Raw genomic sequence first — 103,182 nt, forward strand, 5'->3', positions numbered from 1 at the left:
ATCGCTTGGTCGACCGCTGCCTGAAACACGGACACAAATCCTCGCCGCGAATTGCGACAGGTTAAGGCGACGCCATCGTAGACAACCTTCGTAAAGGGGGACGCTTCGTGACAGCGTCTTGCGATTTTGAGGACCTTATCGTTGCCGAAACAGGTTGGAACTGGACCGAAGATCAGCCAGAGCCACCGGGAAGAGTGCATGCAATATGACGGGCACTGTAAACTTAACGACACCGAATAGTCTCTATGAAAAGTGCTGTGGTGATGCGGTCGTTTCTTCGGCCTGCATTTCACTCCTCAATCGACACAGCGATTTCCCGCCAGATTATCGAATACATTCAGATCGTTGATATTTCAAAATCGAGGGTCGTTGGTTCAGATCCCTTTCAAGAGCTTGCAACCGAAATCCAGCAATCGATACCTCAACTCAGCCGCTTCTGTGCACCACGTCCTGAACCCGATGATTTTAGATTGCCTTACTCGTTGACCAAGAGGTGCGCTCCGCGATGAACTCCGCGAACGGTTTGACGTTCATGTGGACGCTCGCCTGTTCAAGGCCGGCCAAATAAGTTGACCGATCCTCAACCCTAACCACGGTCCGCTCATCACGTCCTATTATCCAGCAACAGTTAAGCCACGGACAACGTGACAGCTCCCAATGGCAACCTCCTGTCGGACGGAACCCGAGCGTTGACCTGGGATCGCTCGAACCTTCTGGGAAGTGTGGCGCAATCGGGCTCGACGGTATCCTTCTCCTATGGCCCTGACGGCGCCCGGGCGATCAAGAGCTGGGCCTTCGGCAAGGTGCTCTATGCCAATGCGAATGTGGAGATCGACCGGACGACGCCGGGCAGCGAAGTCTATACCTGCTATCCTCACCCGGATATCAAGCTGACGACGACCGCGGCGGGCGCGACGAGCAAGGCGTATCTGCATCGCGATCACCTTGCCTCGGTCCGCCAGGTGACGGACGCAACGGGCAGTCTCGTCGAGGCAACCGGAGACCTCGAATTACCGCTGACTTGGTGATTGGCGGCGCGGCCTAATGGCTGTTTGCGGCTTTCGCCTTCGATTTCATGCTGGGGCGATGTCACCGTAACTCGAATTCGGATGCATGGTAGACTTCTGCCCTGGGGGTTGATCTCAGGCCACGGCTCCGGCTTCAGCTTTCCAGTGTGCGATCGCCTGCATGCGGTGAATGCGGGTTTGGAATGCGGAGCGTTGTGAGCGGGGTGGGACGAAAAGGTTGCGGACAGCCGAGAAGACAGAGACGAAGCGCTGAAGGCCTTCCGGTGATCGGAAGCCTTGCATCATCCGCTCTCGTTTTCGCAGCGGCACATGAGAATTCTCGGCTCGGTTGTTCAGACCCTTGTGAGATCGGTGTTCGACGTGCGGCATGACCTGTCGCCGGGCTGCTCCATAGGAGCGCAACTTATCAGTGATCATCCGCTTCGGTGCGATGCCCTGCTTCCTCAGAAGGCGGGTCAGCAATCGCCTGGCAGCCTTGGTGTTGCGGCGGGGCTGGACGATTTCGTCAAGCACATACCCGTCCTGATCGACGGCCCGCCATAGCCAGCGTTTTCTGCCGGCAATGGTGATGACGACCTCGTCCAGATGCCACACATCGTTCCCGCTGGGCTTCTTTCTTGCGGCGAAGGCGACGCGCATAATCCGGGCCGAACTTCCTTCCCCAGCGGCGGATCGTTTCGTAGGAGACGGCAATGCCGCGCTCCAGGAGCAATTCCTCTACAAGGCGCAGGCTCAGCGGAAACCGAAAGTAGAGCCAGACCGCGTGGGCGATGATCTGGGGTGGGAAGCGGTGGCGCTTGTAGCTGACGGGCGAAGTGTTCATGAACGGGCGTCTATCGCAGCCGCTCCTCACAAGAGGTTACCGTGATATCGCCTCAGCATCTTCCAAAAATTACATTGCCAAGCGGGTGCCATCCAGACACGACGCCACCTGAAGGTTCCTTCAGTTTGAGAGTAAAATATATTTATTAACATTCTCCTCTTTCCGCAATGCGTTCGTTGCCCATTGTTCGTTCACCGTTGATGATTGTCGATTGATGATTGACCGCCGACAAAGGGCAATGAACAACGGGCAATTGCCAATTGCCCGTTGTTAATGGGCAACCACAGTGCGGTTAACTGTCAGTGGTTAATGGGTAATTGGCAATTGCCAGTGATGCCGCTGGCAATAATCGCACGAACAACGGGCAACTGTTAACGGGATTGAGTGGCGTCGGAGGTGAGTTGTTGCGGTGGAAGCTTGGGCGAGGGTGCCTGTTTTGCAATGGTGAGTTTGTAATAAAATATAGTTTAGTTTTAAGTGGCAGGATAGTCAAGTTTGTGGTACAAACTCGACGTCGCCCCGCCTCCGGCAGGGCTCAGGTTCGCGCCGGTGGCGCTCTGGGGTCGCCTCCGGCAACCTGGCAAGCGGAAGGGAAGCGATGCGCAGCGAGGTGGTCAGGGTCCGTCTGAGGCCAGAGGAGCGGCAAGCTCTTACGGACCTTTGCGGCGACGATCGCACCGCCAGCGACGTCATCCGGCTGCTGTTTCGCGACCAGGCGGGCCTACCGCTCCCGGTCGGACCGGCCGAAGCTCTGGCCTTGCGCGGCACCAATGAGGAGCTGCGTCGCATCGGCATCAATCTCAACCAGGCCGTCCGCGCGATGAATGAAGGCCGCGTTGGCTACGAACCGCATCTCGACGCCGCGCTGCGCCTCCTCCTCGAGGGTGTGTTTCGCCTGCGAGCGGACGTCGATCTGATGCTGCGGATCAGCCGTCAGAAGCGCAGGAGGGGCAGCAATGGCCTATGACTGGTCCGGCCTGCTCGGGGACATCGAGAGCTTCTCGGTCCGGCGGGCAAAATCGCTTTACGACGAGGAAGACGAGCGTCGCGGGCGGACCGGGTCTTTGCGGATCGCCCTGACGGCCGAGCCACCAAGACAGCGGCCCATGCCTTCCGGTATCGCCAGCAAGCGCCTGAGGACGGCCGTCTCTACCCATGAGGCGACCATTGCCGCCATCCTGCAGCCGGCGCAGACCGCGCCGCGGGAGATCATCACCTTGGTCGGGACTCTCGGTGCTGGCGCGAACCCGGAGACCGATGACGAGCTCCGAAGGTCAGGCGGCGGGGGAGGGGGAGCAGTTAAGGCCGAAGGTATCGACCGATCTCTTGCTGTTCGCCCGTCCACCGCGAAACAGGCCGTGGCGGAGAGCACAAGCCGGGCGGCTATCGCGGCGGGTGCGCAGCCGGTGGTGATCAAGGTGACGTCGACGGTTTCGAGCAGGGCGTCGGCCGCCGGGTTGATGACGTATCTCGGAACACGCGAGGTCGAAAAGGAAAACGGTGAGAAGGGCAAAGCGGACATCCCGATCTTCGACCAGGACGGGGTCGCAATTGCCAGCCGCGAGGATCGCGCTGCAGCCCTTCAGGACTGGGTGTCGGAGTTTCGCGAACCCTACGCCCTGGACGCCGTCGCCACACTGTCGATCAAACTGACGGACGCGGTCAGTGACGAAGAGCTGCACGACTCATTGAATGCGGCCTTCGGCGCTAAGCCCTTTCTCTATTCTCGCCACCCGGATGGGAGCGTCTCCGTCTATGCCGTCACAGGCTTGCCGGCGAAGAAGATCGCCGGCGCGCTCAGGGCACGCGAAAAGGATGAAGGGCCGGCCCGCACGCTCGATAAGGCCGAGGCGGATATAGCAGGCAGGATGTCGGACGCCGGTGTTTTGGCCGAGGTGCGGATTGTCGGCGCCGCGGTCTCCGACAAATCGGGCCGGTACTTTCTGGAAAAGTTTCTCCGGACCGAGAGGCACGTCATCACCAGCGCCGGCGAGGTGGTCAAGCGCGGTCCAGCGGTGAAGGACGTTGCCGATGGAATCTGGCGCGGCTGGTCGGCCGACATCCGAACCGTCGAACCGCGCAACGCTTTCCATGTGATTTTCTCCGCCCGTGCCGGCACGGACGCGGAGGCGATGAAGCGCGCTGTTCGTGACTTCCTGAGCGAGCAGGTTGCGGGCCATCGCTGGATCACGGCTCATCACCCCGATACCGGTCATGTGCATGTCCATGCGATGATCTCGGCGCGAGACGACGTCGGCAAGGCATTGCGGCTCACGAAGCCTGAACTTTACGCATGGCGCGAGCGGTTTGCGGCGAAGGCGCGCGAGCAGGGCATCGCCATGGTCGCCACACGCCGCGCCGACGTTGCAGCGACGCGGCCCTATAGCCAGGCACAGGCTGGCGCCTATGAACGCGGTCTGTCCGATCCACGCTATCTGAAATCGACCGCGGTCAATCAGCGTGTCGAGCGCAAGAGGACAGGCGTCGCCGATCGTGCGACGCTCTCCAACGGTAATCTCGCCCTTGCCCCGAATTGGCAGGCGACGGCCGCCGCGCTGAAGCAAGCCGGTGCGAAGCCATCGGTTGTCGAAGCAGCAGATCGGTTTGCTATCGCCGCTGCCGAAGCCGAGAAAGGCACGTTGCTGGTGCCGGCTGCCTCTGCTTCGAACTCGGCCCTGGCGGGACTCAAACATCTGGTTGAGACTATCCACGAGCAGAAGGAGAAGACTATGGCGCTATCCCTGGATGCGTTTGACGCGCGTGTCTTGCGGGCAAACAAATCCATGGACGGCTTGGAGAGGCTGGTCGATGGCAGTGCCGAACGTCAGGCCGTCGCGGAGATGCGGCGGGAGATTACGGCGCTCTTTGTTGCGCAGCGCCGTGATCTCGAAATGCAGCAGATACGATCGGCCACTGATGTTGCGGGAGGAGAGAACAGGCCGTCGGTCGCGCGTGCTGATGGACTGCGCATGCGGGATCAAGGGGCGGCGCGGACGATCGATCCTGCGATCGCCGCCCAGCAGCACGCGATAGCCGCCGGACGGGCCGCTCGCGCGCAGTGCGAGCAGGCGGAGGCTGCGAAAGTAGCCCGGCAAGAACGGCAACAGGAGATTCGAAGGCAAGCCGCCCAGGGGCGGCAGAACGACAAGGACCGGGATGGGCCTGCGCGGTGAGGCTCCGGTGGTGTGCGGTGGCCTATCTAACGCTGCGCTCAAGAGCTTCGAGGTGTCTGAGGCAGGTCGCCTTGACCAGCTCGAGCAGTAATTCTGTCCGTTCCCTGAGCCAGTTGAGCGCTTCGGCGGAGATCTCGAAATGCTTCGAATAACGGGCCTTCACATAGGCTTGGTTGAGCGTGTTGAACCAGGCGCGCTCGCGATGCTGGTCACGCGGAAAGGCGTCAGCTAGGCGGCGGTCCTGTTCTTCGGCCAGCGAGCGGAGGAACTTGATGTTGTGTGACGGCGGCGCGTAGTTGGCTAGCGTGAGCAGGACGCAGGAATAGGCCTGTTCGAGCGACTGGTGCAATTCGAAGGCCGAAACCTGAAGATCTCCCTCTTTGGCGTAGAACCGGCTTCCTTTTAGAAACGTTTCGGCGAGTCGGAATTTATCATCAAAATACTCCTGTGCGACACGCAAACGCTCTGTCGGCGTCAGCGGCTTCGGTTCCGCTAGAGGCTCGTCATCGAGTTCGTAAAGGACAATGCCTTCCTTGCGGATGTCGGAGAAGAAATACTGCCCCTCCTTAAGGTACTTGTTCACCTCGCGCCTTGAATGAACGATGAAGCTGACAGGCGTTTCGATCGAAGGGTCGCGGATCAACCGATCGGCGGCCTTGTGCCAATATTCGGCAAATTCGCAGAGCTTGCTGTTGTTGACGATGATCAGCAGATCGAAATCCGAGCGATAGCCCTTCATCGTGAACGGTTCGTCCACCCAGCCACCCTTGGCGTAGGAGCCAAACAGGATGACTTTGAGAATGCGGCCGCGCTTCTTGAAGTCTGCCGTCCCCTCCTTAAGCGCGTCTTCGAACTCTTCATGCAGAATTTCGAGGACACGCGCCAACTCCCTCTGTTTTTTAGGTGGTATATGATCAAAGGAGGTTTTCATTGGGGAGTTTAGTCTTGGGGCGTTTCTGATAGGGCTATTCAAGGCAGCGATCTCTCGGGATTCTACATGAGGTTGCCGAAACCACAATCGTAGCTGGCTTCAATTTTGCAAGAGAAATGCTCGAGGAAGCCTGAACCAAAACTTGATCACCATATGCCGGTGATGCCAGGTTCAGTTCTTGAACAGCGCCTTCAATATCATGGCCGTTCAGAGGCTGCCTCAAAAGGAGGTGAGTGATTTCAGTCGGTTGTGATTCCTTCGGATTTGCGAAGATTCGATGGAGAGCACGATGGCCTGGACTGAAACCACCCGGCGGAATTATGTCCGTCGGACGCTGCGATATGCAAGCGACGTTACGGATCGCGAATGGGATTTCGTTGCGGCGTTCATGCCCGCGCCACGGCGTTTGGGCCGGCCGCGCAAGACCGATTTGCGCGAGGTTGTGAACGCGCTTCTCTATATCGCTTCGACAGGTTGCCAGTGGCGGATGCTGCCCAAGGACTTTCCGCCCTGTTCGACGGTGCAGCGGTATTTCTATGAATGGCGCGCCATCGGCCTTTGGTCACGGATCAACCATCACCTCATCATGGAGGCACGGGAGCTGGAGGGGAAGGAAGCCTCGCCGACGGCCGGTGCCATCGACAGCCAAAGCGTCAAAACCACCGAAAGCGGTGGCATCCGAGGCTTTGATGCTGGCAAGAAGGTCAAAGGTCGCAAGCGTCATATCATTGTCGATACGCTCGGGCTGATGGTCGGGCTCATGGTGCACAGCGCCGATATCCAGGACCGCGACGGTGCTCCCGATCTTCTAAAGTCCATCCGCAACCGATGGCCATGGCTGCTTCACATCTTCGCCGATGGCGGCTATGCGGGCGACAAGCTGAAGAAGCGGCTACAGAAGATCGGGAAATGGACACTCGAAATCATCAAGCGTTCCGACAAGGCCAAGGGTTTTGAAATCCTGCCGCGCCGCTGGGTCGTCGAGCGGACGTTTGCGTGGTTGGGTCGATGCCGCAGACTGGTCAAGGATTTCGAGAAATCCGTCGCTTCAGCAGAGGCCTGGATAACTATCGCTCACATTCGCATGCTTACCAGACGCCTTGCAAGATACGGATATCGTTGAAACCTTTTCGAGGCCGACTCTTAGCTCGATTTTGTACATTATGCGGCGAGACAGAGGGCCTGGGTCATGCGTAAAAGCCGGCTTGGTTGAGTTTCAGGAATGTCGGGGTCTGGCGGGTACTGTCGATAAATATCCTGGTCCCACAGGATCATGCGAACCGCGCCGATGGCATCGGAGAAGGTGAACTCTGTTTTCTTGTACCACGCGGCGGCATAGGGAAGGACGCCATGACCGAGCAGATCGCATGCCCAGAGTGTGACGAGACTGTAGAGCGCCAGCAGCGACGGCGTCGTGCGGGTGATGGTTTTGTCGTTCCACTGCCGTTGGGTTTCCACGCCACGATGCGCGCGCGTTTCGGCGAAGGTGACCTCGATCTGCCAGCGCCGAACGAAGTAGGCGATGATCTGAGCGGGCTCAAGGTTGACGTTAGTGCTCATGAATGCCTGGGGTTCACGACGGCCTGACGGATCACGAACGAGAACCCAGCGAATTGGTCTTGGGGGCGTTCCACGCCGATACCAGAGGCTGGTTCCTGATGTGACATCAAGGGTTTTGTCGGTTTGCTTGCCGTACCAGGACGATGCGACGATGCGGTGCCACTCGGTCTTTGCGTCTTTGAGGAGCGTTTTCAGTTTCGGCAATGGCCTGCCTTTTTGCGCCGGTCGCCCGAGCGTATGTTCGTGCCGCTGATCTGGTGGAGCAAAGAGACTGGCATCCAGACGCAACCGCGTGATGAGGGTGGCCGTGTCGGGAAGAGCCGCCGCCAGTGTATGAACGGCAAAGCTGCTATCGCCGACAAAGATGATTTCGCGCCCTGGCAGCCAGCGGCAAAGCTGCAAGACGCCTTGCCTTGCCCAATCGGTCAGCAGCTTGTGCTTTCGGCCCTTCTTCTGATCATGGCGCTCAGAGGGGCACAGGATCGTCAGCGCCGGCAGGGCTTTAATGCATTTTGCCCAAGGGACAGGGGAAAGAACCATGAAGCTCAACCATCTCAAGCCGCTGGCCTTGACAAAGTGGCCATGGCTGGAGCGCACCGGGTCACGATAAATACCACGAGCGGCGATGCGTTGGCCCCAACGCCGTTCGATTGTATCGTCCATGCCAATCACGACGGGGCCCTCGGGCACGAGCCGGGCAACAATGATGGACAGCAGACAGGCCGCCAACGTGTGGGGGTTCCAGCGGGCTCGGTTGAGGAGTTGATGATAGGCGGCAAAATTGCTTACCCCCGCCCGTCCGGTGATGCGCAGGCAGGCCGTCACCGTTCGCTTGCCAGGCGAAAGGAGCGCGCCCATCACCAGGACCAGCAGATGCTCCCAGCTTGGCGCGGTAAACCAGAAACGAAACGGCGACAGCCATTGGCGAAGGATGTGGGGGACCGCGTCTCCCGGCTCACGGCTACAATCATATTGTTCGCTCATCCATCCGTTCGAATCCGATCAAACGAATGGCGCAAGGCCGGAACCTGCGGCGAATTGATTCACCCCAGGCTGCCCAGCAGCACCCGAAATCACCACCGATTTTGTACAAAGTCGAGCTCAGGCAATTGTCCCGGTGACAGCCTTCGTTCTGAGGCGATGCAAACGGGCGATCAAGGCTGAGTGTTTTGAATGTGGTAGAATAGAGAGATTCCGCACTGCCGAGAAGACGCTCGTGACGCGTTGCAATGTGCCAAGCGGGCTAAACCGTTGCATCAACCGCTCCCGTTTTTCGCGGCGGCAGATGTGAATTTTCGGCACGGTTGTCTACACAGCGCCAACCTTGTAAAGGACTGTGAGCCAGACCTGCGGCCCCTCTCTGGGTATCCCACCCCACCCGTGTAAACCATTTGGCTAGGGCCGGGACCTTTCAGCCACGTTGCCTCGATGCAACAGAGTTCTACGATGGGGCCTGGTCAGTGATCTGGCCCCCAGCCAGACGCATCTGCTGGGCGGAACCGTGCCGGCAGCCCCTGATCCCCATCCTTGCCGACACGGTGGGGGAGACCCCGAGGCGCCCCCTGTCCTCGTCCTCCGGGTCTCCCTCACGCCCTGCGCGACTGTCAGGTCCAACTGTCCTCTCCGGAAGGGTTCTCTCATGGAAAAGGTGAAGGAACGAAAGATCGTACCCGCCCCCACGCAAGGCACGGCGGACACGACAGTCGAAAAGACAGGCAAAAGCGTTGCAACGCTTGCAGATCTCTTCCATCGCTATCGGCGCGAAGGCTGGAGCGACAGCGAGATCGAAATGGGTATCGCCGGCCAGTAGTGCGGGTTGGTCCTGTCAGCGTGAAGCATCATTCCTTATTAGAAGAAGCCAGTCGCTGGAGCCGGAGGCGTTCTGTGAGGACGGCGCCTGCAGCCGGTGGATACCCGTGTCCTTGTCCAGCGGGACGGATCGGCTTATCGCGCCGGTAGACGGGTCGTACCATTCGGCGACCGGATCCGGGACCGTAAGCCCTGGCGCATCGACCTCCACGGAGACCGCGTCATAGAGATAGGCCACGGCGAACGATCCGTCGTCTGCAAGGGCCGAGATCGCGGTCGCTGTGGGCAATCCCTTGGCTTTGAGGGCGAAGCCCCGGTCGGCAGGCTGCAGTTTCCACCAGTCGAGGCGTTCGAAAAATGCGGCAAGATGGCCGATGCTTTGCGCGCCGTCGCTCGCGAGCGCCTGCCGCCAGCCCGCCGCGGCGTCATAGAGGCCGGGTCCGCCAAAATGCCAGACGGGATTGTTGCCATAGATCTGACCGCTTGCCCCCGACAGCAGCGCGCCATAGGCGATCTTGCGGATTTCCGACGCGCCGACGCCATGTTCATTTTCGTAGCGAGATTCGATGAGGAAAAACGGTCGGCGCGGCCCGGAGCGATGGCGTGCCAGAACCGCTGCGGCCACATCGCCATAGGTGTAGACGGTGTCGAGCTTCAGCCAGTCTGCACCCTGCCAGTAAAGGCTCGTCGTCGAGTCGCGATCCCCGTGCACGGTCTGGAGGGCACGGGGATTGCCCGTCTCGATGCCTGAGGCCAGGGCTTCCACGAGGCGTTTGTCGGGTGGATCATAGTCACCGCCCTGAACCCAGATGATGTTCGGATAACGGGCAAAACGCGCACCGACATAGCGGCCATAGGCTTGCAGCGCCGCTGGACCGGCCGCTGCCACTTCACCGTACCAGCCCTGCGGGCCGCCATTGGCACCAAGATAGGCGGGTGCCAGAAGAACGAGCATGTCGGCGCTCAGCGCGATATCGAGCATACGTTCGGCCGCCGCGAAATAGCGGTCATTCGGCCTGGTGAAGTTGCCCGGTTCGAGAAAGGGTGCGACGCCCTCGATGTTGTTGGGCGCGTTCCGGGCGAATTCGTGCTCTATGAGCGAGACCAGCAGGGTGTTGAAGCCGCGCGCCTTCCGGTCGGCGATGTAGGATTGCGCCTCTTCCGGCGAGAGGTCCGCGATCATCGACCAGGCCGAATCTCCCGTGATGAGAAACGGTTTTCCCGTCTGGTCTTCGAGATGGAGGCCGTTCGGCGCGAGGCGCAGTGGAAACCTTACATTCTCCGCATCGACTGTACTGGCCGGAAGCAGGAGGCCGGCAAGCAGGCAGGCGCCGAGGGCAAGACGGAGGAGATGCATGGCGGATCCTTTCGAGGAGGATATCGGTCACAGTCGCTCACGGACGAGGCGCAGCCAGTTTTTCACCGGAGCGGGAAGGTAGGTCCGCAAGCCCGGGCGCAGGCCGGGCGGCAACGACCAGTTCTCGATGGGGAGGGATGGGGCGATCGGCGGAGGATTCGATGCAGTCCTGCGCAGTGCCTCGGCATACCGCATCGCCATGCGCTCCACGGTGAAGCTTCGCGCCACCTTGCGCCGGGCGCCAGCGGACAATTGTGCAAGGCGCAGGCGATCGCCATCGAGGGCGTAGACGAGGTCGGCGGCCTTCCTCCGGTCACCGATGGGAAACAGAAGACCGTCGTGACCGTCGTCGATGACCATGTCCGTGACGCCGCGAAGGGCGGAGGCGATCGGCACGCAGCCTGCTGCCATGGCCTCAAGCAGGGTCATGGGTAGCCCCTCATAGCGTGACGGTATGAGAAGGATGTCATGGCGTGCCATCAGCGCCGGCACGGACTGGAGGCCGACCGATCCCAGAAACTCGACTCGCGGCGAGGCGGGCAGGGCCGATCGGAGGCGGGGGAGGTCCGGACCATCGCCTGCGATCGTCAGCCGCGCGGTGCAGGGGGATCGCGCGAAAATCTCCGGCAGCCACAGCACCCCCTTCGAGGCATCCTCGATCCGACCGAGGAACAGGAGGCGAAGGCCTTCTCCCTCGAACCGTGATGCGCGGTCCTGCGACGGAAAATCACTCAGCGAAACGGCGTTCGGGATGACAAAGGTGCGGCCGGCGGGAAAACCATGGCGCTCGACGAGATCATCCCGGGCACGGCGGCACACGCAGATGGTTGCGTGCACATGCGGTGCGATGGCGCCGGCCGCGGCATAGGTGCCGGGCGTGATGTTATGCACGACCATGAAGCGCAGGATTTCGGGCGGCAGGTAACGCACGATGTTCGTCTGGAGGCGATCGCTGAGGACATTGACAACGACCCCATCGAACCCCTCTGCCAGAATGGCGTCGGTAAGACGGCGGGCTGTTTCCCGGTCATCCGAGAAAGCCTCGGTGTCGATCCCGGCGCCCAGATCCGCGGCATCTGCAAGTGCTGGATCGATGTTGCCTGTCTTGTGGCAAAGCCCGAGCCAGCGGAGCTCGATGTCGTACGGCGCGAGCCCCCTGCGAAGCTGCGTGAAAACGGTGTAGGTACCGCCGAGATGCGGGAGAACGAAATAGGCGAGCTTCATGGCCAACCCCCTGCATTCTTTGTCGTCGCACGGCGGAGACATTGGAATCCGCCCGTTCGAACCGCCACAGCCCTCCTTCGCGACAACGCCCCGCCGATCTACCTCTTCCGGATGAGGCTGCGGTACGAAGGAGGGCGTTTTCTGCCCTCTGCCCGGGCGCGATAATCCTGCCGCTATCGCGCTCCGGATGGGACCTACGGATGAAAATCGGCCTGCTGGGACAGTTCGGCTCCGGAAACTCCGGCAATGACGGCTCGCTGGAAGCCATGGTGCGTTTCCTGCGCCAGGCATGCCCTGAGGCGAAGCTGCTGTGTATCTGCTCCAATCCGGCAAAGGTTCACGACGATTTTGCGCTCGACGTCGTCAGCATCCGGGGGCAGAAGCCGTCGGCGGACCGGGTTACGCGATCGATCGGCGCCAGACTCTGGCGCGTGCCTTCCCGGCTCGGAAGCATGGTTGCCATTTTCCAGGCGCTTGCCGGGGCCGAGGTCCTCGTCATCCCCGGCACGGGCATTCTTGACGATTTCCAGGAGACGCCGTTCGGCTGGCCTTTCATCCTTTTCTGGTGGTGTTTCGCCGCCCGCCTGCGCGGCATCCGCATCGCCTTCGTGAGCATCGGCGCGGGGCCGATCCACAACGCGCTCAGCCGCCGGTTCCTGAAGGCGGCCGTGCAGATGGCGGAATACCGCTCCTACCGCGATGATTTCTCGCTCCATTATGTGAGGGATCTCGGCGTGGACGTGTCTCGCGATCTTCGCTTTCCCGACCTTGCCTTCGGATTGCGTGCCCCGACCCATGATCCCGTCGTGGATCGCCGGCCGGCCCATGCCGCCGTCGGCGTCGGGGTCATGCACTATCGTGGCTGGAAACGCGGGCAGGCCGACGGGGAAGCAATCTACCGCAGCTATATCGCGAAGCTCTCGGCGGTCATCGGCCGGCTTCTCGACGATGGCCGGCGGGTACATCTTTTCATGGGGGACAAGGCGGACGAAACCGCGCTGGACGATATCTTCCAGGGGCTTGCACCGCGTCCTTCTGGAGCGAGCCACGCCTTTGTCTCGGTGGCACGCACGGCCTCGCTGGATCAAGTGATGGAGGAACTCAAGAAGGTCGATATCGCCATCGTTTCCCGCTACCACAACTTGCTCTGCGCCCTGAAGACGGGCCGGCCGGCCTTCTCGCTCGGATATGCGCAGAAGAACGATGAGCTGATGGCGGCGTTCGGCCGTTCGGCCTTCTGCCAGCATATCGAGGATTTCGACGTCGAGGTCCTGATCGGGCAGGTACGCACCGCACTCACCGACCTCGACGGCGCCCGCAAGGAAATCGAACAGCACAACGCCGCCATCCGCGGCGAGCTTTCCCGGCAGGGAGAGCTTCTCCTGTCGGGCGTATTGAAGGAGCGATTGGCCTGACGGTCGACCGCGCCAGGCTCAACGGACGGCTGCGCGTGCCGGGCGTGCGCTCATGCCGCCCGTGATTGTGGAATGAACCGGCACGCGGTGCCGTTGTGAAAACGTAGCGCCGCCCGCCCGCCGGCGCCGGAAAGCGTGATCCGTATGGTTCGCCGCGCATACATTATGGCATCGCTGGAGCAATACCTCGCCCTGCTCGTCAATTTCGCGGTCCTTGCGACTGTGGCGCGGCTGCTCACGCCCGGCGAGATCGGCGAGGCGGTCACGGGGCTGGCCATCGCCGTGGTCGCCTTCTCGACGCGTGAATTCGTGACGGCGGAATTCCTCATCCAGCGCCATGCCATCGACCGCGAGGCTGTGGGCACATCTCTGACGCTCCAGGTGCTCTGCAGCGCCACCGTCGCCCTCGGTCTCGGTCTTGCCTCCGGACTTGTCGCCGGCTTCTATGGCACGCCTGACCTCTCCTTCTTTCTGCTGCTCGCTGCCGTCGCGGGCTTTGCAGAGGCCGTTGCCCAGCCGGTCATCGCCATCCTGCGTCGGAATATGAGCTTTGGCGCACTTGCGGTGATCCGCACTGCTGTCTCTCTCGTCAACGGACTGACGACCATTCTCCTGGCTGCCCTCGGCTTCGGTGCGATCAGCTTTGCCTGGGGCCTCCTGGCGGGGGCGATGATGCTCGCTGGTCTCTCCGTCGCGCTCTCGCCCGTGCCGGCGCGGACGTTCCTTCGCCCAGGCCTTTCGCGCTGGCGGGAGGTCCTGATCTTCGGCTCCTTCAAGGGTGCGGCGCTGGTGGTGGAGCGTATCCAGGAAACCGTTCCGCAACTGATCCTTGGCCGGCTCACCTCCATGACCGCCGTCGCGCTCTACAACCGCTCGAACGCTCTTTGCGGCGTGCCGGACCGTATCATCATGTCCGCCTTCTACAGCATGGCCTTTCCGGCACTCGCAAACAGCATCCGGGAGGGGTATGACATCGAGAAAACCTATCTTCGTGTGCTGGCCTATCTTTCGGTGCTCTATTGGCCGGCCGCCATCATGGTTTGCCTTCTCGCGCCGCAGATTGTCCGGATCGTGCTCGGCCATCAATGGGAGGATGCCATTCCGGTCGTGCGGCTCCTCGGCCTTTCCGCCGTCTTCTGGGCGCCGGCAATTGTCACGGGGCCGCTTCTCCTGGCGCTTGGCCAGAACCGCGACGCCTTCCTTGCCAGCCTGATTTCGCGCGTCTTCGCCGCGTCCGTCCTCTGTGCAGCCAGTCTCCACGGTGTGATCGCCATGGCGCTCAGCCAGTTCATCGCCCTGCCGGTTCAGACGGCGGTGGGCTTTTTCTTCGTACACCGTCATGTCCGCTTTTCCCTGCGCGCCCTCGTTGCGACGTTTGTGCCGAGCGCCATCGTCACGGCTTTCGCCCTTGCAGGCCCGCTGACGCTTCTCGTCCTGAACGAGCAGCCGCGATCGGACCTCCTGTCCTTCGCCACGGCCGCTGTTCTTGCTGCCATTGGCTGGCTGGCCGGGCTGCATCTTGCCCACCATCCCTTTCTGACGGAAATACAGATCGCGGCGCGCCTTGGCCGCAGTCGTATCGAACGGCTGCGGCGGCTCCTCGCCGCAGGGGCCTAGGCCATGGCGAGCGTCGATATCGTCATTCCCAACTACAACTACGGCCGGTATCTCGAAGCCTGTGTGAAAAGCGCATTGGCGCAGGACGGAGCCGTGGTGCGCGTCCTTGTCGTGGACAACGCCTCGACCGACGACAGCGTGGCGATCGCCCGACGCCTCGCCGCTGCGGACCCACGGGTTGAGCTGCTGCTTCGCCCGGAAAACCTCGGTCCCCATGCTTCCTTCAACGCCGGCATAGACTGGGCGCGTGCCGACTATTTCCTTCTGCTCTTTGCCGACGACGTTCTCGTGCCTGGCGCACTCCGGAGGGCAATTGCGACCATGGAGAAGGACCGTTCGCTTGCCTTCTGCTATGGGCAGGCCGTTGCGATCCGTGACGATGCGCCGTTGCCCGAGATCAGGGTGCAGCCGCTTTTCCCTCCGGTGGAGCTGATGTCCGGCCGCGCCTTCATCGAACGGTTCTGCGATCTCGGCGTCTTTCAGATACCAGGTCCTTCCATTCTCGTGCGTACCAGCGTGCAGCAGCGCACCGGCCACTATCGCACCTCTCTTCCGCACAGCGACGACTATGAGGTCTGGTTGCGGCTCGCCATGCACGGCTCCGTCGCCGCGCTCGATTGCGTGCAGGCCGGAATCCGTACCCACGCCGCGAACCGTTCGACAGACCTTTGGACACACCAAAGCCTGCACGTCCTCCACACGGCCGCGGCGGCGGAGAGTTTTTTCCACCACGAGGGCCGCTGGCTGGACGGGGCCGAAGCGCTGCGCAAGCGCGCCAGGCGCGGCATCGCCCAGCGTGCCTACTGGTCGGCAGTGTCCCATGCCCTGCAGGGGAATGCGGAGGCCCTGCGATTGCTGAGGATCGCCTTTCAACTCTCCCCCTTCACGGCTCTTGTACCTCCTCTCGGTTATCTCCTCCGGCGCCGCGATATGATGCCGCGTGTGCGTTCGCTCCTCGCCCGGGCGTTGCGCTAGCGCCGATTGGGACAAGTTGCCTGCGATGCCTGTGCGCAGGGGTAGGCCGCCTATACGTTCGGTGGAGGTTCTACCCCATACAGGCGCGTTAACACCGCCGGAACGGCCCAATATAGTGTTTGTTGCGGGCGTTCGGCCTGTCCGGCCTTGCCTCATGGGGGAGAAGATGACTGTTTCCGATGCAGCAGCCGTTTCCGAAAAGAACACCCACTACGACAAGTCCTATTTCGACAAAACGTTCGAGCACCAGCGCTACGCGGCCTATTTCGATCGCCTGAAGTTCGAGAGGTTTGTCGGCCCTTCGGATCGCGTGATCGATTTCGGCTGTGGTGGCGGCTACATTCTTTCCGGTCTCAACGTCAGGGACAGGGCTGGCGTCGAGATCAACGAGGCAGCCGCAGCGGTGGCACGCAAGAACGGCATCCAGGTTTTCGACAGTCTCGAGAAGATCGAGGAAGGCTGGGCCGACGTCATCATTTCCCATCATGCGCTCGAGCATGTCGACGACCCGCTGAGTACGGTGCGGTTGATGCTCACCAGGCTCCGTGCGGGAGGCAGGATCGTGCTCGTGACGCCGAGCGAGTCCTTCAAGATGCGCTACCGTGAGGACGATCCGAACTTCCACCTGTTCACATGGTCGCCCGGCAACCTCGGCAATCTGCTGAAGCGCGCAGGTTTTACGGAAATCAGCGCGGTGCCCGTCCATCACCGCTGGCCGCGCTACTGGTGGCTTGTCGGCCCGGTTGTCGGCAGGAGCGTCATGAACCGCATCTGCACCGTCTACGGACGACTTATGACAGGGATCAGCCAGGTTAGGGCGATCGGCTACAGGCCTTGAGCAGATCGCCGTCACGGTTTTCCCTGGAAATCGAGTGGGTTGGCCCACCGGCACTTTGTCTAAGTCCGACGCGGGACTATCCAGTCTGAAACGGCGCCGCACAGCCCGTCGAGGCAGCCTGTGGCGTCCTTTCCAGGTATTGGAAGCGGTTTGTGTCCAGGCTCATCGCCGGGCGATGTTTGCCTCGTCGAGGATGATGCTCACGCGAAGGATATCGCCTGCCAGGATCGGGTCGGTCTGGCCGACTTCGACTTCCTGATAGTTGCCGTCAAGCATCCGGATGGCGGAGAAGCGGAAGGCGACCTGCCGGCTGCCGTCCTTCTTCTGCAGAGCGATGCCGGCCTCCGCCATGGCCTGGATGTTGTAGGCCATCTTTCGGCGCAGACGCAGGATGTCGATGTTCACCTCGCGCAGATCCGCTGCGGCCTCACTGCGACGCTGGCCGCGAAGCGATACGAGGCGGCTGTCGATCAGCGTCAGGTTCTGGCGTGCCCGCGCGAGGAACGAACCGAACTCCAGGACATCGCGGTTGGTGGCGGATATTTCCCGTTGCTTCTCGCGTAGCTGGGTTTTCGAGGTGAGGCCGCGCTCCACCATCGCACTTGCCACCTTGACGTCCTCATTGAGCAGGGCAAGCTCACCGTCGCGCAGCTTGCCGCTCTTTTCCAGCGTGTCGATCTCCTCGACATAACCAACCTTCTGCCGCGCCAGGCTGTTCAGCTCGGCATCGAGCGATGTGCGCCGCATCTCGAACAGCGTGCGCTCCGCTTCCACGACCTGCTGGACGACGCGGGCATCGGGTGTTCCGATATCGTCATTCGCCAGATAGGCGAAAGGCCCTCCGTTGAGTTCCGCTTCCAGGCGTGCCCGTTTCACGTCCTGGGCGAGAAGCTGCACACCGAGATCGGCATATTCCTGCCTGAGGCCGGCAAGGCGTGTAGAGCCACTTTCACCTTCCGCCAGCGCCTCCTTCTGCCCGCCGCCGAGTGCGAACAGTTCGAGCGCGATCATGCCCGGGTGAAATTCGTATTTGCCTGGTTTCTGCACCTCGCCGACGATGTAGACGGGCGCATAGTTCTCCACCACCACGGCGACGGAGAGATTGGCGATGTGCACCTTCAGCCCGTCGTCAATGGTGGCGCGGATCTGCTCGATGCTCTTTCCCGTCACGGGGAGATTGCCCAGCAGCGGATAACCGATCGTGCCATCCGCACCGACCGGAAAGGAGCCGCTCAGCCCCGTATCGCCATAGACGGTGATACGCAGCACGTCGCCATTTCCCACCGGATATTCGGCGCCGATCGCCGTGTCTGGCCCGTTCGAAACGACGAGCAGCAGTGCGCCGAGAACCGCAGCCAGACGGGTTGCACCTCGCCGACGGCCGGCGGCAGTGGGAATGGCCTCTTGCGCCTTCAGCATCTGTTTCAAGCCTCACATTCCGGCGATGGACGGCATGTCTACGGCCGCATCGCTGCGTTTTCTGCCTTCGTTTGCAGCCTGGAGATCCGCGGTGGTGCTCGCCCGACGGTTCAAGGTGCCGCGCGAGGCCTCGTTGATGACGAGCCCGTCTACAACGACGCCTGCCGCCGCGGCCTTGCGCAGGCCGTTCATCGCCTGCAGGGAATCACCGCCGGCCGGTATGACGAAGATGGTTGCGTCGACGAGGGCCGAGACGAGCAGCGCTCCCGATCCGCTCCCCACCGAGACGGAATCGATGACGACCGCGTCATAGGTCTGCTTGAGCGTAGAAAGCAGCCGGGCGAAGGCCTCGTGGCCGAGGATATGCTCGACGGGACCTTCCGCCACGCCGGCGCAGACGAGATCGATGCCGGATACCGCGTCATGGCGCAGGACATCGTCAAGTAGGACGCTATCGCGCGCGGCAACGAGGTCAACGACGGTGCGGCCGGGCTGGACGGAAAACTCCCGCGCTACGGCGGGGGCCAGAAGGTTTGCGTCGAGCAAGACGGTCCGTAGCCCCGTTGCCGCCAGCGATCGGGCAAGACAGGAGGCGATGAAGGTCTTGCCTTCACGAGGACCCGCGGATGTCACCGACACCGTCAGGGCGTTGCCGGCGCGGGCAGAAAGCCGCAGGCGCCCCTGCAGATCGGCCACCGCGTGGGCGAAGGGCGTATGGCCCTGGCAAATCAGCTTGGCCATGCCGGCGCGCTGATGCTGCGACAGTTCCGGAATGCGCCCGACGATCGGCACGCCGCTATGCCCTTCATAGGCGGTCGACCGGCGCAGGAAGGCGGAGCGCACTTCCAGAAGCACGGCAACGAGCAGCCCGCCGGCGAGGCCGAAGACGATCCCGGCGAGCAGCCACGTCGATGCATCGGGGCTTGCCCGCACGGACGACGGCATCGCCTTGGAGATGATGCGTGCTTCCGCCATCGCGATGCCGTCCTGCTCGATCGTCTGCTTGTAGCGGGCAAGATAGCTCTCGTAGATTGCGCGGTTCGCACTCGCTTCGCGATCCAGCTGGTCGGCCTGGACGATTGCCTCGTTCGCGGTGGACATCTCGGTCTGCATCTGCCGGAGGCTGGCTTCCAGGCCGGCCTGCTGACGCTTGGAGACCTCGATCTCGTTGCGCAGGCTCTCGACGATCTGGGCCACCTCCACCTCGATCTGCGCCTGGATCGTCTCAAGCTGGGATTTGAGCTCTGGGATCTGCGGGTTCTTGACGGCGCCGCTCTCGCTGATCGTCGCAAGCGAGCGTTTGAGCCGGGCCTCCTCGGTGCGCAATTGCTGGATTGCCGGTGAGTTCAGGACCTCTGACAGGGCAAGGCCGCTTTCGGCCTTGGAAACGTCGAGTGCGGTTTCCAGTCGGGCGCTTGCCCCCGCGACCTGCGCCCTGAGCTTTGCCAGTTCCGTATTCAGCCCGGCGATCTGCTGCGAAAGCAGGGTCGTTCCGCCCGATTTGACGATGCCGGATTTTTCGCGGAACTCGGTCGCCGCATGTTCGGATCGTTCGAGTTCGCTGCGCAGGCTCACGAGACGGGTACCGAGCCAGTCGCTAACATGCCGTGTCGCGGTCGTCTGCACGTCGACCTGATAGTCGATGTAGGCCTCCGCATAGGCATTGGCGACGATGGCGGGAAATTCCGGGTTGGCGCCGCTGAACGAGATGTAGATCGTATAGGAGCGGCCATCGTTCGCGACCCGCACGCCGGAGAGCAGCTGATCGACCAGGATGCGATCGTCAATGGTCGCGTGGGACCTCGGCTCAGCCGTCGTTGCCGCCGCGGAACCAGCACCGGTTTCTCCCGTCAGGCCAAGACCCTTGGCGACGTCGACGCCAGCCTTCTGGAGCTGTGCCAGGACCTTTTCGCCCATCGATCGTGAGCTGATGATGTCGATCTCGGTCCGCAGCGCGGGGCTTTCCTGCGGCAGGGGCGAGACAACGGATTCGGTCGGCAGTGCCTGGAACTTGCGCACATCCAGCGCCAGCACCGCCTCGGCGAAGTAGCGCGACGGCTGGTCCAGATAGCCGACCGTCGAGCTGAATATGCCCGCTGCCAGAAAGGAGAGGATCAGCCATTTGCGCTGCAAGACAAGCGACACCGCCCGAGAAACAGCAAGTTCCTCGGAGACGCCAGGGCTCCCCGACACGATCATGACACTATTCCTGTTGCGGGGCGCTCTAGGCCCGGCCGAGATGATGCTCGGCGTCAGGCAAGAGTTCGCCGACCTTGCACGCGACCTCGGTGCGGTTCGTGGCGCCGAGCTTCTTCATGATGTTCCGGATATGCACCTTGACGGTGCTTTCGCAGAGATTGAGTTCCCGTGCGATCATCTTGTTCGCCTTGCCACGGCGCAACGCCTCGGCGACGGCCGTCTGGCGCACGGTGAAGGCGGAGCGGATCGCCTTGCGGGCGACGAAGCCACCCACGAGACCGCGCATCGCGAGTACGCTGCTTGCCGGCACGAACTGCCCGCCGGCAATCGCCAGCCCGATCGCCTCGATACACACATCGACATCGACGGAGCTTGGAATGAAGCCATGCACACCGAGATCGATGGCCTGCAGCACATGGTCCAGCGCCTGGCTGTTGGAGAGCACCACGACCGGTACCGGCTCCAGCGTCGTCACGAGCTGGGTGATTTCCTGCCGAATTGAGATGTCGCTGATATCGTTGCTGCCGATGTTGATCACCGCAACCCTGAGGGTGCCGAGCGTCGTCTTGCATTGCTGCCAGCTGGCGATGCCCGAGAAGGTGAAGATGCTGATGCCGATTTGATGGGAAATGAGGCTGTTTGCGAGGCATTCCCGGTCGAGGTTCCGCTTGTCGAAAATCGCCAGGTAGTCGTTTGCCGCGTAGGTCTGCGGCGGATAGTCAACTCGCTCGCTCACGGCCTCTCGCCGCTCGACGCCGAGCGAGTTCCGCGATCGAAAGATGTCGATTGACTGCCTCTCCAAAAATGTTTCGTCTTTCGCCATGGCACCCCTCACTAACTCCTGGTTCGAAATACGAGCCTTGGTCTGGTTCCGCTTATTCCTCGTTCCGCTTTATTAGCGTTAACGTTTCATGTCGGTGAATCCACCTAAACAAGCGCTAATTTTCTCACTGTGAATGCCTCTGCGAAGAGCGAAGGCGAGCGGCATTCCATTCCGCGCACCCGGGCAACGCCTCGAAACACGTCCTCGTGAAACCAATCCTTCGATCTCTGCGTCGAAAAATGCTCCATGAGCAGCTCGATCTTGCGTTCGATCATTCCTGGCAGCAGCGGCACATAGGTATTGCGCTCGACGAAGTCCCCGTCCCATTTCGGGATTTCGTATTCCAGCACGAAGTGGTCGCGGAAGACGTTTGTGGTCAGTTTGTTCAGCTCCTGATGATCCTGGTGCGCGTCGAAACGGCTGTGCGTGAAGATGACATCGGGCTCCACGCGCTCGCGCAATGCCAGCAGGAACTGTTTTATCTCCCGGCTCTGGCTCGGAAAGTAGCTGTCTTCGAAGCCGCAGACCTCCACCGCCGCGCAGGCAGCGCCCTCAAGAAAGGCAGCTGCCGAACGGCGGGTTTCCAGTGCTCGTTCGGGTGTTGCGCTCATCACGCACCAATGGACGTCGAGCCTCACGCCGGCTGCGATGAGGCCGAGGATCGTGCCGCCTGCGCCGATCTCGATGTCATCGGCATGTGCGCCGAGGCAGAGGACCTTCAACGGGAGCCCGGCAGCGGCCATCGACAGCGTTTTCATGAGCGGCCTGCCATTCGAAGGCTGGAGACCCGGCCGGCCGCCATCTGGCGCACCCACGGCATCTCGCCGCGCTCGACCATTTCCTCCAGCATCTGCCAGTCGCGCAGCGTATCCATCGACCGCCAGAAGCCCTCGTGCTTGTAGGCCATTAGCATGTCGTCCTTGATCAGCCGCGCGAAGGGCTCGAGCACCAGCTCCTCGCCCTCGCGCATGTAGTCGAAGATCTCGCGGCGCATCAGGAAGTAGCCGCCGTTGATCCAGATTTCCGACGTGTCCGACGAACGGAACTCGACAACCCGGCCCGCCGGATCGATGTCGGCAAGATGATAGGTCAGCGGCGGCCTGACCGCGAGGAAGCAGGCGATCTTGCCGCTGGCCTCGAAGCGGGCGACCATGTCGTCAAGATCAACATCGGTCAGGCCGTCGCTGTAGTTGGCGAGGAACATTCGCTCACTCATGACATGGTTGCGCACGGCCCACAGGCGCTCACCGATATTACGCCAGATGCCTGTGTCTATCAGCGCCACGCGCCATTGCTCCTGGGCCTCGCCAAGAAGTTCGACCCGCCCCTCGCCGGACACCACGCAGTCCGAAAAGGTTTGCGGGCGGCAATTCAGGAAAAATCCCTTGATGACATCCGCCTTGTAGCCAAGGCAGAGGGTGAAATCGTCATGTCCATAGGAAGCGTAGTACTGCATGACGTGACGCAGGATCGGCTGGGTGCCGAGCGGGATCATGGGCTTCGGAATGCTCTCGGAATATTCCCGGATGCGCGTACCCCGGCCACCGCAGAAAAGCACGACTTTCATGACCAGGCCTCCGCGGGATCGATGATGCTGACATCGGGGATGGGGATGATGAACTTCGCGCCCCAGTCGCCGACATGGCGCATCTGTGCGACGATCTCGTCCTTCAGGTTCCACGGCAGGATGAGAATGTAGTCCGGCCTGTGCTGGTCGATCGCTTCCACGGGCAGGATGGGAATGTGCATGCCTGGCGTGAACCGGCCGTGCTTGTAAGGATTGCGGTCCACGGTGAAGTCGAGGAAATCCGTGCCGATGCCGCAATAATTGAGCAGTGTGTTGCCCTTGCCGGGCGCGCCATAGCCGCAGATGCGCCCGCCGCGCTCCTTCACGCCGATGAGGAAATAGAGAAGGTTGCGCTTGGCCTTGCGGGCTCTGGCCGCAAACGATGTGTACGCCTCTACCGTATGGAGCCCTGCGCGCCGTTCCTGCCCCAGGAGGTCGGCGACACGGGGACTGATCACGCTATGTGCGCCGGCATGGCCGAGATAGATCCGCAGCGAACCGCCATGGGTCGGCAATTCCTCCACGTCGAAAACCTCAAGCCCGTGCAACCGCGCGGCTATCTGTACCGTGAGCAGGGAGAAGTAGGAAAAATGCTCGTGATAGATCGTGTCGAACTGGTTGTGTGCCAGAAGCGTCGCGACATGGGGAAATTCCAGTGTGATAGCTCCATGCGGCTTGAGGATGCGCCTCATGCCGGCAAGGAAGTCATTGAGGTCCGGCACCTGTGCCAGAACGTTGTTGGCGGCGATCAGATCCGCCTGCTGGCCGGCTGCGACCATGTCGTCGGCGAGCCGCTGTCCGAAGAAGGCGATTCTCGTCGGCACGTTTCTCGCAATGGCGGCCTTTGCCACATTGGCGGCGGGTTCGATGCCGAGCACGGGAATGCCGCGCGTGACGAAATGCTGGAGCAGGTAGCCGTCATTGCTGGCGATCTCCACCACGAAGCTGTCGCCACCAAGGCCGAACCGTTCGATCATCGCTCCGCAATAGCGTTTTGCGTGTTCCACCCAGCTCGTGGAGTAGGACGAGAAATAGGCATACTCCTCAAAGATGCTTTCGCGGCTGACATACTCCTCCAGTTGGACGAGCATGCATTCTTCGCAAACCCGGACATGGAGCGGGTAGTATTCCTCCATACGAACAAGTTCATTTTCCTGGCGAAAACTCTCGCAAGGTGGAGACATACCGAGATCAACGACAGTATGGTTCAGTGCCGTTCCGCATAGACGGCAGTTCGGCTTCAAGGAAATCTCAGAAACATACGAAAATGAAGGACTACTCTGAGAGCTCATCTACCGTCTCCACAGAAAGATTCGACAGAATGGGAACGAAAAGCTGAACGAGGGCAGCCTTCCAAATTGAAATCGTCTCTTGGCCCACTGTCAGATTAGGCGAGTGGTACGGCAGTTTCGATACTGCTATGCGAACACGCCCCCTGTCTGAAAGGCGTAGCATTTCGAACGTGTGGTAAGCTTTCCTTAACTATACCCTCACCGGCCGGCCAGAATACGTCGGAAGAAGCACTTGGCAGCACGGCGGCGCGCGGCAGGATAGCGGACTCCAGGGAGGAAGGGTGCCATGTTGTTCGCCCAAACTGATCTCGAAGGTATATGGTTGATCGAGTCGTGCCCCATTGCGGACGAGCGCGGTTCCTTTGCGCGAACCTTCTCCATCGATGAGATGGAGCATCACGGACTCGAACGCCATTTCGTGCAGCACAGCCTTTCCCGCTCGCGAGAAAGACACACGCTCCGTGGCCTTCATTTCCAGGATGAGCCGCATGGCGAGGTGAAGCTGGTGTCCTGTCTCAAGGGGGCGATCTGGGATGTTGCGGTCGACCTGCGGCCGCAATCTCGCACCTATCTCCGCTGGACGGCAGCAGAGCTTACCGAACAAAACATGCGGCAACTCTATATTCCCAAGGGGTTTGCGCACGGTTTCCTGTCACTCACCGAGGATGTCGCAGTCGGCTACCTGATATCGGCCCGCTATGAGCCGACGGCAGGCCGTGGCATCCGGTATGATGATCCGGCGCTCGGTATCGACTGGCCTGCGGCACCGTCCGTCGTCTCGGACAAGGACAGAAACTGGCCGCTGCTTTCAGGGTGATCCGCCCGCAACGCCAAGCAGCCCGCAGGCCTTCAGCCGGGCGGCGGCCTCGGCGATGTCGCGGAAGGAGAGGCCGGACCGGCGGGCGATATCCAGAAGCGTATGGGTGCCATCCGCCAGATTGAGGACCCAGAGGTAGCCGATCGTAACATCCGAGGTTACCTTGTGCCCGCCCGTCGTCGAATAGAGCCCGCGCCGCCCGAGCTGCGGCTCGCCTTTCGGAGAGAGGTTCAGTGGCAACCAGTCCCCCTCCAGAGCCTCCACGATATCGAGGATCATCCGGAAGGAGGATGCCAGGTATTGCGGTTGCACCAAGTCCAGGTTGTCGGCCGAGGTATGATATTCCGGGAAGGTACCGAAGGCGCTTCGTTGCAGCAGACCCACCGGAAGATTGAAGCCCGGCGAGCAGAACTGGCGTTCGTCATAGCCGAAGGGACTGAAATCCACCGTTGCCACCCGCTGCCCGTCGCAGCGCACGGCATCGATCACCCGGTCGATAACGGCATTGCCACGGCGGCTGCGCTTGTAGACCGGACCGCCGCCGTCGCCGATGCAGGAGACCACCAGGCCATGGTCGATGCGATGTGCAGCCCCTTCATTTGCCGCCAGCCAGCAGAGTGAGCCTATGGTGCCCGGCGCGAAGAGAAAGCGGTAGCCGAAACGATTGCGCCGCTGCGCCAATGTTTGCGCCAGAAGGGTGAGTACGGCGAGACCCGAGCAATTGTCGTTCGCCAGAGAGGGATGGCAGATATGGGCGGAGAACAGGACCTCGCGATCCGTTTCGCCTGGCAGGAAGACTTCACCATAGGTCAGCGTCCCGTCGGCAAGTTCCGTGTCGATGATGACCTCGTACTCCTCGTCGGGTAGGGCCAGGTAGTCGCGATGGGCCATGCAGAACCCCCAGTCACGGGCGTAGTAGCTGGTGCGGTAGGGAATGAGGTCCGGCTGATCCGGCAGCGTGTGGAGATGCGGCCTCAGCTCCTCCAGCGACAGGCGGCGCGACACCGGCTCGCTGTAGTTCACGAGATGGAGGTTCGAGCTGGCGAAATCCACGATGGTTCGGCCACTGGCGGTGCGCAGAACCGCGCCGCGCACGGTCCATTCCTGCGGCACGATCCAATCAAAGACCTGCGTGCCCGTCCGCACTTCGCGCACCGCGATATCGATATGTTCGGACAGGATGGAGAGGGTTTTGCGCACCCCTTCGCCGGTGATGCTGCGGCAGATCGGAAAGAGCCGGGCGACGAGCGCAAAAAGCGCGCGGCCCGGATCGGCCGTGTCGCCCGGCAAGGCTCCGGGGAGAAATGGTGTGGCCTCACCCATGCCGATGCCTCAAATGTGGATTTCCCGCATGGCGGCCGGGTTGGGTACCGCCGGGCGCCAGCGCAGGTCCGGATCGATTGCGCCGGTTTCGAGGAGCTGGCGGATCTGGCTGATACGCTGGTAGCGCGGACCTTCGAATTCTGTGAGGCTCAGCCCGGCGCTGCTATAGGCCGCATAAAGCTGGCGCGCGCCGGCCACCACGTCCCATTGCGGCTGGAACGCCGGCAGAACACGCGCGATCTTGCCGAAATCGACGCGATAGGAGCGTGCGTCCGGTCCGGCTTCCTGGGCATAGTCCAGCCGGCACCCCGGCACGATCCGCGCGACGACGTCGGCGATTTCGCGGATCTGGTAGTTGTGTGCCGTCTGGCCGACGTTGAAAGCCTCGTTGAAAACGCTCTTTGCCGGCGCCTCCAGGGCCGCAAGGAAGGCCCGGGAAATATCCTCGATGTGCACGATCGGCCGCCAGGGCGTGCCGTCCGACTTCAAGAGGATGAGGCGCTGCGTCACGGCCCAGGCGACGAGATTGTTGAGCACGATATCGAAGCGCAGCATCGGCGACAGACCGTAGGCCGTCGCAGGCCGCAGGAAGACCGGACAGAACCGGGCGTCCGCAAGTTCGGCGATATCGGCCTCGGCCCGCACCTTGGAGATGCCGTAGGCGGAGACGGGATTGAGCGGCGCGTCCTCATTGACGAGATCAGCGCCGGCAAGGCCGTAGTTGCTGCAGGAAGAAGCAAGGAGGAAGCGGGAAACGCCTGCCTGTTTCGCTGCACGCGCAACCCGCACGCTGCCCCTGTGGTTGATGTCGTAGGTGACCTCGGGATCGAGATTGCTGAGCGGGTCGTTCGAGAGGGCGGCAAGATGGATCACTGCGTCGAAGCCGTCGAGGTCACGGGGCGAGATGTCGCGCACGTCCTTGAGCACGGAGGGAACATCGACCATCGCGCCACCCGGCGCGTAGGTGCAATGCCGGTAGAGCCTGGCATCGTAGCCATGCACGTCGTGTCCGGCGCGCAAGAGGAAAGGCACCATCACGGCGCCGATATAGCCCTGGTGTCCAGTCACAAGCACTTTCATGTCGAAAACCCCCATCTGACGTTCGGGGATGGTAGGCGTGGGGGGCGGTGACCACGATTGAGGACAAAGACGGCCTCCCCTGCCGGAACGGTGCAGTCGTCGCGTCACCGTACCCCTTTCGGCGGATCAGGCCTTGTGCGCAGCGCTGTTGTAGCGGCGAAAGACGACCTCGGAGGGCCGACCCACAAGGTGGCGCTCCACGCCGTCTTCGAGTGCCATCCGGTAGATGTGGAGCGCGCCGTCGAAGGCATCGATGGTCTGGTCTATATCGTCGTCGCCGTGCGAGTAGCTCACGACGAGCGAGGGGGCGAGCACGCCGCGGCGGATCGTTTCCTGAAGGAGCAGGGTGCGGAACAGCTGTGAGGGTTTTCCCGTCGCATCCCGTGTTCCGTAGGACAGACAGGCCGGGTGCCCGGCGACATTGACGTGGCGTTCCAGGCCGTGCCGGGTGATGATCTGGTCGATCCCTGCCTTCAGCCGCAGCCCCTGGCTGCGTAGATGCTCTATGACGGGCTCCTGCGCATAGACATGCATCGTCGCGATTGCCGCCGCCATGGCATGGGTCTCGGCACCATGGGTCGTCGACAGCAGGAAGACCCGCGGCTTCTCCACCTGCTCGATGCCGCCGAGGACCATGTATTCCCGCTCGCCGGCGAGAGCGGAGATGGCGAAACCGTTGCCCAGCGCCTTGCCGAAACACGAAAGGTCCGGCCGCACGGCATACTGCGCCTGTGCGCCGCCACGGGCCCAGCGAAGCCCGGTGATCATCTCGTCGAGGATGAACAGTGCGCCGTTGTCATGGCAAAGGTCTTTCAGGTTCTGGAGATAGCCCGGTGCAGGATCCTCGCCGCGCGAGGCCTCCAGGATGAGCGCGGCGATGGCGCCGGGATGGCGGGCGAAAAGTGCACGTGCATCGTCGAGGTCATCGTAGCGAAAGCCCAGTGTCAGGCTGCTGACCGCTTTGGGGATGCCGGCATTCATCTCGGTCGTGCCGATGAACCAGTCGTCCGTCGAGAAGAACGGATGGTCGCTGCACCGCGCGACGAGATCCCGCCCCGTCACCGCGCGGGCAAGCCGCACCGCACCGGAGGTCGCATCCGATCCGTCCTTGCAGAACTTCACCATGTCGGCTGTCGGGATCATGTCGAGGAAGGTCGAGGCACATTCGACCTCGATGTGCGAGGGCCGCGTGAAATTGCAGCCGAATTCGAGCTGTCGCATGACCGCATCGAGCACGTGGCGATAGGCATGGCCGAGGCCGACGGCCCGGTTGCCCATGCCGTATTCGATGTAGCCGTTGCCATCCACGTCCCAGACATGGCAGCCGTAGCCGTTGACGATGAAGCCGGGGGAGAGCACCGGATATTGGTCGTCGCCCTTGGCATAGGTGTGGGCGCCGCCGGGGATCATCGAATGCGCGAGATCGCGTAACCTGTTCGAATTGTCGAAATTCTGGATGAACCCGGCCATTGGTCAGTCCCCCCTCGGTTCCCTAGACCTACCACCGCAGGGGTAGCGCGCCATCCAAACCCTTGGGCGTGATGGACTGGCCGATAGAGGTAGGCCTCAGCTGAACAGCTCGTTGAGCTTGAAGATGACCTCCGTCCGGTTGTGGACCTTCAGCTTCTTCATGATGTTGCGGATATGCACCTTGACCGTGCTCTCCCTGAGGGCGAGTTCGTAGGCGATGATCTTGTTGGCCTTGCCCAGCTTGAGCATGGAGATGACCTCCTCCTCGCGGCTGGTGAACACCTCCGCCCGCTTACGCTCCTGCTGGTCGGCAACGGACATCAGGCGGCGCAGCTCCGGCAGGCTCTCGGTGGAGATGAAGATGCCGCCCGAAAGGGCAAGCGAGATCGCCTTGACGCAGACGGCGATGCCGACTGCCGACGGAATGAACCCCTTGATGCCGAGATCGAGCGCCGTGAGGACCTGGCGAAGGTCGTGATTGTCGGACAGGATGATGACCGGCAGCTCGGGAAATTTCGTAACGAGCATGCGAATGCTCTCTTCGATGCCAGACTCGGTGAAGTCATGGCTTCCAAGGCTGATCAGGAGGCCGCTCGAGTCTCCGGAATATTTCGCCATCCATGCTTCGATGGAGCTGAACAGCACGATCGTCATGTTGAGACCGTGCGATACGAGGCTCTGCGACAGACACTCGCGGTCAAGTGCCCGCTCGTCGATGATGTCGAGAACCGGTGCGCGGTAGAGCGACGGTTTCACGTTTACGGACGATGGAAAAGGGGAGGACGGGATTGTCCCGTTCAAACCTTTTCCGGTGCCGGACCCGATTATTCCCCTAACTTCAGTCACAGCGAAACTCCTGGTACATCACGCTTACAGTTGCGAATGTTTGGTCGCCGGGTCACACTCCTAAAACGGTTGCAACGTCAAAACTGAGTGTGGCAAATGCGGTTTCCCCGCCTATCGGCGGCAGTCGTCTTCTCGTATTTTTCCACTTTCTACTATACCTCATTAAAAAGCGACCCGAACAGATTCGGAAAATACGTAATTATCACAATTACTTATTGTAAATAGTGTTACTTTTAATCATGGGTTGTATCTCCGGCTGGCGTAACAATCAGTTGCACGCTAGGGATAGTCATGCCGTCCATGCACGCTGCGGCTCATCTTCTTCCATCGATCGTACAGTTCTTCGATACCGGCTCTCAGGCCAATGCTTGGTGCCCATCCGAGCGCGCGAAGGCGCGAGCAGTCGAGCAGCTTTCTGGGCGCTCCGTCCGGTTTCAGACTGTCGAAAACGATATGGCCGCGAAAATTGACGATGTCGGCGATGAGGAAGGCAAGTTCACCGATCGTGATTTCCTCGCCGGAGCCGATGTTGATCGGTTTCGGGCTCTCGTACTGCTTCATCAGGAAGACGCAGGCATCGGCAAGGTCGTCGACATGCAGGAATTCGCGCCGGGGCGTGCCGGTGCCCCAGACGACGACGCTGTCGCGATGGGCGATCTTTGCCTCATGCATCTTTCGGATCAGAGCTGGGATGACATGGGAGTGATCTAGGTCGAAATTGTCGTTTCGTCCGTAGAGATTGGTCGGCATGACGGAGATGAAGCGGTGGCCATATTCTTCCGCATAGGCGGCGGCAAGCTTCATGCCGGCGATCTTGGCGATCGCATAGGCCTCGTTGGTGGGCTCAAGGCTTCCCGTCAGAAGGGCCTCCTCGCGGATCGGCTGCTCGGCATGTTTTGGATAGATGCAGCTTGAACCGAGGCACATCAGCTTCTCGACGCCCAGCTCGGAGGCCGCCTTGATGACATTGACGAGGATGAGCAGGTTCTCGACAAGGAATTCAGCAGGATAGCGGGCGTTGGCGCTGATGCCGCCAACCTTCGCGGCGGCGATGAACACTGCCTCCGGCCTCGCCTTGCGCATCCAGTTCGCCGTGTCGGCCTGGGACGTCAGATCGACTTCGCTGCGCGGCACGGTCTGTAGATCGCAGGCTTCGCCCTGAAGGCGGCGCACGAGCGCAGAGCCCACCATCCCGCGATGACCGACCACCCAGACGCGTTTTCCGCGCAGATCATAGGGACTTTCATCCATGGAGGTCATTGCGGCCCTTCTCCCTCATCATGATGTTCACATCCGACATCACCATCTCCGAAACGAGATTGCCGAAGGAAACCGTCGGGCTCCAGCCGAGCCGGGCCCAGGCCTTGCCTGGGTCGCCGAGCAGGAAATCCACCTCGGCGGGCCGGAAGTATCTGGGGTCGATCTCGATGAGGCGCTCGCCGGTCTTGCGGTCGTAACCGACCTCATCGACCCCGCGCCCCTCCCACACGATGGTCCGCCCGACGACGTCGAAGGCGCATTCCACGAATTCGCGGACGGTGTGGACCTCCCCGGTGGCCAGCACATAGTCGTCGGGCGTATCCTGCTGCAGGATGCGCCACATGCCCTCCACATAGTCCTTGGCGTGACCCCAGTCGCGCTTGGCTTCGAGATTGCCGAGATAGAGCTTGTCCTGCATGCCCCATTCGATCGCTGCCACGGCGCGCGTGATCTTGCGCGTCACGAAGGTTTCGCCCCGCCGGGGGCTCTCATGGTTGAACAGGATGCCGTTCGAGGCGTGAAACCCGTAGGCCTCGCGATAGTTGACTGTCATCCAGTAGGCGTAGAGCTTCGCCGCGGCATAGGGGCTGCGCGGATGGAAGGGCGTGTCCTCCCTTTGCGCCGTTTCCCCCAGTCCGCCGAAGAGTTCCGAGGTCGAGGCCTGGTAGTAGCGGCAATCTGCGCCGAGCTTGAGGATACGCATTGCCTCGAGGATCCGAAGGGTGCCGAGCGCGTCCGTGTTCGCCGTGTATTCCGGTGTCTCGAAGCTCACCTGGACGTGGCTCTGTGCACCCAGATTGTAGATCTCGTCCGGCTGGACCTCCTGGACGACCCGGCAGAGGTTTGTCGCGTCGGTGAGATCGCCGAAATGCATCTGGAAGCGCACGCCGGGCGTGCGCGGATCGACATAGAGATGATCGACCCGGGCGGTGTTGAACGACGAGGACCGGCGCTTCAGGCCGTGCACATGGTAACCCTTCTCGAGGAGCAGCTCCGTCAGATAGGAGCCGTCCTGGCCGGTTACGCCGATGATCAGGGCTTTCTTGTCGGTCATGGCTCGCGCCCCCTCTCATTCTGCGAGAGTCAGCGAGCGGGCGGGGGATCACAAGGTGACCGTTCGAGCAGTGCGATGCGTTTCTCCTCCTCCGATAAGGTGAAACCCGCTGCCGGCAAGCCGAAGGTCTATACTCCTCCTGCGGAAGGCGTAGGACGGATAGGGCGGCGCGATGCGCCATAGCGCCTTTGGAGAGCTTGCCGGATGCGGTGCGGCTGGCAGGATCGTAGCCTCTGGAATTGAGGCGGAGTGCGGTCGTGCGGGTCATTTTCGTCAATCGATACTTCCATCCCGACCAGTCGGCGACGAGCAGGATGGTCTCCGCCCTCGCCTTCGGGCTGGCGCGATACGGGACGGAGGTTACGGTTATCGCCAGCCGCAGCCGTCATGACGATCCGCAGAGCGTCCTTGCCGCTGATGAAACGGTATCCGGCGTCAATGTCTTTAGGCTCGCCACGAGCCGTTTTGGCCGCCACACGCTGCCGGGGCGGGCTGTGGACTACCTTTCCTTCCATCTCACGGCTTTCCTCTGGCTGCTCCACCATGCCAGACGCGGCGACATGGTCGTCGTCTGTACGGATCCGCCGCTGATCTCGCTCGCCTGCGGGCTGCCGGTGCGACTGCGCGGTGGCCAGATGATCAACTGGATCATGGACCTCTTCCCCGAAACTGCCGTCGAGCTCGGCCTGTTTCGCAAGGCGCCAATCCTCGGCCGGCTTGCCGCGTATTTGCGTGACCGGTCGATCGTCCGGTCGCGGCTGAGCATATGCCCGACCGAGAGGATGGCGGATTTCCTGCGCCAGCGCGGCGTGCCGGCAGACCGCATCAAGGTATTGCACCACTGGTCGGATGCCACCGAGATCCGCCCGGTCGCAAGGGAGAGAAATGCTCTGCGGGCTGCCTGGAACTATGGCGAAAAATTCGTCGTCGGCTATTCCGGGAATTTCGGCAGGGCGCACGAATTTGCCACCCTGATCGACGCTGCGACCCTTCTGCAGGACAGGGCGGATATTGCTTTCCTGATGGTCGGCGGCGGTTACAAGCTTGGCTCGGTGATGGCTGCCGCGCAGGAGCGCGGCCTTGCGAATGTGGCCTTCAAACCCCTGCAGCCGGCGGAGCGTATCGCCGAAAGCCTTGGCGTGCCGGACATACATGTCGTCTCTCTGCTCCCCCATCTCGAACATTGCATCATTCCGAGCAAGTTCTACGGCATTCTCGCTGCCGGCCGCCCGACGCTCTTCATCGGCGATCCCAAGGGTAGCGTCGCGGCTGTCATCGACGCGCAAGGCTGCGGCGTCACGGCTGCCATCGGCGATCCTGAACGACTGGCCGGCGTAATAGAGGCGCTTGCCGCCACGCCGGAGCGTGTGGCGGCAATGGGTGTAAAGGCGCGGGCCGTGCTTGAGGCGGACTATGCCTATGACCGTGCCCTCATCACCTGGCGCAAGCTCTTTCACGCGCTGGCCGAGGAGGGCACGCTTCCTGCCCGATCCCGCATCCTGGAGGAGGAGCCGTCGTGAACGAGACGATCGTCGTCAGTCAACTCGGCGCCCGTATGCATTATGCCGTGCCCCGGATCCTGGCGCGGGAAGGTCAGCTCGGCCACTTCTTTACCGATATCTGTGGTACGAAGAGTTGGCCCGCTCTGCTGCGAAAGCTGCCGCCCGGCCTTCTGCCAAGGGCGGTACGGCGCCTGACCGGGCGCGTTCCGAGTGGCGTTCCTGCCGAACTCATCACGGATTTCCCGCTGTTCGGCCTCAGATCCGGCCTCCGCCGTCTGCGCGTGGAAAACGATATCGAGGAAATCTCGCACGCCGTCTGGGCAGGCAGCCATTTTTCAACACTCGTCGCCAGCCGTGGTTTTCACGATGCGGCCGGCCTCTACGCCTACAGCGGCGATGCGCTGGAGCAGATGCAGGCGGCCAAACGTCTGGGCATGTGGACTGCCGTCGAGCAGATGGTCGCGCCGCGCACCGTGCTGGAAGCCATCCTTGCGGAGGAGATGCGACACTTTCCGGACTGGGCCGGACCGCCGAAGCAGAATCCGTTCGCCGATACGCTCGCCGAGCGCGAACGAGCCGAATGGCGGATTGCGGACTGCATCGTCTGCCCCTCGGAATTCGTCCGCGACCATGTCGTGGCGGAGGGCGGCCCGGCCGAGCGCTGCGTCGTGGTTCCCTATGGCGTCGATGCCGAGGAGCGGTATGGCCCGGCGGGGCGTACGCCCGGGCCGCTCCGCGTTCTCACCGTCGGTGAAGTCGGGTTGCGCAAGGGCTCGCCCTATGTGCTCCAGGCCGCCGAACGCCTCGGCGCCGCTGCCCGTATCCGCATGGTCGGTCCCGACCGCTTGTCGCCCTCCATTCGCCGCAGGATGGGCCGCTCTGTCGAGTTGAGAGGCATCGTGCCACGTCAGCAGATTGCCGCCGAGTACCATTGGGCGGACGTCTTTCTGCTACCCTCGCTCTGCGAAGGCTCGGCGACGGTCGTCTACGAGGCACTGGCCTCGGGTCTCCCTGTCGTCACCACCTACAGCACGGGCAGTGTCGTGCGTGACGGCGTGGAGGGGCTCATCGTGCCGGAGCGCGATCCCCAGGCGATCGCAGACGCCATCCGGCATCTCGCCGACAACGAGGACATCAGGGCAAGCATGTCGCAAAATGCCCGGCGAACCGCCCGGGACAACACGGTCGAAAAATATGGCCGTCGCCTTCTCGACGTGCTTACCCGTCTGCATGTGCGGCATGGCGTCGTGCCATGAAGATCGTGCACGTCATCACCTCGATGGATCCGGACAAGGGCGGTCCGCAGGCGGTGGTGATGCGGCTTGCGGCCGCGCAGGCCGACCTCGGCCACGACGTCCAGGTCGTCAGCCAGGCGGATCGGGAGGTCGTCACCCGTATGGTGGCGCTCGGCCGGCTCATCCCCGGCTTCGACCGGATCAGCTGGCATCTGCTTCCTCTGCCGGGGCGTGTCGAGGAGATCCTCTGCCGCAGGGCACGGGGTGTGCTTGCCCGCGTGCTCACGGATGCAGACCAGCTGCATCTGCATGGTGTCTGGGAGCCCATTCTCGTCGCCGCCGCAGCCATGGCGCGCCGGCTTGGCATTCCCTACTGTGTCTGTCCCGCCGGCATGCTCGATACGTGGAGCCTTTCCCAGAAACGCTGGAAGAAACGGCTGGCGCTGGCGCTTGGCTGCCGCCGAATGCTCGACAACGCCGCGTTCATCCATGCGCTAAACCGGGACGAGGTCGACCTGATGCAGCCGGTGGGCCTGCGTGCACCGGCCGAGATCATTCCCAATGGCGTCTTTGTCGAGGAATTCGAACAGCTCCCGTCGCCGGAGCCGTTCCTCGACTTGATCTCCCGTCCGAACGGCCGACGCTACGTGCTCTTCCTCTCGCGGCTGCATTACAAGAAGGGATTGGACCTGCTGGCCCACGCTTTCCGCCAGGTTGCGCAGGAACGTCCCGACGTCGATCTGGTCGTCGCAGGGCCGGATGGCGGGGCGGAAGATGATTTTCGCACGCTTGTGCGACGTTTCGGGCTGGAGAGGCGTGTCCTGATGGTTGGGCCGCTCTACGGCGAGACGAAGCTCCAGGCGCTTGTCGCCGCTGCGTGCTTCTGCCTGCCGAGCCGGCAGGAGGGGTTCAGCATTGCGATTACCGAGGCGCTTGCCTGCGGCACGCCCGTCGTCATCACTCACGCCTGCCATTTTCCGGAGGTGGCGATTGCCGGTGCCGGCGTGGTCACGACGCTGGAGCCGGCGGAAATTGCCCATGGCATGATCGAGATCCTTGAGAATTCCGGTGCAGCGGAAAGGATGGGAAGACGAGGGCGCCATCTGGTCTTCGAGAACTATACCTGGCCGCGCATCGCGCGCCTGACGACCGGCCTCTACGAAGCCTATGCGCCACCCCATCCGCACGCCGCGGCGTGACTATTGCGCATCGTCTTCATGCCGGCGGCCGGCAACGGCGCGGGCCGGGTTTCCAATATAGACGGTCCAGGGCACAAGCGGCTTTACCGCCACGCCTCGTGCGCCGAGCACGGCTCCTTCGCCCACCACCGTTCCCGGGCCGACGAAGGCTTCGGCCGCGATCCAGCACCTGCGCCGTAGCACGATCGGCCGCGACACCAGAGGAAAGGCCGCCCGGTGAATGTCGTGCGTGCCGGTACACAGATGCGCGCGCTGGGAGACGATGGCCAGCGCCTCCAGTGTCACCGGGGCGATATTGTAGCAGATCACACCTGGCCCCATCGAGGCGTTCGGTCCCATGGTGAGGTTGCCAGGCCACCAGATGAAGGTCGTGCCGTGCACGATGGCCGTCGGGTCCAGCTTCGCGCCGAAGAGACGCAGCAGCCGATTGCGCCAGCGGTGGAGCGGCGGGGGTGTCCAGGCTGCAAGGCAGCGCCAGGTGATGAGCCAGGCGAGCCGCAGCAGCCGGAAACGAAGTGCGAAGGTCGGCCCGCCGAGGAGCGGCGAAGCGGAGGCTACGTCGTCGAAACGAGGATCATCGTAGCGGGACTTCATGGGCGAACGGTCTCCTCGATGTGAAACGACTGCACCAGCTCATCGTGTCCAAAAGGTGCGACCGTCAGGAGCCGGAGCCTCGTCCTTCCTACTCCTGACGGCGGCCTTGGGAGACGGGAGGCCTCCCCTGACCCTGATCAGACCGGCAGGCCACTTTCGCGTCGTCGCAGTTCCTCGGTCTTGATGACGATCATGTATTCGTAGGCCGCAAGCAGACGACAGTAGTGGTAGCCTTCCCGCCCGTCGAGGAAGCCGCCGCGCAGGACGTACATGTAGAGGAAGCGTGCGGCGGGGCGGAAGGGCAGCCGCATGGCGAGTTCCTTCAGGGCGCGCCTGCGCGTTTCCGGAACACGGCTCAGCACGTCGCGCCAGGGAACATGCTTCTCGCGCAGGCTGACGACCGTCTCGCGTGCCTCGGAGGAGGAGTAGCGATTGTGTTTCTCGTACCAGGCCGTCATGCCCTTGTTGAAGCTGTAGTGGATGAAATGTGCGTTGAGACGCCCTTCCGGACCGTCTGAAAAGCAGCGCGAATGCGCTTCCCGCTCGTAGCGTACGCAGTCCGGCCGAACGAGGCGGGTGATCCAGGTCGGATAGAGGCTGCTGTGTTTGATCCAGCGCCCCATGAACATGTTCTTGTAGCGGATGCGGTAGGAGGTCTCCGGCCGCGTCGGATCGCGGGCGATCGCCAGCATCTCGTCGCGCAGGTCCGGCGGTGTGATCTCGTCGGCATCAGGCGTGTAGACCCAGGGGTATTTGTACGCGATCTCCTTCAAGCCATAGGTGCGCTGTCCGGATTCCGTGTCGTGTACCCGCTGGTAGACGCGCGCGCCTGCAGCACGTGCGATATCCACCGTCCGGTCGGTGCTGTAGGAATCGAGCACCACGATGTCGTCACACCAATTCAGCGAGGCAAGGCAAGCGGGCAGGTTCCGCTCCTCGTTCAGCGTCATGATCAGCACGGAAATCGACATGGGCGCGTTCCCGCCTTTCACGGATGCAGATTGATCGAGGGCCGCACGATGCGGTGGAGGCGATGGCGAACCGAGGCTTCGACGGCCAGTACGAAGGCCGTGTGGGCGAAAGCGACGAAAAAGAGACCGATCGTCATCACCGATGCCGGCACGCCGGCGACCAGACCGAGATAGCCGACGCCGCCGCACAGGAACGACACCACGATGATGGTGTAGCTTGCCGCGGCCGGCGAAAGGCCGGTATCGATCAACAGGTGGTGCAGATGCCGGCGGTCGGCTGACATCGGGCTGCGATGGTCCAGCATGCGGCGCACCATCAGGCTGAGCGTGTCGGTGACGGGGATGATGACCAGCCACAGAAGAACCGGAAAAGGCAGGTCGTCCGTCCCGCCGGAAAGGCGCAGGACGAGATAGGCGATGATCGCTCCCAGGGTGGTGCTGCCGGCATCGCCGAGATAGACGGCGGCCTTCGGCCGCCACGGGCTCCGTGCATTGAAGATCAGGAAGCCGATTATCGCCGCGATGAGCGCCATGACCGGGAAGACAAGTCCCTCCTCGTTGAGATGCACCACAAGGAGAAGGATCCAGACCAAAGCGGCGACGGCACTGCCGCCCGCAAGACCGTCGATGCCGTCCATCATGTTCCAGGCGTTGACCAGCCCGACGATGAATGTGGCGGAGAGGATGAAAAGGCCTGCCGCGCCCCCGATCGCTTCCGGCGGCAGGAGATCGCCGAGGGAAAGCCGGCCAAGACCTTCCGTGGTGATCAGGGCCAGCGCGATCAGCACCTGTGCCAGGAAGCGGGTGCGGGCAGGCAAGGTAAACCGGTCGTCGGCGACGCCGAGGATCGTGATCAGGCCCATTGCAACCCAGAAGCCGAGCCCGAGGCTCAAGGGGCCTGACAGAAGGGTAATCCCTGCAAAAGACAGGAAGATCGCGATACCGCCGCAAAGCGGAATGGCGCCCTCATGGATCTTGCGATGATCCGGCAGATCGATCAGGTGCAGCGGAATTGCGAGCCGGCGCAGGAAAACGATCAGAAAGGCACTCAAGGCAAGGGAAGCTGAACTTTCAAGCAGCAGGAAAACCATCGGATCCCCCTTGTTGCGGCGCTCACCCTTCGTCATCACGGTGTTTGGCCGACGATGAAGCATAGCGAGAGACCCCAGGGGCTGAAAATTCCAGCAAAGGGGGAAGGTGCAATTGGTAAAGTACCGGAAGATGTTTGCACGCTCTGGTTTTCTACCTCGTTTCCGCCAGACACTCCGCCTTTTGGCCGAAGGGAGGGCATATGCGGCCACCACCTTCGACGCTCCAGCCTCGTATTCCATCGGTTTTGCCGCCGGTTTGGCTGAGGAGCCGCCTTACCACCAATGGCGCAAGGCGCTGCGCCGAAAGGACAGATGGCGCGCCTTCGGCGGCACCCGCATGCTCGCCCCATGGACACGATCGAGAGCCAGCGCACGTTCTGGAATGCATGGAACGCCGAAAACCGCGAGGCGCGCGTCGGCGAGATATCACGCCGTCAAGCTGAGATCGTTCTGGACTGGCTGGGCACGCTTGGTCGCGACGACCTGAATATCATCGAAGTCGGTTGCGGCACGGGATGGCTTTGTCCGCATCTCGCGCGCTTCGGCCGGGTCACCGGCACTGATCTGTCGGATGACGTGCTGCGGCGCGCGCAGCTCAGGTGGCCCCATATCAAGTTCATCGCGGGCGATTTTGCTGCGCTGCCTCTTTCCGAGGAAGCCTATGACGTCGTGGTGAGCCTTGAAGTTCTCTCGCATATTGCTGACCAGCCGGCGTTCATTGCCGGGATCATGCGGTTGCTGAGACCGGGCGGCATCCTGTTGCTCGCCACACAGAACAGGACCGTTCTCACCCAGCGTTGCCATATCCCGCCGCCCCAACCGGGGCAGTTGCGCAACTGGGTGGACCGAAACGAGCTTCAAAAGCTGCTGGAAGCCTGCTTCGACGTCGAGCGGCTCGTTTCCGCCACTCCCGTCGCCCACAGGGGCCTGCGCCGCATCCTGGCAAGCCAGAGGCTGAACAATGTCCTGAAGACGATGGTCGGTGATCGTTGGCGCGACCTTCTGGAACGGCGTGACTGGGGCTGGACGCTGATGGCGATGGCGCGCAAGGCCGAACGATAAAATACCGAGTGATCGAAGTTGGGTCCGGTATTTTGCAGTCTTCCAAAGATCGGTTTGCCTTTGGTTGTAAAACCATCCTCCGGCTATCGTATTTCTGCAAATGGGCCGCTGAACCGCAAACAGGATGTTTTGCTCTCTTTGGTGAATAAATAAGCCTCCGTTCACGTTATTGAGTATGCCTTATCCTGTCGATGACGATCACACGGGAGTCATAGATGAAATCGCGACAAATTGCTCTGACCCTGGAGCCAGAAAAAGCCATCGCTACTGTCGGTGTCGCGAAGAAAATCTCTGAAATTCTCAGGGCAATTGCTCAAGAATTAGACAATAAAGGGATAAGTGAAGTAGATGTCCCATCTCAGATCGGGCCATTCTTCGAAATAAATGGGAAAAGACTATGCTTATATATAATTGACCAGTCGCGGGTGGCTGCTGCGCGAGTGAGCAACAATCTCCTGTCCACTTTGTCTCGGCGCCAGCATGAGATTCTCATGGAACTGGTGGAGGGGCGCTCGGCAAAGACCATCGCTGAGCGTCTTGGCATTCATCCAAGAACCGTCGAAGCGCACATACACCGAATTTACCAGAAAACCGGAACCCACGGGATTGCGCAGCTTATGGAAGTTTTCTTCGCGCAGCTTTAGCCGATGCCGGCTTCCTTCGAGATACGGTTATCCCCCCCCATATCTCTTGAGAAAGCTACCGAGAGCTTGGTAGTATTTCGAGTTTTCCTGTAACTTTATCCCTGCAAATGAAGGCCGTGGCGCTTTTCCACAACAGGTGAAGGACAATCGCGCGTTGCGCGTGTAGCCGGGATCCGGGCGATCAGAAGCACCGGTATCATGAAGAGCGCAGTGTGTACCCAGGCGATGGCGATCTCGTTCGTGAAATGCGTCACGACAAGCATGCCCGGTATGGCGGACAACATGTAAAGCAGCTGCATGGCCGTGTTGCCCTGCATGGCGCACGAGTAGATGCCTGCCAGCAGCAAGGCGACCAGCGCGAATTTCAAGCATCCGAAGTAGGAAAACGAGGCGAAGGCATCCATCATGCCCGTTGGCGTCGTTCCTGGTGCCGGTTCGTAACCGACCGCGTAGCGCACAGGGTTTCGAAAATAGAGTGCTTCCTTGCGTGCCGAACCGATGAGCTGGGCCGGCACATAAGAATGAACCAGCGTGTTCCAGTGGGTCGAGCCGTAGTCATAGGCGTTGTTTTCGGAGACGTAGGAAAGCGAGAAGGCCAGATTGCGGAATTCCGGTCCGCCTTCCTTGATGAGCTTGTTCCAGTTTTCCGCAAGGTTGATGTCGAGGACTGCACGCCAGTTCGGCGCCCCGCTATAGTAGGTCGCCGCACGGTATTCGCCGGCGGCGAGCAGGCCGACAACGGCGAAGACCAGGCTCGATGCCACGACATACCGAGGTACGGCATATCCCCGGTGAAACCAGAGCGCGAGCGCTATCATCAAAGCGAGTTCCGCGGTCTCGCCACGCCGCCCGGCGATCACGATGCGATCAAAATAGAACACGAGGTCGAACAGAATGATCCACAGCGCCATCGACGAACGTCGGCGTGCGAAACACAGCAGCGCGATTGCAAGTCCGTAGGTCAGGAGCTTGGCGAAGAAGAGGTATGCGACGGCGGTTCCGGTGAGAAAACCACGGAGGCGCTGCTCATCGTCGAGCTGGCCGAACTTGTGAAAGAAGTAGGCGCCGATCAGCGACAGCGCGGCGGAGCAGGCAAGCAGCCGCTTTTCGCTGAAGTTGGCGTCCCAGCCCAATTTCGAATGCCGCCCCACCTCCCAGCCGATGGCGCACATCACAAGACACAACCAGGAAAAGAAGATTGCGCGCGTCAGGGCGCCGTCCTGCGGCATGAAGCGGTCGTTGATGAGGCCAGGGATCTGCGGCAGGACGAATGTCAGGAACATGGCGGCGGCGAGAAACGGAAAGCCGTAGAAGCCGCCACGTTTCCAAAGCCCCCAGCCCAGAAAGGCAAGGGAGGTCAGCAGGAGAAGCACTGTGCCGATCCATGCCATGGCGAACCTCCGGCCTTTCGTATCGCCATGATTGCGACGGAACGCCGGTAGCGCAACACAGCCATTCGACGTAGCGGACCACCGGCACCTCCGTCTCGCGCCGGCGTGTTCCGCTTTAAGGCGAGGCACAAAGGGCACTCAATCTGTCTTGCACTGGTCTGAACGCCACTGTCGAAGGTGGCTGGCGTGCCTGCGACGGGGAAATGACTGGCGATCGTACAATCGGAGATAGTTTTCAGTATCGAGTGGCGCATCACTTTCAAAAAAATACAAAAGCGCTGTAACAGCGCTCTTGTTGCCCACGTAGGTGCATTTGTCGGTCGCCGTTCTTGAAGATCAGGAGGGCGCGGCCGCCTCTTCTCTACGGAGTGACTTGATGAGCATAGATTCATACGGTCTCGTGACCACGACAGACAGTCACGAAGCGCAAAGAGCTTTCGAAAATGCTGTATTCGGGCTTGCGGCGCATCGCCCGAATACAGCTGCTGGACTGCAGAAAGTGCTCCTGGCGGATCCCGATCATGTGCCGTCCCACGCATTGAAGGGGTTTGCCAATCTCATCCTGGCCCGCTCGGAGCTGCTTCCGACAACAAAGACGGCGCTTGCCGATGCGCGCAAGGCGCTGGCGAAGAAGAAGGGCGGCTCGACGGATGAGCGGACCCTCGTGGAGGCCCTGGAGGCGGCGACACGGGGCTGGTTCCGCCACGCCGCGGACATGCTCGAGGATGGTTTCGAGACGCGCCCGGCCACGTTCCTGCCGTTCAAGCTTTCCCACGCCCTCCGTTTCATGGCGGGCGATCAGGCCGGTATGCTTGCTGCCAGCAGCCGTGCGGCCCTGCGTCTCGATCCGGCAAGCAAGGCGGCCGGGTTCATTCTCGGTTGCCATGCCTTTTCGCTGGAGGAACACGGGCGCTATGACGAAGCGTTGCGGGTCGGCCGGCGGGCAGTGGCGCTGCAACCCGATGACGCATGGGGGCTGCATGCCGTGTCCCATGTGTTCGAAATGCGGGGAGACACGCGGCCGGGCATCGACTGGCTCGAAAACAGCCGCAGCACCTGGTCGCGCTGCAACAATTTTTCATTCCACATGGCCTGGCATCTCGGCCTTCTGCATCTAGAGGGTGGTGATCACGAGCGTGTGCTGCAAATCTACGATGACGAGGTTCGGCCGCAGCCGACCGACGACTTCCGCGATATGGCGAATGCGGTGTCCCTCCTGTGGCGTCTCGAGCAGTCCGGTGTTCATGTCGGGGAGCGTTGGGCGCAGCTAGCCGAGGTCGCCCATGGGCGCCGCCGGGATACGACCCTGGTCTTCGCGGCGCTCCACAATCTGGCGGCCATGGTTGCGGCCGGCGATCATCGCGGTGTGCGGGAGCTGGTTTCGGAAATCGACTTCAAGGCGTGGGGAAAGGGTGACCAGGCGCGGGTCGCCGCAGAAATCGGTGTGCCGATGGCGCGCATCCTCGCCGGGCTCGATGCGCCGGCCGATCGCCAGAGCATCGACCGCATGGTCGCCAACCTGCCGAAGATCGGCGGCAGCAATGCCCAGCGTGATTTCTTCGTCCTCGCCCTCGCAAAGGCCGTCGGCAAGGGCGGCGACGGGGCTACCGTCTCCAGGATCGGCCGGATCCGCCAGAGGCTGAAGGCGGACGATCAGCTCTTCCAGTCGATCGAGCGTTCGGTCGGCATGCGCCTTTCGGCCTGAAACACATCGCCCAACACGGAGAACAGTCATGTCGATGATGGAAATGAACAAGGCAGCCATCTTTCCGGAAATCCGGCCGGGTCTTGTGCGAACAGTCCTTTTTGCGGGGCTTGCTGCCGACATCACCTGGGAAATCTGGGCGCGCCTGATCACGCCGCTGTGGGTCGGTGGTCCTCTGCAGCCGGCGGCCCTTGTTCAGTCGGTGTTCGGCTTCAACAACCTGCTGCTTGCGGAGGTCATCCACGCCATCGTCGGCATCGTCTTCTATCCGATCGGGTATCTGTTCATTGCCCGGCCGCTGCAGCGCCTGATCCTGCCGAAACTGCCGCTCCTCCTCACGGGCATCGGCTTTGGCATCGGGCTTTGGGTCTTCGCGCTCTATGTCATGGCGTATCTCATTGCCGGTTTCCCGCCGTTTCTCGGCTTCATCACGCTGACCTGGGCTTCGCTGGTCGGCCATGTCCTGTTCGGCATCGTAGTTGCCTTCGTCGTGCGCGCCGTCGAGCGATAGGAACCTTGCCGAAGGTGTTCCGGCAACAGTCCATCGGCCTGCAACCGTAGAGAATCCAAAATGCCCGACAAGAACTCGACGCTCCGGGTCGCGGACGTCGTTGCCGCGACACTTCATGCCCATGGCGTTCGCCACGCATTCGGCATGCCGGGCGGGGAGGTCGTCACGCTCCTGGATGGCCTTGGCCTGGCCGGTATTGCGTTCCACCTCGCCCGACACGAGACGGCGGCCGCGATCATGGCTGCCGGCGCGAGCGCCATGACGGACAATCCGGAACTGCTGGTCACGACGGTGGGCCCGGGGCTTGCCAACGCGGTCAACGGCATCGCCGATGCCGCCCAGGAGCGTATTCCGTTGATTGTCCTCTCCGGGATTGTCGACCGGCCGACCAGGGCGCGCTACACGCATCAGGTCATCGACCATGGTGCGCTTCTGCGTCCCCTGGTCAAAGCCTCCTTCGAGATCGAGCCTGAAAGCGCCTCCTCGACGGTGGCGCGCGCCATCGCGATCGCCACGGCGGAGCCGAAGGGGCCGGTGCATCTCGATCTGTCGCCGTCGGTTGCTGCCGCAGCTGCGCCGCGGACGGCGATCGTCCTTTCCCCTGTCCTTCTGGCACCGGCCGTGGCGAGCAAAGATGTGTCCGTGGGCTTGCTGGCGGAGAAGATCCGGAAGGCGGAGCGGCCGCTGATCATCGCTGGGTTCGAGGCGGCGCGTGGGGCGGCGGGAGACGGGCTTCAACGACTTGCGGAAAGCATCGGTGCGCCCGTCATAACGACCTACAAGGCAAAGGGCGTGATCCCGGAAGACCATCCGCTTTGTCTCGGTGGCGCGGGCCTGTCTCCGCTGGCGGACCGCATTCTTCTGGATCTTGCCGGCAAGGCCGATCTTGTCCTCCTGATAGGCTATGATCCGATCGAGATGCGTCTCGGCTGGCTGGATTTCGTCAGCGATCAGTCGATCCTGGTCGATATCGGCATGGCGGCTCCAAGCCATGGCATGCATCATGCCGGCACGCGGATTGCTGCTGCACCCGCCGCGTTTCTTGAGGGGCTCAACCCGTGCCTTGAAAGCCGCGGCTCCTGGCCGGGCGGGGAGCCCGCCAGCGTCAGGGCCTATCTGCTGCGGCTTTTCTCCACGCGGAAATCCTGGGGACCGCATGCCATCGTCAACCAGTTGAATGCGGCTGCAGGCCCTGATTCCGTTGTCGCTGTCGATAGCGGTGCGCATCGCATCCTGCTGTCGCAGAAATGGGTGGCGAAGCGGCCGCTGACGCTGCTGCAATCGGCTGGTTTCTGCACGATGAATGCGGCGTTGCCGCTCGCAATCGGGGCAAGGACTGCCGATCCGGCACGCCGGGTCTTTGCGGTCATGGGCGATGGCGGCCTGGAAATGGGGATCGGTGAGCTTGCCACCGTGCGCGATCTTGGCCTGCCGCTGACGATCGTCGTCTTCCAGGATTGCAGTCTCGCTTTGATCGAACTGAAACAGGCCGGCGCCGGCCTGCGAACCGCCGGGGTCAAGCTCGGCGAAACCGACTTTGCCACCATCGCCCGCGGTTTCGGAGGGCATGGTGTTTCCGTGGAGAATCCCGATGAGCTACGTGACGAGCTTGAGGCTGCCGGCATACGGCAAAACTTCACCCTCATCGCCTGCAAGTTCGACGTCACCGACTACGACGGAGCGTTCTGAGACGAAGGGGGCGTTCTCCACCGGACGCGCCCTCAAGCGAGAGCGCGACCCGCGGCTCGATTTCTTTCGTGGCGTGGGCATGCTGATCATCCTTCTGGCACACATTCCCAACGACCGATGGGCGCTGTGGATACCTGCACGTTTCGGCTTTTCCGATGCCACCGAGATGTTCGTCTTTCTTTCGGGCATGGCCTCGGCGATCGCCTTCGGCACGACGTTCGACCGCAACGGCGCCTCGGCGTTGATTGCCCGCACCGGACAACGCATCTGGCAGATCTATTGGGCACATGTGATCGTCTTCATCGTGGTGGTGGCCCTGATGACGGCCGTGGGCACAGCGCCCACCGGAAACTCCTATCTCGGCCAGCTCAATCTGATCCCGTTCATCGAGGATCCCGGTGAGCTTCTCGTCGGCCTTCTGACCCTGCGCTACGTGCCGAACTATTTCGATATCCTGCCGATGTATATCGTCATCCTGGCCCTGCTGCCGGTGATGCTTTTCGCCGAGCGGGTACATCGTGCCTTGCCATTCGTCGTCATGGTCGGCCTGTGGCTTCTGGCGCAATTCGGCTATGCCCGCTTTTCGGCCGAGCCCTGGTCCGATCGGCAGTGGTTTCTCAATCCGCTCGGATGGCAGCTTCTCTTCTTCACCGGCTTCTTCATCATGCGCGGCAGCATTCAACCGCCGAGGAGAAGCCGGCGCCTGCTGGCGCTCGCCGTCCTGTGCGTGGTCGCCACCGTGCCTTTCGCCTGGTATATTCTTCTGGATGCCGAACCCTTTCTGCGCCGGATTGCCGTCGACCTGGCGCCGCTGACGGACAAGACGCAGTTCGGCCTCCTGCGCTTCGTCCATTTTTCCGCTCTTGCCTACATCGCCGTCCATGTGGTCGGGGAAAGGGGGCGGCGCCTCAAGGGACCGGTCGTCCGTGCGGTCAGCGTCGTCGGGCAGCAATCGCTTGCCGTCTTCGTGACCGGCATGGTGCTGGCACAGGGGATCGGCATCGTTCTTGATGCCGCGGGGCGCGGCCCGCTGGCGGAGGCCGCAGGCAACATCGCCGGTTTTACCGGCCTGATCGCGACGGCCTACCTCGTTGGCTGGTTCAAGACCCTGCCGTGGAGAGCGTGAACATCATGTCCAGCAGCCAGACGGCCGGCAGCCTTGCGGGGCTTCGTGTTCTCGATCTCTCCCGCATCCTTGCCGGGCCGACCTGCACCCAGCTCCTCGCGGATCTCGGTGCGGATGTCATCAAGGTCGAGCGTCCCGGGGCAGGCGACGACACGCGAAGCTGGGGGCCTCCCTTCGTGCCCGGTGCCGATGGGGAAGACAGCGATCTCAGTGCCTATTTTCTTGCCGCCAACCGCAACAAGCGGTCCATCGCCATAGACCTTGCAACGACGGACGGCGTGGCCCTTGTCAAGCGGCTTGCGGCCGTTTCCGACGTGGTCATCGAGAACTACAAGCCGGGCGACCTCGACAGGCGTGGCCTCGGCTACGAGGTTATCCGGGGGATCAAACCCGACATCGTCTGGTGTTCGATTTCGGGTTTCGGCCAGACAGGTCCCTATTCCGATCGCACCGGCTACGACTTCCTCATCCAGGCGATGGGCGGCATCATGAGCATCACCGGAGAGAGCGATACGGCTGGCGGGCGGCCGGTGAAGGTCGGCCTCGGTATCGCCGACGTGATGTGCGGCATGTACGCGGCGGTCGGCATCCTTGCCGCGCTTCGCCACCGCGACGCGACCGGCGAAGGCCAATATATCGACCTGGCGCTCTATGACGCGCAGGTCGCCTGGCTGATCAACGCGGCCACCAACCATCTCGTGTCGGGCAAGGTGCCCGGTCGTATCGGCAACCGGCACCCGAACATCGCGCCCTACCAGACCTTCGGGACTGCCGACGGGGAGATTGCGATTGCGGTCGGCAACGACCAGCAGTTTGCCCGCTTCTGCGTCGAGCTGGGCCTTCCCGACCTCGCCCTAGACGAACGGTTCCGCCGCAACCGGGATCGTGTCATCCATATGGACGCGCTTGACGGCATCCTTTCGGATGCGCTGAAGGCGGACGGGGCCGAGGCCTGGGAACGCCGGCTTGTCGCGGCGGGCATACCCGCGGGACGCGTTGCGACGATCGATCAGGTTCTGTCCGACCCGCACACGGTCGCGCGCGACATGGTGGTCGAGATGCCGGCTGGTGACGGTGGAACCCTGCGTCTGCTCGGAAACCCCTTGAAGATGTCGGCAACGCCAGTTCGGTTCGATCGCCCGCCACCGCATGTCGGGGAGCATGGAGACGAAATCATGGCCGAGCTTGCTCTGGCCGAGGCTGCTGCTGAAAGACAACCGTGATCATGCTGCATCGCTCTCTCCTTGCCCTTGCTCTCGTCATGGCGGCTTCTGTCAGTGTCGCAGACGCGCTTGGCGCCGAGCCGGTTATGCGGATGGTTCCCTCCGGCAACTACAGGATCGCCATGCCCGAGGACGGGGATGTTCGTGGCGCCTATGTGTATTTCCATGGCTTCAAGGGGTCCGCAGAGCTGCAGATGCAGCAGGCCTCCCTTATGGCCACCACGCTCGCTCACCATCTGGCCTATGTCGCCGTCGATGGAACGAAGGGCGGCTGGTCCTTTCCCAATGGAGCGTGGACGGGCCGGGATGAGCAAGCCTTCATTGCCGAGGTTCTCGGTGACCTTTCGGCGCGCGACGGCTTCACGGCGAACAAGATCGTGATCGGCGGGTTCTCCATCGGTGCATCCATGGCGTGGTACACGGCCTGCCAGCAGGGGGAGAAGGCGGCGGCGATGGTGACGTTTTCAGGCGTCTTCTGGAACCCCTTGCCGCGGCCGGAAGAGTGCGTGGCGGAGATCCCGCCGATGATCCATTTCCATGGCACCGCTGACCGGACCTTTCCGCTTTCCGGTCGAGCCATCGGCGCGACGCGTCATCAGGGCGACGCCTACAAGAGTGTGGCCATCCTGCGCCGACGGGCGCTGTGCGAGGATGAAGCAAGAACAAGGATCACCCTTGACGGCATCGATTGTGCGGTCGCGCCCGGCTGCCTCAGGGGCAGCAGCACCATGTGCATCCATGGCGGCGGACACCAGGCGCGCGCCGACATGCTGGATGCCGGCCTGACGGCTGTCGGGTTTCCGAAATAGCGCCGATCGTCTGCCGGAAATGCCCACCGGCCTGTAACAAATTCCTGTCCGGGACCGTAGCTGTTGCAGTGAGCCGGGGCGGCAGGCAGCCGTTCCGGCATCGAGACAAAGGAGCGTCTTGTGCTGCAATCGAAGTCGCAATTCCATTCGGGTCGCGGTGTCGTCCGGCTTTTTGGGGAAGGGACAAGTCCGTGGGGGCAGACGCTGAACCCGAGCCTTGCCCACTTCATTCAATTGCAAAGGTCGCTCTCGATCGCGTGCCCCGACGCTCCCCTTCAGGCAACGACCGGTCTTGGCACGCTGCCGCATGTGATGGCCCCCTCGACGATCCGCCTGCATGTCGATGCGGAGGTATCGCTGGCCGTGCGGCGTGCGCCGGGCCGATCCGTAGGCGCGATCTTGCGCTGTAGCGTCGGCGATGGATGCGACCTGACGATCTGGGGAGGCCTGGAGCTCGAGATGCCGGGAAAGCGGCGGGAACCCGCCTTGGCGAGCGCCATGACACCCGCGTTGTTTTCGCTGGCATTCTGGTGTGTTTCCCGTTCGCCCGACGACGCTCTCTCGCTGTTCGTCGCCCCAACGGACAAGGAAGCCCGCATTCGCGAACTCGAAGCGCTCGCCGCCCTGTCGAGGTGCGCACAATAGGCACCACAAAGCGCCTTATCCTCCAGCTGCCGGAACCGGCAACAATCGGAAATCAACGAAAGGACCACCCATGTTGAAGGCCAGCGTTCTCATTCCTACCGTCGTCTGCCTTGCATCCGTGCTGTCGCCCGCATTGGCGAAGGCAGGAGAGGTGTTTTCGAAGGAAGGCGTTGCGATCAATGGATATGATGCAGTCGCCTACTTCACCGAAGGCGGCCCCGTGAAGGGGTCGAGCGCATTCTCCGCTCCCTACAAGGGGGCGATTTTCCATTTCTCTACCGCGGCGAACCGGGAGGCGTTCCTGCGCGATCCCGTGCGTTATGTCCCGCAATATGGCGGCTACTGCGCCTATGGCACCGCGAAAGGTTACAAGGCGCCCACCGAACCGCAGGCCTTCAGTATCGTCGATGGAAAGCTCTACCTGAACTACAACGACGATATCAAAGCGCTCTGGAGCAAGGATACCAAAGGCTACATCCAAAAGGCGGATGAAAACTGGGGCGAGGTGAAGGTGCAGGCGGAGCCTTAGGCAGCCGCTTGGCGGTCACTCAATTCCGGTGTCGAGGTTTGCCGCAATACTACCGTTCCGGCAGGTGAAACACCTGCTGGAAATAGGAGCGGAAGGCGAGCATGGGTGGGGTGAGCTCCATGTTGCGGCGCCAGGCGAGGCCGACATCCATGGCGGGCACGGGGTCGGCGATGTTGACGGTTTCGATGCGGCGGCCTTCCAGCGACCAGGGGCGGTGCACCATGTCGGAGAGGATGGCGACGCCCTGGCCATTGGCGACGAGAGAGCGCACGGCTTCCACGGACGACGTGCGCAGGATGACGCGCGGCTGGTAGGGGGTGGCGCTCCAGTATTTCAGGGCGGAATGGGCGGCCTCGTCCACCGTCAGCATGATGTAGGGTTCCTCGGCAATCTCCTTGAAGCCGACGGTTTCCATCTGCAGCAGCGGGTGCTGGGCGGGGAGCCAGAGGCGGCGGGTGGAGCTCAAAACCTTTTCCGTCACCAGGGCCGGGTTGAGAATGTTCGAGGTGAGCAGCACCGACATATCGTAGCGATTGCTCAGCAGCCCCTCCTCGATGGATTCGCGGTTCAACTCGAAAAGCTGGATCTCGAGCCTCGGGAAGAGGCGGCGCAGGCGCTCGATATGGAGGGGAAGGAAATAGCCGATGACGGTATAGGTCGCCGCGACCGTCAGCGTACCTTCGATCTCGCTGCTGACGACGTTGAGATGCATCGCCTCGTCGACCTTCTTCAGGATCTCATAGGCATGCGAGAGGAACTGGCGGCCGGCGGGCGTCAGGTCCATGCCGTGCGGGGCGCGCAGGAACAGGCTGGCGCCGAGCGTGCGTTCCAGCTCCTTGATCGCCGTCGTCACCGCCGATTGCGAAATGGAGAGGTCCACCGCGGCCTGCGAGATCTGGCCGAGCTCGGCGGTCGCGACAAAGTAGCGGATCTGGCGGAGGCTGATCGTCACGGCTGCAATTCCTCTTCTGGTTTATCGTGGCATGGTATCGAAAAATCAGAATGCACGCTGCAGAATTGGGCGTGATGTCGAAAAGTTTTGGGCATTCCTGCGTTATCTCACTGTTTTTTTTGGATTCTGCGTTGCAACAAAAGCAGGCTTATTGTTCTGATTTTCAGAATTCGTATCTGCAAAAATAGAATTTTTCAAAAGCCCTGAAACCGCCTAGCGTTTCTTTCGAGGAAAACAGCAGGCGAGGGTAGAGCAGTGCGCGAGGTCGTCGATATCAATTGCGACATGGGCGAGGCCTTTGGCCGCTGGCGCGTCGGCGATACAGACGACGCAGCGCTGATGCCGCTGATCAGCTCTGCCAATATTGCGGCGGGCTTCCATGCCGGCGATCCCAACCTGATGGACGAGACGGTGCGGCTTGCCGCCGAACACGGCGTCGGCATCGGGGCGCATCCCGGCTACAACGACCTGCAAGGTTTTGGCCGGCGCAAGATCGCCGGCACGGCGCGCGAACTCGTCAACGACATCGTCTACCAGGTCGGGGCCATCAGGGAATTCGCCCATCGCCACGGCGTGCGCCTGCAACATGTCAAGCCGCACGGTGCGCTCTACATGGAGATGGCGGTCAATCCGGAACTGTCGCAGATTTTCGTCCAGTACATGCGCACCGTCGAGCCGAACGCCTTCATCTTTTGCATGGGCGGCTCGGCGACGTTTCGTGCGGCGCAGGAGGCGGGTCAGCCGGTCGTGCGGGAGTTCTATGCCGACCGGGATTACGATGACAGCGGCTCCATCGTCTTCACCCGCGATGCCGGCCGGCCGGATCCCGCCACCATCGCGAAGAAGGTGCTGCGCGCCTGCCAGGAGGGCCGGGTGCGCACGGTGCAGGGCAACGACATCGCTATCGACTTCGAATCCATCTGCTTCCATTCCGATACGCTCGGCGCCTTCGAGATTGTAAGCCGCATACGGGAGGCGCTGGTGGGGGCCGGCATTCGCATCGCGCCGGTCTCGGCGGCCGGGCGCTGACGCAGTTCCGGCAAACGTTCGAAAGCGGTTTGCGCCGGCAAGTGCGTGACAACAAAGAGTTCAAGTGGAGAGAGACAATATGAGCAAGATCGAGATCAGATCGCCCCTGCCGGGCACTTTCTACCGTTCGCCCTCGCCGGACGTGCCGCCGTTCAAGACGGATGGCGACAGCGTTTCGAGCGGTGATGCGATCGGGCTCATCGAGGTGATGAAGACGTTCCAGGAGGTGCCGGCGGGCGTTGAAGGCAGGAACATTACCTTCCTCGTCGACAACGAGGAGCCGGTCATGGCGGGGCAGGTGATTGCCGAGGTGGAGGCATGACGATCCGCTCGATCCTCGTCGCCAACCGCGGGGAGATCGCGGTTCGCATCATCAAGGCGGCCAAGGCGCTCGGCATTCGCACCGTGCAGGTGCACAGCGCCGCCGATGCGGACATGCTGGCGGTGAAACTGGCGGACCAGGCGGTCGATATCGGTTCGCCGGCGCCGAAGAAATCCTATCTCAACATCGAGGCGGTGGTGAACGCTGCCAAGGCGGCCAGCGTCGATGCGGTGCACCCGGGCTACGGTTTCCTCTCGGAAAATGCCGATTTCGCCGATGCGGTGGAGGCCGCGGGGCTGATCTTCATCGGCCCGAAAGGCGATGCCATCCGCCTGCTCGGCGACAAGGTGGCCGCGCGCGAAGTGGCGGCAAGAGCCGGCGTGCCGACGGTGCCCGGCAGCGCCGGGCGGCTTGCGACCCTTGAGGAAGCGCGGGCCGTGGCTGAGAAAACCGGCTTTCCGATCATGATCAAGGCGGCAGCGGGCGGGGGCGGTCGCGGCATCCGCATTGCCGCCGATCTCGCCGATCTTGAACGACATTTTCCGCAGGCGTCGGCTGAGGCGCTCGCCTCCTTCGGCGATGGCGGGCTCTATCTCGAAAAGGTCATCACCAAGGCCCGCCATGTCGAGGTGCAGATCCTCGGCGACGGCGAAAACTTCGTCCACTGCTTCGAGCGGGAGTGCTCGCTGCAACGCCGCCGCCAGAAGGTCTGGGAGGAGGCGCCGTCCTTCCTGCTTCCCGCCGAGGTGCGCAAGCGGCTGTGCGACAGTGCGGTGGCGCTGGCGCGGGAGGTCAGCTATCGCGGCGCGGGCACGGTGGAATATCTCTATGACGAGACGACGCGTGACTTCTATTTCATCGAGGTGAACACGCGCATCCAGGTCGAGCATCCCGTGACGGAGATGATCACCGGTATCGACCTTGTGGAAGAGATGATCCGCATTGCCGGCGGCGCGCCGCTGTCGATCGGTCAGAAGGATGTTGTGGCCGAGGGCCACGCCATCGAATGCCGCATCAATGCCGAGGACCCGGCGAGGGGTTTTCTGCCGGCGCCGGGCACGATCACCAGGCTCGTCGTGCCGGAGGGCGAGGGTATCCGCTTCGATACCATGCTCTACGAGGGCTATACGATCCCGCCCTTCTACGATTCGCTCGTCGGTAAGCTGATCGTCTGGGGCGAGACACGCGAGGCCTGCCTTGCGCGGCTGAAAGGCGCGCTGGAAGGTCTCGTTATCGAGGGCATTTCGACGACCATACCGTTGCATCTGGCGCTCGCCACCGATGCCAGCGTCACGCGGGGCGCCTTCGACACCCGCTTCCTCGAACATTGGCTTGAAACCGATTTCGCCGCAAAGGCCGGCGCGACTGCGGAGGTTGCCTGATGAGCATCCGATACACATTTGGCGGCGACGAGCACCTGTTCGTCGAATGCAGCGAGGAGATGTCGCTGGAAGCCTTCTTCAAGAGCCTGTCCATGGCGAAGGGGGTGCGCGAGAGCGCCATCAAGGGCGTGACGGAGATCTGCCCGGCCAATGCCTCCTTCCAGGTGAAGTTCAATCCGGACATCATCCACCCCGACGACATCCTGCGCGAGGTGAAGGCCATCGAGGGGGCGGCGGAGAAGGCCGAACCTGTCCTGACCACCCGCATCGTCGAAATCCCCGTCTTCTACAACGATCCCTTCACGCATGAGACGCTGATGCGCTTTCGCGAGCGCCACCAGGACCCCTCGGGCACCGATCTCGACTATGCCGCGCGCATCAACGGTTACGGTTCTGTGGAGGATTTCGTCGGCGCGCATTCCGGTTCGCCCTGGTTCGTCTCCATGGTCGGCTTCGTCGCGGGCCTGCCCTTCATGTACCAGATGGTGGAGCGCCGGCGGCAGATCCAGGTGCCGAAATATCTGAGGCCGCGCACGGACACGCCGCGCCTCACGGTCGGCCATGGCGGCTGCTTCGGCTGCATCTATTCGGTGCGTGGGGCGGGCGGCTACCAGATGTTCGGCATCACGCCCATGCCGATCTTCGATCCGACGCAGACGACCAGTTATCTCCGCGATTTCATGGTGTTCTTCCGCCCCGGCGACATCGTGAAGTTCAAGCCGATCGACCGCGACGCCTATGACCAGGCGGTGGAGGATGTCGACAAGGGCCGTTTTGCCCCGCCTATCCGCGAGGTGCGTTTCGACCTCAGGGACTTCCAGAAGGATATCGACGGCACCAATGCCAAGCTGGAGGGCATGCTCCATGGCCATTAAGGTACTCCATCACGGTCTTGCGACCACCGTCCAGGATCTCGGCCGGCCCGGCTATTTCCATCTCGGCATTCCCGTCGGCGGGGCGATGGATCGTTTCGCGATGCGCGCGGCGAACCTGCTGGTCGGCAACGAGGAGGGCGCGGCGGGGCTGGAGGCCGTGTTCATCGGTCCCAAGCTGGAATTTTCCGAAGATGCGCTGGTCGCCGTGACCGGCGCGGACATGCCGGCCAAGGTGGACGGCGTTCTCCAGCCCGGCTGGACGGCCTTCAGGGTGAAGGCGGGCCAGACGCTGACCTTCGACTTCCTGAAATCCGGCGCGCGCATCTGCATTGCCGTCTCCGGCGGCATCGACGTGCCGGAAGCGCTCGGCAGTCGCTCGACCTATCCGATCGGCGCGCTCGGCGGCTTCAAGGGCCGGCCACTTGCGGCGGGCGACGAGTTGCCGGTCGGCGCGGGAAGCCTTGCAAGCGAGGGCAAGACCGTGCCCGAGGCGCTGCGCCGCAAGCCGGGCCTGCCGGCGGAACTGCGCGTGCTGCCCGGTCTCTACTGGCACCGCGTCACCGAGCAGTCGCAGGAAAACTTCTTCGCCGACGAATGGAAGGTGGCGAACGAGGCGGACCGCATGGGCTATCGCTTCAAGGGCGGGCGCAAGCTCGGTTTCGTCGAACGCGACCAGCCTTTCGGCGCGGGCTCGGATCCCTCGAACATTGTCGATAGCTGCTATCCCTACGGCTCGATCCAGGTGCCCGGCGGCACGGAGCCGATCATCCTGCACCGCGACGCTGTCTCCGGCGGTGGCTATTTCATGGTCGGCACGGTCATTTCTGCCGACATGGACTTCATCGGCCAACTCCAGCCGCACACGCCGACGCGCTTCGTCAAGGTGACGATGGAAGAGGCGCTGGCGGCGCGGAAAGTCCGACAGGCGGGGCTTGTGCAGCTGCGCCAAGCGCTGGCGTAGGAGGCGGGGCTATGCGGTCGGCCGTCGCGCTCAGGACGAGACGTGGACCGCCTGACGGGGCGGGGTCTTTGACTGCGGTGCGGCGGATGCTTTGGGTGCACCCCCCTCTGATCTGCCGGCCATCCCCCTCGCGAGAGAGGAGATCGGATGGGGCACCGTTTCGTCCATTCCCGGCGTTGCAATTTGCGCGAGGTTCATGCCTCTTGCCAATTTCCCCCCTTGAGGGGGGAATGGCCGACGGGCCAGGGGGCGATATGCCCCACAGCCCAGCGAGTGATGCACGATACCGTCAGCGCTCAATCGAGAACGGGCGTCAGATAGGCGGCTGTCACCCCCGGCCCCGGAATGATTGCGACGATCTTCATCTGGGCGATGGTGCGGTTCAGCGAAGCCTGCAGGTGAGTCTCCATCATGGAGACCGCCGATTCCGTCGCCCCGCGCAGCAGAAGTTCTGCGACGAGGCGCAGTTCCGTTATGATCGCGGGATCGCCGGGCAGGCCAAGACGGCGCAGCAGGCGGTCGGTAGCGGTGACGGGCAGGAGATTGTTGCGCACCAGGTCCTTCAACCGCTCGTTCGGCGCGGCGAGTACGCAGCATTCGATGAAGTCGGTCTGGATCGCCTCGACCTCGCGCAGCGCCCCGGCGGTGCTCGCCTCTTCGGCGGTGCGCAGGCGCCTCAAAAGGGTTTCCAGCCGTGCCTGGCTGACGGCGCGGGCACCGAGGCGGATCGCCGGCGGTTCCAGCATGGTGCGCAGCACGAAATGGTCCTTCACCGTCTGGGCGGTCAGCGGCCCGGCGATCCAGTGCGAGCTCTGGTTCTTGCGCACGAGGCCCCGCTCGCGCAGCCGCGTCAGCACGTCGCGCACCACGGTGCGGCTGACGTTGAAATGGTTGGCGAGCTCCATCTCTATGATCCGGTAGCGGCCGAACACCACACAGCCCGCCACATCCGCTTCCACCTGGTTGTAGATGCGCTCCCAGGAGGAGCGGCTTTGCAGGGCTTCGTCGGCATGGCGCGGCACGATGAGGCCGAGGGCCTTGATATCCGTGCGGTTCGGCTCGACATCCGCGCCCGGCGGGCCGACGAGAAAGCCGCGGCCGGAAAAGCGGTGCACCAATCCTTCCGCTTCCAGCGTCTGCAAGGCGCGCTGCACCGGCGCGCGCGAGGTTTGCAGGATGTCGGCGATCGGGCCTTCCAGGAGCACCAGGCCGGGTGGCAGCGTGCCCGTTTCGATATTGCTGCGCAGCACGTCCTCGGCGATCGCGTAGCGCCGCTGGGTGCCGGTGGCTGCCTGCTCGTCCGTCATGGAATCCCGTATCCGTCGGCCTCGTGGAGGGGTGCACTCTGACGCATTCTCCGGCGCAAGGAAAGGACAGCATAAATGATTATTGAATACAAAGATTGAATATAGCTTTCGCTTATCGTTGACGATGGAAAGTCGCGGCGCATTCATGATGGCTGTGCCGTCTTTGTGGAGTGATCGCCGATTTTATCGGCGAATACGATGAATTTTGCGCACAATGCGCGAAAAATCGACAGAGAGTTGAAAGAGGCTGCGCGAGAAAGTCAGGTCGTCGTGGCTGGATTTCTGCGGCCTAGAGGCGAAAATGGTTGCGCGATAGAAATTTCTAAAAAGTCTATTGAATACAAAAATCATTCATGCCATGCTTTTGATACCAAGACGTCCGCAAGAGGCGTCGACAGTGGAACAAAACGAAATGCTCAGGATCGACGCTGCGCCGCGCATCTGACCGATGCGGGACTGCAAGCTCTTTGTCTTCTCCGGACGCGGCTTCCCGTCCGGTGGACGGCGGAGCCTTGCCTGCAGGAAGGTCCTGGCGGGAACTGGTGGGAACAGAGTTGTCAGCCGTCCTCCAACTGAAAAATGTACACAAGGCGTTTGCCGGCGTGCCGGCGCTTGCAGGCGTCGATGCGATGCTGGCCGAGGATAGTTACGTCTCGCTGCTTGGACCGTCGGGTTCCGGCAAGACGACGCTTCTGCGGGTCATCGCCGGTTTCGAGCAGCCGGATGGCGGTGAAATCCTCTTTGCCGGCCGGCGCATCGACGGTGTGCCGCCACATGAGCGCGGCATCGGCTTCGTCTTCCAGAACTTTGCGCTCTTTCCCCATCTCAGCGTTGCCGAAAATATCGCCTTCGGCCTTGAAAACCGTGCAGTCGATCCGGTGACGGATGCGAAGGTCGTTGCCGTGCGGGTACGCGACATGATCGGCCTCGTCGGGCTTTCAGGCCTGGAAGACCGTGCCGTTACGCAGATTTCCGGCGGACAGAAGCAGCGTGTCGCGCTCGCCCGCACGCTGGTGACGGAGCCGAGCATGGTGTTGCTCGACGAGCCGCTCGGCGCGCTCGACGCCAATCTACGCACACGCATGCGCAGCGAACTGCGAACGATCCGCGAGCGCTGCGGCGTGACCTTCCTGCACGTCACGGGGTCCGAGACCGAGGCGCTCGCCATGGGCGACACCGTGCTGGTGCTCGATCGTGGCCGCATCGCGCAATCGAGCGATGCCGGCACGCTCTACAGCCGCCCGGCCTCGGCCGACGTCGCGCGTTTCCTCAACTGCTACAACATCTTTCCCGGCGCGGTGTCGGGGGATGTCTTCGAGAGCGCGGTCGGCCGCCTGGCACTTGGCGGCAGCAGGCAGAAATCCGGCAAGCAGGCCTACGCCATCCGTTACGACCGGGTTGCGATCCGCCCGAGAGATGCGGCGGCCGCTGGCGACGAGGTGCGCATCGAGGCGAGCTTCGTCGCCAGCGAGTATTCCGGTGCGGCGATCAACTCCTTCTTCACGCTCGACGACGGTCGCGTCTTCGAGGTGGAGACCCATCTCAGCCACGCCGCGCCCGAGGTTTTCGAGGAAAAGGCTCGCTACGCCCTCGTCTGGAAACGGGAGGACGCGCTTGTTTTCGTTTGAAGCCCCCATCCACCCGGAGAATGAGAGATGACGATGGCCGCCACCAGCCATGACACGCCGGTCGAGACGGCGGCACCCTCCGCCCGCAAGCAGCCGGACCGCACCATTTGGCTGCTCGCCCCTGGCGTCCTGTGGATGCTGCTCTTCCTCGTCGCGCCTATCCTGATGATGGTCTACGTCTCGTTCTGGACGCAGACCACCTTCAAGATCGAGCCGACGCTGACCCTGAAAAGCTGGGTCACCTTCTTCTCGTCGGACACCTATCTCGGCGCGCTCTGGACGACGATCCGCATCTGGCTGATCGTACTCGTCTCGACGCTCCTCGTCGGATATCCCGCGGCGCTCTTCGTCGGACTGTTCGTGAAGAACAAGACGCTCTCGACGGCGCTGTTGGTGCTCTGCGTCATTCCGTTCTGGACCTCCTTCCTCATCCGCGTGCTCGCCTGGCGGCCGATGCTCGGCAAGGAGGGCGCGATCAACATGATCCTGATGAAGCTCGGCATCGTCACCCAGCCGATCGAGGTGCTGCTCTTCTCCGAACTTTCGGTCATCATCGGCATGACGCAGATCTATTGCGTCTTCATGGTTGGGCCTATCGCCTTCATGCTCGGTCGCATCGATCCCTCCGTCATCGAGGCGGCGCAGGATCTCGGCGCGAGCTTCTGGCGGATTTTTCGAACCATCATCCTGCCGCTCTCCATGCCGGGCGTGGTGGTAGGCTCGATCTTCGTCTCCGTCATGGTGCTCGGCGAATTCGCGACGTCGGCCGCCCTTTCCGGGCGCAAGGTCAACCTCCTCGGCAACATCATCGTCACCCAGGTCGGCTCGCTGAAATGGGCCTTCGCCGCCGTTGCCGGCGTGGTGCTGACCATCCTGATGGGAGCGGTCGTTGCCGCCATGCTTCGGGTCGTCGATCTCAGGAAGGAGCTCTGAGCCATGAACGCAGCTGGCATCAAGCTTGGCCTTGGCCTCTATACGACGTTGTTCATCGTCTTCCTCTACGGCCCGCTTGCGGTGCTCGCCATCCTTTCCTTCCAGACCGGGCCGGAGGGCGGGCCGCAGTTCCCGATCATCGAATGGTCGACCTACTGGTACAAGCACCTCTTCGGCCTTACGCCGCCGTCGCGCATCGCGCCGCTGCCGATAGACCAGGCGCTGGTGCGCTCGCTGGCGCTCGCGGTCATGACGATGATCGTCTCCACCGTGCTCGGCGTTACCGCCGCACAGGCATTCCGCAAGAAGTTTCGCGGCTCGGGTGTCGTCTTTTATCTCATCGTGCTTGGCATGATGGTGCCCGGCGTGCTCGTCGGCCTCGGCATGGCGCTGGTCGCCAACGCGCTCGGCATTGACCGCCACTGGTGGGGCACGGCCTTTGTGCTGCATGTCGTCTACACCTTCCCTTTCGCCTTCCTCGTCATGCTGGCGATCTTCAACCGCTTCGATCCGAGCGTCGAGGAGGCCGCGTGGTCGCTCGGGGTCACTCCGGCACGCACCTTCCGCAAGATCACCTTCCCGCTGATCTTCCCCGGCGTGCTTTCGGCCATGCTCTTTGCCTTCACGCTCTCCTATGACGAATTTTCGCGCACGCTCTTCGCCTCCGGGCGGGACCTGACGCTGCCGCTCGCCATCTACGGCACCTTCTCGGTGGAAGTGCATCCGAACGTCTTCGCCTTCGGCGTGTTGACGACGCTGTTCTCCTTCGCGCTGCTCGGCACCTATGCCGTTCTGATGGGCCTTTCTGTGCGCCGTGCCAAGCGCATGGCGATCCAGGAGGAAGCGTGATGGCGGGCGCTGCTCTCGTCACCGGCGCAGGCTCCGGCATCGGCCGCGCCATCGCGATAAAACTTTCGGCGGATGGGTATGCCGTCACCGTCAACGATCTCTCGCTCGAACGTGCCGAGGCTGTCGTGGGCGAGATCCGCACGGCGGGCGGCAGGGCCGTCGCCGTTGTGGGCGACGTCTCCGGCGAGGCGGATGTCGCGCTCATCCATCTTGCCGCCGTTGCGGCGCATGGCGATGTCACGCTGCTCGTCAACAATGCCGGCATCGTCCATCAGGCCCTGTTCGAAAATCTCGATGTCGGCGATTTCGACCGTATGTTCGCCGTGCATGTGCGCGGCACCTTCCTGATGACCAAGGCCGTGCTGCCGGCAATGCTTGCCGCCGGAACAGGCGTCATCGTCAATGTCGCCTCGCAGCTCGGCCAGATCGGCGGCGTGGAGCTGGTGCACTATTCCGGCGCGAAAGCCGCGATCATCGGCATGACCAAGGCGCTCGCCCGCGAGATTTCCGCCCGCGGCGTGCGGGTGAACGCCGTCGCGCCGGGGCCGATCAACACGCCGCTGGTCATGGGCCTTTCCGAAGACTGGCGCGCCGCCAAACGCGCCGGCCTTCCCCTCGGTCGCTTCGGCGAGCCGGAGGAGGTCGCCGAGACGGTCGCCTTCCTCGCCTCGCCTGCCGCCAGCCTCTTCGTCGGGCAGACGCTCGGGCCGAATTCCGGCGACGTCATGCTGTGAACCCGGAGACAACAATGTCCAACCAAAAGAAACGCATCGTCATCATCACCGGGGCCGGCATCGGCATCGGCGCAGCCACCGCGAAGGCGTTTGGCGCGCTCAGCGACCATGTGGTCGTCACCGATATTCTGGAGGCGGAAGGCCGCGCGGTCGTCGAGGCGATTTCTGCGGCCGGCGGCTCGGCTGAATTCCATTGCTACGACGTGCGCTCAACGGCGGCGACCGATGCGCTCGTTGCTGATGTCGAGGCGCGGCACGGGCGGATCGACGTCGTTGTCGCCAATGCCGGCATCGCGCACCGTACGAAGCTTGCCGATCTCACCGACGAGAAGTGGGACCTCACCTTCGACATCGACCTCAAGGGCATCTTCCGCCTCGTGCGCGCCGCCGCGCCCGGAATGCGTGCCCGTCGATCCGGGGCGGTCGTCGCGCTCTCCTCCATCATGGGTGTCGCCTATGGCTGGGACGAGCATGTGCACTATTCGGCGGCCAAATCCGGCGTCGTCGGCCTCGTGCGGGGGCTCGCGGTCGAGATGGCGCGCGACGGTGTGCGGGTGAACGGCATTGCGCCCGGCTATATCCGCACCGCCCAGCTTCTGTCCGAGGAAAATTCGCTCGGGCCGGCGGCAGCGGAAAAGGCGGCGGAGTTCATTCCGATGGGGCGGCTTGGAACCGGGGAGGACATCGCAGATGTCGCCGCGTTCCTTGCCTCCGACAGCGCGAGATACATGACCGGCCAGGTGCTGGTCGTGGATGGCGGCCTTCTGGTGGGCCGGTACTGAGCAATTCCAGCAAACATGTGCAGCGGTTTTGCGTCCGGAATTGCGAACAAAAAGAGAGCCGCAGGGCGGCTCGGGGAACGATAACAACTGGAGAAGAGACATGTTCAAGTCGGAAATCAATCGCCGCTCGCTTCTCAAGCGCTCGGCAGGCGTGATGGCGCTGGCGATGGGTGGCGGCACGCCGTTCCTGTCCTCCCGCATGGCCTTCGCGCAGGCCGCTGACCTCGCCGGCCAGCAGCTCCGCACCATCGGCCTTTCCGTAACGGTGCAGGAACGCATCCTCGAAGAGTTCAAGAAGGCGTCGGGTGTCGGCGGTACGTCCGGTACCGCCGCCACCTTCCCGGATGCGCAGACGAAGATCCTCTCGGGCTCGAAGGACTACGATTGCTGGGAGATCATCGCCGAGCGACTGCCCTCCATCGTCATGACCGACAATGTGGAGACGATCCCGGCGGCTTCGCTGAAGAACTGGGCAAACATCCGCGATACCTTCACCACGGCGAGCGACAAGTGGGACCGCGCCGCGCAGATCGTCGGCCAGATCTGGGCGGACGAGGGTCAGACCGTGCTCAACATGGTGCCCGCCGTCTACAACTACGATTCCATCGGCTACAACCCGGATGTGCTTTCCGATGAGGAGGCCAATACCTGGACGGCGATCTTCGATGCGAAGTGGAAGGGCAAGTCGGGCCTCAACACCGACCCGCTCATCGCCTTCGGCCAGGCCATCATGGCGATGAACACGCTCGGCCTTTCGGATGTGAAGAACCCCGGCAACCCGACCGCCGCCGAGATCGACGAGGCCGCCGCCTTCCTCGTCTCCAAGAAGAAGGAAGGCCAGTTCCGTGCGCTCTGGGGCGATTTCGGCGAGCTGGTCAACCTGATGGCCTCGGGCGAGATGGTCGTCTGCGACGCCTGGCAACCCGCTGTCATGGCTGTCAAGGCGCAGGGCAAGGCCTGCAAATACGCCGTGCCGAAGGAAGGCTATCGCGGCTGGGCGATCGGCCCGTCGATGATCGCGGGCACCACCAACCGGGAGGCGGTCATCGCCTATGCCGATTACTGGCTCTCGGGTGAACCCGGCATCACCGTCTCCGAACAGGGCTACTATTCGCCCTCGACCAACATCAAGGACGTCATGGCCCCGGAAAAATACGCCTTCTGGTACGAGGGCAAGCCCTGGGTCGGTGCGGAAGAGCGCGGCATCAAGGAGGGAGACCTGCGCGACGGCGGTTCGCTGGAAGAGCGCGCCAAGAACGTCGCCTACTGGCACCAGTGGCCAGAAGAATACGATCACCTCATCCAGAAGTGGGACGAATTCCTCAACGCCTGATCCCAAGACGAAGGACCGGGGCGCGCGTGGCCCCGGTCCACGACCGGAGATTTTCTGATGCTATTCGACCTCGAACTCAACACTGTCGGCAAGGTCTATGACAACGGAACGCCCGCCGTCATCGACTTCAATCTTTCCGTCCAGAAGGGCGAGTTCATTGCCTTCCTCGGCCCCTCGGGCTGCGGCAAGACGACGACGCTGCGCATGATCGCCGGTTTCGAGGGCATTTCCTCCGGCGAGATGCGCATCCGCGGCGAGCGCATGAACGAGGTGCCGCCGCAGCGCCGCCCGACCTCGATGATTTTTCAGAACTACGCGCTCTTTCCGCATATGAGTGTGCGCCGCAATGTCGGTTACGGGCTGGAGGTGAAGGGTATCGCCAAGAGCGAACGCGAGGCCAAGGTTGACCGCATCCTCGCAACGCTCGGCCTCGAGGACATCGCCGAGCGCAAGCCGGAAAAACTCTCGGGCGGCCAGCGCCAGCGCATCGCGCTCGCCCGCGGCCTCGTCGTCGAGCCGGACATCCTGCTGCTCGACGAGCCGCTCGGTGCGCTCGATGCGAACCTCCGCAAGGCCATCCAGAACGAGCTGAAGCTCCTGCAAAAGAGCCTCGGCGTCACCTTCATCTTCGTCACGCATGCCCAGTCCGAGGCTTTGGCGCTCTCCGACCGCATCGTTGTGATGAACCAGGGCCGCGTCGAGCAGGTGAGCCCGCCGCACCAGCTCTATACCCGGCCGAACACGCCCTTCGTCGCGCAGTTCATCGGCCGCAACACCGTGCTTTCGGGCGAGGTTGCAGGCAGCGAGGGTGAGGACGTGGTGGTGACGACGGGCATCGGCACGCTTTGCGGCCGTGCCAACGGGGCGCTCGCCGAGAAGGGCCGCGTCAATCTCGTCGTGCCGGCCGAGGCGATCGAGCTGCATACGACGGGCGAGGCCGCGCTTTCCGGCGCGAAGAACCGCGTCGATGCCCGCATCGAGCGCTCCGAGGTCGTCGGTCATATCGCCCACCTGACGGCGCGGCTTCAGGACGGCCGGGCTATCGCGCTGGAAGCCCATGTCGACAAGTACCGCCCGGGCGCGTTCCCGGCCGGAACCCCCGTTCTTTTGAGCTGGAACCCCGCCGAGGCGACGGTCATCCCGGCCCAGTGATCCTTCTTTCAGGGAACCAAGGAGATAAAAATGGCAAAAGAGATTTTGTGCAGTTTCGGCGTAGACGTCGATGCGGTGGCCGGCTGGATCGGCTCCTATGGCGGTGAGGATTCGCCCGACGACATCTCGCGCGGCATCTTTGCCGGCGAGGTGGGCAGCTTGCGGCTCCTGAAACTCTTCGAGCGGTTCGGTATCAGGACGACCTGGTTCATCCCCGGCCATTCGATTGAGACGTTCCCGGAGCAGATGCAGGCCGTTGCCGAGGCCGGCCACGAGATCGGCATTCACGGCTATACCCATGAAAACCCCATCGCCATGACGCGGGAGCAGGAGACGGAGGTGCTCGACAAGAGCATCGAGCTGGTCACCAAACTTTCGGGCAAGCGGCCGACCGGCTATGTCGCACCGTGGTGGGAGTTCTCCAATGTCACCAACGAGTTGCTGCTGGAGCGCGGCATCAAGTACGACCACTCGTTGATGCACAATGACTTCACGCCCTACTACGTGCGTGTCGGCGACAGCTGGACGAAGATCGACTATTCCAGGAAGCCGTCGGACTGGATGGTGCCGCTGAAGCGCGGCCATGAGACCGACCTCATCGAAATCCCGGCCTCCTGGTATCTCGACGACCTGCCGCCGATGATGTTCATCAAGAAATCCCCGAACAGCCACGGCTTCGTCAATCCGCGGCAGATCGAGGAGATGTGGCGCGACCAGTTCGACTGGGTCTATCGCGAGATGGATTATGCGGTGTTCCCGCTGACCATCCATCCGGACGTCGCCGGCCGGCCACAGGTGCTGATGATGCTGGAGCGGCTCTATGCCCACATGATCAAGCATCCGGGTGTGAAGTTCGTGACGATGGACGAGATCGCGGACGATTTCGCCAAGCGGTTTCCACGCAAGAAATGACTGCGGGGATCGCGCGGAGCGTTTGCCCCTCACCCTAACCCTCTCCCCGCAGGCGGGGAGGGGAGGTGCCCAACGGAACGGTGATGCCTGAGGCAACCGGCGTATCCTACCTCCTTCTCGCCGCTTGTGGGGAGAAGGAGGTTGGCAGGTCGGATGAGGGGCCGTGCGTCTCGGCGATAGAAAGGACGAAACCCCATGTGCTCCCTATGCGGCATCATCGGCGGAGACCAGCATTGGACGGATGCCGCGGCGCGCCCCGGCGTCTTTACCCGCAATCTTGAGCGCCTCGATCGGCGTCGCGAGCGCGCCCGGCGGGTGACGGCTGCCAATCGCGTGCTCGCCGCCTTCGGGATGAGCCTTTCCGACTGGCAGGGTGCGTCCTTTATCCTCGCCACCCGCACCGGCAAGAGCGAGATGATCGACGACCTCGGCCATCTCTGGCCGGCCGCCGAGCGCCTTGCCGGTCGTCCCTGCGATCCGCTCGATCCTTCGCTGATCACCCACATGGAGCGGAGCGATGGCTGACATTCCTGCCTTCACCCCCGTCCATCTCCTCACCGGCTTCCTCGGCTCGGGCAAGACGACGCTGCTGAAGCGCCTGCTCACCGATCCCGCGCTCGCCGATACCGCGGTGCTGATCAACGAATTCGGTGAAGTCGGCCTCGACCACTACCTCGTCGAGCGCATCGATGAAACGATGGTGCTGCTGCAATCGGGCTGCGTGTGCTGTACCGTGCGCGGCGAGCTTGCCGAGGCGTTGCGTGACCTCCATTCGAAGCGCGAACGCGGCCTTGCGCCACCCTTCACCCGCGTTGTCATCGAGAGCACCGGCCTTGCCGACCCCTTCCCGGTGCTTTCGACGCTGAAATCCGACCCTGTTCTGCGCCACCATTTTCGCGCTGGCAGCGTTGTGACGACGGTCGATGCCGTCAATGGCCCTGCCCAGCTGGAGACCTATGTCGAATCGAACCGGCAGGCGGCCATCGCAGACCACATCGTCGTCACCAAGGCGGATCTTTGCGATGGTAATGGTGGTCTGGCGCGTCTGCTTTCACGCCTTGCCGAGCTCAACCCGGATGCGGTCCGCCACAGTGCAACGGTCGATGGACCGGATGCCGATGCGCTCTTCGGAGACGACACGGCGCATCGTGCGGCAAAGCTGCAATCGGCGAGCGGCTTCTACTGCGATACCCCAACCGGGCTGGTGGCGGCGGACGGCACAGTACACCAGGCGGCTATTTCCTCCTTCGTGATCACCGTCGATACTCCGATCGACTGGACGGGCTTCGGTGTCTGGCTCACCATGCTGCTCAACCGCCATGGAGAACGTGTACTGAGGGTGAAGGGCATGCTCGATATTCAGGGCGAGGATCGCCCGGTGGCGGTGCATGGCGTGCAGCATCTCGTCCATCCGCCCGTGCATATGGAAACATGGCCGGTGGGGGAGCGCTCCTCGCGCATCGTCTTTATTGTTGACGGTCTCGATCCGAACCTGTTGAAACGGTCCTTCAATGCCTTCGCGCTTGCCGGGAGGGCCGCAGACAGTCCGCAGCCAGAGGCAGCCGCACCGGTTCGCAACGCCCAGAGCCCTTGATGAACAAGCATTCCCCGAAACCGGAACCCGCAGCGCCGGCACTCCACCTGGCCGGCAAGCCGAAGCTGCGTGTGCTCGGCACCGCCATCTCGCTTCTGGAGGAGCTGCGGGTGAAGGCCGAAGCGGATCTCGGCATCGAGGTCAGTTTCGACAACAACGATTTCATCGTCACCCAGCACAAGGCCGCGCAGGAGCCTGACAGCTACGACATCTACGACCAGTGCTTCCACAATCTCGATATCGTCTGGTACTGGCGTGCCATCCAGCCGATCGAGATTGCCCGCGTTCCGCTCTGGGGCGAGATCAACGACCTCACGAAAACCGGCCAGATCGGTCCGAGCGCCCGTCTCGGCCAGGGCGACGTGCCGGCGCGCAAACTCTATGTCCAGCCGAGCCTTGCCCTCGGCGACACGCCGACCGGCCGCATCTCCATGCTGCCGACGACACATAATTTCGACAGCTTCGCCTATCGCAGTGACATCCTCGATCCCCTTCAGCCGATGAACAGCTGGGCCGCGCTGCTCGACGAACGCTGGAGCGGCCGTGCCGCCCTCGTGGATGAACCGGCGATCGGTATTTTCGATGCCGCGCTTGCTGCGCAGGCCGCCGGCCTCATGACCTTCGGCAATATCGGCAACATGACCGTCGCAGAGATCGACGCGTTGATGGATATTCTGGAGACAAGGCGCAAGGCGGGCTTCTTCCGCAGCTTCTGGCGCACGGCGGAAGACGCTGCGGGATTGATGGTGGCGGATGAAACCGATATTCAGAGCATGTGGTCGACGGGCATCGGCATCCTGAACGGCCGCGGTTTTCCCGTCGAACAAGCGGCGCCTGCGGAAGGCTACCGTGCCTGGCATGGGGGTCTCTGCCTGTCGAGGCACCTTTCCGGCCGCATGCTGGATGTCGCCTACGACTATCTCAACTGGTGGATTTCCGGCTGGCCGGGCGCCGTCGTCGCCCGGCAGGGCTATTACATCTCCACCCCGGAGCGCTCGCGCCGCTACATGAGCGCCGCCGAGTGGGATTACTGGTATGAGGGGCTAGCCGCGCGGGAAGACCTACCTGGTCCGGATGGTACGATCCGCGTAAAACGCGGCTCGGTGCGCAGCGGTGGTTCCTACTGGCAGCGTGCCAACGGTATCGCCGTCTGGAACACGACCATGGATGAACACAACTATCTCGTCCGCCGCTGGATGCAGCTCGTCGGGCGTGCAGAGAAGGACATTTGACGATGACGACAGAGCCGCGCTCGATCGCCCAGCTTTCCGTGCTTCTGCAATCGGGCGCGCTTGATCCCGTTGCGCTTGTGGAAGAGACGCTTGCAGCCATCCGGTCGCATCCGGATGCCGCGGTCTTCACCTTTCTCCTGGAGGAGCGGGCGAGAGCGGAAGCTGAGGCCGCACGGCAGCGCCTGCGGGAAGGGCGCTCGCGCGGCGTCCTCGACGGTGTACCGATCGCCTGGAAGGACCTCTTCGATATCGCGGGCCTGCCGACCACCGCCGGTTCCCGCGTGCTGAGGGACGCGGAGCCCGCAAGCCGCGATGCGGCCGTGGTGCAGGCTCTTGCGGGCGCCGGCATGGTCAGCGTCGGGCGGGTGAACATGAGTGAGTTCGCCTTTTCCGGCCTCGGTATCAATCCGCATTACGGCACGCCGCGCAACCCGGCCTCGCCCGCTGGCGAGCACCGCATTCCCGGCGGCTCCTCGTCCGGTTCCGGGGTCGCGGTCGCGGCCGGGCTCGTGCCCGTCTCCATCGGCACGGATACCGGCGGCTCGGTGCGCATCCCCGCCGCCTTCAATGGTATCGTCGGCTACAAGGCGACCCGCGGGCGCTACGCCATGGAGGGTGTGTTCCCCCTGGCCAAAAGCCTCGATTCCCTTGGTCCGCTCTGCCGCACCGTGCAGGACGCGATCCTCATCGATGCTGCCATGCGGGGCCTGCCCGCTGCCGGCCCCGTCCCGCACCAGAATGTTGCCGACCTCTCCTTCGTCATTCCCGAGACCGTGTTCTTCGACGGTGCGGAACCGGAGGTCGTCGCGGCTTTCGAGGCGGGCGTCACGCAGCTTTCGCGCGCCGGCGCGCGCATCCGGCGCGAGGCCTTCCCGGAGTTTTCCGCAATTTTCGAACTGATGGCGAAACACGGCGCGCTGGTGACGGCGGAAGCTTTCGTCCTTCATCGTGCGCGCATCAAGGGTGCGGCGGCGGCGGAGATGGATCCCCGTGTCGTCAAGCGCACGCTGCTCGGTGAGAAGATCACCATCGCCGATTATCTCGAGACGCTGGAGGCCCGAGAAAAACTGACAGCGGCCTTCGAAGCCAGGCTCGGTCCGCAGGACCTGTTGCTCAGCCCGACGCTTCCTCATGTCGCCCCGGAAATCCAGCCGTTGCTCGATGATGAGGATCTGTTCTTCCAGACCAACGGCAAGACGCTGCGCAATACGCTGGTCGGCAATTTTCTCGATTGGTGCGGGGTGTCGCTGCCGTGTGGCACGGGTGCCGGGGGCATGCCCGCCGGGCTCTTGGTTTCGGCTCCGCGGTGTGGTGACGACCGGTTGCTGGCCGCCGCTATGGCGGTGGAAGGCGTGCTCGGCTGAGGTTCCTGGCCGCTTCTCTGCGACTTTCCGCGGATCCTGGCGCGCAGGTTCGCGTCAGGACTGCAGGCGGGCCATAGCCTTGACGAGTGGGACCGCGGACACCGCGCCGGGATCGGAATGGCCGAGGGAACGCTCCCGAAGGCGCGCTGCGCAGCCCTTTGTTGCGACCATGGCGGCCGTGGCGCCGGTTTCGGCAGCGGTCTCGACGGCGTTCCATAAGTCCGGTTTCGAGCGGTTGCCGGCAACGGCGAGGATGCCGCCTCGGCGGCAGGGAGCCAGACATCGAGTATGGTCTTGTCGCCACGCTGCGCCTTGCCGCGGTCGACAGGACGTCGGACGGGCTCGCAGCGTCAAGATCGGACCTTGAGAGAGCAGTGTTCACCGCCTTGAAGTTCCCGCCGCGGCCGGCGGTGCCAGGCTCGGTGCGTTGAACGGCCTTCTGGTCCACAAGCTTAGCGCGCCTTCGCTCATCGTCACGATTGGTACGCACACCATTTTCGATCTTCTCGGCGCGAATGACGGGACGCTCGGTCTCATCGAGCCGCTGTTCCCGTATATCGATTACTTCACGCCCTGGATCGAAGAGGCCAGACAGATCTCGGCCGCGCCCGATGTCGAGGGCGCAGGGCGGTTCTTCCTGGAGCGTGGCGTAAAACATTGTTTTTTTACCCTCGGCGGCGACGATGTCTGCTTCATGGATGCCGCAAGTACTCTCGTCCGGGAGCGGGCGTTCGAAATCGAGGTGGTCGAATACGATGGGTTGCGGCGACGCCTTCGATGCCGGTTACATCACGGCCCTGCATCACAAGATGGACCTGGTCACCGCGCTAACCTCGCGCAGGCAAGCGCCGCGCTCGTGGCGACCGGTCTCGGTTCGGATGCCGGTATCCGCTCTTTCGATGAAGCACTTGCCTTCATGAACAGCGCGCCGCGCAAGGCGGCTTGAGGCGATCTATTAGGGGCCGCCCCAAGGCCCTTGGCAAAATTCGCATCCGACGACGGGGTTGCCGAAGAAACCGCGTTTGGTTTCGGTATGTCATTTTTGCGCTACGATCGCATAACGGTGTTGAAGGCCCCGCGCGATGGCCTTGAAGAAACCGAAATGCGCTGCCTGCGTCTTGTGGATTTGCCGCAGATCCCTGTCCGCCGTCACGCTTGAAAAACCCGCTTCCGCAAGCAGGCGTGAAACGACGTCGACCCGCGCACCGCCGGAAAAATGGACGCGGGAGAGGATGTCTGCATGCGTGCCGGTCATGGCCGCGGGCGCCTGCACTCCTGTCGTGCCTGCTCGCTCCAGAAAGGCGGCGAGCCGTTTTACGAGCCGCTCGGCGAGGCCCGTATTGACGAAATCACCGTCGATGACCAGCAGCTTGCCGCCCGGTTTGAGGACACGCAGCCACTCTGCAAAACAAGCGGCCGGATCGACAAGGGTCCAGACAAGATGGCGCGTGACGATCACGTCGTAGCTGTCATCGGCCTCAAGCGTGTTCTCCGCATCGCCGAGATGAAAACGGATGGAACGGCCGCGGGCTGCGGCCTTGGCGCGGGCGCGTTCCAGCATGGGTTCGGCCCAGTCGATGCCGGTCACCCGATAGCCGAGGTCATCCATCAGGTGGGAGATCACGCCGGTTCCGCTCGCAAGGTCGAGAGCCTCGCGGCCATCGCCACGGCCGAGATGCCGTTCGATGAGCGCATGCCAGGCGGCGCGTTCCTCCTCGGAGAAGATCTCGTGGCCGGGCGACTGGTCGAATGTTGCAGCGCGCGCGGACCAATAGGCCTTGATTTCATCCCGCAAGGTGAAATTGGTGCCCTCCGTCGTGCGGTTGCTCTGCATGCTTCATTCCCCGATTTCAGCTTCGAACGCTTCTAAAAGATAATACTTGACTATAAAAGTCATAAAATAATATGTGCCGGGCAGTTTCCACCGGAGATGAATCCCATGCGCTTTTCTGCCAAGTCGGCGATGTTTGCCCTCGGCCTCCTCGTGTCCACCGTGCTGCCGGCAATGGCCGATCCCGTCGTCCTCAAGGACGTTACCGGGCGAGACGTCGAAGTGAATGTGCCGGTCAAGCATGTCATTCTCGGCGAAGGCCGGCAGATCTATTTCCTCGCCGCGCTCGACAAGGAAAATCCGTTCCAGCACGTTGTCGGCTGGCGCGACGACCTGCCGAAGGCTGATCCGGAATCCTACGCCGCTTACCTCGCGAAATACCCCAACATCGCCAAGCTGCCGACCTTCGGCGGCATGAAGGACGGTACGTTCGATATCGAGCAGGCCGTGGCCCTGAAGCCGGACGTCATCCTGATGAATGTCGATGCCAAGACCGCGACGGAAGAAGCCGGCTACATCGAGAAGCTTGCCAAGGTCGGCATCCCGCTCGTCTATGTCGATTTCCGCGAGAAGCCGATGGAGAACACCGAGCCGAGCATGCGCATCATGGGCACGCTGATGGGCAAGGAGAAGGTTGCGGAGGATTTCATCACCTTCCGGGCCGATGCGATCAGGAAGGTCACGGACGTCCTTGAAAAGAATGGTCCGGCAAAGCCAGTCGTCTTCGTCGAGCGGGCAGGGGGCTACTCCGACGATTGCTGCATGTCCTTCGGCAACGAGAACTTCGGCAAGATGGTCGAACTCGCCGGCGGCACGAACATGGCCAAGGAGATCATTCCCGGCACGTTCGGCACGGTGAATCCGGAGCAGGTCATCGCCTCCAATCCCGACCAGGTGATCATCACCGGCGGCATGTGGGAAGGGTATGTGCCGGGTGGCAACTGGGTCGGCGTCGGGTATGGCGCCGATACGGCGGAAGCCCGCCGCAAGCTGGAAAACCTGACCAAGCGTCCGGCCTTTACGGGCGTCAAGGCGGTAAAGGACGGCAATGTGCACGCCATCTGGCACCAGTTCTACAACAACCCCTACCAGTTCGTCGCCATCCAGCAGATCGCCAAGTGGCTGCATCCCGATCTCTTCAAGGACCTGGATCCGGAGGCGACCTTCAAGGAGCTGCACGACCGCTTCCTGCCGCTTGAATACAAGCCGGGATACTTCGTCTCGCTGAAGGGCGAGTAGTCGATGGCCGCCACGGCGACCGAAGCCAGGGCGACGGGGCGCGATCAATATCGCGCCCTTGCCTTTCGGCGTATCCTCATCCTTGCCGGCCTCGGTCTTGCGCTTGCCGCCAGCATTGCCATCGACATGGCGCTTGGGCCCGCGAACTACAGCGTTTCCGAGGTTCTTTCCGCGCTCTTCTCGCCGGAGACGGTAGGTGACCAGCTGCGTGTCGTCATCTGGGATATCCGTATGCCGATCGCGTTGATGGCGGTGACGGTCGGCGCGTCGCTCTCGGTTGCGGGTGCGCAGATGCAGACGATCCTGTCGAACCCGCTCGCCAGCCCCTTCACCCTCGGCATTTCAGCCGCTGCCAGCTTCGGTGCGGCGCTGGGGCTTGTTGCCGGCGTTGCCATCTTTCCGGGGGCGACCCAATACATGGTGCCGGTCAATGCCTTCATCATGGCGATGGTGGCCGCGCTCTTCATCCATTTCGCCTCGACGTTGCGGGGCGTGACGGTGGAGACCATCGTTCTGCTCGGCATCGCGCTCGTCTTCACCTTCAATGCCGCGCTGTCGCTTCTCGAATACCTTGCCTCCGAACAGGCGCTCGCGGCCGTCGTGTTCTGGACCATGGGCAGCCTCACGAAGGCGACCTGGGACAAGGTGTTCGTCACCGCGGCCATACTGGTCGTGACGCTGCCACTCTTCATCCGCAATGCCTGGGCACTGACGGCGCTGCGGCTCGGCGACGACAAGGCGGCCAGCATGGGCGTCAATGTCCGGCGCCTGCGTCTCCACACCATGCTCGTCGTCAGTCTGCTCGCCGCCGTTCCCGTCTCCTTCGTCGGCACGATCGGCTTTGTCGGCCTTGTCGGCCCGCATATCGCGCGCATGGTGGTGGGCGAGGATCAGCGGTTCTTTCTGCCCGGGTCCGTGATCTGCGGTGCACTTCTTCTGTCGGCGACGTCAGTCGTCAGCAAGGTGCTCATCCCCGGTGCCATCCTGCCGATCGGGGTCATCACCGCGCTTGTCGGCGTTCCCTTCTTCTTCGTCCTGATTTTCTCGAACCGGAGGCGCGCATGGTAAGCCTGGTGCTGAAGGACCTTGGCGCCAGCTATGGCCGCACGACAGTTTTGTCCAATGTAGCGATCGAACTGCTGGCATCCGGCACCACCACCGCGGTCATCGGCCCGAATGCGGCGGGAAAATCGACCCTCTTCAAGCGCATCGCAGGCCTTGTTTCCGGTCCCGGTGTCGTGCAGCTCTCCGATGCGGCCCGCGGGGACCGCTCGATCTGCTACATGCCGCAGGATACCGGTTCGAATGCCGTGCTGACGGTGTACGAGTCGTTGCTGCTTGCCGCAAAACAGGGCGGCGGCTGGCGTGTGAAGGACGACGAGCTGTTCGAGATCGATGCGATCTTGAAGGCGTTGCGCATTGAAGAGCTTGCGTTTCGCGGCCTCGATGCGCTGTCCGGCGGCCAGCGTCAGCTTGTCTCGCTCGGCCAGGCGCTGGTGCGCAAACCCGAGGTCCTGCTGATGGACGAGCCGACCTCGGCGCTCGATCTCCATCGGCAAATCGATGTCTTGGAATTCGTCGCCGATCTTGCCCGCCGCACCGGCATGGTCGTGCTCATCGCGTTGCATGATCTCAATCATGCCCTGCGCTACTGCACGAACACGATCGTCATCGCCAATGGTGAAATGGCCTCGAGTGGCGCGACCGCCGAGGTGATAACATCGGCAATGTTGCGCGATATCTATCGCGTCGATGCCCGCATCGAAGCTTGTTCCCGAGGCCGGCCGATGGTCATCGTCGATGGTGCGCTTTGAGCCGTGACCCGAGCCCGGTGGTCGCCTTCAGGGAATGGTCGCCTCTTCGATCAGCCAGTTGATGAAGTAGCCGACCTCGGCGGTTTCCCGCTTCGTTTCCGGGCAGATGCAATAGTAGTTGTGAAGGGCCGGCACGCTGAGCTGCAGCGGCTGGACGAGGCGGCCTTCGTCGAGATCGCGGGCGGAAACGACTTCGTCGCTGAGCGCGACGCCGAAACCGTCGCGCGCAGCCTGAAGCACGATGCCGAAGTCGTCGAAATAGACGTCCGCTTCTCCGGCATAGGCAATGCCGGCCTCCGCCTGCCAGCGCCGCCACTGCGAGCCGTCGTCTTCATGGAGCAGCCGGTGATAGGCAAGGTCTGAGGGCTGGCGGATGGCGTTCGGTCCGCGCAGGAGCTGCGGGCTGCACACCGGCGTCATGCGGATACCGTGCAGAAGACGCCACCAGAAACCCGGCCATGGCGGTGCCCCGTAGACGATCGCGACGTCGGTCTTGCGCCAGTCGACGCCGGGAAAATGGCTGGATGTGACGACCTTCAACTGGAAATTCGGACTGTCGGCCATGAAGGTGAAAAGCCGGGTCGCAAGCCAGGCGACGCCATGCACCTGGGGGATGGAGATGGTCAGGGTTCGCCTGCTGGCCTCGCCGTATCTTTGCGCCGAGAGCTGGCGCACGCCGGTCTGGATCGCGTCCATCGCATTTGCCACCGAGCGCTGGAGCTGGCTTCCGCTCGGGGTCAGGGCCAGTTGGCGTCCGCGTTTTTGAAACAGGTCGACACCGAGTGCTATCTGGAGGGCGCGGATCTGCTGGCTGACCGCGCCTGGCGTGACATGCAGCTCGGCTGCCGCCGCGCCGACATTGCCGAGCCGTGCGACGCTTTCGAAGACGCGAAAGGCATGAAGGGGGGGCAGCGTCATCGGTTTCGGTCCTCAAACGGGGCTTGACGATCAGGCATTCTGGTCGCGTCCGGGGCGCAACTGCTCGATCACGCGATCGGCAAGCGCGCGCAGGACCGGGTCGTTCGCCCGGTCCACAGGGCAGACGATGTAATATTCCCGCGCTGCGTTGATCGTGGTCGAAAACGGCTGGATGAGACGGCCTTCGCTTAGATAGTTCCGCGTCAGGACATCGGAGACCAGCGCCACGCCGCGGCCTTGAACGGCAGAGGCGATTGCCTGCGCCACCGAATTCACCCGCACACGCGTGTTGCCTTCGAGGCCTATCCGCGCGGCGACGGACCATTTTGCCCATTCGCCACCGTCGTCTTCATGCAGCAGGGCGACCGAACTCAGCTTCCTGTCGCGATTGCGCAGGTCCAGCCGGGGAAACAGCGTCGGCGCGCAGACGGCACAGAGCCTGACTTCGCTGAGGGATCGCCAGTATTTTCCGGTAAATGGCGGGTTGTCGTAGACGATGGCGAGATCGTTCTTGTCCCAGTCCACGTCCGCGGCGGTGATTGCCTCGTTGATCGTCAGGCTGGCAATGCCGTTCGACTGGGCGAAATCGACGATCGTCGCGGTCAGCCAGGCGATGCCGAGCGCCGTCGGCACGGAGACCGACAGCGCGGCGGGCTGGTCGCCGGCGGTGATTTTCCGCGATGCCCGCGTCGCCGTGTCGAGCTGGCCGAGCGATATGGCGACGGCCTGGGAGAAATCCTTGCCCGCCTGGGTCAGTGCGACATTCCTGCCCGCTTTCTGAAACAGCACGATCCCCGTCGCTTCGCCCAGTTTCTTCAGTTGCAGGGAGATCGCGCTGGGGCTGAGGTTCAGTTCCTCGGCGGCATGCCGGACCCCGCCGAGGCGCGCGGTTGCCTCGAAGGCCGGCAGATATTGCAGGTACGGCGGCAGACGGCTCATTGTTTGACCCGGCTAGTTGTTTGGAAAAACAGAACGATACTGGTGATTATAAATTGATTTTTTCAAACTGTTAAGAGTGCTATCCCAACGACAAAGAGGAGAACGTTCATGATTGCGGCCAAACCATTCGACTTTCCCTATGACGGCAATCTGGAGGCGCAGAAGACTGCGCTCATTGTCATAGACCTGCAGGAGGATTTCCTGTCGACGACCGGCTATTTCGCCCGCCAGGGCTACGACCCGGCGCCGCTCCGAGCGATCCTTCCCGCAGTCAACCGGCTCATTGCCGCTTGTCGGGAGGCCGGCGTGCAGATCATCCACACGCGGCAGGGTTATCGCGGGGACCTCGCTGATATGACGCCTTACGAAAAATGGCGCCGGAAGCGCTCCGGTCTTGAGGGCACGACCGCGCTGCTGCGCTCCAGCCCGGGCTTCCAGATCGTTCCCGAACTCGATGTGCGTCCGGAAGACGTCATCGTCGACAAGACCTGCAACGGCGCCTTCACCTACACGGATTTCGAACATGTCCTGCGCGCGCAGGGCATCACGCATCTCCTGTTTTCCGGATGCACCACGGATGTGTGCGTGCACACCACGCTGCGCGAGGCTTGTGATCGCAACTTCCAGTGCCTGACGATCTCCGATGCCTGCGCCAGCGGCGATCAATATGCCCACGAGGCGGCCCTTCACATGGTGACGGTCGAGAACGGCATTTTCGGTGCGCTCACCGATACGGCTGCGGTTCTCGAAGGGCTCAAGAAGCTTGGACCGTCCGCGAAATGAGCGAGGCGCATGCGAACCAGAAATATGTTTCCCTGATGCGGCTGACGCAGAAGGGGCTCACCGAGCTGACCGACAGCGCCAAACGCCGGAAGGTCAGCGAGGATCGCGTGGCCGCGCTCGGCGGTCGCTCGATCGCCTTCTACGCCCTGCTGGGCCCCTATGATTTCGTGCAGGTTTTCGAAATGCCGAGCAACGAAGCCATGATGCAATACGTCCTCACCGCGCGCCGCGACGGGCATGTCGAACCGCTGATCCTCCCGGCCTTCGACACCGACGCGTACGGGCAGATCCTCACCGAAATAGTTTAGTTTTTCTGCGTTTATTTCGTCAAAACATTTAGCTTGTCTGCATGGGATGTTCGTATACGACTTCACAAAACATCAATCCAAGAAGCCAAAAACAAGGGAACACAATGATGAAAACCGCACGACTGGGAATGAAACCATCTCTTCTCGCCGGCACGATGCTGGCCGCCCTTCTTAGCGCAGGCAATGGTCTTGCCGCAGAGCAGAAACCCGATTTCGTATCGGGTGGCGTCCTGAAGATCTGCACCAGCGGCGAATTCCCGCCGATGGAATATTATGAAAACCCCGGCGACAAGGACCTCATCGGCTTCGAGATCGACGTCATGGACGCAATCGCCAAGCAGTGGGGTGCCAAGGCCGAATATGTTGTCGGCGATTTCAAGGGGCTGCTCCCCTCGCTCGATTCGAAGCGCTGCGATCTCGTCGCGAGCGGCATCCTGATCACGCCGGCCCGTCTCGAAAAATACGACGGCATCCCCTATTTCAGCTCGCATATCGTGATGGTCACCGCGGCAAGCGACACGGAGACGAAGGTTCCAGCCGATGTCAGCGGCAAGGTGATGGCGATCGAGGCCGGCACCTCCTACGAAAAGATGGTCGCCGATCTCAATGCGGAGCTTGAGGCCGGCGGCAAGGCGCCGATCCAGGCACAGACCTATCCCTCGGCATCCGGCGTCATCGAGCAGATCCTCGTCGGGCGTGCGACGGCCACCATCACGCAGGATACGACGGCGGCCTATCGCATGCTGCAGGTACCGGGCCGCCTGAGCATTCCCTACACCTACGAGCAGAGCGAAAACTACGGCATCTATCTCCGCAAGAGCGATGGTGACCGCCAGATGCTGAAGGAAGCGATCGAGGCCCTGCAGGCGAGCGGCGAGATGAAGGCACTGCTTCAGAAATGGAACCTGCCGGAAACGGCGACCGACGTTTCCCACGACGTCAACTGACGATAGGACGGTTTCGCGTTGTTCCAGCTCGACCTCTTCCTGCAGGCGATCTTCAGCGCCCCCCTTTTCAAGGGGGCGCTCCTGACGATCGGCCTTTCCCTCTGCGTCATGGCCGTGTCTCTCGTGCTCGGCATGGGGCTCGGTTCCATGGCGGGCTCGCCGCGGCCGGCGGTCCGATGGCTGGTGACGCTCTATGTCTGGCTCTTCCGCGGCGCGCCGGCCCTGCTGGTGTTGCTCTTCGTCTGGAACGGCCTGCCGCAGATTTCGGAGATTTTCCGCGCCGGCTGGTTCACGCCCTTCGTCGCGGCGTTCCTGGCGTTGTCGCTCATCCAGATCGCCTATCTGGCGGAAATCCTGCGCAGTGCCTTTGCCGCCGTCGGTCATGGCCAGCGGGAAGGGGCCGCGGCGCTCGGCATGCATCGCTGGCAGATCTTTCTGGTCATCACCATGCCGCAGGCGCTCCGGATCGCGGTTCCCGCGCTGATGAACGAGTTCATCTCCCTCCTGAAGACCACGTCGCTGGCGACCGTGATCTCGCTCAAAGAGCTGATGACCGTCTCCCAGTTCGCCATCGCGACGAGCTTCCGCTTCCTCGAATGGTACGGCGCGGCGCTCGTCTATTATCTCGTCATCGTCTCGGTGCTGACGCTTGCGCAGAACCGTATCGAATATGTGCTTTCGCGCGGCTATCGCTGATCCCGCTTCAACCCGAGAGTTGGACATGAACACGCAAACGACGACCGATCTTCCGCACCGGGCCGCGATCGAGGTGACTGGCGTCAACAAATGGTACGGCGCTTTCCAGGTCCTGAAGGGCATCGACCTGACGGTGAACAAGGGCGAACGTATCGTGATCTGCGGCCCCTCCGGCTCCGGCAAATCGACGCTGATCCGCTGCATGAACCGTCTTGAGATTCATCAGGAAGGTTCGATCATCGTCAACGGCATCGAGCTTACCAACCAGCTCAAGCGCATCGACCGTGTTCGAAGCGATGTCGGCATGGTTTTCCAGCACTTCAACCTGTTCCCGCATCTGACGGTTCTCGAAAACTGCACGGTCGCCCAGCGCTGGGTGCGCAAACTGTCGAAGAAACAGGCGACCGAAATCGCAATGACCTATCTGGAGCGCGTCCACATTCCGGAAAAGGCTGACAAATATCCCGGCCAGCTTTCCGGCGGCCAGCAGCAACGCGTCGCCATCGCGCGTGCGCTCTGCATGAACCCAAGCATCATGCTGTTCGACGAGCCCACCTCGGCGCTCGATCCCGAAATGGTCAAGGAGGTGCTGGACACGATGATTTCGCTTGCCGCCGACGGAATGACGATGGTCTGCGTCACGCACGAAATGAATTTCGCGCGCGAGGTGGCGAGCGAAGTGGTTTTCATGGATGACGGCCAGATCATCGAGCGCAACACGCCCGACCGCCTGTTCTCCGCGCCCGCGCATGAGCGCACGAAGCGCTTTCTCGGCAAGCTGCTGCATTGAGGGAGGAGAGGGTGCGCGCGACGGACTGGTTTTCGAAGGAGACAATCTCCGAGAGGCTGACGCGGCTTTACGAGCCGCATGTGCACAGCTTTTTCCGGGCCAACATGTTTCACGTTGTCGGTCGGGATGCTGATCTCGTCGTCGATTTCGGCATGGGGCTCGCCAGTCTCGCGGGCGTGCTGGACATTCCGGCCGGCAAGCCTGTGCTGGCGGTCGCGACCCACATCCATGTCGATCATGTCGGTTCGTTCCACGAATTCGAGAACCGGCTGGGGCACGAAGCTGAGGCTGCTGCCTTTGCGCAGATGCTCGACACCGATACGCTCGCCCCCTATTTTCGCACGCAACCGGACGCCCTCGCAGCGGTCACGCCCACGGGCGTCCTGCCGGAGGCCTATGCGATCCCGCCCGCTGCGCTTGCCACGATCCTCAAGGAAAACGATGTCATCGACACCGGCGACGCCCGCTACATGGTCCTGCATCTACCGGGCCATTCACCCGGCTCGCTCGGCCTTCTCGACGAGAAGACGGGGACGTTTTTCAGCGGAGACGCGATCTACGAGGGCAACCTCGTGGATGACCTGCCGGGATGCGACGTCGCGGCCTACCGGGTGACCATGGAGCGCCTGTCGCGGCTCGACGTCCATACTGTTCACGGCGGCCATGGATCGAAGTTCGGAAAGGCCCGGATGCAGCAGATTGCCCGGGCCTATCTGACGGAAAAGGGGGGCTGAGCGGGGCCAGTCGACTACGGCGTCGATTGCCGTATTACCCGTCGAGCAGGCTGGCATAGTCCGGGTGTTTGACGGCGAAGGCGGCCATGAAGGGGCATTTTGCGATGATGCGCGTCTTTCGGGCGCGCAACGTCTCGAAGACACCCCGCGCAAGACGCGTGCCTATGCCTTGGCCTGATAGCGCCTGGGGAACCTCGGTGTGGATGAGTACGATCCGACCATTCTCCTCGCGGTAGTAGGCGACCGCCATCTCGTCTCCGACGGCCAGCTCGAAGCGCGACTCGGCCGGGTTGTCGCGAACGTCGTCATCCATCAGGCATCCTCCGCTTTCCAGTCTCGCCGGTGATCCGGCTAAAGGCCGCTGAATTGCCACAGGAGCCCGATCAGCCCCAGATAGAGGAGCGATCCGGCGATGAACCGCTCCTGCAGGCTGGCAACCGATTGTAGGGGCAGATGGCCGGGAACGGCAAATGCTGTCTTTGCGTCCATGTCGTGTTTCTTCCTTGAACGGGGCGAGGGATCGCGCTTGTCGAAGGTGGTGCCGGAAGCTACATTAATCAAATGAGGCTGGGGCATTGGAAGCATGCGCGAAATTCATAGCGCCGATCTTAACCTTGTTCGCGTCTTCGTCGCAGTCATGGAGGAGCGGGGCGTCACGCGGGCGGCCGAGCGCCTGCACCTTACCCAGTCGGCCATCAGCCATGCACTCGCCCGGCTGCGCGAGACGCTTGGCGACGAGCTCTTCATCCGCGGGCCGAACGGCATGTATCCGACCCCCCGTGCCCTGGAGCTTGCGCAGGCGTTCAAGCCGGCCCTGCGGCAGATCGAGGGCGCCCTCGCGGGCAATACCTTCAATCCCGAGACCTCGGACATCACCTTCGCGATCTCGACCTCGGATTTTCTCACGGCGACGGTCATTCCCGAGCTGATGGCGCGCATCCGCTGCCATGCGCCGAAGGCCGGCTGCTGGCTGCGCCCGTTGAGTGAGCTCAACATCACGGAGGAACTCGATCGCGGCGCCCTTCATGTGGCCATCGGCGTTTTCGGCAAGACACCGTCCCGTTTCGTCAGCGAGCCGCTGTTTTCCGATCAGAGCGTGTGGCTGATGCGCCGGGATCATCCCGCCGCCGCTGGCCCCTTCGGTCTCCAGGCGCTTGCGGCCTTTCCGCATGTCGATATCCTGATTTCCGACCAGCTTCAGCCGGCCGGGGATGCGACGATCGACCAGGGTGGGCTGGAGCGGGCCTACATCACCAGCAATCCGCGTTATATCGAGGGTCTGCTCGGCGCCGAGGGCCTGACGCGCACGGTGGGCGCGACCGTCTCGCACATCCTTGCCGTTCCGGCCCTTTTGGCGGCAACCGACATGATCGCCTACGTGCCGCTGCAATTTGCATTGCGCGCCGTGCGCGCGCTCGATCTTGCGTGGCGCGATCCACCTTACCATGCGCCACCCTTCGAGATCTCGATGCTGTCGCACCGGACGATGGGCGCACATCCCGCCGTGGCCTGGTTGCGGCAGGCGCTGGTGGAAAGCGCGGAACGTTACCATCGTAAGGATTGATCCAGGCAAGAGAATGAATCTTGTTCATGAATCAAATGCTACAGCATCATTTCATTCATTGAGTATCCGCGCCCATATTTGCCGATATTTAAATCCGGTCCAAAGGACCCAGGAGAGTTACGGCAATGAACGCAATCGTCACAGGTCTCGTCGTCCCGGACAACAGGCCGCAACCCGCGCCGGCCCCGGATGTACGTGCGCCGACCGCTCACCATCCGCAGCCGAAGGGCGCGACGCAGAAGCGGCCGCGCCGGCGCAGCTATCTTGCCCTTGCCCGTTCGGCCGCCATCGTCGTCGGCATCGGGCTTGCCACCGTCATTCCGCTCGGCTGGGGGCAATGGGTCGCGGGCTTCACGAACCAGTCTACGGACAATGCCTATCTCCGGGCGGACACGACGCCGATCAGCACGCAGATTTCCGGCCGTGTGCGCAGGGTCGCGGTGAGCGACTTCCAGGCGGTCCGGGCCGGCCAGCTGCTCGGCGAGATCGAGGCTTCGGAATATGACGCGAAGGTCAGCCGCGCGACGGCCTCGGTTGCCGCTGCGGATGTCGCCATCCGCAATGTCGACAGTCGGATCGCGCTGCAACACCGCACCATCGCCCAGGCCGATGCCGCTATCCTTGCAATCAGCGCCGATCGCGACCGGGCTGCGGGTGAGTACGGCCGACAGACCGCCGCCGTCGAGGACGGCTGGTCCACCAGCCAGCGCCTGGAGGACGCGCTTGCCGCAAATCGCCGCTTCGAGGCCCAGCTTGCGGAAAAACAGGCCGAAGCGGACGCGCAGCGCCAGCAGCTCAACGTGTTGGGCACGCAGCGGGAGCAGGCGCTGGCGGAGCTGGAGATCCGCAAGGCCGATCTCGCGCTCGCCCGTATCGAGCTCGGCCATACCAGGATCGTTGCGCCCATCGATGGCGTCGTCAATGTCAGCAGCGTGCGCGCTGGCCAGTATGTTTCCGTCGGTACTCGCTTCATTTCCATTGTTCCGCTGCCCAAGGTTCATGTCGTGGCGAACTACAAGGAAACACAGCTCGGCAAGGTGCATGTCGGCCAGGCCGCGACGATCAAGGTCGATATGTTTCCGGGGCGAGAGCTGAAAGGCCGCGTGGAACAGATTGCGCCCGCGACTGGTGCGGAATTCGCCCTGCTGCCGGCGGACAATGCAACCGGTAATTTCACCAAGGTCGCCCAGCGTATCGCCGTGCGGATTGCACTCGTCGATGTGCCGCAGGACCTGCGGCAGGCGCTGCGGCCGGGCATGTCGGTCCTATCGACAATCCATACGGACACGGCGATCGACGATCCCGCGATCAAGTAGGCGGGAAGGACAGATCATGACAGCGGCAGCGGTTCCGGCCCTCCGGAAAGAATGGCCCAGTTTCAGGACGCTCGTCGGCATCGGCGCTGTCCTCCTCGGCACCTTCACATCGATCCTCAACGCGCGGCTGACCGACATCGGCCTTGCGGATATCCGCGGTGCCCTCGGCCTCAGCCTCGATGAGGCCTCGTGGATCACCACAGCCTACGTCGTCGCCGAGGTGGCGGCGATCCCAGCGGCAGTGTGGCTGCGCGGGATCCTGTCGCCGACGCGCGGCGTCATCCTCGGCGCGGCATTGTTTTCCGTGTTTTCCCTCGCGGCACCGTTCAGCCCCGACCTTTCGATCCTGCTCAGCCTTCAGGCGCTGCGCGGGTTGAGTGCCGGTGTGCTGATCCCCATGGCCTATGCTGTGATCATGCGCCACTTGCCGCAGCACCAGCGGCTCTACGGCCTGTCGTTCTATGCGCTGGTTTCCGCCACCACGCCCAGCCTCTCGGTTTCGCTCGAAGCCTTCATTCTCGAACATCTCTCCTGGGAGTTCCTGTTCTGGCTCAACATCGTCCCGGGCGCACTGACGGTTTTTGCGGCCAGTTATGGCCTTGCCCACGACCCGGTCAAATACATGCGCTTTCGCAAGTTCGACGGCTTCGGGCTGCTTGCCCTGTCGCTCGGGCTGGCTGCGCTGGTGGCCGCGCTCGACCAGGGTAACCGGCTCGACTGGCTGCAATCCGGTCTCATCGTCGGCTTCCTGCTTGCCGGAGCGCTCCTCATCGGCGCGTTCTTCTTGCATGCCTTGCTACATCCGAACCCGGTCGTCAGTCCGCGGCTCCTGTGGCGGCGCAATATCGGCCTTGGCCTGATGATGATGTTTGCAAGCCGTATTGCCGTCATGTCCTCGGCCTTCATCGTTCCGCAGTATCTCATCCGCATCCAGGGCTATCGCGCGCTGGAAAGCAGTGACCTGTTCCTTGCTACGGCAATCCCGCAATTGCTCCTCGCACCCGTGGTGGTCTGGCTCTGCTATCGGGTCGATCCGCACAATCTGCTGGCGCTCGGCGGCATGCTGATGGGTGGGGGTTTGCTCCTGTCCGCGAACATTACCGGCCTGTGGGCCAGCGAGGAATTCCTCCTGCCGCTTCTGCTCCAGTCGGTCGGCGGGCCGCTCGTCGCGATCCCCACCATGGTGCTGATCACCGAAGACATCACGTTGCAGGAGATCCCCTGGATCGCTTCGCTGGTGCATATCGTGCGCACGGTCGGCAGCGCCATCGGCTTGGCGCTCGTGACGACCACGGTGCGGGTGCAGGAACAGGTCTATTCCAACCTGATCGGCCAGCATGTCGAAAGCGGCGATGCGGACGTGGCGGCGCGGATCGAGACGCTGGCGCAAACAGTGTTGCCGCGGGCCGCCAATCCACAGGAAGCGGTCGGGCAGGCTACTGCCCTGCTTGCTCGTACCGTCCAGCGCGAGGCCTATGTGTTGAGCTACGCAGACGCTTTTCTGCTGATCGGAGCGATCATGCTGCTTGCGACGGCCCTGTCGCTGGCCCTGCGCAAGACCCTCCTGCCCGGCCGGTTTCTCTGATAGACCGGCAGGACGGCAGGCTGGATGGCCGCGGCGCGACAGAAGGGGTCCATCGATGCTCGATCGCCTGACCGGCATGCAGGTCTTTGTACGCACGGCGCAACAGGGCAGCCTGTCGGCCGCGGCACGCCAGATGAAGATGTCGCCGGCCATGGCGACGAAACACGTCGATGCGCTGGAGGAACGGCTCGGAATCAAGCTCTTCCATCGCACCACGCGCAAGCTTTCGCTCAACGAGTCGGGACGGCAATATCTCGAATTCTGCCTGCGTATCCTGCCTGATATCGAGGAGACCGAGGCGGCCGTCTCCTCCCAGCGCATCGACGTCGTCGGTACGCTGCGCCTCAGCGCGCCGATCTCCTTCGGTGTGCGCTATATCGCCCCGCTCGTCCCTGAATTCAGCGCGATGTATCCCGGTGTCACCGTCGATCTCGGCCTGAACGACCGCTATGTCGATTTGATCGACGAAGGTTGGGACATGACAGTGCGTATCGGCCGGCTGGCCGACAGCCGGCTGATCGCCCGCCGGCTTGCGCCGACGAAGATGGTCGTTGCCGCGACGCCTGCCTATCTCGATGCGCATGGGCGGCCACGGCGCGTCGGCGACCTGCTCGACTACAATTGCCTCAGCTATTCGCTTTCCGATGCGACAGGTGCCCGGGAATGGATCTTCGGCACCCGCAACCAGCTGCGCGTGCCGATCCGGGGCAACTTCATCGCCAACAATGGCGATGCCCTTGTGGCGGCGGCGCTGAACGGGCAGGGCATCCTCTACGGTCCCGATTTCCTCATCGCCGACCACGTTGCGGCCGGGAGGCTGGAGCTCCTGCCGCTCGACCAGCCAGCCTATGACATGGCCGGCATCTTCGCCGTCTACCCGCCGGACCGGCGCCCGCCGGCGAAGGTCCGGGCGATGGTGGACTTTCTCGCCGATGCCTTTGCCGGTGTTCCTGCCTGGCAGGTCGATTGAGTACGTTTCGCACTCCTGGTGTTAAGTGATCCAACGGAACTGGGAATTATCGTTTCTAGAAGAAAGGCATAGGTTTCACTCATCGGAGGCGAGCAACGAAAACCTCAGGGTTTTCAAGCCTCAGCGGGATGGAACCTGCCGGTACGGGATGCCGGCACCGCCCGTTCTCCTTCGAAGACGTTCTCTCGCTGCAAACGGCAAGCCAGCCGCGTGCGGGGCCATCATTGTCCCGCAGCCGACAGGTATTGCCCGATTGCGGGGGAACTTGGAACCCACCGCCTGCACAGGCAGGCAGCCAAACCAGGAGTGAAGACCATGACCAGTGAAGTCATCCGCAACCCGGCCGAAGACCACCTTCTGACCCCGCAGAACTCCGCCCTTGTCGTCATCGACTACCAGCCCGTCCAGGTGAACTCGATCGCGTCGATGGATCGCCCGCTGATGGTGCGCAACATCGTTGCGACCGCCAAGGCCGGTGTCGCCTACAAGCTGCCGATCGTGCACACCACGGTCAATGTGAAGACCGGTCTCAACAAGCCGCCGATCTCGCAGCTGCAGGCGGTCCTTGCCGATTTCCCGACCTATGATCGCACGACGATCAACTCCTGGGAGGATATCGAGTTCCGCCAGGCCGTCGAGGCGACCGGCCGCAAGAAGCTGATCATGACAGCCCTGTGGACGGAAGCCTGCCTGGCTTTCCCGGCGCTCGATGCGCTGAAGGAAGGTTATGAGGTCTACGTGGTCGTCGATGCCGTTGGCGGCACCTCCGTCACGGCTCATGACGCGGCCCTGCGCCGTATCGAGCAGGCCGGCGGCAAGCTGATCTCCGTCGTCCAGCTGCTGTGTGAATTGCAGCGCGACTGGAAGCGGACCGAGACGGTTCCGGCCTTCCTCGACATCATGAAGGGCCTCGGTGGTACCGCTGGCCTGCAATTCGAGTGGGATGCCGCAGAACGCGCACACGGCTAAGGCTCGATAATGGGGAGACGCCCTTGCGGCGTCTCCCTCTATGTTTGCGGCGCGGTGCGCCGCTTTCTCATTTCCAGCTTTGATAGTCCGCAGCCGTGCATCCAAAGGGTGCAGGGCCATCGGCGAAGCGTTTTTGCAGCTGGTCGCAGCCCCACTGGTTGAGGGCTTCCGGCAGCATGTTGTTGATGTCCATCCCCGGAGAATTGAACTGCGAGGGCGCGCTGGTCACGTACCAGAGCCAGTAACCAAAAATACCGACGATGATGAGCAGGATGACGAGGAGGAACAGGCCCAGCCTTCGCAGCAGCGACGGCCCTGTCTTCGCCGGAGCAAGGGATGGTGCTGCCTGCCGCCCGGCCTGTGTCGCCGCGGCATAGAGCGGCGCAAGGGCCTCCGCCCGTTCCTGCTGTGTCATCTCGATGCGCTCGAGCTTGTCGTCGAGCAGGACCGGCAGGAAGGTGTCGCCGTGCCAGACAGCCAGTGCGACTGCATTGCTGCCTGCGTCGCCGATGATGATCGGCTCCTGTCCGGCCTCGAAACGGGTGTAGGCCACGCGTTTGGTCTTCCGTTCGCTCACCTTGTCCGCATAGGTGATCGCGAGGCGGTTGTTCTTCTTGTCCATGCCGGTGATCTCGACCGGAATCGGGGTGAGGGGCGCTGGATGCTGCAACTGGCCGCGAACGCGCAAGATCCGGAAGAGAAGGTAGATCATCGCCAAGGCGCCGCCGCCGAGCAGAAGGGCAAAGACGGAAAGTGTGATGATCCTGTTCCACAGCATGTCGAGCCCGAGGGTGATCGTGGCGAGATCCGGCCGATCCGCAGAAATCACAAGGCCCGTCTCGTAGTCGCCACTGTGCATGTCGACGAACATCACCTCGACGTCCTTGTCATAGCGCTGACCGTCATGCTCGTAGGAAAGATCGACTTCGCAGGTGGTGAAGATGGCTTTGCGGGTCGTGCAACTGCCCTTGATGTCGCCGTTTTCGAGGACGAGCGGATTCTCGCTGATCGTGTAGTCGCGCAGAATGCCCGGAGCCTCCGTCACCACCATGAAGACGGCGATTGCCAGGAGGATCGGCGTGGAGAAGTAGTAGGCGAGCGGCGTTGAAATCACCCCGCGCTTCAAGGTGAGGGGGCGGGCGGGAAGCTTGATTGTGGGAAATGTCATGATCTGCCTGAAGGGATTGCATTTTTGGGAGGGCGAAGGGGAAACGGCGCAGGGCCGCCATAAATTCGCAGGGTAAATGGCGCAGTCCCCGTTCCGGGCATCAGGATCGTGGACAGACGGCATTGCGCGCCTCGTCTTTCCCGCCGCCATCCGGCATGATCCGAGCAAGCGCTTGCTTCGAGCGCAGGACAGGCACCCTCGATCAGATCGCAGATGGACGACCATGGCTGAACGACGATATGGCGAAGCGGCGCCGAAGACGGAGATCACCATTGCCGGGGCGGACTGGTATGGCCGGCAGATCGAACGCGAGCGCCACGCGAACACGCTGTTTGCCGATCTCGACCTCACCGAGGCGCAAAGTGAGGGCGCGGTCTTCGACACATGCATCTTTCGACGGGCCCGTTTCAATGCGTCCTCGCACCAGGCGAGCGCCTTCGTGAACTGTACTTTCCTGTCCTGCAAGTTCTTCGACAGCCGTTTCACGCAGTGCAAGTTCGTCGGCAGCATGTTCGATGGCTGCGAGTTTGATCAGATGCAGGTTTCGGGAGGTGACTGGTCCTTCGTCGGCCTGCCAGGCGCTGTGCTCGATCGGGCCTTCTTCGCGGACGTTCGCCTGCGGGAGGCGGATCTTACGGGTGCCTCCTGCAAGGCCGGCTCGCTGCGGGACGTCGATCTCTCCGGCGCGTGGCTGCATGGCGTGGATTTTTCCGCCTGCGATCTCAGGGGCAGTGACCTCAGTGCGATCGAACCGGAAAACGTTCGCCTCAAGGAGGCGATCATCACGATCGACCAGACGATCGTCATCGCCGAGGCCCTGGGTCTCGATGTCCGGCGGAAGTGAGCGCGATTCGATTTCGGTTTTGCAGCGATGATCCTAGTTCGTGATCTGCACCTTTACCCGGCCGAAATCACCCCGGTCGAGATCGGCTTTGCCGATGGTGAGCACGAGATCGTAGGTATCGCCCCAGATCCAGTTCATCAGACGGCTGGTGGGCAGTTGCAGCAGCGTTACGTCCTGTCCCATTGCGAATTCGTGGACATAGCCGTCTGGCACGTCGCGCATTGATCCCATTTCGCGCTGCGCATCGTGGGCCACCTGTTTCTCGACCCTTGTCCGCCACGCCGGCGGAAGCGCAGCAGGATCGGCGGCGTAGAGGAAGGTTGCATGATGCTGCGCAAGCGTCGCCCAGCTTGTCAGCCAGCAGGCGGCGGCTTCCGGCGGGCACCGGGTGGGGAAGGCGCTCGTCGGCCGTGCGTCATTTCCGTCCGGAATCGTGATCTCCGCGAGTGTTGTGATCAGGTCGTCGATCAATGCTTCCAGGCGAGACCCGGACGCGATCTCGCGTTCTGCCGCCGCCCGAAGCGCTCCGGCGTGCGAAAGGCAGGCGTCCCACGCCGCCATGCTTCGCGCGGATCGGGCTTTCTCGTCCTCCGCCCACTTTCGTGCTGTGTTGGGATTGTCGAAGCGCTCGGGCTGGGTGGCAAGCTGATCCAGCGTCTTTGCCGCCTTGTCGAGGTTCCTTCGCCGGCGCCCGGCCATCTCGCGGGCGTGGGCCGTGGCTGTATCGAGCATGAGAAGCGTGCTTGCGGCGTCGAATGGCTTCCAGCCGGGTTCGTTCAGGTCAAAACCCGTGTGGTATCGAAGGAAGCGTGGATCGCTCTCGTCGTCGGAACCGGGTTTCGTCCGCACCCGCGGGTCTTGCACCTTCGAGGGAACCCGGACCACGGCAACCGGCCATTTCGGAACGTCCTTTCGCACCAGCGATGTCCAGTCCGTGCCGGGAACCTCATGCAGCGACAACCACTCGAACTCGATCGGGAAAGGCGGCTCCGCCGGTGCGCCGTAGGATCGGGTGTGGAGAATCCTCGCGGCAAGATAGCCGTTCTCGTAGCCGAGGAAGAAGGAAAGCCAGCCGTTGCGTGGCCCCGCGCCGCCCCAGAGGTCGGCGGGAAGGGCGGCGCAGTCGATCTGCGCCAGGAATGCCGCCGGTTTACCGCCGAGGATCGGCCAGGAGGTGCCTTCGGGCAGCGACGGGTTGCCGCCGAACCAGCTGTGCTGCGGCCCATCCGGAGGGATCGGCACCTGAGGCACGAGCCGCACGAAGGGGCTTGGCCGTTCATTGGCCTTGAGCATCTCGTGTTCCCGCGCGACTTGCCCGACGACTCCCTCGAGAATATTGGCCAGCAGCTGCCTGTCCTGCGGACGCAGGTCGGATTTGGGGGCTCGATCGACCATGCGCCGCATGCGCGCCGGTTTGATGGTGACCGGTTCCGGGTGAACGGATCGGCCGGCCTGTACGGCGCGCAAGTAGACGGCGGCCGGCAGGAGGAGTGTCAGGAAGGCCAGCAAGGCCAGGGTGTTGGTGTGGCCGAGCCAGGATACGAGGCCGGTCCGGATGACCGTATCGATGCCGGTGACAGCGCGGGGAACCTTTTCGGTGAAACTCGCAAGGAAGCCGGTGGCGACATGGAGCGTAAGCAAGGCCATGAAGGCGAAAAGGACAAAAGCACGCGCCACCGATTTCATCGCCGCCCCCGCTGGATGGATGCCGCGGCAATCCTAGGGAAGAGGTCTTCACAAGCCGTCAATTTTTGCGCGTATGGGTGTTGCTCGTTGCCTGACGCTTCTGCCGCTAGGGCAGCGAAAGAACCGCCCGGCATTGCGCCCGCCGCTAGCGGATTTTGCAGGCCGGTAATTTCACCGAGAGTCGCACGTTCCGCAAGCGAAACATGCTATTGGGCAGGGTGATCGTTTCCATTTTCCGCAAGGCCTGTTCTTGATCAGCTTTCGCGAACGCATCCTCCTCTATGCTCTCCTGACCTCGTTGACCTCCCTCAGCATTGACGCGCTGTTGCCCGGGTTGCGGGAGATCGGGGCGGATGTCGGGCAAGCGCCCCCGCTTTCCACCCAGCACATCATCTCGCTGTTCATTTTCGGCATGGCCTTCGGCGAGCTGCTGCTCGGGCCACTCTCCGATGCGATCGGGCGGAAGAAGGCGCTGCTACTGGGCCTCTGCGTCTACGGGGCCGGGACTGTTGTCGCCATGCAGGCGGGCTCGCTGGACATGGTGATCCTGGGTCGGTTCCTGCAGGGCATCGGTGTCGCCGGTCCGAAGATCGCCACGCGCGCGATGATCCGTGACCAGTTCGCGGGGGAGGCCATGGCGCGCGTCATGTCCTTCATGTTCACCCTCTTCATTCTCGTGCCGATGCTCGCCCCTGCTCTGGCACAGGGCCTGATCGCTCTCGGCGGCTGGCGCAGCGTTTTTGGCGCCTATCTGGTGATCGCCGGTCTGCTCGGCCTCTGGCTCGCCGTTCGTCAACCGGAAACCCTGCCGGTGGCACGGCGCATCCCGTTTCGGCCGGGCTTGCTGGTCTTGAACAGCCGTCGCATCCTGTCCAGCCGACGGGTGATGCTGCTGATCATCGCGACCGGGATCGTCTTCGGGGCGCAGCTCCTCTATCTCAGCACGGCGACCGACCTGTTCTTCGATGCCTATGGGATCGGGCAGGCCTTCCCGCTGTATTTCGCCGGGCTGGCCGCCGGGGTGGGGCTCGCGTCCTTCGTCAATGCCAGGCTCCTGCACCGCTATGGCATGGATAGAATGGCGCGCGCCGGTTTTGCGGGGCTTTCTGCGGCCGGTTTCCTGATGGCGATCGCATGCATATTCTGGGGCGGTCGCCCGCCGCTTTCCATGCTGATGGTGCTCGGGTTTGGAGCTTTCTTCGCCATCGGGGTGCTCTTCGGCAACCTGAATGCCATGGCTATGCGTCCCCTCGGGCAGGTGGCGGGCCTTGGTGCGTCGCTGATCGCATCGGGATCAAGTCTTGTTGCCACGCTCTTCGCCGTCGGCATGGGCCGATTTTATGACGGCACAGCCCTCCCCCTGTCCGTGGGGTTCTGCATCGCCGGTCTCGGTGCGCTTCTTTTGGCGGAACTGGCCGCCCGCGGCGAGGCCGCGCCGATCGAGCCGTTTCGCTAGGCCGGGACCGCGTCGGTTTCCTGTTTTGGGGAGGTGGATGATGAAGCCATACCCCTGTCGCAGCAGTTGATTTGTTACGATGGTTACATTAAAGAGAAGCCATGGTTGTTCTCCACTGGCTTCTCCTGACCTACAAGGTCCCGCCCGATCCGGCCGCAAAGCGGGTGGCGCTGTGGCGGAAGCTGAAGGGGATGGGAGCGGTCTATCTCCAGAATGGCGTCTGCCTCCTGCCGAAGACCGACGAACACGTGCGCCGCCTGAAGATGATGGAAAACGACATCGCCACGATGGGCGGCGACGCGGTGATCCTGGAAACCGTGGCACTCGACCGGATGCAGGAGGACAAGGTCATCGTCCGCTTCCAGGCCGATCGCGACGAGCAGTATCGTGAATTCCTCGGTCGTTGCGCCGAGTTCGAGGTGGAGATCGCCAAGGAAATCGCCATCGAAAAATTTACCTATGCCGAGCTTGAGGAAGAGGATGCCGACCTGAAGAAGCTTCAGAGCTGGTTCGAGAAGATTCGCAAGCTCGACTTTTATGGCGCTCCGCTGGCCGCGGAGGCCGAGGCACGCCTTCGTGGCTGCGAGACGCTGCTCGACGGCTATGCGCAGCGCGTCTTCGATGCCCAGCAGGAGAACCGGTGATGGACACGGCCAAGGCGGGTACGCCAGTGGACGCGGCAGCGACGAGCCGTAAAGGAGCCGGTTGGCGCGGCATTCCGCCGGGCATATGGGCGCTCGGCTTCGTGTCGATGCTGATGGACGTCTCGTCGGAGATGATCCACGCGCTTCTGCCGCTCTACATGGTGACGGTTCTCGGCGCCTCGACGCTGGCTGTCGGCATTATCGAGGGCATCGCCGAGGCGACGGCTTCGATCACCAAGATCTTTTCCGGTGCGCTGAGCGACTGGCTCGGCAAGCGCAAGCTTCTCGCGGTACTCGGCTATGGCCTTGCCGCGCTCACCAAGCCGATCTTTCCCTTGGCATCGACGCTGGACTGGATGGTCGCCGCCCGCTTCATCGATCGTATCGGCAAGGGTATCCGCGGTGCGCCGCGCGACGCGCTGGTGGCGGACATCGCGCCGCCCGAACTGCGCGGCGCCAGCTTCGGCCTGCGCCAGTCGCTTGATACGATCGGGGCCTTCCTGGGGCCGCTCCTTGCCATCGCACTGATGTGGTTGACGGCTGACCACTTTCCGACAGTCTTCTGGGTGGCCGTCGTGCCGGCGCTCCTCTCCGTCGTCGTGCTGCTGGTCTTTGTCCGGGAGCCGGAGCGGAAGGACGGTGCGCGTCCTGTGCGCATGCCCCTTCGGCGAAGCGAACTGGCGCGGCTTGGCGCCAGCTATTGGTGGATCGTCGGCATCGCGGCCGTGTTCACGCTGTCGCGCTTCAGCGAGGCTTTCCTGATCCTACGGGCGCAGTCGCTCGACTTGCCGCTTGCGATGGTTCCGGCAGTCCTGGTGCTCATGGCCCTTGCCTACTCGCTGTCGGCCTATCCTGTCGGGGTGCTTTCCGATCGCATGAATCGTGTCGGCATCCTCATCGCCGGCCTGCTTCTTCTTGTTTTCGCCGATGTCGTGCTGGCGTTTTCAACCGGCATGGCGTCGCTCGCCGTCGGCGTCGTACTCTGGGGCTTGCACATGGGCTTCACGCAGGGCCTGCTCGCAACCCTTGTCGCGGATGTCGCGCCAGCGGATTTGCGCGGTACGGCCTTCGGAATGTTCAATCTCGTGACCGGCCTCGCCCTGCTGGCAGCAAGCGTGCTGGCGGGTGCGCTGTGGGACGCTTTTGGGCCGGAAGCCACCTTCCTTGCCGGCGCGGCCTTCGCATCTGTGACCATCGTCGGGCTTTTGGCGGCGCGGGGGCGTATCGGTGCCAAGGCCTGATCGCTTCCAGAGGTGCTGCCCCGCCCGGGCCGGAGCAAATCTTGGACATGGCGTCCAGGAGAGGTCCTGTCGCCCGGCTCGGCAATCCACGAGCCGGGCGACAGCGCGTATCAGGCTGCGTTGAGCTTCTTCTCGCAGCGCAGCAGCATGCCGTAGAGGTCGCGCGGCTCGTCGGGGTCGGCGAGCAGGTCGAGTTCCACGAACATGCCGTGCTCGGCGATCTTCTCCCGTACGTAGCGCAGCGCGGAGAAATCCTCGATGGCGAAGCCGACGCTGTCGAACAGCGTAATCTGGTCGGCGCTTTTGCGGCCCTCGGTCTCGCCGGTCATGACCTGCCAGAGTTCGATAACGGGGTGCTCGGCCGGCAGCTGCTGGATCTCGCCTTCAATGCGTGTCTGCGGCGGATATTCGACAAAGATGTCGGAGCGCAGCAGAATGTCCTTGCTGAGCTCGGTCTTGCCGGGGCAGTCGCCACCGACGGCATTGATGTGCGCGCCGGGGCCGACATGGTTGTCCGAAAGGATCGTCGCATACTGCTTGTCGGCGGTGACGGTGGTGATGATGTCGGCGCCCTCCACGGCCTCTTCGACCGATCGGCATTCCTCAATGGTGAAGCCGAGGCCTGCAAGGTTCTGGGCACATTTGCGCGTTGCCGAGGCGTCGATATCGAAAAGGCGCAGCCTGTCGATTCCGAGAAGCGACTTGAATGCGCGCGCCTGGAATTCGCTCTGCGCGCCATTGCCGATGATGGCCATGGTGCGAGAATTCGGCCGTGCCAGGTATTTTGCCGCCACCGCCGAGGTCGCGGCGGTACGCAGCGCGGTCAGGATCGTCATCTCGGTGAGCAGCATCGGATAGCCGTTGCCGACATCCGACAGCACGCCGAAGGCCGTCACGGTCTGCCGGCCGTCGCGCGTGTTCTTCGGATGGCCGTTGACATATTTGAAGCCATAGAGCGTCCCGTCGCTGGTCGGCATCAGTTCGATGACGCCCTCCTCGGAATGGGAGGCGACGCGCGGGGTCTTGTCGAAGACCGGCCAACGCCGAAAGTCTTCCTCGATCGTCGCCGCCAGCTCCGTCAGGAACCGGTCGATGCCGACCTTCAATACCAGCTTCATCATGTGGTCCACGCTGACGAACGGAACCACGTTCAATTTCGGATCAATGTTCATTTTCCCTCCAGAAGAACGGCCGGGCTCAGCCTGCAAGCGTCGGGCGATCCATCACCCGCTTGCCCATCAGGCTGGCAACAAGATCGACGAGCAGCTTCGCAGTCTTGCCGCGTTCGTCGAGGAACGGATTGAGTTCGACGATGTCGAGGCTCGTCACCAGGTCGCTGTCGTGCAGCATTTCCATGATCAGGTGCGCCTCGCGGAACGTCGCCCCGCCCGGCACCGTGGTGCCGACGGCCGGTGCGATGTCGGGCTCCAGGAAGTCGACGTCGAAGCTCACATGCAGGAGGCCGTTTGCAGCCCGGACCCGCTCGATGAAGGTGCGCACGAGGACGGCGACGCCGTGTTCGTCGATGACACGCATGTCGTGGACCGTGATGCCGGTCCTGCGGATCGCGACCTGTTCAGCGGGATCGACGCTGCGAATGCCGATCATGCAGACATTTTCCGGGGGTACGGCATGGGCGAGCGGCGGGAAATAACCTTCAAAGCCTGCCTGGCCGGTATAGTAGGCAACGGGCGTGCCGTGCAGGTTGCCGCTGGCGGTGGTCTCAAGGCTGTGGAAATCAGTGTGGGCGTCCAGCCAGAGCACGAAGAGCGGCCGACCCTGTTCGGCGGCGCGGCGTGCCAGACCCGGAACGGTGCCGGCGGAGATCGCATGGTCGCCACCGAGGAAGATCGGCATGCCGGCCTTGCTGTGCTCGTAGGCGGCGGCAGACAGCGCCTCCACCCAGGCGACCGTCTCGCCGAGATGGTGCACGGCAGCGTTCGGGTGCGGCATCTCGTCGAAGGCGCGGGGCGTAAGGTTGCCGGTGTCCTTCACCGTATGGCCAAGCTCCTCCAGCGCGGTGCGAAGGCCGGCGATGCGAAGGGCGCTCGGCCCCATCTCGCAGCCGAGCTGTCCTGCACCGATTTGCAAGGGGGCGCCGATCAGCGTGCACTCCATGACGTACTCCTTATTGGTTTTCCAAATTCTAGAAGCCTTGAACGGCAGATTGAATATTGAATTTTGGCATCTCGGAATGCCATATTGACCATAATGGAAAGCCGAGGAGCCAGATTGGCATGGATGAGCTCGATCAGAAGATCGTGACGCTGCTGCGCGGCAACGGGCGCCGGAGCGTTTCGGATCTCGCTTTGGAAACCGGGGCGTCGCGGGCAACCGTGCGCGCACGCATCGAGCGGATGGAGCAGGACGGCACGATTCTCGGTTATACGGTGATGCTGCGCGCCGATGCCCTCGAAGATGTCGTTCGCGGCGTGATGACGATCGAGATCGAAGGCCATGTAACCGACCGCGTGATCCGTACGCTCGGTGGCTTCGCGGAGATTTCGCAGATCCACACGACGAACGGCCGCTGGGACCTGCTGGTGGAACTGAGCGCCTCGAGCCTTGCCGAGTTCGACGCCGTCCTGCGCAAGATCCGCCTCGTGCCGGGCATCACGGGCAGTGAAACGAGCATCCTCCTCTCCACGCCGCGTTCGACGAGGGCGAAACTGTAGAAGCCGGCCCACGCGCCGTCGCCTGTGTGGGCCTTCTTCTTAACCGCCTGCGTGCGGCGCGGTGGCCCTGGAGAGTTCGGTTCTCAACAGGCTCATGATGGCGGTGTCCCAGCGCTCGCCCTCGACGCGGGCGGATGCTCTGCGGACCCCTTCCAGAGTGAAGCCCAGCGCTTCATAGGTGCGGATGGCCGGCGTGTTCCAGGTGAACACGTTCAGTTCCAGCCGTTCAATCGCCTGGAAGCCGAAGGCCTTGTCGATCGCCAGTGCGATCATCCGGCCGGCAAGACGCCGGCCGCGCATTTCCGGCGCGATGGCCACGCGACCGAGCACGGCGTTGCCGTTGCGCCAGTCGAAGGCCAGCTGGACATGGCCCGCCAGCTCACCGTCGAACACTGCCGTCCAGCAGAGCCGGGCCGGCGGATCGGATCTGCCTTCCGCCAGCATCCGTTCGAGTTGACCGTGCGACAGGGGAAATTCCAGACGGGGACCACCCCATTGCACGAGATCGGCATGGCTTGGAAACCAGCCGAGAAGAGGAGTGAAATGAGCGGGTGCGAACGGAACCAGCGCCATCATGCGGAGGTTGCGGTGAACACCGCCCGTTGTGCGTCGAAGGCTCGCGTGTAGGCGGGGCGGTCCTTGCCGCGGGTGATGTAGGCGGAGAGGCGCGGATAGTCCTCAAGGACGCCCGATCCCTCCAGCCGGCGCAGAACGGTCACCATGAGAAGGTCGCCGGCGCTGAAGGCGCCGTCGAGCCAGTCCGCATCGCCGAGCCGGCGGGAGAGCGCGTCCAGCCGTGTGCGGATGCGGCTTTCCAGGATTGGCAGACGTTCCGCATACCAGGGTTTGTCGCGCTCGGTGTAGGTCGGCATTTCCCGGTCGAGGATCGGCGGCTCGATCGTGTTCAGTGCGGCGAACATCCAGCTGATCGCGCGTGCCCGGGCGTCGGCGTCCTCCGGCAGCAGGCCAGCATGGCGCTCCGCGATATGGAATACGATGCCTCCCGTTTCGAACAGGGCGAGATCGCCGTCCTCATAGGTCGGGATTTGTCCGAAGGGTTGAAGCGCGAGATGCGCCGGCTCCTTCATGTCCTTGAACGTGAGGAGGCGAACCGCATAGGGCTGGCCCACCTCCTCGAGGGCCCAGCGAACGCGCATGTCGCGCGCAAGGCCCCGACCGCGATCAGGCGATTGGGCAAAGGCCGTTATGGTGATCGTCATGTTGTCCTCCATAGCATGTCTGCATGAAGACGAACGGCAGGCCGGAATTCCGACACCCTGCCAAGGTGCTTTTGTGGCGCCGATCATATGCCTACGGCTTGACGGTATGCTGTTTGCTGCAGATCGGAAAGCCGGCATGCCGTCAGATGAACGGTGCCGAGGGCATGCCGCCGGAGCGCGCAAATGGCACGCCACCCTTGGCGCGGCAAGGCTGACCGGACAACAGGCCTGCGTCTTCCTCATTCCATGGTCTTGAGGAAGGTTTCGGCTGTGGCGCAGAGCACCGCGGCACCCTGCGGCAGGGCGGCCTCGTCGATGCGGAACTGCGGGTGGTGAAGGGGGTATATGGCACCGGCCTGCTCGTTGCGAATGCCGAGGCGGAAATAGACCGACGGGCATTTCTCGCTGTAGAAGGCGAAGTCGTCGGCGGCGGTCCATCCGGGCGCCGACAGCACGTTGTCCGCTCCGACGATCGCCCTGCCGGCCTGGCGGACGATCTCGACCATTTCCGGTGCGTTGACGACTGGCGGCTCACCCCGTTGCAGATCGACCGTGACGGTTGCGCCATGCGCCGCCGCCACCCCTTCAAGGATCTGCCGCAGCCGGCGCCAGGCCTTCTGCCGGGTTTCCTCGTGGCCGCTGCGGATGGTGCCCTTCAGTCGGGCCTCGGCAGCGATCACGTTGTAGGCGCCGCCGCCCTCGATGCCGGTGACGGAAATCACCAGGGGATCGTAGGGATCGATTTCCCGCGCGACGATCTTCTGCAGCTCCGTCACCATCGTGCAGGCGACGGCGATGGCATCGATGCCGTCGGAGGGCCTTGCGGCATGTGCGGAGTTTCCGGTCACGACGATGTCGAAAATATCGCAGGCGAGCGTATAGGGGCCGGCGCCGACCGCGATCCTGCCGGTCGGCGTATAGGGATCGACATGGATGCCGATCGCTGCGTCGACATCGTCGAGAAGACCCTCCGCGACGACCCGCCGTCCACCGAGCGGTTCCGCCTCCTCGGCGGGCTGGAAGATCAGCCGCACGGTGCCGCTGAAGGATTGTCTGCGCCTGTCCAGCAGGACGGCGGCGACATAGCCCATGGCTGCGTGCGCGTCATGGCCGCAGGCATGCATCACGCCCGGCTTTTCGGAGGTGAACGGCTCGCCCGACATTTCCTTGATCGGCAGCGCATCGATATCGGCGCGGATGACGACCTTGCGGTTCGAGGGGCCAGCGGTGCCCACGATATCGACGGCCAGTCCGAAGCCGGCGACCGTCCGGACCGGGCCGAGGCCCACCTCTTCCAGCGCGTGCTTCAAATAGGCCTGCGTCTCGCGCTCCGCATTGGAAAGCTCGGGATTGCGGTGGAGATGGCGCCGGATTTCGATCATCCGGCGCGCGAGGGCCGCGTCCACTGCCGCCGTGTCGGGCTCAGGCCTTGACATGAATGTCCCGGGGGAAGTTGGTCAGCGTCTCGCAGCCGGTTTCGGTGACGAGGATCGTCTCGCTGACCTCGATGCCCCAGCCGTCCATCCACATGCCGAGGATGGAGTGCAGCACGTTGCCAGGCTTCAGGATGGTCGTGTCGCCGGGGCGCAGGCTGATCGTGTGCTCGCCCCAATCCGGCGGATAGGCGACGCCGATCGAGTAGCCGATGCGCGATTCCTTCTTGAGGCCGTAGCGCTCGATCACCTTGCGCCAGCTCGCTTCCACCGCCTCGGCCGTCACGCCCGGCCTGATGCTGGCAAGAACGGCTTCCATGCCCTCGAGAACCGCCTTGCTCGTGTCGTTCACCTTGACCGGCATTTTGCCGAGCTGGAGGGTTCGTGCAAGGCCGGCCGTGTAGCGGCGCACGACACCGGCAAGTTCCAGCGCGACGGTCTCGTTCTCTCCGAAACGCCGGTCGCTCCACATGACATGGGGCGCGGAGGCGTTTTCGCCGGCGAGAATGGTCGGGGGCAGGGCGGTGATGTCGCCGGCAAAGTCCGGTGCGCCTGCAACCTGCGCCGCCTGAATTTTGGCGATGGCATCGCATTCGCGCACGCCGGGCGCGATGGTGTCATAGGCAGCACGCACCGCGGCCTCGGCAAGGCGTGAGGCCTTGCGCAGATAATCGACCTCGGCCGGCGACTTGACGCTGCGGATCCAGTTCACCAGCAGGTCGGCATCGTGGAAGGTGGCGTTCGGCAGGCCTGCTGTGAGGCGGGCATGGGCCTTTGGCGAATAGTAATAGGCTTCCAGCTCGATGCCGATATTGCCGCGGCCCCAACCCTTCCGGCTGATCCAGGCAGCGATCCAGTCCATCGGGTGACGGTCGGCCCGCTGGACGTGGTCCTCGGGGAAGCCGACGATGTTTTCCGGTTTCATCCAGGCTGTCAGCAGGCCGCCGGCGGCATCCATGGCGCGGCCGATCCAGACGGGTTCCTCGTCGGCAAGCGGTACCAGCACGACCTGGGGCGTATAGAAGGACCAGCCGTCATAACCGGTGATGTAGTGCTGGTTGGCGACATCGTTGACGACGAGGAGATCGAGATTGCGTCGCGCCATCTCCGCGCGGATGGCCTGGAGCCGGGCTCTGTATTCGGAAAGGGCGAAGGGAAGTTCGATCATGAGGAGGCATCCTGATTGGCGGAACTGGAGTGTCAGGCGGTCGCGAGCAGGCGGCTTGCGGCCCTGGGGTCGGGCGCGACACCGCATTGTCGCAGGCTGGCCCAGGCGGCCGCCAGATTGCTGGTGACGACCGGCAGGCCGGTTTGCCGTTCGATCTCGGGGGTGCTTTGTGCCGCCCGCAGCGCCGTGCAGGCGATGAAAAGAGCTTCGGTACCGGCCGCGGCGATGTGTGCCGCCAGCCGGATGATCTCGGCCTGCGGCAGGCGGGCCATGTCGCGGTCGTCCTCCATGCCGAGGCAGGCGAGGCGATCGACGCCAAAGCCGTTCGCCTCGAAATAGGCCTGCATGGGTTCGGCCGTCTGGCGGATGTAAGGTGTCAGGATGCTGATGCGTCGTGCTTTCAGGGCGCGTAGCGCCAGGACGGCGGCGCCGGCCGGCGTGATGACCGTGGCGCCCGGCTTGCCCTCGCGGATGGCGGCTGTGACAGCCTCCTCGCCGATGATGACCGAGGCCGAGGTGCAGCCGTAGACGATGGCGTCGAGCTCTTCGTCCGGCAAAAGCAGGGTGGCGGCAGCAGAAAGGTGGGGATGCATCGCGCGGAGGTTTTCCGGCGTCGTGCGGTTCGCATAGCCGACGCGCGTTACATGAACGGCGATGCCGTCGCTGGCGACGAGGCGCCGGAAATCCGCTTCCACCGTATGGTCCGTGGCAAGCGCGATCAGGCCGATGCGTCGGGCCGTGGCACGGGCCTCCAAGGTTGATTGATGCTGGATCTCCTCGATCATGCACGCTCCGCCATAGTCTTGTGCAGGGCATTCAGCCGTGGGAGGAAATGCATGTCAATCTGGGAAAAAGACACATGTCAATTTCCTGCGTGTGTCGTGCAAAATCGCCTGGCTGTTTTGCGGCCGTATTGCGGGGCTTCAGAGTGCCAGAACGCTCCGGTCGGGTGCGGCGCGCAGCAACGAGGCGAGGATGTCGAGGCCCGCGCGCAACTCGTCCGCTTCGGTTGCGCCGACCGATACCCGGACGGCGCCTGCCGGGTTGCCGGACAGGGAGAACGGCGTGCTCGGCGCGACGGCCACGCCTCGGGTGCGCGCCTGGGAAACGAAGGCGAGCTCGTCGTGCTCTGGCGGAAGCGGCAGCCAGAAATGGAGCCCTTCCGGATGCGCACGGTAGGCGGCGCCTTCCAGCGCCTTGGAGACGATGCGGTGCCGTTGGCCGAGGGCTTCGCGCTGCCAGTCCACCAGTGCTTGCATCGTACCATCGCCCAGCCACAGTGTGGCGATCTCGGCCATGACGGGCGTCGCCATCCAGTTTGCCATCAGATGCCGGTTGGCGATCGTGGCGGCGAGATGATCCGGCGCGGCGACATAGCCGATGCGCAGGCCGGGGAGGGCGACCTTTGTGAAGCCCGTGATGTAAACCGTCCGTTCGGGCGCCATCGCCGCGATCGGGCGCGGGCGACGGGAGAGGAGCGGGCCGAACACGTCGTTTTCGATGATCGTGACGTCGTGTCTGCGGGCCGTTTCGACGATGGCGTGGCGCCGGCCTTCCGGCATCAGCGAAGCCGTCGGGTTGGCGAGATTGGGCTGGAGGGTGACCGCGCGCACCTCGTCCCGCAGGCAGGCCTCTTCCAGCGCTTCGGGCACCATGCCGTCGGCGTCCGCGGCGATCGGGCGAACCCGGATGCCGAGATAGTCCGCGAGCGGCCGGATCACGTGATAGCAGATCTCTTCCGCGGCAAGGATCGCGCCAGGCCCTGCGGCCGAAAGGAGGGCGGCGGCGAAAGCCGAAGAGGCGCCGTTCGTCACGAGCAGGTTGCGCGGCGTGGTTTCGACGCCGAGCGTGGAGAGCCATCGGGCGGCCGCCTCGTTGTGCCGCGGGAAGATGGTGTTGGGCCGGAAGGACAAAGCCGCCGCAGGCGAGAGGCTGTCGCCGATCAGGTGCAGGGCGTCTTTCATCTGCTTGAGGTGAAAGGGGGTGCAGACGGGTGTGACGATCGAAAGGTCGATCTCGTTTGCCAGCCGCTCCGCAATGTAGGGCGAGGGGGGGGCGACGCTGCCTGCCTTTACATAGGTGCCGCGACCGACCTCGCCCGAAACCAGCCCGCGCCGGGCAAGCACGTCATAGGCCTTGCTCACCGTCTGGATCGAAATCTTCAGGTCGTAGGCGAGATCCCGGTGCGCCGGCAGCTTGTCATCCTTGGAAAGTCGGCCGCTTTTGATTGCCGCCGTAAACTGGTCCGCGAGGGAGATATAGACGGGCCGTCGCAGCTGGCCGGGATCGGGGTGCCATTTTGTCATGCATTCTTGTCGTCCAAAAGCATGGCAATTTCAATCGGCATCGACATCTGCCTCGCCCAAGCGAGGGGGCACGAATGCTCCTTCTGCCGCGGTGCTAAATTGTCACGTCGCGCGCCGTTTTAAAGTGGTATATAGTTTGCCACATTAAAAGGAGAGGTGCATGAACAAGGAAGAAACCCGCAAGCCCCTGGTGTTTTCCGGCGAGCATGTCAGCGGACGGGACGCCGATGGCAGCAGCCTGATGCCGATGCTTGTCGTGGGGCTGGTCCTGATCGCGATCGGCTATGCAGGCGTGATGGTTTTCGTTTAGCCGGGACAAGGGGCATGCGGTCTGCCGCCGCCACGCGCGCGCACCGCTGCGGGTATTGCTTTGTCGCGGACGCGGTTACCCACGCTTCGTCGGATGGGTCTTGACCGAACAAGAAAGACCCCCTGCAGGAGCTGCAGGGGGCTAGGATCATGGATCGGTATGACGCCCCGTCAGGCGGCGTAGGCCTGCCGGCTTGCCTGCGGCGCGTTCCGTGCCCTGTCGAGACGGAACTGGGCGAGCAGCGCGGAGAGGGCGGCTGCCTCGCCGGCAAGGCCGTGGCTGGCGGCGGTCTGTTCCTCCACCATGGCGGCATTCTGCTGCGTGCCCTGGTCCATCGTGTTGACCGCAGTGTTGATCTCCTGCAGGCCCGTCGACTGTTCGCGGGCGGCAAGCACGATGGCGTTCACATGGCCGTTGATCTCCTGCACCTCGCGCACGATGGCTTCCAGCGCGGCGCCCGT

At 62.9% G+C, this 103,182-nt stretch carries 97 protein-coding genes and 5 pseudogenes; 61 read left to right on the forward strand and 41 right to left on the reverse strand.

Going from position 1 to position 103,182, the window contains the following annotated elements; genetic code table 11:
• The first annotated feature begins 644 nt into the window (after positions 1-644).
• Positions 645-1,028, forward strand: coding sequence for a hypothetical protein (locus tag EXZ48_RS23865; protein WP_130518782.1), 384 nt, complete (start codon positions 645-647; stop codon positions 1,026-1,028).
• 114 nt (positions 1,029-1,142) lie between these two features.
• On the opposite strand, the pseudogene EXZ48_RS23870 reads toward EXZ48_RS23865, so the two are convergent.
• A pseudogene (locus EXZ48_RS23870) lies at positions 1,143-1,851 on the reverse strand (IS6 family transposase).
• A gap of 598 nt (positions 1,852-2,449) precedes the next feature.
• On the opposite strand from EXZ48_RS23870, the gene EXZ48_RS23875 reads away from it, so the two are divergent.
• On the forward strand, positions 2,450-2,818 hold the full coding sequence (locus tag EXZ48_RS23875; protein ID WP_130518784.1) for a plasmid mobilization relaxosome protein MobC: 369 nt from the start codon (positions 2,450-2,452) through the stop codon (positions 2,816-2,818).
• The gene (locus tag EXZ48_RS23880) at positions 2,808-5,024 is read left to right on the forward strand and encodes a relaxase/mobilization nuclease domain-containing protein (RefSeq protein ID WP_130518786.1); all 2,217 of its coding nucleotides are present in this window, start codon (positions 2,808-2,810) and stop codon (positions 5,022-5,024) included. The genes EXZ48_RS23875 and EXZ48_RS23880 overlap by 11 nt, the downstream gene beginning before the upstream one ends.
• A gap of 22 nt (positions 5,025-5,046) precedes the next feature.
• On the opposite strand, the gene EXZ48_RS23885 is transcribed toward EXZ48_RS23880, so the two are convergent.
• Positions 5,047-5,955 carry a nucleotidyltransferase and HEPN domain-containing protein gene (locus EXZ48_RS23885; protein ID WP_130518788.1) on the reverse strand — a complete coding sequence of 303 codons (909 nt, stop codon included), beginning with the start codon at positions 5,953-5,955 and terminating at the stop codon, positions 5,047-5,049.
• Between the two features lie 289 nt (positions 5,956-6,244).
• On the opposite strand from EXZ48_RS23885, the gene EXZ48_RS23890 reads away from it, so the two are divergent.
• Positions 6,245-7,078: an IS5 family transposase gene (locus EXZ48_RS23890; RefSeq protein WP_130518790.1), complete on the forward strand. Its 834-nt coding sequence runs from the start codon at positions 6,245-6,247 to the stop codon at positions 7,076-7,078.
• A gap of 38 nt (positions 7,079-7,116) precedes the next feature.
• Here EXZ48_RS23890 and EXZ48_RS23895 read toward each other — a convergent pair whose 3' ends face one another.
• On the reverse strand, positions 7,117-8,499 hold the full coding sequence (locus EXZ48_RS23895; protein WP_130518792.1) for a transposase: 1,383 nt from the start codon (positions 8,497-8,499) through the stop codon (positions 7,117-7,119).
• Positions 8,500-8,616: 117 nt separating this feature from the next.
• Positions 8,617-8,827: pseudogene (locus tag EXZ48_RS35500) on the reverse strand (IS6 family transposase); the annotation flags it as partial.
• A gap of 327 nt (positions 8,828-9,154) precedes the next feature.
• Here EXZ48_RS35500 and EXZ48_RS34980 point away from each other — a divergent pair.
• Positions 9,155-9,325: a hypothetical protein gene (locus EXZ48_RS34980; RefSeq protein WP_165909401.1), complete on the forward strand. Its 171-nt coding sequence runs from the start codon at positions 9,155-9,157 to the stop codon at positions 9,323-9,325.
• A gap of 15 nt (positions 9,326-9,340) precedes the next feature.
• Here the strand turns inward: EXZ48_RS34980 and EXZ48_RS23900 are convergent, their stop codons facing one another.
• Positions 9,341-10,681: a DUF4038 domain-containing protein gene (locus EXZ48_RS23900; RefSeq protein ID WP_130518794.1), complete on the reverse strand. Its 1,341-nt coding sequence runs from the start codon at positions 10,679-10,681 to the stop codon at positions 9,341-9,343.
• A gap of 27 nt (positions 10,682-10,708) precedes the next feature.
• Entirely contained in the window at positions 10,709-11,905 is a 1,197-nt protein-coding gene (locus EXZ48_RS23905) for a glycosyltransferase family 4 protein (RefSeq protein ID WP_130518796.1), read from the reverse strand.
• 200 nt (positions 11,906-12,105) lie between these two features.
• Between EXZ48_RS23905 and EXZ48_RS23910 the strand changes: the two genes are divergently transcribed.
• The 4 genes from EXZ48_RS23910 to EXZ48_RS23925 all read left to right on the forward strand — a co-directional run bounded on the left by EXZ48_RS23910 (position 12,106) and on the right by EXZ48_RS23925 (position 16,750).
• A complete protein-coding gene (locus EXZ48_RS23910) occupies positions 12,106-13,320 on the forward strand; it encodes a polysaccharide pyruvyl transferase family protein (protein WP_130518798.1) in 1,215 nt (404 codons plus the stop codon).
• A gap of 144 nt (positions 13,321-13,464) precedes the next feature.
• A complete protein-coding gene (locus tag EXZ48_RS23915; protein WP_130518800.1) occupies positions 13,465-14,937 on the forward strand; it encodes an oligosaccharide flippase family protein in 1,473 nt (490 codons plus the stop codon).
• A 3-nt stretch (positions 14,938-14,940) separates the two neighbouring features.
• Complete coding sequence (locus EXZ48_RS23920) at positions 14,941-15,912, forward strand: glycosyltransferase family 2 protein (protein WP_023515874.1); 972 nt, start codon at positions 14,941-14,943, stop codon at positions 15,910-15,912.
• Positions 15,913-16,078: 166 nt separating this feature from the next.
• Positions 16,079-16,750, forward strand: coding sequence for a class I SAM-dependent methyltransferase (locus EXZ48_RS23925; RefSeq protein WP_165909402.1), 672 nt, complete (start codon positions 16,079-16,081; stop codon positions 16,748-16,750).
• Positions 16,751-16,912: 162 nt separating this feature from the next.
• Here the strand turns inward: EXZ48_RS23925 and EXZ48_RS23930 are convergent, their stop codons facing one another.
• The 6 genes from EXZ48_RS23930 to EXZ48_RS23955 all read right to left on the reverse strand — a co-directional run bounded on the left by EXZ48_RS23930 (position 16,913) and on the right by EXZ48_RS23955 (position 24,050).
• Positions 16,913-18,169, reverse strand: a complete 1,257-nt coding sequence (locus EXZ48_RS23930) for a polysaccharide biosynthesis/export family protein (RefSeq protein ID WP_245462343.1) — start codon at positions 18,167-18,169, stop codon at positions 16,913-16,915.
• 12 nt (positions 18,170-18,181) lie between these two features.
• Positions 18,182-20,368 (reverse strand): polysaccharide biosynthesis tyrosine autokinase, encoded by a 2,187-nt coding sequence (locus tag EXZ48_RS23935; RefSeq protein ID WP_130518806.1) that lies wholly within the window; start codon positions 20,366-20,368, stop codon positions 18,182-18,184.
• Positions 20,369-20,393: 25 nt separating this feature from the next.
• Positions 20,394-21,104, reverse strand: coding sequence for a response regulator transcription factor (locus tag EXZ48_RS23940; RefSeq protein WP_050746376.1), 711 nt, complete (start codon positions 21,102-21,104; stop codon positions 20,394-20,396).
• Positions 21,105-21,295: 191 nt separating this feature from the next.
• A complete protein-coding gene (locus EXZ48_RS23945) occupies positions 21,296-21,949 on the reverse strand; it encodes a PIG-L deacetylase family protein (RefSeq protein ID WP_023516403.1) in 654 nt (217 codons plus the stop codon).
• Positions 21,946-22,758 (reverse strand): glucose-1-phosphate cytidylyltransferase, encoded by an 813-nt coding sequence (locus EXZ48_RS23950; RefSeq protein ID WP_130518808.1) that lies wholly within the window; start codon positions 22,756-22,758, stop codon positions 21,946-21,948. The genes EXZ48_RS23945 and EXZ48_RS23950 overlap by 4 nt, the downstream gene beginning before the upstream one ends.
• Entirely contained in the window at positions 22,755-24,050 is a 1,296-nt protein-coding gene (locus tag EXZ48_RS23955) for a class I SAM-dependent methyltransferase (protein ID WP_130518810.1), read from the reverse strand. The genes EXZ48_RS23950 and EXZ48_RS23955 overlap by 4 nt, the downstream gene beginning before the upstream one ends.
• A gap of 286 nt (positions 24,051-24,336) precedes the next feature.
• On the opposite strand from EXZ48_RS23955, the gene rfbC reads away from it, so the two are divergent.
• Positions 24,337-24,867 (forward strand): dTDP-4-dehydrorhamnose 3,5-epimerase, encoded by a 531-nt coding sequence (gene rfbC, locus EXZ48_RS23960; protein WP_130518811.1) that lies wholly within the window; start codon positions 24,337-24,339, stop codon positions 24,865-24,867.
• On the opposite strand, the gene EXZ48_RS23965 is transcribed toward rfbC, so the two are convergent.
• The 6 genes from EXZ48_RS23965 to gmd all read right to left on the reverse strand — a co-directional run bounded on the left by EXZ48_RS23965 (position 24,859) and on the right by gmd (position 31,900).
• A complete protein-coding gene (locus EXZ48_RS23965; RefSeq protein WP_130518814.1) occupies positions 24,859-26,190 on the reverse strand; it encodes a DUF4910 domain-containing protein in 1,332 nt (443 codons plus the stop codon). The genes rfbC and EXZ48_RS23965 overlap by 9 nt on opposite strands.
• A gap of 9 nt (positions 26,191-26,199) precedes the next feature.
• Complete coding sequence (locus EXZ48_RS23970) at positions 26,200-27,270, reverse strand: NAD(P)-dependent oxidoreductase (RefSeq protein WP_130518816.1); 1,071 nt, start codon at positions 27,268-27,270, stop codon at positions 26,200-26,202.
• A gap of 126 nt (positions 27,271-27,396) precedes the next feature.
• Positions 27,397-28,740: a glutamate-1-semialdehyde 2,1-aminomutase gene (locus EXZ48_RS23975; protein WP_130518818.1), complete on the reverse strand. Its 1,344-nt coding sequence runs from the start codon at positions 28,738-28,740 to the stop codon at positions 27,397-27,399.
• Between the two features lie 96 nt (positions 28,741-28,836).
• Positions 28,837-29,496, reverse strand: coding sequence for a response regulator transcription factor (locus EXZ48_RS23980; protein WP_037409046.1), 660 nt, complete (start codon positions 29,494-29,496; stop codon positions 28,837-28,839).
• 369 nt (positions 29,497-29,865) lie between these two features.
• On the reverse strand, positions 29,866-30,837 hold the full coding sequence (locus tag EXZ48_RS23985) for a GDP-L-fucose synthase (RefSeq protein WP_130518917.1): 972 nt from the start codon (positions 30,835-30,837) through the stop codon (positions 29,866-29,868).
• The gene (gmd, locus tag EXZ48_RS23990; RefSeq protein WP_023514181.1) at positions 30,830-31,900 is read right to left on the reverse strand and encodes a GDP-mannose 4,6-dehydratase; all 1,071 of its coding nucleotides are present in this window, start codon (positions 31,898-31,900) and stop codon (positions 30,830-30,832) included. The genes EXZ48_RS23985 and gmd overlap by 8 nt, the downstream gene beginning before the upstream one ends.
• 257 nt (positions 31,901-32,157) lie before the next feature.
• On the opposite strand from gmd, the gene EXZ48_RS23995 reads away from it, so the two are divergent.
• From EXZ48_RS23995 to EXZ48_RS24005, 3 genes are read left to right on the forward strand one after another with little or no spacing between them, the layout of a single operon-like run.
• Positions 32,158-33,420, forward strand: coding sequence for a glycosyltransferase family 4 protein (locus EXZ48_RS23995; RefSeq protein ID WP_130518820.1), 1,263 nt, complete (start codon positions 32,158-32,160; stop codon positions 33,418-33,420).
• Entirely contained in the window at positions 33,417-34,658 is a 1,242-nt protein-coding gene (locus EXZ48_RS24000) for a glycosyltransferase family 4 protein (protein WP_130518822.1), read from the forward strand. The genes EXZ48_RS23995 and EXZ48_RS24000 overlap by 4 nt, the downstream gene beginning before the upstream one ends.
• Complete coding sequence (locus EXZ48_RS24005) at positions 34,655-35,836, forward strand: glycosyltransferase (protein WP_130518824.1); 1,182 nt, start codon at positions 34,655-34,657, stop codon at positions 35,834-35,836. The genes EXZ48_RS24000 and EXZ48_RS24005 overlap by 4 nt, the downstream gene beginning before the upstream one ends.
• Here EXZ48_RS24005 and EXZ48_RS24010 read toward each other — a convergent pair whose 3' ends face one another.
• From EXZ48_RS24010 to EXZ48_RS24020, 3 genes are all read right to left on the reverse strand, one after another.
• On the reverse strand, positions 35,837-36,430 hold the full coding sequence (locus EXZ48_RS24010) for a putative colanic acid biosynthesis acetyltransferase (RefSeq protein ID WP_023514185.1): 594 nt from the start codon (positions 36,428-36,430) through the stop codon (positions 35,837-35,839). It lies immediately after the preceding gene.
• Between the two features lie 137 nt (positions 36,431-36,567).
• Positions 36,568-37,401 carry a glycosyltransferase family 2 protein gene (locus EXZ48_RS24015; protein ID WP_023514186.1) on the reverse strand — a complete coding sequence of 278 codons (834 nt, stop codon included), beginning with the start codon at positions 37,399-37,401 and terminating at the stop codon, positions 36,568-36,570.
• Positions 37,402-37,418: 17 nt separating this feature from the next.
• Positions 37,419-38,531, reverse strand: a complete 1,113-nt coding sequence (locus EXZ48_RS24020) for an MraY family glycosyltransferase (protein ID WP_165909403.1) — start codon at positions 38,529-38,531, stop codon at positions 37,419-37,421.
• 309 nt (positions 38,532-38,840) lie between these two features.
• Between EXZ48_RS24020 and EXZ48_RS24025 the strand changes: the two genes are divergently transcribed.
• Positions 38,841-39,554: a bifunctional 2-polyprenyl-6-hydroxyphenol methylase/3-demethylubiquinol 3-O-methyltransferase UbiG gene (locus EXZ48_RS24025; RefSeq protein ID WP_130518826.1), complete on the forward strand. Its 714-nt coding sequence runs from the start codon at positions 38,841-38,843 to the stop codon at positions 39,552-39,554.
• Positions 39,555-39,769: 215 nt separating this feature from the next.
• The gene (locus tag EXZ48_RS24030) at positions 39,770-40,198 is read left to right on the forward strand and encodes a LuxR C-terminal-related transcriptional regulator (protein WP_130518827.1); all 429 of its coding nucleotides are present in this window, start codon (positions 39,770-39,772) and stop codon (positions 40,196-40,198) included.
• Positions 40,199-40,293: 95 nt separating this feature from the next.
• Here EXZ48_RS24030 and EXZ48_RS24035 read toward each other — a convergent pair whose 3' ends face one another.
• Positions 40,294-41,589: a hypothetical protein gene (locus EXZ48_RS24035; protein WP_130518829.1), complete on the reverse strand. Its 1,296-nt coding sequence runs from the start codon at positions 41,587-41,589 to the stop codon at positions 40,294-40,296.
• 376 nt (positions 41,590-41,965) lie between these two features.
• Here EXZ48_RS24035 and EXZ48_RS24040 point away from each other — a divergent pair, with 376 nt between their 5' ends.
• From EXZ48_RS24040 to EXZ48_RS24075, 8 genes are all read left to right on the forward strand, one after another.
• Positions 41,966-43,294, forward strand: a complete 1,329-nt coding sequence (locus tag EXZ48_RS24040; protein ID WP_130518831.1) for a tetratricopeptide repeat protein — start codon at positions 41,966-41,968, stop codon at positions 43,292-43,294.
• Between the two features lie 28 nt (positions 43,295-43,322).
• Positions 43,323-43,805: a hypothetical protein gene (locus EXZ48_RS24045; protein WP_130518833.1), complete on the forward strand. Its 483-nt coding sequence runs from the start codon at positions 43,323-43,325 to the stop codon at positions 43,803-43,805.
• 60 nt (positions 43,806-43,865) lie between these two features.
• Positions 43,866-45,494, forward strand: a complete 1,629-nt coding sequence (locus tag EXZ48_RS24050) for a thiamine pyrophosphate-binding protein (protein WP_130518835.1) — start codon at positions 43,866-43,868, stop codon at positions 45,492-45,494.
• On the forward strand, positions 45,415-46,620 hold the full coding sequence (locus EXZ48_RS24055; protein WP_371687676.1) for an OpgC family protein: 1,206 nt from the start codon (positions 45,415-45,417) through the stop codon (positions 46,618-46,620). The genes EXZ48_RS24050 and EXZ48_RS24055 overlap by 80 nt, the downstream gene beginning before the upstream one ends.
• A gap of 5 nt (positions 46,621-46,625) precedes the next feature.
• Positions 46,626-47,843 (forward strand): CaiB/BaiF CoA-transferase family protein, encoded by a 1,218-nt coding sequence (locus EXZ48_RS24060; protein WP_130518838.1) that lies wholly within the window; start codon positions 46,626-46,628, stop codon positions 47,841-47,843.
• A gap of 2 nt (positions 47,844-47,845) precedes the next feature.
• Positions 47,846-48,652: a PHB depolymerase family esterase gene (locus tag EXZ48_RS24065; RefSeq protein ID WP_130518840.1), complete on the forward strand. Its 807-nt coding sequence runs from the start codon at positions 47,846-47,848 to the stop codon at positions 48,650-48,652.
• A 120-nt stretch (positions 48,653-48,772) separates the two neighbouring features.
• Positions 48,773-49,297: a hypothetical protein gene (locus EXZ48_RS24070; RefSeq protein WP_023513355.1), complete on the forward strand. Its 525-nt coding sequence runs from the start codon at positions 48,773-48,775 to the stop codon at positions 49,295-49,297.
• A gap of 70 nt (positions 49,298-49,367) precedes the next feature.
• Complete coding sequence (locus EXZ48_RS24075; RefSeq protein WP_023513356.1) at positions 49,368-49,826, forward strand: YHS domain-containing (seleno)protein; 459 nt, start codon at positions 49,368-49,370, stop codon at positions 49,824-49,826.
• Between the two features lie 49 nt (positions 49,827-49,875).
• Here the strand turns inward: EXZ48_RS24075 and EXZ48_RS24080 are convergent, their stop codons facing one another.
• Positions 49,876-50,778 (reverse strand): LysR family transcriptional regulator, encoded by a 903-nt coding sequence (locus EXZ48_RS24080; protein ID WP_023513357.1) that lies wholly within the window; start codon positions 50,776-50,778, stop codon positions 49,876-49,878.
• Between the two features lie 255 nt (positions 50,779-51,033).
• On the opposite strand from EXZ48_RS24080, the gene EXZ48_RS24085 reads away from it, so the two are divergent.
• From EXZ48_RS24085 to EXZ48_RS24105, 5 genes are all read left to right on the forward strand, one after another.
• Positions 51,034-51,807 (forward strand): 5-oxoprolinase subunit PxpA, encoded by a 774-nt coding sequence (locus tag EXZ48_RS24085; protein ID WP_130518842.1) that lies wholly within the window; start codon positions 51,034-51,036, stop codon positions 51,805-51,807.
• 79 nt (positions 51,808-51,886) lie between these two features.
• Positions 51,887-52,129 (forward strand): acetyl-CoA carboxylase, encoded by a 243-nt coding sequence (locus EXZ48_RS24090; protein ID WP_023513359.1) that lies wholly within the window; start codon positions 51,887-51,889, stop codon positions 52,127-52,129.
• Complete coding sequence (locus tag EXZ48_RS24095; RefSeq protein ID WP_130518844.1) at positions 52,126-53,511, forward strand: acetyl-CoA carboxylase biotin carboxylase subunit; 1,386 nt, start codon at positions 52,126-52,128, stop codon at positions 53,509-53,511. The genes EXZ48_RS24090 and EXZ48_RS24095 overlap by 4 nt, the downstream gene beginning before the upstream one ends.
• Positions 53,511-54,386 (forward strand): allophanate hydrolase subunit 1, encoded by an 876-nt coding sequence (locus EXZ48_RS24100; protein WP_130518846.1) that lies wholly within the window; start codon positions 53,511-53,513, stop codon positions 54,384-54,386. The genes EXZ48_RS24095 and EXZ48_RS24100 overlap by 1 nt, the downstream gene beginning before the upstream one ends.
• Positions 54,376-55,347 (forward strand): biotin-dependent carboxyltransferase family protein, encoded by a 972-nt coding sequence (locus EXZ48_RS24105; protein WP_130518848.1) that lies wholly within the window; start codon positions 54,376-54,378, stop codon positions 55,345-55,347. Before EXZ48_RS24100 ends, EXZ48_RS24105 begins: the two co-directional genes overlap by 11 nt.
• A gap of 296 nt (positions 55,348-55,643) precedes the next feature.
• On the opposite strand, the gene EXZ48_RS24110 is transcribed toward EXZ48_RS24105, so the two are convergent.
• Positions 55,644-56,654: a GntR family transcriptional regulator gene (locus tag EXZ48_RS24110; protein WP_130518850.1), complete on the reverse strand. Its 1,011-nt coding sequence runs from the start codon at positions 56,652-56,654 to the stop codon at positions 55,644-55,646.
• Between the two features lie 554 nt (positions 56,655-57,208).
• Here EXZ48_RS24110 and EXZ48_RS24115 point away from each other — a divergent pair.
• From EXZ48_RS24115 to EXZ48_RS24170, 12 genes are all read left to right on the forward strand, one after another.
• Entirely contained in the window at positions 57,209-58,282 is a 1,074-nt protein-coding gene (locus EXZ48_RS24115) for an ABC transporter ATP-binding protein (protein ID WP_130518852.1), read from the forward strand.
• A gap of 27 nt (positions 58,283-58,309) precedes the next feature.
• Complete coding sequence (locus EXZ48_RS24120) at positions 58,310-59,215, forward strand: ABC transporter permease (protein ID WP_130518854.1); 906 nt, start codon at positions 58,310-58,312, stop codon at positions 59,213-59,215.
• Between the two features lie 3 nt (positions 59,216-59,218).
• Positions 59,219-60,064 (forward strand): ABC transporter permease, encoded by an 846-nt coding sequence (locus EXZ48_RS24125; RefSeq protein ID WP_130518856.1) that lies wholly within the window; start codon positions 59,219-59,221, stop codon positions 60,062-60,064.
• The gene (locus EXZ48_RS24130; protein WP_130518859.1) at positions 60,064-60,798 is read left to right on the forward strand and encodes an SDR family NAD(P)-dependent oxidoreductase; all 735 of its coding nucleotides are present in this window, start codon (positions 60,064-60,066) and stop codon (positions 60,796-60,798) included. Before EXZ48_RS24125 ends, EXZ48_RS24130 begins: the two co-directional genes overlap by 1 nt.
• A gap of 14 nt (positions 60,799-60,812) precedes the next feature.
• Positions 60,813-61,580, forward strand: a complete 768-nt coding sequence (locus tag EXZ48_RS24135) for an SDR family NAD(P)-dependent oxidoreductase (RefSeq protein WP_130518861.1) — start codon at positions 60,813-60,815, stop codon at positions 61,578-61,580.
• Positions 61,581-61,680: 100 nt separating this feature from the next.
• Complete coding sequence (locus tag EXZ48_RS24140; RefSeq protein ID WP_023516196.1) at positions 61,681-62,913, forward strand: PotD/PotF family extracellular solute-binding protein; 1,233 nt, start codon at positions 61,681-61,683, stop codon at positions 62,911-62,913.
• A gap of 57 nt (positions 62,914-62,970) precedes the next feature.
• Positions 62,971-64,065, forward strand: coding sequence for an ABC transporter ATP-binding protein (locus EXZ48_RS24145; RefSeq protein WP_130518863.1), 1,095 nt, complete (start codon positions 62,971-62,973; stop codon positions 64,063-64,065).
• A gap of 30 nt (positions 64,066-64,095) precedes the next feature.
• Positions 64,096-64,977, forward strand: coding sequence for a polysaccharide deacetylase (locus EXZ48_RS24150; RefSeq protein WP_023517322.1), 882 nt, complete (start codon positions 64,096-64,098; stop codon positions 64,975-64,977).
• A gap of 195 nt (positions 64,978-65,172) precedes the next feature.
• The gene (locus EXZ48_RS24155) at positions 65,173-65,502 is read left to right on the forward strand and encodes a hypothetical protein (protein WP_130518865.1); all 330 of its coding nucleotides are present in this window, start codon (positions 65,173-65,175) and stop codon (positions 65,500-65,502) included.
• Positions 65,495-66,571: a GTP-binding protein gene (locus EXZ48_RS24160; protein ID WP_130518867.1), complete on the forward strand. Its 1,077-nt coding sequence runs from the start codon at positions 65,495-65,497 to the stop codon at positions 66,569-66,571. The genes EXZ48_RS24155 and EXZ48_RS24160 overlap by 8 nt, the downstream gene beginning before the upstream one ends.
• Positions 66,571-67,803: a PotD/PotF family extracellular solute-binding protein gene (locus EXZ48_RS24165; protein ID WP_050745179.1), complete on the forward strand. Its 1,233-nt coding sequence runs from the start codon at positions 66,571-66,573 to the stop codon at positions 67,801-67,803. The genes EXZ48_RS24160 and EXZ48_RS24165 overlap by 1 nt, the downstream gene beginning before the upstream one ends.
• Before the next feature lie 2 nt (positions 67,804-67,805).
• A complete protein-coding gene (locus EXZ48_RS24170; RefSeq protein WP_130518869.1) occupies positions 67,806-69,167 on the forward strand; it encodes an amidase in 1,362 nt (453 codons plus the stop codon).
• 54 nt (positions 69,168-69,221) lie between these two features.
• On the opposite strand, the pseudogene EXZ48_RS24175 reads toward EXZ48_RS24170, so the two are convergent.
• A pseudogene (locus EXZ48_RS24175) lies at positions 69,222-69,490 on the reverse strand (DAK2 domain-containing protein); the annotation flags it as partial.
• A gap of 74 nt (positions 69,491-69,564) precedes the next feature.
• On the opposite strand from EXZ48_RS24175, the pseudogene EXZ48_RS24180 reads away from it, so the two are divergent.
• Positions 69,565-70,113: pseudogene (locus EXZ48_RS24180) on the forward strand (carbohydrate kinase family protein); the annotation flags it as partial.
• Positions 70,114-70,203: 90 nt separating this feature from the next.
• Here EXZ48_RS24180 and EXZ48_RS24185 read toward each other — a convergent pair.
• Positions 70,204-71,001 (reverse strand): class I SAM-dependent methyltransferase, encoded by a 798-nt coding sequence (locus EXZ48_RS24185; protein ID WP_023512943.1) that lies wholly within the window; start codon positions 70,999-71,001, stop codon positions 70,204-70,206.
• A gap of 105 nt (positions 71,002-71,106) precedes the next feature.
• Here EXZ48_RS24185 and EXZ48_RS24190 point away from each other — a divergent pair, with 105 nt between their 5' ends.
• The 3 genes from EXZ48_RS24190 to EXZ48_RS24200 are packed head-to-tail and all read left to right on the forward strand — an operon-like array spanning position 71,107 to position 74,051.
• Complete coding sequence (locus EXZ48_RS24190; RefSeq protein WP_130518871.1) at positions 71,107-72,237, forward strand: ABC transporter substrate-binding protein; 1,131 nt, start codon at positions 71,107-71,109, stop codon at positions 72,235-72,237.
• 3 nt (positions 72,238-72,240) lie between these two features.
• Positions 72,241-73,305 (forward strand): iron ABC transporter permease, encoded by a 1,065-nt coding sequence (locus EXZ48_RS24195; RefSeq protein WP_130518873.1) that lies wholly within the window; start codon positions 72,241-72,243, stop codon positions 73,303-73,305.
• Positions 73,299-74,051, forward strand: a complete 753-nt coding sequence (locus EXZ48_RS24200) for an ABC transporter ATP-binding protein (RefSeq protein ID WP_130518875.1) — start codon at positions 73,299-73,301, stop codon at positions 74,049-74,051. The genes EXZ48_RS24195 and EXZ48_RS24200 overlap by 7 nt, the downstream gene beginning before the upstream one ends.
• Before the next feature lie 27 nt (positions 74,052-74,078).
• Here the strand turns inward: EXZ48_RS24200 and EXZ48_RS24205 are convergent, their stop codons facing one another.
• Both EXZ48_RS24205 and EXZ48_RS24210 read right to left on the reverse strand, forming a co-directional pair.
• Entirely contained in the window at positions 74,079-74,969 is an 891-nt protein-coding gene (locus EXZ48_RS24205) for a LysR substrate-binding domain-containing protein (protein WP_130518877.1), read from the reverse strand.
• 30 nt (positions 74,970-74,999) lie between these two features.
• Positions 75,000-75,908: a LysR substrate-binding domain-containing protein gene (locus tag EXZ48_RS24210; RefSeq protein WP_130518879.1), complete on the reverse strand. Its 909-nt coding sequence runs from the start codon at positions 75,906-75,908 to the stop codon at positions 75,000-75,002.
• 108 nt (positions 75,909-76,016) lie between these two features.
• Here EXZ48_RS24210 and EXZ48_RS24215 point away from each other — a divergent pair, with 108 nt between their 5' ends.
• From EXZ48_RS24215 to EXZ48_RS24240, 6 genes are all read left to right on the forward strand, one after another.
• On the forward strand, positions 76,017-76,691 hold the full coding sequence (locus EXZ48_RS24215; RefSeq protein WP_130518881.1) for a cysteine hydrolase family protein: 675 nt from the start codon (positions 76,017-76,019) through the stop codon (positions 76,689-76,691).
• Positions 76,688-76,999: a GYD domain-containing protein gene (locus EXZ48_RS24220; protein WP_130518882.1), complete on the forward strand. Its 312-nt coding sequence runs from the start codon at positions 76,688-76,690 to the stop codon at positions 76,997-76,999. The genes EXZ48_RS24215 and EXZ48_RS24220 overlap by 4 nt, the downstream gene beginning before the upstream one ends.
• Before the next feature lie 128 nt (positions 77,000-77,127).
• The gene (locus tag EXZ48_RS24225; RefSeq protein ID WP_130518884.1) at positions 77,128-77,946 is read left to right on the forward strand and encodes a transporter substrate-binding domain-containing protein; all 819 of its coding nucleotides are present in this window, start codon (positions 77,128-77,130) and stop codon (positions 77,944-77,946) included.
• An 18-nt stretch (positions 77,947-77,964) separates the two neighbouring features.
• Entirely contained in the window at positions 77,965-78,642 is a 678-nt protein-coding gene (locus EXZ48_RS24230; RefSeq protein WP_023512934.1) for an amino acid ABC transporter permease, read from the forward strand.
• A 25-nt stretch (positions 78,643-78,667) separates the two neighbouring features.
• A complete protein-coding gene (locus EXZ48_RS24235; protein ID WP_130518886.1) occupies positions 78,668-79,432 on the forward strand; it encodes an amino acid ABC transporter ATP-binding protein in 765 nt (254 codons plus the stop codon).
• 11 nt (positions 79,433-79,443) lie between these two features.
• On the forward strand, positions 79,444-80,166 hold the full coding sequence (locus EXZ48_RS24240) for an MBL fold metallo-hydrolase (protein WP_130518888.1): 723 nt from the start codon (positions 79,444-79,446) through the stop codon (positions 80,164-80,166).
• Between the two features lie 34 nt (positions 80,167-80,200).
• Here the strand turns inward: EXZ48_RS24240 and EXZ48_RS24245 are convergent, their stop codons facing one another.
• Entirely contained in the window at positions 80,201-80,479 is a 279-nt protein-coding gene (locus tag EXZ48_RS24245) for a GNAT family N-acetyltransferase (protein WP_023512931.1), read from the reverse strand.
• Between the two features lie 38 nt (positions 80,480-80,517).
• Positions 80,518-80,655: a hypothetical protein gene (locus EXZ48_RS34985; RefSeq protein WP_165909404.1), complete on the reverse strand. Its 138-nt coding sequence runs from the start codon at positions 80,653-80,655 to the stop codon at positions 80,518-80,520.
• Positions 80,656-80,749: 94 nt separating this feature from the next.
• On the opposite strand from EXZ48_RS34985, the gene EXZ48_RS24250 reads away from it, so the two are divergent.
• The 5 genes from EXZ48_RS24250 (at position 80,750) to EXZ48_RS24270 (ending at position 86,570) form a co-directional block, all read left to right on the forward strand.
• Positions 80,750-81,730, forward strand: coding sequence for a LysR family transcriptional regulator (locus EXZ48_RS24250; protein WP_130518890.1), 981 nt, complete (start codon positions 80,750-80,752; stop codon positions 81,728-81,730).
• Positions 81,731-81,855: 125 nt separating this feature from the next.
• Positions 81,856-83,046 (forward strand): HlyD family secretion protein, encoded by a 1,191-nt coding sequence (locus EXZ48_RS24255; protein WP_130518892.1) that lies wholly within the window; start codon positions 81,856-81,858, stop codon positions 83,044-83,046.
• Positions 83,047-83,062: 16 nt separating this feature from the next.
• Positions 83,063-84,631, forward strand: coding sequence for a DHA2 family efflux MFS transporter permease subunit (locus tag EXZ48_RS24260; protein ID WP_165909405.1), 1,569 nt, complete (start codon positions 83,063-83,065; stop codon positions 84,629-84,631).
• Between the two features lie 55 nt (positions 84,632-84,686).
• Positions 84,687-85,601 carry a LysR family transcriptional regulator gene (locus tag EXZ48_RS24265; RefSeq protein WP_023512926.1) on the forward strand — a complete coding sequence of 305 codons (915 nt, stop codon included), beginning with the start codon at positions 84,687-84,689 and terminating at the stop codon, positions 85,599-85,601.
• 315 nt (positions 85,602-85,916) lie between these two features.
• The gene (locus EXZ48_RS24270) at positions 85,917-86,570 is read left to right on the forward strand and encodes a hydrolase (RefSeq protein WP_023512925.1); all 654 of its coding nucleotides are present in this window, start codon (positions 85,917-85,919) and stop codon (positions 86,568-86,570) included.
• Positions 86,571-86,637: 67 nt separating this feature from the next.
• Here the strand turns inward: EXZ48_RS24270 and EXZ48_RS24275 are convergent, their stop codons facing one another.
• The gene (locus EXZ48_RS24275; RefSeq protein WP_130518896.1) at positions 86,638-87,738 is read right to left on the reverse strand and encodes a hypothetical protein; all 1,101 of its coding nucleotides are present in this window, start codon (positions 87,736-87,738) and stop codon (positions 86,638-86,640) included.
• Positions 87,739-87,961: 223 nt separating this feature from the next.
• Between EXZ48_RS24275 and EXZ48_RS24280 the strand changes: the two genes are divergently transcribed.
• A complete protein-coding gene (locus tag EXZ48_RS24280) occupies positions 87,962-88,582 on the forward strand; it encodes a pentapeptide repeat-containing protein (RefSeq protein ID WP_130518898.1) in 621 nt (206 codons plus the stop codon).
• Between the two features lie 33 nt (positions 88,583-88,615).
• On the opposite strand, the gene EXZ48_RS24285 is transcribed toward EXZ48_RS24280, so the two are convergent.
• Positions 88,616-90,091, reverse strand: coding sequence for a DUF1963 domain-containing protein (locus EXZ48_RS24285; RefSeq protein WP_165909406.1), 1,476 nt, complete (start codon positions 90,089-90,091; stop codon positions 88,616-88,618).
• Positions 90,092-90,518: 427 nt separating this feature from the next.
• On the opposite strand from EXZ48_RS24285, the gene EXZ48_RS24290 reads away from it, so the two are divergent.
• From EXZ48_RS24290 to EXZ48_RS24300, 3 genes are all read left to right on the forward strand, one after another.
• Positions 90,519-91,724 carry a multidrug effflux MFS transporter gene (locus EXZ48_RS24290; RefSeq protein ID WP_130518901.1) on the forward strand — a complete coding sequence of 402 codons (1,206 nt, stop codon included), beginning with the start codon at positions 90,519-90,521 and terminating at the stop codon, positions 91,722-91,724.
• 101 nt (positions 91,725-91,825) lie between these two features.
• Entirely contained in the window at positions 91,826-92,368 is a 543-nt protein-coding gene (locus tag EXZ48_RS24295) for a Chromate resistance protein ChrB (protein ID WP_050745200.1), read from the forward strand.
• Positions 92,368-93,609 carry an MFS transporter gene (locus EXZ48_RS24300; RefSeq protein ID WP_165909407.1) on the forward strand — a complete coding sequence of 414 codons (1,242 nt, stop codon included), beginning with the start codon at positions 92,368-92,370 and terminating at the stop codon, positions 93,607-93,609. The genes EXZ48_RS24295 and EXZ48_RS24300 overlap by 1 nt, the downstream gene beginning before the upstream one ends.
• 110 nt (positions 93,610-93,719) lie before the next feature.
• Here the strand turns inward: EXZ48_RS24300 and ocd are convergent, their stop codons facing one another.
• Entirely contained in the window at positions 93,720-94,781 is a 1,062-nt protein-coding gene (ocd, locus tag EXZ48_RS24305) for an ornithine cyclodeaminase (protein WP_130518902.1), read from the reverse strand.
• A gap of 25 nt (positions 94,782-94,806) precedes the next feature.
• Entirely contained in the window at positions 94,807-95,727 is a 921-nt protein-coding gene (gene rocF, locus EXZ48_RS24310; protein WP_130518904.1) for an arginase, read from the reverse strand.
• A gap of 119 nt (positions 95,728-95,846) precedes the next feature.
• On the opposite strand from rocF, the gene EXZ48_RS24315 reads away from it, so the two are divergent.
• Positions 95,847-96,284 carry an Lrp/AsnC family transcriptional regulator gene (locus EXZ48_RS24315; RefSeq protein ID WP_023517321.1) on the forward strand — a complete coding sequence of 146 codons (438 nt, stop codon included), beginning with the start codon at positions 95,847-95,849 and terminating at the stop codon, positions 96,282-96,284.
• Between the two features lie 39 nt (positions 96,285-96,323).
• On the opposite strand, the gene EXZ48_RS24320 is transcribed toward EXZ48_RS24315, so the two are convergent.
• The 6 genes from EXZ48_RS24320 to EXZ48_RS24345 form a co-directional block, all read right to left on the reverse strand.
• Positions 96,324-96,860 (reverse strand): GNAT family N-acetyltransferase, encoded by a 537-nt coding sequence (locus EXZ48_RS24320; protein WP_130518906.1) that lies wholly within the window; start codon positions 96,858-96,860, stop codon positions 96,324-96,326.
• Positions 96,857-97,504: a glutathione S-transferase family protein gene (locus EXZ48_RS24325; protein ID WP_130518908.1), complete on the reverse strand. Its 648-nt coding sequence runs from the start codon at positions 97,502-97,504 to the stop codon at positions 96,857-96,859. Before EXZ48_RS24325 ends, EXZ48_RS24320 begins: the two co-directional genes overlap by 4 nt.
• Before the next feature lie 239 nt (positions 97,505-97,743).
• Positions 97,744-98,940 carry a M20 family metallopeptidase gene (locus tag EXZ48_RS24330; RefSeq protein WP_130518910.1) on the reverse strand — a complete coding sequence of 399 codons (1,197 nt, stop codon included), beginning with the start codon at positions 98,938-98,940 and terminating at the stop codon, positions 97,744-97,746.
• Entirely contained in the window at positions 98,927-100,105 is a 1,179-nt protein-coding gene (locus EXZ48_RS24335) for a M24 family metallopeptidase (protein WP_130518912.1), read from the reverse strand. The genes EXZ48_RS24330 and EXZ48_RS24335 overlap by 14 nt, the downstream gene beginning before the upstream one ends.
• A gap of 32 nt (positions 100,106-100,137) precedes the next feature.
• On the reverse strand, positions 100,138-100,890 hold the full coding sequence (locus EXZ48_RS24340; protein WP_130518914.1) for an aspartate/glutamate racemase family protein: 753 nt from the start codon (positions 100,888-100,890) through the stop codon (positions 100,138-100,140).
• A gap of 138 nt (positions 100,891-101,028) precedes the next feature.
• A complete protein-coding gene (locus EXZ48_RS24345) occupies positions 101,029-102,411 on the reverse strand; it encodes a PLP-dependent aminotransferase family protein (protein ID WP_130518915.1) in 1,383 nt (460 codons plus the stop codon).
• A gap of 160 nt (positions 102,412-102,571) precedes the next feature.
• Here EXZ48_RS24345 and EXZ48_RS34990 point away from each other — a divergent pair, with 160 nt between their 5' ends.
• Positions 102,572-102,721 carry a hypothetical protein gene (locus EXZ48_RS34990; RefSeq protein WP_165909408.1) on the forward strand — a complete coding sequence of 50 codons (150 nt, stop codon included), beginning with the start codon at positions 102,572-102,574 and terminating at the stop codon, positions 102,719-102,721.
• Positions 102,722-102,891: 170 nt separating this feature from the next.
• Here EXZ48_RS34990 and EXZ48_RS24350 read toward each other — a convergent pair.
• Positions 102,892-103,182, reverse strand: a pseudogene (locus EXZ48_RS24350) (chemotaxis protein); the annotation flags it as partial.

The sequence above is a fragment of the Shinella sp. JR1-6 genome (genome assembly GCF_004284735.1).
Classification (GTDB): Bacteria; Pseudomonadota; Alphaproteobacteria; order Rhizobiales; family Rhizobiaceae; genus Shinella.

What these genes read in the sequence shown, in the direction of transcription:
- EXZ48_RS23875 (WP_130518784.1), top strand. Translation starts at nt 2,450, where the DNA reads ATGCGCAGCGAGGTGGTCAGGGTCCGTCTGAGGCCAGAGGAGCGGCAA.
- EXZ48_RS23880 (WP_130518786.1), top strand. Translation starts at nt 2,808, where the DNA reads ATGGCCTATGACTGGTCCGGCCTGCTCGGGGACATCGAGAGCTTCTCG.
- EXZ48_RS23885 (WP_130518788.1), bottom strand. Translation starts at nt 5,955, where the DNA reads ATGAAAACCTCCTTTGATCATATACCACCTAAAAAACAGAGGGAGTTG.
- EXZ48_RS23890 (WP_130518790.1), top strand. Translation starts at nt 6,245, where the DNA reads ATGGCCTGGACTGAAACCACCCGGCGGAATTATGTCCGTCGGACGCTG.
- EXZ48_RS23895 (WP_130518792.1), bottom strand. Translation starts at nt 8,499, where the DNA reads ATGAGCGAACAATATGATTGTAGCCGTGAGCCGGGAGACGCGGTCCCC.
- EXZ48_RS34980 (WP_165909401.1), top strand. Translation starts at nt 9,155, where the DNA reads ATGGAAAAGGTGAAGGAACGAAAGATCGTACCCGCCCCCACGCAAGGC.
- EXZ48_RS23900 (WP_130518794.1), bottom strand. Translation starts at nt 10,681, where the DNA reads ATGCATCTCCTCCGTCTTGCCCTCGGCGCCTGCCTGCTTGCCGGCCTC.
- EXZ48_RS23905 (WP_130518796.1), bottom strand. Translation starts at nt 11,905, where the DNA reads ATGAAGCTCGCCTATTTCGTTCTCCCGCATCTCGGCGGTACCTACACC.
- EXZ48_RS23910 (WP_130518798.1), top strand. Translation starts at nt 12,106, where the DNA reads ATGAAAATCGGCCTGCTGGGACAGTTCGGCTCCGGAAACTCCGGCAAT.
- EXZ48_RS23915 (WP_130518800.1), top strand. Translation starts at nt 13,465, where the DNA reads ATGGTTCGCCGCGCATACATTATGGCATCGCTGGAGCAATACCTCGCC.
- EXZ48_RS23920 (WP_023515874.1), top strand. Translation starts at nt 14,941, where the DNA reads ATGGCGAGCGTCGATATCGTCATTCCCAACTACAACTACGGCCGGTAT.
- EXZ48_RS23925 (WP_165909402.1), top strand. Translation starts at nt 16,079, where the DNA reads ATGACTGTTTCCGATGCAGCAGCCGTTTCCGAAAAGAACACCCACTAC.
- EXZ48_RS23930 (WP_245462343.1), bottom strand. Translation starts at nt 18,169, where the DNA reads ATGCTGAAGGCGCAAGAGGCCATTCCCACTGCCGCCGGCCGTCGGCGA.
- EXZ48_RS23935 (WP_130518806.1), bottom strand. Translation starts at nt 20,368, where the DNA reads ATGATCGTGTCGGGGAGCCCTGGCGTCTCCGAGGAACTTGCTGTTTCT.
- EXZ48_RS23945 (WP_023516403.1), bottom strand. Translation starts at nt 21,949, where the DNA reads ATGAAAACGCTGTCGATGGCCGCTGCCGGGCTCCCGTTGAAGGTCCTC.
- EXZ48_RS23950 (WP_130518808.1), bottom strand. Translation starts at nt 22,758, where the DNA reads ATGAAAGTCGTGCTTTTCTGCGGTGGCCGGGGTACGCGCATCCGGGAA.
- EXZ48_RS23955 (WP_130518810.1), bottom strand. Translation starts at nt 24,050, where the DNA reads ATGAGCTCTCAGAGTAGTCCTTCATTTTCGTATGTTTCTGAGATTTCC.
- rfbC (WP_130518811.1), top strand. Translation starts at nt 24,337, where the DNA reads ATGTTGTTCGCCCAAACTGATCTCGAAGGTATATGGTTGATCGAGTCG.
- EXZ48_RS23965 (WP_130518814.1), bottom strand. Translation starts at nt 26,190, where the DNA reads ATGGGTGAGGCCACACCATTTCTCCCCGGAGCCTTGCCGGGCGACACG.
- EXZ48_RS23970 (WP_130518816.1), bottom strand. Translation starts at nt 27,270, where the DNA reads ATGAAAGTGCTTGTGACTGGACACCAGGGCTATATCGGCGCCGTGATG.
- EXZ48_RS23975 (WP_130518818.1), bottom strand. Translation starts at nt 28,740, where the DNA reads ATGGCCGGGTTCATCCAGAATTTCGACAATTCGAACAGGTTACGCGAT.
- EXZ48_RS23985 (WP_130518917.1), bottom strand. Translation starts at nt 30,837, where the DNA reads ATGGATGAAAGTCCCTATGATCTGCGCGGAAAACGCGTCTGGGTGGTC.
- gmd (WP_023514181.1), bottom strand. Translation starts at nt 31,900, where the DNA reads ATGACCGACAAGAAAGCCCTGATCATCGGCGTAACCGGCCAGGACGGC.
- EXZ48_RS24005 (WP_130518824.1), top strand. Translation starts at nt 34,655, where the DNA reads ATGAAGATCGTGCACGTCATCACCTCGATGGATCCGGACAAGGGCGGT.
- EXZ48_RS24010 (WP_023514185.1), bottom strand. Translation starts at nt 36,430, where the DNA reads ATGAAGTCCCGCTACGATGATCCTCGTTTCGACGACGTAGCCTCCGCT.
- EXZ48_RS24015 (WP_023514186.1), bottom strand. Translation starts at nt 37,401, where the DNA reads ATGTCGATTTCCGTGCTGATCATGACGCTGAACGAGGAGCGGAACCTG.
- EXZ48_RS24025 (WP_130518826.1), top strand. Translation starts at nt 38,841, where the DNA reads ATGGACACGATCGAGAGCCAGCGCACGTTCTGGAATGCATGGAACGCC.
- EXZ48_RS24030 (WP_130518827.1), top strand. Translation starts at nt 39,770, where the DNA reads ATGAAATCGCGACAAATTGCTCTGACCCTGGAGCCAGAAAAAGCCATC.
- EXZ48_RS24035 (WP_130518829.1), bottom strand. Translation starts at nt 41,589, where the DNA reads ATGGCATGGATCGGCACAGTGCTTCTCCTGCTGACCTCCCTTGCCTTT.
- EXZ48_RS24040 (WP_130518831.1), top strand. Translation starts at nt 41,966, where the DNA reads ATGAGCATAGATTCATACGGTCTCGTGACCACGACAGACAGTCACGAA.
- EXZ48_RS24045 (WP_130518833.1), top strand. Translation starts at nt 43,323, where the DNA reads ATGTCGATGATGGAAATGAACAAGGCAGCCATCTTTCCGGAAATCCGG.
- EXZ48_RS24050 (WP_130518835.1), top strand. Translation starts at nt 43,866, where the DNA reads ATGCCCGACAAGAACTCGACGCTCCGGGTCGCGGACGTCGTTGCCGCG.
- EXZ48_RS24060 (WP_130518838.1), top strand. Translation starts at nt 46,626, where the DNA reads ATGTCCAGCAGCCAGACGGCCGGCAGCCTTGCGGGGCTTCGTGTTCTC.
- EXZ48_RS24065 (WP_130518840.1), top strand. Translation starts at nt 47,846, where the DNA reads ATGCTGCATCGCTCTCTCCTTGCCCTTGCTCTCGTCATGGCGGCTTCT.
- EXZ48_RS24075 (WP_023513356.1), top strand. Translation starts at nt 49,368, where the DNA reads ATGTTGAAGGCCAGCGTTCTCATTCCTACCGTCGTCTGCCTTGCATCC.
- EXZ48_RS24090 (WP_023513359.1), top strand. Translation starts at nt 51,887, where the DNA reads ATGAGCAAGATCGAGATCAGATCGCCCCTGCCGGGCACTTTCTACCGT.
- EXZ48_RS24095 (WP_130518844.1), top strand. Translation starts at nt 52,126, where the DNA reads ATGACGATCCGCTCGATCCTCGTCGCCAACCGCGGGGAGATCGCGGTT.
- EXZ48_RS24100 (WP_130518846.1), top strand. Translation starts at nt 53,511, where the DNA reads ATGAGCATCCGATACACATTTGGCGGCGACGAGCACCTGTTCGTCGAA.
- EXZ48_RS24105 (WP_130518848.1), top strand. Translation starts at nt 54,376, where the DNA reads ATGGCCATTAAGGTACTCCATCACGGTCTTGCGACCACCGTCCAGGAT.
- EXZ48_RS24110 (WP_130518850.1), bottom strand. Translation starts at nt 56,654, where the DNA reads ATGACGGACGAGCAGGCAGCCACCGGCACCCAGCGGCGCTACGCGATC.
- EXZ48_RS24120 (WP_130518854.1), top strand. Translation starts at nt 58,310, where the DNA reads ATGACGATGGCCGCCACCAGCCATGACACGCCGGTCGAGACGGCGGCA.
- EXZ48_RS24125 (WP_130518856.1), top strand. Translation starts at nt 59,219, where the DNA reads ATGAACGCAGCTGGCATCAAGCTTGGCCTTGGCCTCTATACGACGTTG.
- EXZ48_RS24130 (WP_130518859.1), top strand. Translation starts at nt 60,064, where the DNA reads ATGGCGGGCGCTGCTCTCGTCACCGGCGCAGGCTCCGGCATCGGCCGC.
- EXZ48_RS24135 (WP_130518861.1), top strand. Translation starts at nt 60,813, where the DNA reads ATGTCCAACCAAAAGAAACGCATCGTCATCATCACCGGGGCCGGCATC.
- EXZ48_RS24140 (WP_023516196.1), top strand. Translation starts at nt 61,681, where the DNA reads ATGTTCAAGTCGGAAATCAATCGCCGCTCGCTTCTCAAGCGCTCGGCA.
- EXZ48_RS24145 (WP_130518863.1), top strand. Translation starts at nt 62,971, where the DNA reads ATGCTATTCGACCTCGAACTCAACACTGTCGGCAAGGTCTATGACAAC.
- EXZ48_RS24150 (WP_023517322.1), top strand. Translation starts at nt 64,096, where the DNA reads ATGGCAAAAGAGATTTTGTGCAGTTTCGGCGTAGACGTCGATGCGGTG.
- EXZ48_RS24155 (WP_130518865.1), top strand. Translation starts at nt 65,173, where the DNA reads ATGTGCTCCCTATGCGGCATCATCGGCGGAGACCAGCATTGGACGGAT.
- EXZ48_RS24160 (WP_130518867.1), top strand. Translation starts at nt 65,495, where the DNA reads ATGGCTGACATTCCTGCCTTCACCCCCGTCCATCTCCTCACCGGCTTC.
- EXZ48_RS24165 (WP_050745179.1), top strand. Translation starts at nt 66,571, where the DNA reads ATGAACAAGCATTCCCCGAAACCGGAACCCGCAGCGCCGGCACTCCAC.
- EXZ48_RS24170 (WP_130518869.1), top strand. Translation starts at nt 67,806, where the DNA reads ATGACGACAGAGCCGCGCTCGATCGCCCAGCTTTCCGTGCTTCTGCAA.
- EXZ48_RS24185 (WP_023512943.1), bottom strand. Translation starts at nt 71,001, where the DNA reads ATGCAGAGCAACCGCACGACGGAGGGCACCAATTTCACCTTGCGGGAT.
- EXZ48_RS24190 (WP_130518871.1), top strand. Translation starts at nt 71,107, where the DNA reads ATGCGCTTTTCTGCCAAGTCGGCGATGTTTGCCCTCGGCCTCCTCGTG.
- EXZ48_RS24195 (WP_130518873.1), top strand. Translation starts at nt 72,241, where the DNA reads ATGGCCGCCACGGCGACCGAAGCCAGGGCGACGGGGCGCGATCAATAT.
- EXZ48_RS24200 (WP_130518875.1), top strand. Translation starts at nt 73,299, where the DNA reads ATGGTAAGCCTGGTGCTGAAGGACCTTGGCGCCAGCTATGGCCGCACG.
- EXZ48_RS24205 (WP_130518877.1), bottom strand. Translation starts at nt 74,969, where the DNA reads ATGACGCTGCCCCCCCTTCATGCCTTTCGCGTCTTCGAAAGCGTCGCA.
- EXZ48_RS24210 (WP_130518879.1), bottom strand. Translation starts at nt 75,908, where the DNA reads ATGAGCCGTCTGCCGCCGTACCTGCAATATCTGCCGGCCTTCGAGGCA.
- EXZ48_RS24215 (WP_130518881.1), top strand. Translation starts at nt 76,017, where the DNA reads ATGATTGCGGCCAAACCATTCGACTTTCCCTATGACGGCAATCTGGAG.
- EXZ48_RS24220 (WP_130518882.1), top strand. Translation starts at nt 76,688, where the DNA reads ATGAGCGAGGCGCATGCGAACCAGAAATATGTTTCCCTGATGCGGCTG.
- EXZ48_RS24225 (WP_130518884.1), top strand. Translation starts at nt 77,128, where the DNA reads ATGAAACCATCTCTTCTCGCCGGCACGATGCTGGCCGCCCTTCTTAGC.
- EXZ48_RS24235 (WP_130518886.1), top strand. Translation starts at nt 78,668, where the DNA reads ATGAACACGCAAACGACGACCGATCTTCCGCACCGGGCCGCGATCGAG.
- EXZ48_RS24245 (WP_023512931.1), bottom strand. Translation starts at nt 80,479, where the DNA reads ATGGATGACGACGTTCGCGACAACCCGGCCGAGTCGCGCTTCGAGCTG.
- EXZ48_RS34985 (WP_165909404.1), bottom strand. Translation starts at nt 80,655, where the DNA reads ATGGACGCAAAGACAGCATTTGCCGTTCCCGGCCATCTGCCCCTACAA.
- EXZ48_RS24250 (WP_130518890.1), top strand. Translation starts at nt 80,750, where the DNA reads ATGCGCGAAATTCATAGCGCCGATCTTAACCTTGTTCGCGTCTTCGTC.
- EXZ48_RS24255 (WP_130518892.1), top strand. Translation starts at nt 81,856, where the DNA reads ATGAACGCAATCGTCACAGGTCTCGTCGTCCCGGACAACAGGCCGCAA.
- EXZ48_RS24260 (WP_165909405.1), top strand. Translation starts at nt 83,063, where the DNA reads ATGACAGCGGCAGCGGTTCCGGCCCTCCGGAAAGAATGGCCCAGTTTC.
- EXZ48_RS24265 (WP_023512926.1), top strand. Translation starts at nt 84,687, where the DNA reads ATGCTCGATCGCCTGACCGGCATGCAGGTCTTTGTACGCACGGCGCAA.
- EXZ48_RS24270 (WP_023512925.1), top strand. Translation starts at nt 85,917, where the DNA reads ATGACCAGTGAAGTCATCCGCAACCCGGCCGAAGACCACCTTCTGACC.
- EXZ48_RS24275 (WP_130518896.1), bottom strand. Translation starts at nt 87,738, where the DNA reads ATGACATTTCCCACAATCAAGCTTCCCGCCCGCCCCCTCACCTTGAAG.
- EXZ48_RS24280 (WP_130518898.1), top strand. Translation starts at nt 87,962, where the DNA reads ATGGCTGAACGACGATATGGCGAAGCGGCGCCGAAGACGGAGATCACC.
- EXZ48_RS24295 (WP_050745200.1), top strand. Translation starts at nt 91,826, where the DNA reads ATGGTTGTTCTCCACTGGCTTCTCCTGACCTACAAGGTCCCGCCCGAT.
- EXZ48_RS24300 (WP_165909407.1), top strand. Translation starts at nt 92,368, where the DNA reads ATGGACACGGCCAAGGCGGGTACGCCAGTGGACGCGGCAGCGACGAGC.
- ocd (WP_130518902.1), bottom strand. Translation starts at nt 94,781, where the DNA reads ATGAACATTGATCCGAAATTGAACGTGGTTCCGTTCGTCAGCGTGGAC.
- rocF (WP_130518904.1), bottom strand. Translation starts at nt 95,727, where the DNA reads ATGGAGTGCACGCTGATCGGCGCCCCCTTGCAAATCGGTGCAGGACAG.
- EXZ48_RS24315 (WP_023517321.1), top strand. Translation starts at nt 95,847, where the DNA reads ATGGATGAGCTCGATCAGAAGATCGTGACGCTGCTGCGCGGCAACGGG.
- EXZ48_RS24320 (WP_130518906.1), bottom strand. Translation starts at nt 96,860, where the DNA reads ATGATGGCGCTGGTTCCGTTCGCACCCGCTCATTTCACTCCTCTTCTC.
- EXZ48_RS24325 (WP_130518908.1), bottom strand. Translation starts at nt 97,504, where the DNA reads ATGACGATCACCATAACGGCCTTTGCCCAATCGCCTGATCGCGGTCGG.
- EXZ48_RS24330 (WP_130518910.1), bottom strand. Translation starts at nt 98,940, where the DNA reads ATGTCAAGGCCTGAGCCCGACACGGCGGCAGTGGACGCGGCCCTCGCG.
- EXZ48_RS24335 (WP_130518912.1), bottom strand. Translation starts at nt 100,105, where the DNA reads ATGATCGAACTTCCCTTCGCCCTTTCCGAATACAGAGCCCGGCTCCAG.
- EXZ48_RS24340 (WP_130518914.1), bottom strand. Translation starts at nt 100,890, where the DNA reads ATGATCGAGGAGATCCAGCATCAATCAACCTTGGAGGCCCGTGCCACG.
- EXZ48_RS24345 (WP_130518915.1), bottom strand. Translation starts at nt 102,411, where the DNA reads ATGACAAAATGGCACCCCGATCCCGGCCAGCTGCGACGGCCCGTCTAT.
- EXZ48_RS34990 (WP_165909408.1), top strand. Translation starts at nt 102,572, where the DNA reads ATGAACAAGGAAGAAACCCGCAAGCCCCTGGTGTTTTCCGGCGAGCAT.